General features: G+C 44.3%; 106 protein-coding genes (2 of these 106 only partly in view). 95 read left to right on the top strand and 11 right to left on the bottom strand.

Annotated elements, in window-relative coordinates; translation table 11 throughout:
• Both H580_RS0118250 and H580_RS0118245 read left to right on the top strand, forming a co-directional pair.
• A protein-coding gene (locus H580_RS0118250) for an ArsB/NhaD family transporter (protein ID WP_028596070.1) crosses the window boundary here: on the top strand, positions 1-286 show its 3' portion. 1,022 nt of this gene lie to the left of the window's left edge; only the last 286 of its 1,308 coding nucleotides appear in the window; the start codon falls outside the window, past its left edge; its stop codon occupies positions 284-286.
• Between the two features lie 171 nt (positions 287-457).
• Positions 458-1,276 carry a DUF421 domain-containing protein gene (locus H580_RS0118245; RefSeq protein WP_051217554.1) on the top strand — a complete coding sequence of 273 codons (819 nt, stop codon included), beginning with the start codon at positions 458-460 and terminating at the stop codon, positions 1,274-1,276.
• A 26-nt stretch (positions 1,277-1,302) separates the two neighbouring features.
• Here H580_RS0118245 and spoVB read toward each other — a convergent pair whose 3' ends face one another.
• On the bottom strand, positions 1,303-2,889 hold the full coding sequence (gene spoVB, locus H580_RS0118240; protein WP_028596068.1) for a stage V sporulation protein B: 1,587 nt from the start codon (positions 2,887-2,889) through the stop codon (positions 1,303-1,305).
• Between the two features lie 201 nt (positions 2,890-3,090).
• Between spoVB and H580_RS0118235 the strand changes: the two genes are divergently transcribed.
• From H580_RS0118235 to H580_RS0118215, 5 genes are all read left to right on the top strand, one after another.
• A complete protein-coding gene (locus H580_RS0118235; protein WP_051217533.1) occupies positions 3,091-3,357 on the top strand; it encodes a post-transcriptional regulator in 267 nt (88 codons plus the stop codon).
• A gap of 106 nt (positions 3,358-3,463) precedes the next feature.
• Positions 3,464-4,744, top strand: coding sequence for a protein translocase subunit SecD (secD, locus tag H580_RS25990; RefSeq protein ID WP_028596066.1), 1,281 nt, complete (start codon positions 3,464-3,466; stop codon positions 4,742-4,744).
• The gene (secF, locus tag H580_RS25985) at positions 4,734-5,648 is read left to right on the top strand and encodes a protein translocase subunit SecF (protein ID WP_028596065.1); all 915 of its coding nucleotides are present in this window, start codon (positions 4,734-4,736) and stop codon (positions 5,646-5,648) included. The genes secD and secF overlap by 11 nt, the downstream gene beginning before the upstream one ends.
• A gap of 186 nt (positions 5,649-5,834) precedes the next feature.
• Positions 5,835-8,234, top strand: coding sequence for a single-stranded-DNA-specific exonuclease RecJ (recJ, locus tag H580_RS0118220; RefSeq protein ID WP_028596064.1), 2,400 nt, complete (start codon positions 5,835-5,837; stop codon positions 8,232-8,234).
• A 111-nt stretch (positions 8,235-8,345) separates the two neighbouring features.
• The gene (locus H580_RS0118215) at positions 8,346-8,858 is read left to right on the top strand and encodes an adenine phosphoribosyltransferase (RefSeq protein WP_028596063.1); all 513 of its coding nucleotides are present in this window, start codon (positions 8,346-8,348) and stop codon (positions 8,856-8,858) included.
• 106 nt (positions 8,859-8,964) lie between these two features.
• On the opposite strand, the gene uraA is transcribed toward H580_RS0118215, so the two are convergent.
• Positions 8,965-10,242, bottom strand: a complete 1,278-nt coding sequence (gene uraA, locus H580_RS0118210) for a uracil permease (RefSeq protein ID WP_028596062.1) — start codon at positions 10,240-10,242, stop codon at positions 8,965-8,967.
• Between the two features lie 292 nt (positions 10,243-10,534).
• On the opposite strand from uraA, the gene H580_RS0118205 reads away from it, so the two are divergent.
• The 13 genes from H580_RS0118205 to H580_RS0118140 all read left to right on the top strand — a co-directional run bounded on the left by H580_RS0118205 (position 10,535) and on the right by H580_RS0118140 (position 25,143).
• The gene (locus H580_RS0118205) at positions 10,535-12,730 is read left to right on the top strand and encodes a RelA/SpoT family protein (RefSeq protein WP_028596061.1); all 2,196 of its coding nucleotides are present in this window, start codon (positions 10,535-10,537) and stop codon (positions 12,728-12,730) included.
• A 133-nt stretch (positions 12,731-12,863) separates the two neighbouring features.
• Positions 12,864-13,313 carry a D-aminoacyl-tRNA deacylase gene (gene dtd / locus H580_RS0118200; protein ID WP_028596060.1) on the top strand — a complete coding sequence of 150 codons (450 nt, stop codon included), beginning with the start codon at positions 12,864-12,866 and terminating at the stop codon, positions 13,311-13,313.
• Positions 13,314-13,382: 69 nt separating this feature from the next.
• Positions 13,383-13,529 (top strand): hypothetical protein, encoded by a 147-nt coding sequence (locus H580_RS26275; RefSeq protein ID WP_157282983.1) that lies wholly within the window; start codon positions 13,383-13,385, stop codon positions 13,527-13,529.
• A gap of 145 nt (positions 13,530-13,674) precedes the next feature.
• A complete protein-coding gene (locus H580_RS25585; protein ID WP_028596059.1) occupies positions 13,675-14,094 on the top strand; it encodes a hypothetical protein in 420 nt (139 codons plus the stop codon).
• A 206-nt stretch (positions 14,095-14,300) separates the two neighbouring features.
• The gene (locus H580_RS0118180) at positions 14,301-15,881 is read left to right on the top strand and encodes a coproporphyrinogen III oxidase (RefSeq protein ID WP_028596058.1); all 1,581 of its coding nucleotides are present in this window, start codon (positions 14,301-14,303) and stop codon (positions 15,879-15,881) included.
• Positions 15,882-16,485: 604 nt separating this feature from the next.
• A complete protein-coding gene (gene hisS / locus H580_RS0118175) occupies positions 16,486-17,742 on the top strand; it encodes a histidine--tRNA ligase (RefSeq protein ID WP_028596057.1) in 1,257 nt (418 codons plus the stop codon).
• 104 nt (positions 17,743-17,846) lie between these two features.
• A complete protein-coding gene (gene aspS / locus H580_RS0118170) occupies positions 17,847-19,661 on the top strand; it encodes an aspartate--tRNA ligase (protein ID WP_028596056.1) in 1,815 nt (604 codons plus the stop codon).
• Between the two features lie 209 nt (positions 19,662-19,870).
• Positions 19,871-20,626 (top strand): tRNA threonylcarbamoyladenosine dehydratase, encoded by a 756-nt coding sequence (locus tag H580_RS0118165; protein ID WP_028596055.1) that lies wholly within the window; start codon positions 19,871-19,873, stop codon positions 20,624-20,626.
• Positions 20,627-20,803: 177 nt separating this feature from the next.
• The gene (locus H580_RS0118160) at positions 20,804-22,111 is read left to right on the top strand and encodes an AAA family ATPase (protein WP_028596054.1); all 1,308 of its coding nucleotides are present in this window, start codon (positions 20,804-20,806) and stop codon (positions 22,109-22,111) included.
• A gap of 130 nt (positions 22,112-22,241) precedes the next feature.
• On the top strand, positions 22,242-22,643 hold the full coding sequence (gene crcB / locus H580_RS0118155; RefSeq protein ID WP_028596053.1) for a fluoride efflux transporter CrcB: 402 nt from the start codon (positions 22,242-22,244) through the stop codon (positions 22,641-22,643).
• Positions 22,640-23,005 (top strand): fluoride efflux transporter FluC, encoded by a 366-nt coding sequence (locus H580_RS0118150; RefSeq protein ID WP_028596052.1) that lies wholly within the window; start codon positions 22,640-22,642, stop codon positions 23,003-23,005. The genes crcB and H580_RS0118150 overlap by 4 nt, the downstream gene beginning before the upstream one ends.
• 258 nt (positions 23,006-23,263) lie before the next feature.
• The gene (locus tag H580_RS0118145) at positions 23,264-23,572 is read left to right on the top strand and encodes an ArsR/SmtB family transcription factor (protein ID WP_028596051.1); all 309 of its coding nucleotides are present in this window, start codon (positions 23,264-23,266) and stop codon (positions 23,570-23,572) included.
• Positions 23,573-23,853: 281 nt separating this feature from the next.
• Entirely contained in the window at positions 23,854-25,143 is a 1,290-nt protein-coding gene (locus tag H580_RS0118140) for a hemolysin family protein (RefSeq protein WP_051217532.1), read from the top strand.
• Positions 25,144-25,368: 225 nt separating this feature from the next.
• Here the strand turns inward: H580_RS0118140 and mnmA are convergent, their stop codons facing one another.
• On the bottom strand, positions 25,369-26,484 hold the full coding sequence (gene mnmA / locus H580_RS0118135) for a tRNA 2-thiouridine(34) synthase MnmA (RefSeq protein WP_028596049.1): 1,116 nt from the start codon (positions 26,482-26,484) through the stop codon (positions 25,369-25,371).
• A gap of 305 nt (positions 26,485-26,789) precedes the next feature.
• On the opposite strand from mnmA, the gene cymR reads away from it, so the two are divergent.
• The 18 genes from cymR to H580_RS0118045 all read left to right on the top strand — a co-directional run bounded on the left by cymR (position 26,790) and on the right by H580_RS0118045 (position 48,160).
• A complete protein-coding gene (cymR, locus tag H580_RS0118130; protein WP_028596048.1) occupies positions 26,790-27,209 on the top strand; it encodes a cysteine metabolism transcriptional regulator CymR in 420 nt (139 codons plus the stop codon).
• Between the two features lie 24 nt (positions 27,210-27,233).
• Positions 27,234-28,409: a cysteine desulfurase family protein gene (locus H580_RS0118125; protein ID WP_028596047.1), complete on the top strand. Its 1,176-nt coding sequence runs from the start codon at positions 27,234-27,236 to the stop codon at positions 28,407-28,409.
• 78 nt (positions 28,410-28,487) lie between these two features.
• The gene (locus tag H580_RS0118120) at positions 28,488-28,988 is read left to right on the top strand and encodes a PRC-barrel domain-containing protein (RefSeq protein ID WP_028596046.1); all 501 of its coding nucleotides are present in this window, start codon (positions 28,488-28,490) and stop codon (positions 28,986-28,988) included.
• A 51-nt stretch (positions 28,989-29,039) separates the two neighbouring features.
• The gene (locus H580_RS0118115; RefSeq protein ID WP_028596045.1) at positions 29,040-29,255 is read left to right on the top strand and encodes a hypothetical protein; all 216 of its coding nucleotides are present in this window, start codon (positions 29,040-29,042) and stop codon (positions 29,253-29,255) included.
• 273 nt (positions 29,256-29,528) lie between these two features.
• Positions 29,529-31,352: an anaerobic ribonucleoside triphosphate reductase gene (locus H580_RS0118110; RefSeq protein WP_036605510.1), complete on the top strand. Its 1,824-nt coding sequence runs from the start codon at positions 29,529-29,531 to the stop codon at positions 31,350-31,352.
• A gap of 2 nt (positions 31,353-31,354) precedes the next feature.
• Positions 31,355-31,834: an anaerobic ribonucleoside-triphosphate reductase activating protein gene (gene nrdG / locus H580_RS24700; RefSeq protein ID WP_036605509.1), complete on the top strand. Its 480-nt coding sequence runs from the start codon at positions 31,355-31,357 to the stop codon at positions 31,832-31,834.
• 50 nt (positions 31,835-31,884) lie between these two features.
• Positions 31,885-32,955 carry an AI-2E family transporter gene (locus tag H580_RS0118100; RefSeq protein ID WP_028596043.1) on the top strand — a complete coding sequence of 357 codons (1,071 nt, stop codon included), beginning with the start codon at positions 31,885-31,887 and terminating at the stop codon, positions 32,953-32,955.
• 257 nt (positions 32,956-33,212) lie between these two features.
• A complete protein-coding gene (locus tag H580_RS0118095) occupies positions 33,213-35,624 on the top strand; it encodes an S-layer homology domain-containing protein (RefSeq protein WP_028596042.1) in 2,412 nt (803 codons plus the stop codon).
• A gap of 433 nt (positions 35,625-36,057) precedes the next feature.
• On the top strand, positions 36,058-38,688 hold the full coding sequence (gene alaS, locus H580_RS0118090; protein ID WP_028596041.1) for an alanine--tRNA ligase: 2,631 nt from the start codon (positions 36,058-36,060) through the stop codon (positions 38,686-38,688).
• Between the two features lie 84 nt (positions 38,689-38,772).
• The gene (locus H580_RS0118085; RefSeq protein WP_028596040.1) at positions 38,773-39,033 is read left to right on the top strand and encodes an IreB family regulatory phosphoprotein; all 261 of its coding nucleotides are present in this window, start codon (positions 38,773-38,775) and stop codon (positions 39,031-39,033) included.
• 60 nt (positions 39,034-39,093) lie between these two features.
• Entirely contained in the window at positions 39,094-39,510 is a 417-nt protein-coding gene (ruvX, locus tag H580_RS0118080) for a Holliday junction resolvase RuvX (protein WP_028596039.1), read from the top strand.
• An 11-nt stretch (positions 39,511-39,521) separates the two neighbouring features.
• On the top strand, positions 39,522-39,812 hold the full coding sequence (locus H580_RS0118075; RefSeq protein ID WP_028596038.1) for a DUF1292 domain-containing protein: 291 nt from the start codon (positions 39,522-39,524) through the stop codon (positions 39,810-39,812).
• Between the two features lie 3 nt (positions 39,813-39,815).
• The gene (locus H580_RS0118070) at positions 39,816-40,115 is read left to right on the top strand and encodes a DUF1292 domain-containing protein (RefSeq protein WP_028596037.1); all 300 of its coding nucleotides are present in this window, start codon (positions 39,816-39,818) and stop codon (positions 40,113-40,115) included.
• A gap of 88 nt (positions 40,116-40,203) precedes the next feature.
• Positions 40,204-41,256, top strand: a complete 1,053-nt coding sequence (gene mltG, locus H580_RS0118065; RefSeq protein WP_028596036.1) for an endolytic transglycosylase MltG — start codon at positions 40,204-40,206, stop codon at positions 41,254-41,256.
• A gap of 156 nt (positions 41,257-41,412) precedes the next feature.
• Complete coding sequence (locus tag H580_RS0118060) at positions 41,413-42,348, top strand: peptidase U32 family protein (protein ID WP_028596035.1); 936 nt, start codon at positions 41,413-41,415, stop codon at positions 42,346-42,348.
• A 20-nt stretch (positions 42,349-42,368) separates the two neighbouring features.
• A complete protein-coding gene (locus H580_RS0118055) occupies positions 42,369-43,691 on the top strand; it encodes a peptidase U32 family protein (RefSeq protein ID WP_028596034.1) in 1,323 nt (440 codons plus the stop codon).
• Positions 43,692-43,986: 295 nt separating this feature from the next.
• Positions 43,987-46,101: a methyl-accepting chemotaxis protein gene (locus H580_RS0118050; RefSeq protein WP_028596033.1), complete on the top strand. Its 2,115-nt coding sequence runs from the start codon at positions 43,987-43,989 to the stop codon at positions 46,099-46,101.
• 205 nt (positions 46,102-46,306) lie between these two features.
• Positions 46,307-48,160: a peptidoglycan D,D-transpeptidase FtsI family protein gene (locus H580_RS0118045; RefSeq protein ID WP_051217531.1), complete on the top strand. Its 1,854-nt coding sequence runs from the start codon at positions 46,307-46,309 to the stop codon at positions 48,158-48,160.
• A 381-nt stretch (positions 48,161-48,541) separates the two neighbouring features.
• On the opposite strand, the gene H580_RS0118040 is transcribed toward H580_RS0118045, so the two are convergent.
• Positions 48,542-49,696: an AI-2E family transporter gene (locus H580_RS0118040; RefSeq protein WP_028596031.1), complete on the bottom strand. Its 1,155-nt coding sequence runs from the start codon at positions 49,694-49,696 to the stop codon at positions 48,542-48,544.
• Positions 49,697-49,882: 186 nt separating this feature from the next.
• Between H580_RS0118040 and H580_RS0118035 the strand changes: the two genes are divergently transcribed.
• The 7 genes from H580_RS0118035 to H580_RS0118005 all read left to right on the top strand — a co-directional run bounded on the left by H580_RS0118035 (position 49,883) and on the right by H580_RS0118005 (position 58,542).
• Positions 49,883-51,256 carry a polysaccharide deacetylase family protein gene (locus H580_RS0118035; protein WP_342663198.1) on the top strand — a complete coding sequence of 458 codons (1,374 nt, stop codon included), beginning with the start codon at positions 49,883-49,885 and terminating at the stop codon, positions 51,254-51,256.
• Positions 51,257-51,747: 491 nt separating this feature from the next.
• A complete protein-coding gene (locus tag H580_RS0118030) occupies positions 51,748-53,502 on the top strand; it encodes an ABC transporter substrate-binding protein (RefSeq protein WP_028596029.1) in 1,755 nt (584 codons plus the stop codon).
• Between the two features lie 83 nt (positions 53,503-53,585).
• Positions 53,586-54,542 (top strand): ABC transporter permease, encoded by a 957-nt coding sequence (locus tag H580_RS0118025; RefSeq protein ID WP_028596028.1) that lies wholly within the window; start codon positions 53,586-53,588, stop codon positions 54,540-54,542.
• 15 nt (positions 54,543-54,557) lie between these two features.
• Positions 54,558-55,487 carry an oligopeptide ABC transporter permease gene (opp4C, locus tag H580_RS0118020; RefSeq protein ID WP_028596027.1) on the top strand — a complete coding sequence of 310 codons (930 nt, stop codon included), beginning with the start codon at positions 54,558-54,560 and terminating at the stop codon, positions 55,485-55,487.
• A gap of 9 nt (positions 55,488-55,496) precedes the next feature.
• Positions 55,497-56,480, top strand: coding sequence for an ABC transporter ATP-binding protein (locus H580_RS0118015; protein WP_028596026.1), 984 nt, complete (start codon positions 55,497-55,499; stop codon positions 56,478-56,480).
• Positions 56,477-57,448: an ABC transporter ATP-binding protein gene (locus tag H580_RS0118010; protein ID WP_028596025.1), complete on the top strand. Its 972-nt coding sequence runs from the start codon at positions 56,477-56,479 to the stop codon at positions 57,446-57,448. The genes H580_RS0118015 and H580_RS0118010 overlap by 4 nt, the downstream gene beginning before the upstream one ends.
• 116 nt (positions 57,449-57,564) lie before the next feature.
• Positions 57,565-58,542 (top strand): Gfo/Idh/MocA family protein, encoded by a 978-nt coding sequence (locus H580_RS0118005; RefSeq protein WP_028596024.1) that lies wholly within the window; start codon positions 57,565-57,567, stop codon positions 58,540-58,542.
• Between the two features lie 721 nt (positions 58,543-59,263).
• Here H580_RS0118005 and ilvD read toward each other — a convergent pair.
• Positions 59,264-60,949, bottom strand: coding sequence for a dihydroxy-acid dehydratase (gene ilvD, locus H580_RS0118000; protein ID WP_028596023.1), 1,686 nt, complete (start codon positions 60,947-60,949; stop codon positions 59,264-59,266).
• A 416-nt stretch (positions 60,950-61,365) separates the two neighbouring features.
• On the opposite strand from ilvD, the gene lepB reads away from it, so the two are divergent.
• A complete protein-coding gene (gene lepB / locus H580_RS0117995) occupies positions 61,366-61,926 on the top strand; it encodes a signal peptidase I (protein ID WP_157283005.1) in 561 nt (186 codons plus the stop codon).
• Between the two features lie 159 nt (positions 61,927-62,085).
• Here lepB and H580_RS0117990 read toward each other — a convergent pair whose 3' ends face one another.
• Positions 62,086-63,174 carry an acyltransferase family protein gene (locus H580_RS0117990; protein ID WP_051217530.1) on the bottom strand — a complete coding sequence of 363 codons (1,089 nt, stop codon included), beginning with the start codon at positions 63,172-63,174 and terminating at the stop codon, positions 62,086-62,088.
• A gap of 315 nt (positions 63,175-63,489) precedes the next feature.
• Here H580_RS0117990 and H580_RS0117985 point away from each other — a divergent pair, with 315 nt between their 5' ends.
• The 15 genes from H580_RS0117985 to H580_RS0117910 all read left to right on the top strand — a co-directional run bounded on the left by H580_RS0117985 (position 63,490) and on the right by H580_RS0117910 (position 78,747).
• Entirely contained in the window at positions 63,490-64,473 is a 984-nt protein-coding gene (locus tag H580_RS0117985) for a sugar kinase (protein ID WP_028596020.1), read from the top strand.
• A gap of 25 nt (positions 64,474-64,498) precedes the next feature.
• Entirely contained in the window at positions 64,499-65,197 is a 699-nt protein-coding gene (locus tag H580_RS0117980; protein ID WP_028596019.1) for a bifunctional 2-keto-4-hydroxyglutarate aldolase/2-keto-3-deoxy-6-phosphogluconate aldolase, read from the top strand.
• Positions 65,198-65,351: 154 nt separating this feature from the next.
• The gene (locus H580_RS0117975) at positions 65,352-66,113 is read left to right on the top strand and encodes an NAD-dependent protein deacylase (protein ID WP_036605407.1); all 762 of its coding nucleotides are present in this window, start codon (positions 65,352-65,354) and stop codon (positions 66,111-66,113) included.
• Between the two features lie 67 nt (positions 66,114-66,180).
• Positions 66,181-67,677 carry an FGGY-family carbohydrate kinase gene (locus H580_RS0117970; RefSeq protein ID WP_028596017.1) on the top strand — a complete coding sequence of 499 codons (1,497 nt, stop codon included), beginning with the start codon at positions 66,181-66,183 and terminating at the stop codon, positions 67,675-67,677.
• A 133-nt stretch (positions 67,678-67,810) separates the two neighbouring features.
• Entirely contained in the window at positions 67,811-68,641 is an 831-nt protein-coding gene (locus H580_RS0117965) for a MerR family transcriptional regulator (RefSeq protein WP_028596016.1), read from the top strand.
• 89 nt (positions 68,642-68,730) lie between these two features.
• On the top strand, positions 68,731-70,086 hold the full coding sequence (locus H580_RS0117960; protein ID WP_028596015.1) for an MATE family efflux transporter: 1,356 nt from the start codon (positions 68,731-68,733) through the stop codon (positions 70,084-70,086).
• A gap of 36 nt (positions 70,087-70,122) precedes the next feature.
• The gene (locus tag H580_RS0117955) at positions 70,123-70,716 is read left to right on the top strand and encodes a pentapeptide repeat-containing protein (RefSeq protein ID WP_051217529.1); all 594 of its coding nucleotides are present in this window, start codon (positions 70,123-70,125) and stop codon (positions 70,714-70,716) included.
• Between the two features lie 35 nt (positions 70,717-70,751).
• Positions 70,752-71,294, top strand: coding sequence for a class I SAM-dependent methyltransferase (locus tag H580_RS0117950; protein ID WP_036605406.1), 543 nt, complete (start codon positions 70,752-70,754; stop codon positions 71,292-71,294).
• Between the two features lie 215 nt (positions 71,295-71,509).
• Positions 71,510-73,042 carry a copper amine oxidase N-terminal domain-containing protein gene (locus tag H580_RS0117945; RefSeq protein ID WP_028596012.1) on the top strand — a complete coding sequence of 511 codons (1,533 nt, stop codon included), beginning with the start codon at positions 71,510-71,512 and terminating at the stop codon, positions 73,040-73,042.
• Positions 73,043-73,276: 234 nt separating this feature from the next.
• On the top strand, positions 73,277-74,311 hold the full coding sequence (locus tag H580_RS0117940; protein ID WP_028596011.1) for an ABC transporter substrate-binding protein: 1,035 nt from the start codon (positions 73,277-73,279) through the stop codon (positions 74,309-74,311).
• Between the two features lie 68 nt (positions 74,312-74,379).
• Positions 74,380-75,300: an ABC transporter permease gene (locus H580_RS0117935; RefSeq protein ID WP_036605405.1), complete on the top strand. Its 921-nt coding sequence runs from the start codon at positions 74,380-74,382 to the stop codon at positions 75,298-75,300.
• Positions 75,300-76,097, top strand: coding sequence for an ABC transporter ATP-binding protein (locus H580_RS0117930; protein WP_028596009.1), 798 nt, complete (start codon positions 75,300-75,302; stop codon positions 76,095-76,097). The genes H580_RS0117935 and H580_RS0117930 overlap by 1 nt, the downstream gene beginning before the upstream one ends.
• A 213-nt stretch (positions 76,098-76,310) precedes the next feature.
• Positions 76,311-78,080 (top strand): methyl-accepting chemotaxis protein, encoded by a 1,770-nt coding sequence (locus tag H580_RS0117925; protein ID WP_169449383.1) that lies wholly within the window; start codon positions 76,311-76,313, stop codon positions 78,078-78,080.
• A 193-nt stretch (positions 78,081-78,273) separates the two neighbouring features.
• The gene (locus tag H580_RS26435) at positions 78,274-78,411 is read left to right on the top strand and encodes a hypothetical protein (protein ID WP_169449382.1); all 138 of its coding nucleotides are present in this window, start codon (positions 78,274-78,276) and stop codon (positions 78,409-78,411) included.
• A gap of 126 nt (positions 78,412-78,537) precedes the next feature.
• On the top strand, positions 78,538-78,747 hold the full coding sequence (locus tag H580_RS0117910) for a hypothetical protein (protein WP_028596007.1): 210 nt from the start codon (positions 78,538-78,540) through the stop codon (positions 78,745-78,747).
• A 220-nt stretch (positions 78,748-78,967) separates the two neighbouring features.
• On the opposite strand, the gene H580_RS0117905 is transcribed toward H580_RS0117910, so the two are convergent.
• The 3 genes from H580_RS0117905 to H580_RS0117895 all read right to left on the bottom strand — a co-directional run bounded on the left by H580_RS0117905 (position 78,968) and on the right by H580_RS0117895 (position 83,859).
• Positions 78,968-81,085 (bottom strand): ABC transporter ATP-binding protein, encoded by a 2,118-nt coding sequence (locus H580_RS0117905; RefSeq protein WP_028596006.1) that lies wholly within the window; start codon positions 81,083-81,085, stop codon positions 78,968-78,970.
• 75 nt (positions 81,086-81,160) lie between these two features.
• The gene (locus H580_RS0117900) at positions 81,161-82,900 is read right to left on the bottom strand and encodes an ABC transporter ATP-binding protein (protein ID WP_028596005.1); all 1,740 of its coding nucleotides are present in this window, start codon (positions 82,898-82,900) and stop codon (positions 81,161-81,163) included.
• Between the two features lie 515 nt (positions 82,901-83,415).
• The gene (locus H580_RS0117895) at positions 83,416-83,859 is read right to left on the bottom strand and encodes a DUF441 domain-containing protein (RefSeq protein WP_028596004.1); all 444 of its coding nucleotides are present in this window, start codon (positions 83,857-83,859) and stop codon (positions 83,416-83,418) included.
• 162 nt (positions 83,860-84,021) lie between these two features.
• On the opposite strand from H580_RS0117895, the gene pcp reads away from it, so the two are divergent.
• From pcp to H580_RS0117880, 3 genes are all read left to right on the top strand, one after another.
• Positions 84,022-84,681, top strand: a complete 660-nt coding sequence (gene pcp, locus H580_RS0117890; RefSeq protein ID WP_028596003.1) for a pyroglutamyl-peptidase I — start codon at positions 84,022-84,024, stop codon at positions 84,679-84,681.
• A gap of 73 nt (positions 84,682-84,754) precedes the next feature.
• Positions 84,755-87,127 (top strand): RNA polymerase recycling motor HelD, encoded by a 2,373-nt coding sequence (helD, locus tag H580_RS24695; protein WP_245583588.1) that lies wholly within the window; start codon positions 84,755-84,757, stop codon positions 87,125-87,127.
• A gap of 312 nt (positions 87,128-87,439) precedes the next feature.
• Complete coding sequence (locus H580_RS0117880) at positions 87,440-88,651, top strand: GntR family transcriptional regulator (protein ID WP_245583587.1); 1,212 nt, start codon at positions 87,440-87,442, stop codon at positions 88,649-88,651.
• 113 nt (positions 88,652-88,764) lie between these two features.
• Here the strand turns inward: H580_RS0117880 and trhA are convergent, their stop codons facing one another.
• Positions 88,765-89,412 carry a PAQR family membrane homeostasis protein TrhA gene (trhA, locus tag H580_RS0117875; RefSeq protein ID WP_028596001.1) on the bottom strand — a complete coding sequence of 216 codons (648 nt, stop codon included), beginning with the start codon at positions 89,410-89,412 and terminating at the stop codon, positions 88,765-88,767.
• Positions 89,413-89,518: 106 nt separating this feature from the next.
• Between trhA and H580_RS0117870 the strand changes: the two genes are divergently transcribed.
• The 6 genes from H580_RS0117870 to H580_RS0117845 all read left to right on the top strand — a co-directional run bounded on the left by H580_RS0117870 (position 89,519) and on the right by H580_RS0117845 (position 93,547).
• Positions 89,519-89,887 carry a hypothetical protein gene (locus H580_RS0117870; RefSeq protein ID WP_028596000.1) on the top strand — a complete coding sequence of 123 codons (369 nt, stop codon included), beginning with the start codon at positions 89,519-89,521 and terminating at the stop codon, positions 89,885-89,887.
• Between the two features lie 271 nt (positions 89,888-90,158).
• Positions 90,159-90,914 (top strand): DUF3891 family protein, encoded by a 756-nt coding sequence (locus H580_RS0117865; RefSeq protein ID WP_028595999.1) that lies wholly within the window; start codon positions 90,159-90,161, stop codon positions 90,912-90,914.
• 13 nt (positions 90,915-90,927) lie between these two features.
• On the top strand, positions 90,928-91,377 hold the full coding sequence (locus H580_RS0117860) for a VOC family protein (RefSeq protein WP_028595998.1): 450 nt from the start codon (positions 90,928-90,930) through the stop codon (positions 91,375-91,377).
• A 281-nt stretch (positions 91,378-91,658) separates the two neighbouring features.
• A complete protein-coding gene (locus tag H580_RS25580) occupies positions 91,659-92,495 on the top strand; it encodes a hypothetical protein (RefSeq protein ID WP_051217528.1) in 837 nt (278 codons plus the stop codon).
• Complete coding sequence (locus H580_RS0117850; protein ID WP_028595997.1) at positions 92,492-92,920, top strand: GNAT family N-acetyltransferase; 429 nt, start codon at positions 92,492-92,494, stop codon at positions 92,918-92,920. The genes H580_RS25580 and H580_RS0117850 overlap by 4 nt, the downstream gene beginning before the upstream one ends.
• A 45-nt stretch (positions 92,921-92,965) precedes the next feature.
• Complete coding sequence (locus tag H580_RS0117845; protein ID WP_028595996.1) at positions 92,966-93,547, top strand: histidine phosphatase family protein; 582 nt, start codon at positions 92,966-92,968, stop codon at positions 93,545-93,547.
• Positions 93,548-93,624: 77 nt separating this feature from the next.
• Here H580_RS0117845 and H580_RS0117840 read toward each other — a convergent pair whose 3' ends face one another.
• Positions 93,625-94,365: a LytR/AlgR family response regulator transcription factor gene (locus H580_RS0117840; RefSeq protein ID WP_028595995.1), complete on the bottom strand. Its 741-nt coding sequence runs from the start codon at positions 94,363-94,365 to the stop codon at positions 93,625-93,627.
• A 497-nt stretch (positions 94,366-94,862) separates the two neighbouring features.
• Here H580_RS0117840 and trpC point away from each other — a divergent pair, with 497 nt between their 5' ends.
• The 25 genes from trpC to H580_RS0117715 form a co-directional block, all read left to right on the top strand.
• The gene (trpC, locus tag H580_RS0117835; protein ID WP_028595994.1) at positions 94,863-95,669 is read left to right on the top strand and encodes an indole-3-glycerol phosphate synthase TrpC; all 807 of its coding nucleotides are present in this window, start codon (positions 94,863-94,865) and stop codon (positions 95,667-95,669) included.
• A gap of 43 nt (positions 95,670-95,712) precedes the next feature.
• Positions 95,713-96,915 (top strand): tryptophan synthase subunit beta, encoded by a 1,203-nt coding sequence (gene trpB, locus H580_RS0117830; protein WP_028595993.1) that lies wholly within the window; start codon positions 95,713-95,715, stop codon positions 96,913-96,915.
• On the top strand, positions 96,912-97,727 hold the full coding sequence (gene trpA, locus H580_RS0117825; protein ID WP_028595992.1) for a tryptophan synthase subunit alpha: 816 nt from the start codon (positions 96,912-96,914) through the stop codon (positions 97,725-97,727). Before trpB ends, trpA begins: the two co-directional genes overlap by 4 nt.
• Positions 97,728-97,823: 96 nt before the next feature.
• Positions 97,824-98,477 (top strand): phosphoribosylanthranilate isomerase, encoded by a 654-nt coding sequence (locus tag H580_RS0117820; RefSeq protein WP_211224417.1) that lies wholly within the window; start codon positions 97,824-97,826, stop codon positions 98,475-98,477.
• A gap of 15 nt (positions 98,478-98,492) precedes the next feature.
• A complete protein-coding gene (locus H580_RS0117815) occupies positions 98,493-99,551 on the top strand; it encodes a Gfo/Idh/MocA family protein (RefSeq protein WP_028595990.1) in 1,059 nt (352 codons plus the stop codon).
• Between the two features lie 5 nt (positions 99,552-99,556).
• Entirely contained in the window at positions 99,557-100,684 is a 1,128-nt protein-coding gene (locus H580_RS0117810; RefSeq protein WP_028595989.1) for a DegT/DnrJ/EryC1/StrS family aminotransferase, read from the top strand.
• 2 nt (positions 100,685-100,686) lie between these two features.
• Entirely contained in the window at positions 100,687-101,814 is a 1,128-nt protein-coding gene (locus H580_RS0117805; protein ID WP_028595988.1) for a DegT/DnrJ/EryC1/StrS family aminotransferase, read from the top strand.
• Positions 101,807-102,715: a sugar phosphate isomerase/epimerase family protein gene (locus H580_RS0117800; protein ID WP_051217527.1), complete on the top strand. Its 909-nt coding sequence runs from the start codon at positions 101,807-101,809 to the stop codon at positions 102,713-102,715. Before H580_RS0117805 ends, H580_RS0117800 begins: the two co-directional genes overlap by 8 nt.
• On the top strand, positions 102,715-104,049 hold the full coding sequence (locus H580_RS0117795; RefSeq protein ID WP_036605403.1) for a M20/M25/M40 family metallo-hydrolase: 1,335 nt from the start codon (positions 102,715-102,717) through the stop codon (positions 104,047-104,049). The genes H580_RS0117800 and H580_RS0117795 overlap by 1 nt, the downstream gene beginning before the upstream one ends.
• On the top strand, positions 104,046-105,188 hold the full coding sequence (locus H580_RS0117790) for an Ldh family oxidoreductase (protein WP_051217526.1): 1,143 nt from the start codon (positions 104,046-104,048) through the stop codon (positions 105,186-105,188). Before H580_RS0117795 ends, H580_RS0117790 begins: the two co-directional genes overlap by 4 nt.
• Positions 105,189-105,209: 21 nt before the next feature.
• Positions 105,210-106,130 carry a Gfo/Idh/MocA family protein gene (locus tag H580_RS0117785; RefSeq protein ID WP_028595984.1) on the top strand — a complete coding sequence of 307 codons (921 nt, stop codon included), beginning with the start codon at positions 105,210-105,212 and terminating at the stop codon, positions 106,128-106,130.
• Positions 106,127-106,555 (top strand): DUF6917 domain-containing protein, encoded by a 429-nt coding sequence (locus H580_RS0117780; RefSeq protein WP_051217525.1) that lies wholly within the window; start codon positions 106,127-106,129, stop codon positions 106,553-106,555. Before H580_RS0117785 ends, H580_RS0117780 begins: the two co-directional genes overlap by 4 nt.
• Positions 106,556-106,591: 36 nt before the next feature.
• Entirely contained in the window at positions 106,592-107,938 is a 1,347-nt protein-coding gene (locus H580_RS0117775; protein ID WP_028595982.1) for a nucleotide sugar dehydrogenase, read from the top strand.
• A gap of 105 nt (positions 107,939-108,043) precedes the next feature.
• Positions 108,044-108,739, top strand: a complete 696-nt coding sequence (locus H580_RS0117770) for a B3/B4 domain-containing protein (protein WP_028595981.1) — start codon at positions 108,044-108,046, stop codon at positions 108,737-108,739.
• Positions 108,740-108,857: 118 nt separating this feature from the next.
• On the top strand, positions 108,858-109,787 hold the full coding sequence (locus H580_RS0117765) for a DMT family transporter (RefSeq protein ID WP_028595980.1): 930 nt from the start codon (positions 108,858-108,860) through the stop codon (positions 109,785-109,787).
• Positions 109,788-109,849: 62 nt separating this feature from the next.
• On the top strand, positions 109,850-110,290 hold the full coding sequence (locus H580_RS0117760) for an NUDIX hydrolase (RefSeq protein ID WP_028595979.1): 441 nt from the start codon (positions 109,850-109,852) through the stop codon (positions 110,288-110,290).
• Between the two features lie 353 nt (positions 110,291-110,643).
• Positions 110,644-111,120: a GNAT family N-acetyltransferase gene (locus tag H580_RS24685; protein ID WP_051217524.1), complete on the top strand. Its 477-nt coding sequence runs from the start codon at positions 110,644-110,646 to the stop codon at positions 111,118-111,120.
• Between the two features lie 65 nt (positions 111,121-111,185).
• The gene (locus H580_RS0117750; protein WP_028595978.1) at positions 111,186-111,545 is read left to right on the top strand and encodes a hypothetical protein; all 360 of its coding nucleotides are present in this window, start codon (positions 111,186-111,188) and stop codon (positions 111,543-111,545) included.
• Entirely contained in the window at positions 111,539-111,724 is a 186-nt protein-coding gene (locus H580_RS26270) for a hypothetical protein (protein WP_157282977.1), read from the top strand. The genes H580_RS0117750 and H580_RS26270 overlap by 7 nt, the downstream gene beginning before the upstream one ends.
• 61 nt (positions 111,725-111,785) lie before the next feature.
• The gene (locus H580_RS0117740) at positions 111,786-112,304 is read left to right on the top strand and encodes a GNAT family N-acetyltransferase (RefSeq protein WP_028595977.1); all 519 of its coding nucleotides are present in this window, start codon (positions 111,786-111,788) and stop codon (positions 112,302-112,304) included.
• Between the two features lie 149 nt (positions 112,305-112,453).
• Positions 112,454-112,741 (top strand): hypothetical protein, encoded by a 288-nt coding sequence (locus tag H580_RS0117735; RefSeq protein WP_028595976.1) that lies wholly within the window; start codon positions 112,454-112,456, stop codon positions 112,739-112,741.
• 609 nt (positions 112,742-113,350) lie between these two features.
• Positions 113,351-113,566: a hypothetical protein gene (locus H580_RS0117730; RefSeq protein WP_425414135.1), complete on the top strand. Its 216-nt coding sequence runs from the start codon at positions 113,351-113,353 to the stop codon at positions 113,564-113,566.
• 291 nt (positions 113,567-113,857) lie between these two features.
• On the top strand, positions 113,858-114,313 hold the full coding sequence (locus H580_RS0117725) for a GNAT family N-acetyltransferase (RefSeq protein ID WP_036605402.1): 456 nt from the start codon (positions 113,858-113,860) through the stop codon (positions 114,311-114,313).
• Positions 114,314-114,326: 13 nt separating this feature from the next.
• Complete coding sequence (locus H580_RS0117720; protein ID WP_211224416.1) at positions 114,327-115,178, top strand: DNA alkylation repair protein; 852 nt, start codon at positions 114,327-114,329, stop codon at positions 115,176-115,178.
• Between the two features lie 119 nt (positions 115,179-115,297).
• On the top strand, positions 115,298-115,343 hold the 5' portion of the coding sequence (locus H580_RS0117715) for a Gfo/Idh/MocA family protein (RefSeq protein ID WP_028595972.1). 1,025 nt of this gene lie beyond the right edge of the window; 46 of the gene's 1,071 nt are visible here — the first part of the coding sequence; it begins with the start codon at positions 115,298-115,300; its stop codon lies beyond the right edge, outside the window.

Below are 115,343 nucleotides of genomic sequence, written 5' to 3'. Positions count from 1 at the left end.
TATTCCGTTTGTAGCTACGATGATACCTCTAATTCAAGATGTAGGGGTGCAAATGGGAGTGACCGATCCTAATGAAACGAATGTGCTGTGGTGGGCGTTAGCATTAGGCGCATGTCTAGGTGGGAATGGAACGGTGCTAGGAGCATCGGCGAACGTAATTGTATCGGGAATGGCAAAGCGGGAAGGCAAGGGATTCAGCTACTGGGAGTTTTTAAAAATAGGAGCACCGATTACGTTGCTGTCTCTTCTTATTGCGACTGTATATTTGCTTCTGCTTGTTGGCTAATACGTGGCAGTAGTTGGATGGGTAAACTTTTCATGAATTTGATTCGTATGTTAAGGGATGGCTACGGTGAGAATACCTGTTGAAGAAGCTCTCTCCTTTCTAGATATCGGATTAAGGCTGTGAGGAGGTATCTCATTGGTATTTGGTACACTTGTTTTCCGTACAATATTGATGTATTTTGCTGTTTTTAGTGTTATGAGGTTAATGGGGAAGCGGGAAATTGGAAAGCTGTCTATTTTCGACTTAGTGATTTCGATTATGATTGCTGAAATTGCTGTATTTGGTATTGAGGATGCCCATAAGCCTATTTGGGAATGTTTAGTGCCGATGGCGGTACTCGTCCTGATCCAAATCGGTTTAGCTTTACTGGCTATGAAAAATAGACGGATACGCTGTTTCTTTGATGGGAATCCGAGCTTTATTATTAATCAAGGACAGCTTAACCGCGAGGAAATGCGTAAACAACGCTACAATTTGGACGATTTAATGCTTCAGCTTAGAGAGCAGGGGATAGACAGTGTTCAAGACGTTCAGTTCGCTATTTTGGAGCCAACAGGGAAATTAACCGTGTTCCTAAAAGAACATGCTGGTAGTACCGGCGGTGAACAAGTCTTGGCCTCCAATGATGATGAGGAGAGCAGCGCTCGTTCTGGCACGCAGGCAAGTACCAGCATGTCACAAAAAAATACAGATAATGAAATGAGTGCGGAGATCGCATTTAACATGAACACAAGCAGCACGATGCATGAAAAGGACCAACCTGTGTTAAAGCATCCGGATCGCATTAAGTTTACATCGCTTCCTTTGCCGCTTATTATGGATGGTCGTGTGATGGATTCTAATCTAGAAAAGATCGAGAAGACACGATTTTGGTTGAAAAATCAAATCCAGCAAAAAGGAGCTCACGAATTTAAAGATGTGTTCTTTTGTTCTATCGATCATCGGGGACGCATTTTTGTAGACAAAATGGATCCTAAACCTTCACGTTAACGTATTTCCTATGAGGCCCGTCGCCGTTAGGTACGACTAGAAAGAAAACGTCCAATAAGGGGCAGGCGGGTTATGTCGTTTCGATCGATAAGTTTCATCATAATAAGCAAAGCAACATAGAGGCATAGTCCTACAAGGCATGCTGCACTTAAGCGAATAAATACAGAGTTGGTCAGTGGAAAATGTTGATACGTTGCTTGAATGGCACCAGCGATAATAATCATTGCCACGCCAACTTTAGCAAAGTCGATCCACGGAATTTTTATTTTAAACGTTCGAATAAGGCTCCATCCGTGAAGGAGTGTGACGATCATTATATTAACATTAATAGCGATGACAGCGCCCTGAATGCCAAGATGGGGCATTGATGCGAGCTGGATAATGAGTCCTAACTTCACAATTGCACCTACAAAAGTGTTCATGAGTGCTGTTCCAGGTCGATCAAGTGCTTGTAATGCAGCTTGCAAAGGGGCTTGCAAGTATATAAAAATAGCTACCGGAGCCATCCACTGCAGCATGGGTGCTACTGAAATGTCGTCATAGAGTACACTGCACAGCGGCAATGCCAGTATATACATAACGACGGCAAAGGGAGCACCGCTCACTAAAGCTAAGCGGATTGCTTGATGCATGCGTATATGAATGGTGACCATATCTTTTCGTCCGTAAGCTTCGGATAAAGAGGGGACTAATGATACGGACAAAGAATAGGTTAATGCACCTGGCAGCAGCAAAATAGGAATGATCATGCCTTGTAAAGCACCGTATTGAGCCGTAGCCACTGCAGTTACAATTCCGGCAGCAGCAAGACTGCGTGCAATCGTAATCGATTCCAGCAAGTAGGATAAAGAGCCAATTAGCTTGCCACCTGTTACAGGAATGGCGATTCGTACGAGGCTGCGCCAAGCGGGACGCTCTGGTTCCATAGGTTGTGTATAGGGAATGTCTTTGACTATAGAGTCGGTGTTATTATCCTTTTTCTTATGGTGACGACGCCACTGCAGCACAAGCACTAACAAGCCACTCAGTTCACCTACAACGACCCCAAGCATTGCCCCAGCAGCCGCCCATTCCAGCCCATATGGGAGCAGCAAATACGCGCCTCCAATGACGGTTACAATTCGAACAATCGTTTCGGTTACTTGAGATGCAGCCGTCGGTATCATATTTTGTTTGCCCTGAAAGTAGCCCCTCAGTACAGAGGCAACCGCAATAATCATAATATTTGGCGTCATAAAGAGGAAGGTGTAATAGACACGGCTATCTGTCAGTACATGTGTTGTAATCCACGATGATAACAGTAAGCAGGTAACTGTTAGGACAACAGCAACAGAGCTTGTCATCCATAATGCTGCACGCACTATGTTACGGACACGCTGTTGATTCCCAACTGAATCTGCCTCAGCTACTAATTTTGCAACCGCAAGTGGAACGCCACCTGTTATAATGGTTAGCATAACGAGGAGAAATGGATACCCGAGCTGATAAAGGCCAACCCCCTCTGCCCCAATGATACGAGGTAGTGTAATGCGGGGAATGAAGCCAAGTATTCGATTTAATAAACCTGCTGCAAATAAGATGAGTGTTCCTTGGATGAAGGTTTGCTTTTTCATTTTCAATCCCTCGCTTAAGGGCAGACTTGTACAACATATTTGTTGTATTCATATGTATGCAGTTGTCCGATTGGACATGTGCAGGCTTTTTTTGTTTCAATTAACGATGGCAAGCAGGAACATGACCGGTTTAGCGCGAATTTACAATGGCAGTGATGAATTGAAGAAGGAAAAGAAGGAAAAGAAGGAGAGGCTTTCGTTATGGATCAAGTTTTGGAAGGGCGGATCAGTAGCATCTTAGATCAAGATATCGAGCTTCTCTGTCAGAGCAAAGCAGAAGAATTTCATTTGCTAGGTTATGAGCATGTGACGGATAAGGACATATGGGAATGTGTGAGTGCACGATACAAAAAAGAAGCAGAAGAGCCTGCGCTTCATCGTATCGTGAACGATATTTTGTCGCTTAGGACGACACAGTTTATGAACTATGCAACGATGGCTGCCTATAAAGGGTCTCCCTTTTCATAAGGTGAGGCTTTTTTTGCGGTGACTAAGGCGATTAATGAAAAATTGACTCGTTTTTTGACCGTCGATATAATAGGAATATTGAACATGAAAGGGGAATGGGGACGATATGAAAAGGGTGATGACGTTCTTGTTCATCGTGGTCGTATCGCTTGGTATTATTATTTGGACGAGCCCTACGATCCTCAACAAGATTCACCTAGGCCTAGATTTGAAGGGTGGCTTCGAAATTTTATATGAAGCTTCACCTCTTGAACCAGGTGGACAGGTGACTCCAGATGCGCTCGTACAGACCGCTAAAAGCTTGGAGAAACGTATTAATGCAACAGGAACAAGTGAGCCAGAAATAACGACGGAAGGTTCTAACCGTATACGTGTTAAATTGGCAGACGTTCAGGACGAGGAAACCGTTCGTAAGAAACTGAAAAGTCCAGCTGTCCTCACGTTCCGCAGCTCCGATGGATGTAAAAGCCCAACGGATTATTGTAAAGTTGAATTAAAAGGAACGGATTTTGTTGAAGGCGGCGCTTCGGTCATTTCTGATGAGTTGAGAAGACCTGTTGTCGCAATTAAACTAAAAGATGGTCAGAAGTTCGGAGAAATTACGACAAGGCTTTCTAAACTAGCTAATCCAGATCCGACACAAGCACGCAATCAATTAGCTATTTTTATGGATGAGAAATTGATCTCAGCACCAAGTGTACAATTCCCGATCACAGGTACTGAGGCTACGATTACAGGACAAGGAAGTCAGGAAGAAGCAAATGAGCTTAAAGACACGATTAACCTAGGTTCTTTGCCGCTCAAGTTGACAGAGAAGTACACGCAGAGCGTATCCGCTTCCCTAGGACAGCTTTCATTGAATCAAACGATCAAAGCAGGTGTCATTGGTACGGTATTGGTATTGCTCTTTATGTTAATTTACTACCGTTTGCCTGGTATTATTGCTAGCTTCTCCTTGATTCTATTTATTTGGCTTCATTTCGTTGTATTCTGGTTGTCAGACACGACGCTTACTTTGCCGGGTATTGCGGCATTCGTATTGGGTCTTGGTATGGCTGTGGATGCGAACATTATTACGTACGAGCGTATTCGTGAAGAAATGCGTGCAGGGAAATCCGTTTCTTCTGCAGTTAAAGCGGGTTCCAAGAGCTCGTTCCGTACTATTCTTGATGCAAACGTAACTACGATCATTGCTGGTGGAGTTATGTACGCTCTGGGCGAAAGCCAAGTTAAAGGCTTTGCGTTTATTATGATGCTTACTGTTGTTATAAGTATTTTCACAAATGTATTCCTCTCCCGCATATTCTTGCAGCTGCTTGTGAGAAGCAATAAGCTCAACAAGCCGTCTTACTTTGGTGTGAAGGAGAGTGAAATCCGTGAACTTTAAGACTAGTTACAATTTCGATTTCATGAAGGTAAGTAAATACTTCTTCATCTTTTCGATCGTCATTACACTTCTTGGTGTTGGAACTTTAGCGTTCCGCGGATTGAACTACGGGGTTGACTTCAGCTCAGGAACCAATGTCGATATCACCTTGAAGCAACCAATCAGTAAGCAGCAAATGGAACAAGCTTTGGCTGGCTATAAACTTGAGAAGCCCCCTGTTATTACAGAGGGTAGTGAGCGTATGGCTATCCGATTCACCGAGGTTCTAGCTGATACTGAAGAGGCTCAGTTGAAGAAAGATATTGAAAAACTTTCTCCTGGCTCTTCTATTGAAGTAAATATTGTGGATGTGGAAATCGCTCGTGAACTTCAGCGTAACGCGATTTACTCCGTATTGATTGCCTCAATAGGTATTATCATTTACGTAAGTATTCGCTTTGAATGGAGATTCGCGATTGCAGCGATCGTTGCTTTGCTGCATGATGCGTTTATGGTTATTAGCGTGTTCTCCATTTTCAACTTAGAGGTTAACCTTCCGTTTATTATTGCGGTATTAACGATCATCGGTTTCTCTATTAATGATACGATCGTTATCTTTGACCGTATTCGTGAGAACCTTCGTTTTGCGAAACTTCGTAATCGCAGCGATTTGGACAAACTAGTTAACTCAAGTGTGAACCAGACGCTAACACGTACGATTAATACGATGCTTACTGTTCTTGTTACGGCATTATGTCTACTTATCTTCGGTAGTGAGTCGATTCGTATGTTCTCGCTTGCAATCGTAATCGGTTTGGCATTCGGTGCCTACTCTTCAATCTTTATTGCTAGCCCATTATGGGTTGTGCTTCGCGAACGTGCAGGCGACAAAAAGCCTAACAATCGCAAGCCGCAAGAAGTATAATCAATATATGTGATAGTTTTGGTGCTTGATGCACACACTGAGCACAGGTAGAATGCTGTGTCGGTCTGTTCATGAAAGCTTCCATCTGTAGCTGAGCCGCGTCTACCTAGACGCGGCTCAGATGTGTTAAATGAGGCGCAAGTTAACATCGAGGTTAACTGCAAATGAATGTTAAAGGAGAATGGTATGCTTCAATCACGAACTCGTTGGCGCTGTGCAGAAGTGTCAGAACAAAGAGCTGAACAGCTAGCTGTCGAAGCAGGGATTTCTCCGCTTTTAGCCAAGCTGCTAATCGTTCGAGGCATCGAAGATGGAGACGGTATTCACAGTTTCCTTTATGATAATTTAGAGGCTGTTCATGATCCTTATCTGTTAGCTGGAATGAAGGAAGCGGTAGAGCGGATTCATCGAGCGGTAGAACAGAAGGAGCATATTCGCATATACGGGGACTATGATGCAGATGGTGTTTCCAGCACATCTCTTATGGTTTTTGTCATGAGAGAGTTAGGAGCTCATTTTGACTATTATATTCCGCACCGAGCGAATGAAGGGTATGGTTTAAACAATGCTGCACTCGATTTAGCCAAAAATCAGGGTGTGAGCTTAATTGTAACGGTCGATACTGGTGTAAGTGCTGTGGATCAGATCGCTTATGCGAAGCAGCTTGGTATTGATGTTGTCGTTACCGATCATCATGAACCGCCTGCATTGCTGCCAGAAGCCTATGCATTAGTAAACCCTAAGCTTCCGACATGCCCGTATCCATTCAAAGGATTGGCGGGCGTCGGTGTTGCCTTTAAACTCGCACATGCTTTATTAGGCAAAGCGCCAGAGCATTTGTTGGAGATTGCTGCTATTGGTACAGTTGCAGATTTAATGCCATTGGTAGGCGAAAATCGTATCATTGTTCGTGAAGCATTACAACGAATGAAACGAACGATCTATCCGGGCATTCAAGCGTTGTTGGACATAGGCGGGGTTGATCGTAATCAGCTTGTAGCTACAAATATTGCGTTTTCGATGGCGCCTCGCATTAATGCTAGTGGTCGCTTGGCTCACGCTGATTTGGCAGTTAAATTGCTTATCGCAGATGACTTGGCAGAAGCAAAAGTTTTGGCAGAAGAGCTGGATAGTTTGAACAAAGAACGCCAAAAGATTGTTGACGTAACTGTCAAGGAAGCTGAGAAGCAGATGGCAGCTAAAATCGAGGCAAATGGCGGGGAAGTTCCTTCTGTTATCGTTTTGGCAAATGAAGAATGGAATGTTGGTGTTATTGGGATCGTTGCATCTAAGTTGGTAGATCGTTATTATCGTCCTACGTTTATTTTAGGAATTGATTCCGAAAAAGGACTTTGTAAAGGTTCAGCTCGTTCCATTGACGGTTTTGATTTGTACGGAGCGATGACGGATTGTGCAGATCTTTTTGAACATTATGGCGGTCACCATGCAGCTGCGGGGATGACAATAGCTATTAATAAGCTACCTGAGCTAGAACAGAAGATGCAGGTTATTGCGCAATCGCAGCTTACGCCTGAGCATTTTGTTCCGTGTACGGATGTTGATGCAGTATGTACGCTGAAGGATGTGCCTCTTCAAGTAATAGACGAGTTAGGCCGTTTAGAGCCATTTGGCATGGGAAATCCACAGCCTCGAATCGTTATTCGTGATGCTTCTATACAAGATAAGCGTACGATGGGAAAAGAAGGCCAACATTTAAAGTTGATGTTATCGCAAGACCGTGCTACATTGGATGCGGTGGCTTTTCAGCGAGGAGAGTTATCAGATATTATTTCACCGCTTGCTCAAGTGGATGTATTGGGTGAATTGTCTATTAATGAATGGAATGGTTCGCGCCGTCCACAATTAATGCTGAAAGATATTCGTATTAATCATGTCCAACTTATTGATCTTAGGGGTACAAAAGAACCTGTTGTGGCAGCGGTAGAGCTGGCACGCAAGCTTGAATCTTTAGGGCGTGGTCCTGTTGCATGGCTAACAACGCCTGAAGAGGCGACTGTTTATGCAGGGGAAACCTTTGTAAGATGGACTAGCATGGTTAATGGTCAGCCTAATCAAGAGGATAAGGCAATACGCGATCTTGTGATCAGCTCAATTCCTGATGATCAGTCCGTCTGGGAGCAATGGGCACAGCGCTTCTCGCATGTAGAACGAATTCATGTTATATTGAATCGTCAGCCTTTTGAGAAGGGGATTAGACCACCTGCCCGTGAACGAATCATTCCTGCCTTTGCTGCTTGCAAACAGTTAGGATCATGGCTGAATGATGAAGGTACACGAATATCGTTAGCTCACAAGTCGGGTCTATCTCCGCGTGAGTGGGAGTACTTGATGAACGTATTCGCAGAGTTAGGTTTCGTTACGTTCAGCGAGCATGCAACGGGTGGTACTTACGAAATTGTGGAGAAGCCGCAGAAGACGTCATTGGAATCCTCCGAGCATTACAAGCGATGGGATACGATAAGTCGCTGGGAGTCATTATGGAATGAAGCAGCCTCTGAGCAGTTGGCAGAACGGTTATTGTCGCTTTGGGGCAGTAATAAGTCTCAACAGGTGTCAACTGCGTGAAATAGATAGGGTTAAATGAAATCCCTCTACGAAATAGCTGAGGTTATTGTTATTATGATTATGTATATTTGATTAATCAGCTTACTGATTAACCGTCAAGGAGGAACTCTCGTGGATTTCAAAGAGTATATTCGTGTTATTCCGGACTTTCCAGAGCCGGGCATTCGCTTCAAAGACATTACAACATTGCTAAAAGACGGTGATGTTTATCGCGAGGCGATTGAATCCATTCAAAAAATGGTAGAAGATAAAGAGATCGACTTGATCGCGGGTCCAGAAGCTCGTGGTTTCGTTATCGGTGCTCCACTTGCTCTTATGATGGGTAAAGGCTTTGTGCCGATCCGTAAGAGCGGTAAGCTTCCTGGCAATACAGTGGAAGCGGACTATGGTAAAGAATACGGTAAGGACAAGCTTGCCATTCACCGCGACTCGATTCAACCAGGTCAAAAAGTACTAATTGCTGATGATTTATTGGCAACAGGCGGCACTATTGCAGCTACAATTCAAATGATTGAGCAATTGGGCGGAGTAGTTGTGGGAGCAGCATTCCTTATCGAGCTTGGCTACTTGGATGGCCGTGAGAAGCTTAATGGTGTTGACGTTCACTCCCTTGTTACTTATTAATCGAAATTATACGTTTGGCGCTGCTTTGCGTTGAATGAAATGATAAACAAAAGAACCTTCAATCCACAAACAAGTGGGTCGAAGGTTCTTTTTGATGAAGCAAGGATTAATGCGAAGTTGGTTCCTTGTCATTCGATAGTCCGAGCTTTTCAATGATGATGAAAAATAGATTCAATACGATTGCGAGTACTGTCGCCAATGCCATTCCTTTTAGCTCGACATCCCCAATCTTCAGTTGTGCATGGCTAATTCCGATGACAATAACGAGTGTTGTAAGCAGCATGTCTTTTGGATTCCCGAGGTTAACTTTAGATTCAATCAAAATTCGGAAACCTGATGCAGCGATGATACCGAATAACAGCAATGATACGCCGCCCATAACAGCTACAGGAATGTTAGCGATAAGCGCGGAGACCTTACCTAGGAATGACATCGCGATTGCAATAACCGCTGCCCCTCCGATAACATAGACAGAATATACGCGTGTTAACGCCATAACACCGATATTTTCGCCGTATGTTGTATTCGGTGTTGAACCGAGAAATCCAGAAATAATGGTCGATATACCGTTACCAAGCAAAGAACGATGAAGTCCTGGTTTCTTGGATAGGTCACTGCCTACAATATTACTTGTAACCATGAGATGCCCTACATGTTCAACGATTACGACAAGTGCCGCAGGCAATACGATGAGGATGGCTGTCATATCGAACTCTGGATATGTGAACGTCGGCAATTTGAAAAGGGGCGCATTCGCAACACTATCCATATTGATTACACCCATAAAGTAAGCAGCTACATAACCTGTAATAATTCCGATGAGGACTGGAATGATCTTGAGGAAACCGCGGAACATAACCGTACCAATAACCGTAACACCTAATGTAAGAAGTGCTAATTTCACGTTCGCAGGATCAATGACTCCATCTTGACCTGGAATAAAGTCAGACATACCTGCTGCTACCGGAATCAACTCTAGACCAATAACCGCTACGATAGCTCCCATTGCTGCGGGAGGGAATAATACGTCTAACCAGCGTGTGCCGATCCATTTTACGATTAGAGCGACAACAACAAATACAAGGCCGCATACGATAAAGGCACCAAGTGCTTTAGAGTAGTTCTCGGCGTGTCCAGCTAATACGATGGTTACTGGAGCAATAAAGGCAAAGCTGGAGCCGAGATAAGCGGGAATAAGTCCGCGGCAAAGAATAAGGTAAAGCAAAGTGCCAAGGCCATTCATAAGTAGAACGATGCCTGGGTCGACGTTGAATAAATTTGGTACGAGGATGGTCGATCCGAACATGGCGAACAAATGCTGCAAACTAAGCATAAGTCCTGGTAGTAATGGTGGTTTATCCAACACTTGGATTTCGCGTTGCAATGCCTATGCACTCCTTTAATAACGTTCATTGATAAATTCTAACTATATAATTTACATCGCAGGGGGTGTAGAAAGCAAGTATATTTTGCAAGTTCATGTCAAAAAATATAACACCCACTTCTATTTTTCCATATACTAGCTCATATTTCGACATTGTTTGACAAAAAGGATGAGGTTCAACTGTGGTTGACCATTGACGTCACTACGGTTCAAAGGCATAATTATAGGATAATCTGTAAACAGGGCTGGGTTAACTAAGTGACCCGGATAGAAAGGAATCGAGACGAGTCCTATGGGCATCGACCATTTAATGAATAAGGCTTCTGCCTATATGAAAGAACCGGATTTGAAACGAATTCGTGAAGCGTATGAATTTGCGGATCGGGCACATCACGGGCAGGTGCGTAAATCAGGAGAACCTTATATTTTACATCCGATCGCGGTAGCGGATATTGTCGTAGGCATGCAGATGGATCCTACTTCTGTTGTGGCTGCGCTGCTTCATGATGTCGTTGAGGATACGTCTGTATCGCTTGATGAAATTCGTGAACAATTTGGTGAGACTTGTGCAATGCTCGTTGACGGTCTGACGAAGCTGGAGCGGATTCAATTCCGTTCTAAGGAAGAGCAGCAGAACGAGAATTATCGCAAAATGTTCGTCGCGATGGCCAATGACATCCGAGTCATTGTAATCAAACTAGCAGACCGCCTTCATAATATGCGTACGTTGAAGTTCCAATCGGAGGAGAGCCAGCGTCGTATTGCTTATGAGACAATGGAGATTTTTTGTCCGATTGCACATCGTCTTGGTATTTCCGCAATCAAGTGGGAGATGGAGGACATTGCACTTCGCTACTTGAATCCGCAGCAGTATTATCGTATTGCTAACTTAATGCATAAAAAGCGTGCTGAGCGTGAGCAGTACATCGAAGATGTTATCGTGCGGATTAAAGAAAAGCTAAATGAGATGGGAATCGAAGCGGATCTGTCTGGGCGACCGAAGCACATTTATAGTGTGTATAAGAAAATGTCGATGAGAAACAAGCAGTTCAATGAAATTTATGATTTGCTTGCGATTCGAATCTTAGTAGACAATATTAAAGATTGCTATGCTACGCTAGGTATTATCCATACTTTATGGAAGCCTATGCCAGGCAGGTTTAAAGACTATATTGCCATGCCAAAGGCAAATATGTACCAATCCCTGCATACGACTGTAGTTGGCCCGACTGGGGAGCCGACTGAAGTTCAAATTCGTACATGGGACATGCATCGTACAGCTGAATACGGTATCGCGGCTCACTGGGCATACAAGGAAGGAAGCGGAAGCAATGCTGCACTTTCTGTAGGGGGCAGTTTTGAAGAGAAGATGACATTCCTGCGTGAAATCCTTGATCTTCAGCAAGAAACGAAGGATGCAAGCGAATTCGTTGAAACATTGAAGATGGACTTTTTCTCTGACCTTGTTTTCGTATTTACGCCTAAAGGTGAAGTCATCGAGCTGCCTAGTGGTTCTGTGCCGCTTGATTTTGCTTATCGCATTCATACGGAGGTAGGTAACCGTACAATAGGCGCTAAGGTAAATGGACGTATCGTTCCACTTGACCATAAGCTTAAGACAGGCGATATTATTGAAATTTTGACGTCCAAACATTCTTATGGACCAAGTGCAGACTGGATCAAGATTGCGCAATCCTCTCATGCGCGGACCAAAATTAAGCAGTGGTTCAAGAAAGAAAAGCGGGAAGAAAACGTACAAAAAGGTCGCGATCTCATTGAGCGTGAGCTGAAGCGTATGTCGTTGGATTCCCAAGTGTGGATGAACGAAGAAAAGTTGTTGGAAGCAGCTAAAAAGTTTAATTTTAACGACACGGAAGATATGCTGTCCGCAGTTGGCTTTAGCGGTTTGACGGCTGCGCAAGTATGCACGAAGCTCACGGAGAAGCTGCGCAAGGAAGCGGAAGAAGCAGCTCAGATCGAACTGAGCAAAGACGTGAAAGAAGTGAGGCGGGAATCGGAAAGGAAGCCGAGACCGACGAACGGTGTTCGTGTTAAAGGCGTAGATAATATGCTGATTCGCTTTGCGCGCTGCTGCAACCCTGTTCCTGGAGATGACATCGTCGGCTATGTTACACGAGGCCGTGGCGTATCCGTTCACCGAACAGATTGTCTAAACCTTCGCAAAGAGATGGAGGGGGAGGAAGCAGCTCGTATCATTGCAGTGGAATGGGAAGAATCCATTGAAGCAAATTACAGCGTCGATATCGAAATTACAGGTATGGATCGTCGTGGCTTCTTGAACGAGGTGCTGCAAATAGTATCCGAGAGTAAGACAAACATTGCGGCTGTATCAGGCCGTTCTGACAAGAACAAGCTGGCTATGATTCATATGACGGTATTGATTCGCAATACGGAGCATTTACAGTCTGTTGTAGAGAAGATTAAGCGCGTTAAAGACGTTTATACCGTGCAACGGATAATGAACTAGAGCGAGTATGTTACGATCATTGGATCGAGTCGTTTATATGTGAAATAACACGGATAAATGAAATATTCAAACTATTGTGCTGGGCCGCCCCAAATGGGGTGGCTCTATCTATATATACGGAGGGATAAGTCTGATGAGAGTTGTCGTACAGCGTTCGAAGGAAGCAAAAGTAGTGGTGGATAAGCAAGTGGTTGGTCAAATTGATCGTGGACTTATGCTTCTGGTAGGAGTGACCCATGAGGATACTGAGCAGGATGTAAATTGGCTAGCTGATAAAATAGCAGGATTGAGAATTTTTGAAGATGAAGCGGAGAAAATGAATTTATCTGTGCAAGATATTCAAGGCTCGATATTGTCTGTTTCACAGTTCACCCTGTACGGAGATTGTCGCAGTGGCAAGAGACCAAGCTTTACAAGTGCAGCGCGCCCTGATAAGGCAGAGCTTTTGTATGAGCAATTTAATCAGCGATTGCGAAGCCATGGGCTCCGTGTAGAAACCGGAGTGTTCGGTGCCAATATGGATGTAACGTTTACGAACTGGGGACCTGTCACTCTTTTGCTTGATAGCCCTCCTCGTTCCTAAGCATGTATAGCAGACGTTCAAATACGCATACTAACATCTAGTTACATCATAGATATAGGAGCGGATTTCATGCGACACTCATTACAGCAATTAGCGATTCAGTATAGTCAAGCAATGATTGCAGGTGGGCTGCTCAAAGAGCAGGCTAATCAATTAGCAGATGCTGACCCGATAGCGGTTCAATCTAGAAGAGAACAACCCAATCATCGTCGTTAAGTAAAATAAGTAATAGTCGGAGTTATAGGTGATAAGCTTGATTGGATTATGTTACAGGCCGTTTCATATTTGTTATCTCATGGGTATTAGAGAATAAGCAATTTGCAGCTGCACGTTATTCTCATACAGTAGAGGTGACATGAATATGAAACATATACAAGCTTACACACGAACAGAGAACGAAGCAGAATCGTTGCGTATTCCACTTATAAGTTTAGGGATACAACAACAGCACATTGAGATTGGTCGTCTTGAAGAGCCATTTGGACAAGGACAGTTGCTGTTGGCACCTATTCCATCCAATCCGGGTGGAGTCAGCTATGCAGGAGGCAGTGCGATGCACCCTGCAGGATCGGGTGTAGGCGTTGTCATTAACAATGATGAAACAGAGCGATCTGAGCAAAGTGAGGGACAGGTACCTGGAATTGTTGAGGATGAACGTTATCCAGAAGAACGTGAGCAAGCACCTGATGACTTAAGCTATGCCATTTCCGTTAAGGTGGATGTAAATCATTATATCGAGGCACTCAAACTTCTTCGTCGCCAAGGTGCATATGTGGAGTAGCTTTTCTTAGTAGAAAGCTCGATTATCGATACTACTTGTGATACAATACGGATTCAAATATAAAATACGCGCTCATTTGATGAGCGCGTATTTTATTGTGCACTATTGTTATTACTAGTAGTCTGTTGAGCTTTTCATGCGCCGACTGCTTTTATTTTTGTAAAGTTGCATCGTTTTGTACAGGCAACAACAATTAGGAGGATTACATGCGTGTATGGTTAAGTGCGAACGAGTCTGCTTTCGAGCGCTCGCTCGTCCATCTAATACAGTTATATGTGGAACAGCCGCAGGTTGAATATTCATTATCTGTGGATGAAGAACAGCTTGTTAGCAATGTAGAAAAAGAAGGTTATGAAATGGGCATCGTACTGTCCATTCATGATCATGCAGGTGAGTTGATATCAGGGGAGACTGTTAAGGTAGCTCGTACTTTACAGTTGAAAGGGAAGATGTTAGCTCGAGATGCCGAAGGACAGCTTCAAACGTATACAACGAATCACGAACGTTATGTCGAAGCAGGCTCAAGCTATGAGCAGTACCGCAAGCAAGTGAAAAACGGTCTATGTCATGCTATGCTTGCTCTAATGACGGAGTGGAGCGGGTTGGAGCAGCCGTGGGGAATACTGACTGGCGTTCGTCCAACTAAGCTAAGACATGATGCTCGTCGCCGTGGGCTTTCCAGCGAGGAATCACGTCAGATGCTTAAGGAAGACTATTTGATTACAGATGAAAAAATCGCATTGATGGAACGTATCGTTGACCGTCAACTAACCGCATTGCCTGATCTGGATCAATTGCAAAAAGAATTGAGCATTTACATTGGCATTCCTTTCTGCCCAACGAAATGTGCGTATTGTACGTTCCCTGCATATGATATTAATGGTCGTCAGGGCTCTGTCGATTCGTTCCTTGGTGGACTGCATTATGAAATTCGCGAAGTTGGCCGTTTCTTGAAAGAGCGAGGCGTGCGTATTACAACGATTTACTTTGGCGGAGGCACACCTACGAGCATCACTGCTGAAGAAATGGATATGCTCTACGAAGAGGTATATGAATCGTTCCCTGATGTGGAGCAAGTTCGTGAAATTACGGTGGAGGCAGGCCGTCCAGATACGATTACACCAGAGAAGCTTGCTGTACTGGATAAATGGGGCATTGATCGAATCAGCATCAATCCACAGTCCTACACTCAGGAAACGCTTGATATTATTGGTCGTCATCACAGTGTAGAAGAGACGATTGATAAGTATCAGCTTGCTAGAGAAATGGGCATGAACAACATTAACATGGATCTTATTATCGGACTGCCTGGTGAAGGGCTACCTGAATTCCAGCATACTTTGAATGAAACACAAAAGTTGATGCCAGAATCACTCACTGTGCATACGCTGTCGTTCAAGCGTGCGTCTGAGATGACCAAGCATCGCGGTGAGGAGAAATTCAAAGTAGCAGGACGTGAAGAAATCGGTGCTATGATGCAGGCGGCAAGTGATTGGACAGATGACCATGGCTATGAGCCTTATTATTTGTATCGACAAAAAAACATTTTAGGAAATCTCGAAAACGTGGGATATGCTTTACCTGGTATGGAGAGTTTGTATAACATTTTAATTATTGAAGAGATACAATCCATTGTAGGGTTAGGCTGCGGCGCAACGACAAAGTGGGTACACCCTGTTACTGGGGAGATTACGCGCTACGCGAATCCGAAAGAGCCGAAAGTGTACAATGATAATTATAAAGAAGTCACACAGAAGAAGATCGACATGATGAAAGGTATGTTCTAAAAGCGCTTTCTAAATTGTAATATGTTTGTAATCATTGCTTCATGTTCCTTTAATGTAGCAGGCCTATACTAAACACATGACCCCCTTTTAAGAATATATCTTATTGATAACCTGCACAGTGGTGCAGGTTTTTTTCTTGTTCGTTTATTTCCACGCTCATAAGCTTGACTTTCATCGTATCGGTTATTACAATGTTCTTTATATATCGAAGTGTAGTACATCTGTGCAACACATTTATAGTTGAGATTCAGTGACGGGAACAAGTAATTCGACACCCTCGTTATCAGAGATAGACCCCTAGGCTGGAAGGGTCTTGGCGCAGGACGAATGAATGACACCCCCGAGAACCGACGGCGAAACGCATTGCTGCATGAGCATTTTGCTCTTAGTAGGTGATGTCAGCGGTAGCCGTTAGGCGTGGAGCGGACGTTATACGCGAATGAAGCGGAATTAGCTAACAGGATCATCATTCAGAACATGATCCGGCTTTCCGGAATGTGGGTGGCACCACGGGTGAATGGACACAACCAATCTCTCGTCCCTATGCGTTGTTTGATGCAGCGCGGGACGGGAGTTTTTTTATGCATATAGGAGGGTGAGCAGTATGGCATTCCAGAAGCCGACTGGTACACAGGACTTACTTCCTGGTACGGTAGAGATTTGGCAAAGTGTCGAAGAAACGGTTCGTGACTTGTGCCGTCGTTTCAATTACAAAGAGATTCGTACACCGATTTTTGAGCAAACAGAATTGTTCAAACGTGGAGTTGGTGATACGACAGACATCGTAGAAAAAGAAATGTACACATTTGTCGACAAGGGCAACCGCAGTATGACGCTCCGTCCAGAAAATACAGCAGGTGTCGTTCGTGCTTATGTAGAGAACAAATTGTACGGTGAGCCTGATTTAACGAAACTTTACTACATTGCGCCAATGTTCCGTTATGAGCGTCCGCAAGCAGGACGTTATCGTCAATTTCACCAGTTCGGTGTAGAGGCGTTCGGTGCTGTAGATCCTAGCTTGGATGCTGAAATTATTGCACTTGGCTACCAGTTTATGAAAGAAGTTGGCTTGAGCGGTGTGAAAGTAGAAATAAACTCCGTCGGTAATGCAGCAAGCCGTGCTGCTTATCGTCAAACATTACTTGATTTCTTGATGCCAATGAAAGAAACATTGTGTAAAGACTGCCAGTCCCGTATGGAGCGTAATCCGCTTCGAGTACTTGACTGTAAAGTTGACCAAGACAAGTTCACAGCTGCTCCGTCTATTCTTGACAGTTTAGATGAAGAGTGTGCGACACACTTCACGAAAGTGAAGGGGCACTTGGATGCAATGGGCGTTGAGTATGAAGTGAACCATCGTATGGTGCGTGGACTCGACTACTATACGCATACGGCATTTGAATATAAGGCACAAGGTATCGGTGCTATTGATACAGTGGGCGGCGGCGGACGCTACAACGGTCTTGTGGCTGATATTGGCGGACCTGAACAGCCTGGTATCGGCTTCGGTATCGGAATGGAGCGTATCGCATTGTTGCTGGAGAAGCAAGAAGTAGCGATTAAGCAAGCTCCTCCGCTAGATGTATACTTGGTTGCTCTAGGTGAGAAAGCAGAGCAGGAGACGACGAAGATTCTTCATCATTTGCGTGTAAATGGATTGTCTGGTGAAAAAGACTACCAAGGCCGTAAGATGAAGGCGATGATGAAGTCTGCTGACCGAATGAAAGCACGTTATGCAGCTATTTTGGGCGACGACGAGCTTGAGCGCGGTGAGATTGCTTTGAAAGATTTACAAGCTGGCGAGCAGCAGTTCGTTAAGATTGAACAGCTCGTGGAAGCGCTGAAATCAACAAAGCAATAGAAACGAGCAAGGAAGTGAAGCGCACTTTCGTACACAAAGTGCCAGAGTGCTTGAAAATAAAGGTTTTTCAACAGCTTTACATTTTATAAATTGGGGTGGCTATTATGTTAGTTAAAACGCATCAATGCGGTACGTTAACGACTGCAAACATTGGTGAAACAGTTACATTGAACGGTTGGGTACAACGTCGTCGTGACTTGGGTGGAGTGTTGTTCGTGGATTTGCGTGACCGCAGTGGTCTTGTACAAATCGTTTTCAACCCAGATTTCTCGAAGGAAGCACTTGAGATCGGTGATAAAGTTCGTAATGAGTACGTACTTGCAGTTCGCGGTGAAATCGTTCAACGTGATGCAGAAACAGTAAACGCAAACTTGCCTACAGGACAAGTTGAAGTTCGTGTTACTGAGATTGAAGTATTGAATGCAGCGAAAAATCCTCCGTTCTTCATTGAAGACGGAATTGAAATTGATGAATCTCTGCGTTTGAAATATCGTTATTTGGATCTTCGTCGTCCGGAAATGCAAAAGACGCTTATGATGCGTTCTAAAGCAGCTAAAATTTTCCGCGATTTCCTTGATGAGCAAGAGTTCATCGAAGTAGAGACGCCAATCTTGACGAAGAGCACACCAGAAGGTGCACGTGATTACTTGGTACCAAGCCGTGTGCATCCAGGTGAGTTCTATGCATTGCCGCAATCTCCACAAATTTTCAAGCAGCTTCTCATGGTATCTGGCCTTGAGCGCTACTACCAAATTGCTCGTTGCTTCCGTGACGAAGACTTGCGTGCTGACCGTCAGCCAGAATTTACACAAGTTGATATCGAGACTTCGTTCTTGACGCAAGATCAGCTTCTTGAAATGATGGAGAACCTTATGGTTCGTTTATTTAAAGAAACAGTTGGTGCAGATATTCCAACACCATTCCAACGTATTACGTATAAGGATGCGATGGACAAATACGGTTCTGACAAGCCAGACCTTCGTTTTGGCCTAGAGCTAGTTGATGTAGCAGATATCGTTGCTGAGTCTGGCGTTAAAGTATTTGCTTCTGTCATCGAAAAAGGTGGCGCGGTGAAATGTTTGAACGCGAAGGGCTGCGGCACATGGAGCCGTAAAGAGATCGATGATCTTGGACCATTTGCAGCACGCTACGGTGCGAAAGGATTGGCTTGGATTCAAGTGAAAGACGGCGAATTCAAAGGACCAATCGTGAAATTCTTCAACGAGCAGGAAATCGAAGCACTTCGCGAGCGTCTTGGCGCTGAAGAAGGCGACTTGTTGCTCTTCTCCGCAGATACGAAGAAAGTGGTAGCTGACGTACTTGGCAACTTGCGCCTGCATATCGGCCGTCGTCTTGGTCTTATCGACGACAGCAATTATAAGTTTGCTTGGGTTGTGGACTTCCCATTGCTTGGCTACGATGAAGAAGCGAAACGTTATGTAGCAGAGCATCATCCATTCACACGGCCAATCGAAGAAGACGTTCCATTCTTCGACACAGACCCAGGTCAAATTCGTGCACAAGCGTATGACCTCGTATTGAACGGATACGAAGTAGGTGGCGGTTCGATGCGTATTTACAAGCGTGAAGTACAAGAGAAGATGTTCCAAGCACTTGGATTCTCTCCGGAAGAGGCGCAAGAGCAATTCGGCTTCTTGTTGAATGCTTTCGAATACGGAACTCCACCACACGGCGGTGTTGCATTCGGCTTTGACCGTCTTGTGATGCTATTGGCTGGCGCAACAAACTTGCGTGAGACGATCGCATTCCCTAAAACGGCAAGTGCAACAGACTTGATGGTGAATGCGCCGAGCGAGGTAGATTTCGCACAGCTGCACCAGCTCAGCATCAAGACTACAGTGAAGAAGAAGGAAAAGGCAGCAGAAGAGCAAGCTGCAGCTGCTACTGAAACAGAGTAATCGTAAGAGCATTATGCTACTGCAATGAATTGCATCGGGGCGAACTAGTGAGAAGCTAGGATAACTAACACATGCTTGCGCGATGTATACAGATATATCTCAATCTCCCTCTATGCGGCCTTATGTTCTGGCTGTTTGAGGGAGATTGTTATGTGTTTAAAGCGAATGAAAACATGTGAATGATGAGTAAATAGAGGAGGTAGTTTTTTATGCTGAATGCTTTTTCACGTACGGAGTTGGCTATTGGTCCTGAAGGGATTGAAAAGATGAAGAACAGCACAGTAGCTGTTCTAGGTATCGGTGGCGTAGGTTCTATCGCTGCGGAAGCGCTAGCGCGTACAGGTGTAGGCCGCATTATTATGATCGATAAAGATGTTGTAGATATTACGAACTTGAACCGTCAAATTCATGCTTTGACGACGACAGTTGGTCAGAAAAAAGCGGAACTCATGCGAGATCGCATTAAGTTAATTAACCCGGATTGTGATGCAATAGCCTTGAATATGTTTTATACGGAAGAGACATATGAGGAATTATTTAAATACGAGTTGGATTATGTGGTTGATGCATCGGATACGATTGTATACAAAATTCACTTGATCAAAGAATGCTTGCAGCGTAAAATTCCGCTTATCTCTAGCATGGGTGCTGCGAATAAGATGGATCCGTCACGCTTCCAAGTTACGGACATTTCGAAGACGACAGTTGACCCAATTGCACGTGTTATCCGTCAAAAACTTCGTAAAGAAGGAATCAAAAAAGGGGTTAAGGTTGTCTTCTCTACGGAAGAGCCGATGAAACCTCGTGTTGATGTTACAGAGAAGATTGTTCCTGAAAATGCACCTGATCGTCGCAAAGTAAAGCAGCCGCCGGCAAGTAATGCATTTGTTCCACCTGTAGCAGGGCTAATTATGGTAAGCGAAGTTGTTAAGGATATGTTGAAGACCGTAGAGTACCCTTCATAAAGGTAAGTATGTTTTAAAGTTTGTAGACTCCCTTTCTGGTAATTGGTGTTGGCCATTGTGGCCGATGTTAATCAGAAAGGGTTTTTTATTTCAGAACGCTTGTTCTTATTGTGTGGAGTGCATGATGGTTCTATGATAAAATCAAATTAAGAAATTGAAACGGAGAAGAGGGACAACGTGGATTTATTCAGCATGCAAGAAGAACAACAACCGACTATGCGCCTGTTAGCGGATAGGATGCGGCCGCGGACGCTGGATGAATACGTAGGGCAAGAACATATCATTGGCCCTAATCGCTTGCTGCGGCGTGCGATTGAGGCGGATCGAGTGTCGTCTATCCTATTGTATGGGCCGCCTGGATGCGGTAAGACGACGCTTGCCAACATCATAGCAGAGAGAACGCAAGGTGAATTTGTGCGTTTGAATGCGGTAGATGCCTCAGTTAAAGATGTCCGCGCAGTGATTGAGAAGGCAGAGAGCAACAAAACTTTATATGGAACAAAGACGACCTTATTCTTAGATGAAGTGCACCGCTTTAATCGTTCTCAACAGGATGCATTGCTGCCTGCCGTAGAGAAGGGGACGATTATTTTTATTGGGGCGACCACAGAAAATCCGTTCCACCATGTGAACGGAGCTTTAATTAGCAGATCTACTCTGTTTCAGCTACAACCGCTTCAAGCGGAGCATTGTATCGTTGCTATGAAGCATGCGATGCAGGATCGTGAACGAGGCTTAGGCTTTATGCCCTTGGAAGTTGATCCAGAGGCGCTTCAGCATATTGCCTCCATGGCAAATGGTGATATACGCCGAGCATTGAATGCTTTGGAATTGGCAGCGATGACGACAACGCCTCAGTCAGATGGGACTGTTCGTGTTGATTTGCAAGTAGCAGAGGAGTCCGTGCGCCAACCTATCGTTCAAGCAGATGAATCAACGCAGTATGATGTGCTGTCTGCTTTTCATAAAAGTATACGTGGTTCAAGTGATGCTGCATTGTTTTGGTTCATGTACGCGGTAGACAAGCTTGGCATGGACCCAATGACATTCATAAGAAGACTAACAGTGGCATGTAGTGAGGATATTGGCTTGGCTAATCCGCAAGCGATGGTTCAGGCCGTAAGTGCGTTGGAAGCTTATCATCGTATTGGTTGGCCGGAATCTAAGTATATTATTGCCCAGGCAATATTATTTGCTGTCGAAAGTCCGAAGTCGAACTCGATACCTGTTGCCTTACAGCGAATTAGCATGGCTATGGATGAGGTGAAATCTGCAGACGTGCCTCTTCATTTGCGGGATACTCATTATAAAGGTGCGGATAAATTAGGACATAAAGGATATATGTATCCGCATGATTACCCCGGACATTATGTAGAACAGCAGTATTTGCCGGATTCTATTCGTAAACGTGTCTTTTTCAGTGCAACTGATCAAGGGACAGAAGCGAAAATGAAAATAAACCAGCAGCTGCGCAGAAATAAGTAATGGGATAATAAGTTAATCGGGATCATCAAAAGTGAGGCTTGTATCCTATAACTTGATTGATGATTTATCTAGCGCGGCTTCAAAAGATGAATCAATCTGTAGCAGTATTAAATCAAGGGGCGATGCTCGCATGATGAAGGTAGTAGGAATAGCAGTTGCTGCAGGAGGAATGATCGGCGCGTTACTACGATATGGCATAAGTTTAATTGATCCGTTTGATAGTGTGATGGGTTTTCCTTATACCACGCTGTTTATTAATATCTTCGGGGCAGCTTTGCTGGGTTGGTTTACTGCTAGGATAAGTTGCAGGCAAAGCCTATCTCCATATTGGAGGGCATTTATTGGTCCAGGATGTGCTGGAGCATTTACAACATACTCTACATTTGCGTTAGAAACGGTCCAACTCATACAGATGAATCGGATGCTTACTGCTGTTATTTATCAAGTATTGACGATTGCACTAGGAATTGGAGCTGCAGCAGCAGGATATCGTTGTGGAATGCAGAATAGATCATGGGAGGAATCAACATGAGTTGGCTGTGGATTGCTATTGGCGGTGCAGCGGGTGCATGGTCACGCTATACACTGGGTGCTTGGCTCGGACAGCGCTGCTCTCAAGCGGTACCTTGGCCTACATGGTTTATTAATGTATCAGGATCCTATTTATTGGGTTTCATTATTGGCTGCGCATCAATACTGCCTGAGTTTCTTGTCCATCTATTGGCGATAGGGTTTTGTGGTGCATTCACCACTTTTTCTACTTTCGGAGTAGAAGCGCTTAAATTATGGGAAAGTCGAAATACCTTTTATTTCGGGGTTTATATACTTAGTACGGCAATAGCAACAACCGTCGTGGCTGCATTGGGGCTTGCTGCTGGGAAAGCCTTATTGTAATTGTACTGCATTACTGTATTTATGAACTTGAAAGACGCAGCTGAAACTTTTTCTACTATGTTTGAATAAATGAACAAATGAGTGTTTAACTTATATTTATACATGTATAAATTTTCGTTGTCCAAGTATGCGGATATGTTCAGACAACATCGGACACCCTATAAATAACTTGCTGTATCTATAAATCTTTGTCGTAGTTTGCGGTCAAGGATTATTTGATGCACAATACATATATGCTCAGAATAGGAGTCGTGAACGATGGAACTATTGCAGGAAAAGGCCTGGGGGCCTGAAGTGTTGGAACGTGTGTCACAAACGTTTAAGGCGTTGGGTGACCCAACTAGAATTCGTATTCTTACGTTGCTTGCTAACGAAGAATGTGCGGTCAATCAAATTGCAGATGCTCTGCAATTATCTCAATCAGCGGTGTCTCACCAACTTAAAACACTGCGTGCCTACCGTTTCGTAAGATATCGGAGAGAAGGACAAAACATGCTTTACTCATGTGATGATGAGCATATTATCGGGCTATTGCAGGAGGCAATTCGTTACGCTTCAGAGGAGTAGTAAGATCCTAAGTACGAGTTATCGCATTTTATTGGGATAGGACGCGGCTTACAGTGAATATAAATGTGTTAATTCACTTGTAGGAGGTGCTGCTAACCTATTCTTTAAGTTATAAAGCTTGTGTTCGATTTGACGCTTGTGCCAGATGATTTATAATGTTAGGTACAAAGCAGTGTTCATTTCATTTAAGAGGAGGTGCACCTGTCCACGTCATGGGAGGTGGATAGGAAAGTCTATTGAGTAGTGACCCGTTACCCATAATATGGGGATTGTTGTTAGTCATGTTGCTAGTATTGTTGAACGGCTTCTTCGTTGCTGCGGAATTTGCAATGGTCAAAGTACGGGGAAGTCGGATCGATGCGCTCGCGCAGGAAGGTAATGCAAGGGCCAAGTTTGCCCGGCATTTGACTGACAACCTGAATGCGTATTTGTCGGCTTGTCAGTTAGGCATTACGATTGCTTCGCTTGGTCTAGGTTGGATTGGGGAGCATACGGTGGCAAGATTGCTGTATGAACCGCTAAGTTCAATCGGAGCAACTCCATTTGTCATACACACGATTGCAACGGCAATTGCCTTTATGCTTATTACGATTGTTCACATTGTATTGGGTGAGTTGGCGCCGAAGTCTCTCGCTGTTCGCAATGCGGAAAAAGTGACTTTATGGGCTGCAATGCCGCTAACAGTATTTTACAAGTTGATGTATCCCTTCATATGGATGTTACATGGAATTTCGAGCCGTCTGCTTCGCCTTGTTGGAGTAGAGCATGTAACCGAGCATAATTCTGCCCATACGGAGGAGGAAATACGCATTTTAGTCAAAGAGAGCCATAGAAGCGGTCTTATTGATAATACTGAGCTTGCTTTAATGGACAATATCTTTGAATTCTCCGAGACGCACGCACGGGAAATTATGATTCCGAGAACGGATATGGTCTGTTTGTATACGGCAGATTCGTTCGAGCAGAACAAAGACACAGCCTTCGAAGAAATGCATACCCGTTATCCGGTATGTGATCCAGATAAGGATAACATTATTGGCTTTGTTCATCTGAAGGACTTAGTCAAAGTTTCGGATGAAGTTGATGACATCCGTCAAGTGATTCGCCCGATATTAAGTGTTCCTGAGTCGATGTCAATTAGTGCGCTTATGAAGATGATGCAGAAGAACCGCATGCAAATTGCTGTCTTAATTGATGAGTATGGCGGTACAGCGGGACTAGTTACGCTTGAAGACATTATGGAGGAGATTGTAGGCGAAATTCAAGATGAGTTCGACGAAGAATTGCCTCAAATTGTGAAGCGTGATGAGCATGTATTTTCGGTTGACGGCATGATGTTGATTGAAGCTGTGAAAGCTTATTTCAATGTCGACATTGTCTCAGATGATTTCGATACAATCGGAGGCTGGGCTTATGCCCAAGTAGATGCCCCGAAAAAAGGTCAAATTATTATGTCAGACGGGGGATGGGAGTTTGTTATTGAGGAAACGTACCATCTCCGTATTACAAGGCTTCTCATAAGGAGGGTGATGGCACCCGAACAATCCTTGGAGTCGGTTTCAACTGCTTGATGATAGGTTTGTCTGATGAAATGATAATTGTTGATAATTGTCTACTAATAAGATGATGAATACTGAACTTATAAAAAATCATTACGATGCGTTTCTACAAAAGAAAAGCCGCTTGCTCCTCTGCACTGGGTTTTACCACTGTGCAGAAGAGATGCGGCTTTTTTATTTTGTTTCTAGTTATGCTGCTGTACAAGGCATGAACGATATAACTATCGCTACAAACTATTATGCTTGAGTTGCTTCCAGCTTATGAATACGGTCGATTGTACCACCGCCTAGGCAAGTCTCGCCGTCATAGAAGACAACGGCTTGGCCAGGTGTAATAGCACGCTGGTGTGCGGCAAACTCAACAAGAACATCACCGTCTGCTTGCTTTGTCAAAGTAACCTCTTGATCAGGCTGACGGTAGCGGAATTTAGCTGTACATCGTATAGGTTGTTCAGGCATGTCGCCAGCAATCCAATTCACGCCAGCAGCAACTAATCCTGTAGAGTACAAGCTAGGGTGGTTGTCCCCTTGAATGACATAAAGAATATTGTTTTCAAGATCCTTATCTGCTACGAACCAAGGCTCTCCATTTCCAGAACCTCCGATACCTAGCCCTTGACGTTGGCCGAATGTGTAGTACATTAGACCGTCATGGCGACCTTTCACTTCACCGCTGCGAATATCGACCATGTTTCCAGGTTGTGCTGGCAAGAACTGGCTAAGGAATTGCTTGAAGTTGCGTTCGCCGATGAAACATACGCCAGTACTATCTTTTTTCTTGGCAGTAGCAAGTCCGAATTCTTCAGCAATGCGACGAACTTCAGGCTTAGGCAGATGCCCGATAGGGAACATAGCACGTGCCAATTGCGATTGGTTCAATGCATTTAAGAAATACGTTTGATCTTTGTTGTTGTCTACGCCGCGCAGTAGTTTGAACTGTCCGTCTTCTTGAACGACACGTGCATAGTGACCTGTCGCAACATAATCAGCACCAAGATCAAGCGCTTTTTGGAGAAACTCTCCGAATTTAATTTCACGGTTGCACATGACATCTGGATTTGGGGTGCGACCGCGGCGGTACTCATCTAAGAAATAGGAGAATACTTTATCGTAGTATTCTTTCTCAAAGTTCACCGTGTAGTAGGGAATACCAATATGGTCACAGACACGACGAACATCTTCTGCATCATCTTCTGCTGTACAATTTCCGAACTCGTCTGTGTCGTCCCAGTTTTTCATAAATATACCGATGACATCATAACCTTGCTGTTTCAAGAGCAAGGCGGTCACCGATGAATCAACGCCGCCGGACATACCGACAACGACACGTGTAGAAGCATTCGCTGTATTCATCGAACAATCACCGTCTTTGCTTTCAATTTGTAAGTAATAAATATATACACGTATTGTAACACATTGTCCTTTTATCGCGAAATGGTGCTGATTTGCGGCATTTCTAAAAAAATAGTCGTTTCATACACATTTTCTGTATATGTAAAATTTTTTCATAAACACTTGTATATATTTGACCACAGCACACCCAGTTGTGTTACCATATACAGTGTGACGTTATAGGAATACAATGATTTAATCGTCATGAAATGGTCAATGAATAAAAAGTATATGAATAGTTACAAATCCAGTGATGGGGTGCTACGATGAAAATTTCTACCAAGGGCCGCTATGGCTTAACAATTATGATGGAATTGGCAAAAAGCTATGGCGAAGGGCCAACATCCTTAAAAAGTATAGCTGACAAAAATCAACTATCTGAGCATTATTTAGAGCAATTAATTGCTCCACTGCGCAACGCAGGCTTGGTCAAAAGTATTCGTGGTGCGTATGGAGGATATATACTTGCACGGGAGCCAGAGACATTGAGTGCAGGCGAAATCATTCGTGTGTTGGAAGGTCCGATTTCACCAGTGGACTTTACGGAAGAGGATGATCCAGCGAAACGTGATTTGTGGGTGCGTATTCGTGATAGCATTGCACAAGTGTTGGATACGACGATGCTGGCTGACTTGATTAACTTTAAAGATGAAGGCAGTCAAGACAGTTATATGTTCTATATTTAACGGACATATGGAGTGAATAAAGAGATGGAGCGAATCTATTTAGATCATGCGGCTACGACGCCGCTGCATCCTGATGCCAATGATGTGATGATGCGCATGGCGCATAATTATGGAAACCCTTCCAGCATACATGCGTCGGGAAGAGAAGCAAGAGCAGTTATTAATCAAGCTCGGGATCGATTTGCGGCTATGCTTGGCTGCTCGGCTCAAGAGCTTATTTTTACGAGTGGCGGCAGCGAGAGTAACAATACAGCTATTTTTGGTGCTGCTTGGGCAGCATGGTTCAAAGCAAAACGCGAAGGCAGCTCTGTTATGCCGCACATTATTACGACAACGATTGAGCATCATGCTGTACTGCATCCGATTGAACAGTTAGAACGTATAGGCTTTTCTGTTACTCGAGTGGAGCCTGATCATGAAGGCCGTATTCATATAGATGCGGTTGCGGCCGCAATTGAACCGCATACTTGCTTAATAAGCGTCATGCTGGGAAATAACGAAGTAGGCACGCTTCAGCCTATCGCAGCCATTGGCCGGCTTGCACGTGAGCGTGGCATTGTGATGCATACAGATGCGGTCCAGGCACTGGGAGCGATGGAACTTAACTTGCATGAGATGCCAATAGACTTTGCGAGTTTTTCTGCACATAAGGTGAATGGTCCGAAAGGGATTGGGTTGTTGTATGCTCGTCAAGGCGTCCAGTGGGAACCGCTAATTCATGGGGGAAGCCAAGAGCGTAAGCGTCGTGCAGGAACCGAAAATATAGCTGCCATAGCAGGTTTTGCTGAAGCTGTTCAGTGTTCATACAGTCAGTTGTCGAATAAGCGTGAAGAGCTTAGTGCAATCAGGGAGATGTTCTGGGAGGAGCTTAGGGAGTGCTTCCAAGATCGAATCGTGCTAAATGGTCATCCTACAGAACGATTACCTCATGTTCTAAATGTAAGTTTTTTAGATATTCCGACGGAAACGATGTTAATGAACTTGGATATGGCAGGCGTAATGGCTGCCAGCGGTTCAGCTTGTACGTCTGGCTCCTTGGAAGTATCCCATGTGCTGAAGGCCATGAAGCTTGAGCCTGAGCGAATGAAGACGGCTGTGCGATTTAGCTTTGGATTGGGCAATACTAAAGAGCAAGCGCACGAAGCCATTGAGCGAATAAAGGGAATTGCGGAACGTCTGCGCAGCAGAACGAACCGATAGGCTGTTCCTCAAGCGGATGCGTGCTGCAAGTTCACTTGCGAGTTGTCAAGCTCGGCGTCTCGCTGGAGGAGGAGCATTGTGAAGTTGCTGGAGCTCATTGGCTTGCCGATCTATGATATTACGACAGGACAAAGAGTATCTAAGGTCAAAGATATATGGATATCGGCACAATGGATGCTGACTCATCTGGAGTTGGAAGAGGGCGGCATGTTTCATCGTCAAGCTGCAGTTATTCAATGGGAGCAACTGGCGGCTTGTGGTGAAGATGCCGTATTTATTCCGAGTGCATCTGTCATTGAACGAGGAGAAGAGATCGTAGAGCAGCAAGAGTGGTCATTTTTATACGGTTCGAAGCGATTGAAAGACATTCCATTGCTAACGCTAGAGGGAACGCAGTTAGGCTGGGTTGCTGATGTTTATTTTCAGCCAGATATGGGCAATACGATAGTAGGACTGGAAATTACAGACGGATTAATATCCGACCTTCTGGAAGGAAGGCAGCGCATTGATGGAACAAGCCGGATGCAGATAGGAGAACATGCGATTCTGCTTCATGACCTCAAGCCAGAGCACCAATAGATTGGCTGCAATCCCTAATGCGCAATATTATAGGGACGGAATGGTGAACATATGCTGCAATGCCCGAACTGCAACTCGAAAGACATCGGCAAAATAGGTGCTCACCAATTTTACTGCTGGGGATGCTTTATTGAACTAACAGTGAATGGTGAGAAAATGTCGGTTTATCAAGTAGAGGAAGATGGAACACTCAGCTCGCTAGATGATCTATTTTTCGGTGATGAATGGACAGATACTGCGTATACAGGGGCACCAGCCTCTACATAAGTTAACAAACAGGCCTGATTGCTATTATGCGATCAGGTTTTTTGTTGTTTAATTTTGTGATTTTAAGTGTGACATAATACATATTGTGATTTATTTTATGTATGCATACTATATATAGTGTTTAAAAGAAGGGGCGGGAAATAGATGACCACTTTACTTACATCTAAAAAAGATTCGATGTCAGCGGGAGATACAGGCCAATCTAGGTCGACTCATCGCTTTCCATCTATTCATAAACATACAAACCAGCAACAGCTGGACCAGGAAAAATTAATGAAGTCCTTAGATGACATCGTTGATGGTTCGGATCAAGATTTGATGCAGGAAAATGCGAACGTGGACGGTCGCTCACCTATGGGCATTATGGGGAAAATGGCTAGTGAAAGCGCGCGCTGGTATGCCATGCATCATTTGCTCACGGCAGAGGCTAGAGAGGCAATGGAAAGCAATCTGTTGTATCCGCATGATCTAGACTATTATGCAACAGGAACGACAACTTGCTGTCAAATTCCACTTGGACAAATGCTGCGCGGTGGATTCAATACAGGTCATGGACATATGCGAGAGCCTAAAGACATAAAGAGTGCGATGGCCTTGGCATCGATCATTTTGCAGGCGAATCAAAATCAGCAGCATGGCGGACAAGCGTATCCGATGTTTGATTATGATTTGGCTCCCTATGTAGAAAAAACCTATATACGTCATTGCGGCGTGTTGGAACAACTGCCACTTTCTGAGCCTAATCAAGTTGAATCCCTTGCGTGGCAGTGGACAGAGCGCGATGTCTATCAAGCTTGTGAAGCTTTCATTCACAACTCGAACTCCATGCACTCGCGCGGTGGTGGACAAGTTCCTTTTATTTCGATTAATTATGGGACGGACATATCTCGCTTTGGCAGATTATTAGTGAAGCAGCTGTTGCTGGCTACCCAAGCTGGTCTTGGTAACGGGGAGACACCTATTTTTCCGATACAAATATTTAAGCTTAAGTCTGGGGTCAATTTTAACGAAGGTGACCCGAATCGTGATTTGTATGAGCTAGCGTTAGAGACAACGGCCAAGCGCCTTTTTCCGAACTTCGCGTTTTTAGATTCACCTTTTAACGCGCAATATGATGATGGAACACCTGAGTCTGAAGCCTGCTATATGGGATGTCGTACTAGAGTGATGGGAAATGTGAACGGGAAAGAAACGGCTTTGGGGCGAGGCAATTTATCCTTTACTTCGTTGAATCTAGTTAGGCTTAGTTTGCTGGCAGACGACGTGGAACATTTTTTCTTGATGCTAGATTCGCTAATGGACGTTGCAGAGCGTCAACTGCTTGAACGTTTGCAATTCCAAAGTAAGAAGCGAGCTAAAGATTTTAGCTTCCTCATGCGTCAGGGAGTTTGGCGTGGAAGTGAGCAGTTGGCGCCAGATGAAGCGTTAGCAGATGTGTTGAAACAAGGATCGCTTGGCGTTGGCTTTATTGGTCTTGCTGAGGCATTAACTCAGCTAGTAGGCAGCCACCACGGCCAATCTGAATCGTCTCATGAGCTGGGGCTGCGTATTATTCGTCATATGCGTAAACGAATGGACGAGACGGCGGAGCGGACAGGGTTGAATTTTTCTCTTATTGCTACTCCCGCTGAGGGGCTCTCAGGCAAGTTCGTAAAAAAAGACCGCATTGATTTTGGGAATATAGCTGGAGTGACGGATAGACAGTACTACACCAATTCGTATCATGTACCCGTGTACTACAGCTTAAAAGCATTTGATAAAATTCGCATCGAAGGACCCTTCCATGAACTATGCAATGGTGGACATATTACCTATGTCGAGCTGGATGGCGCGGTAGTTGGTAATATAAAAGCGCTGGATCGACTTGTGCGCGCGATGGCAGAGCATCAAATCGGCTATGGTTCCATTAATCATCCTGTTGATCGCTGCCGCACTTGTGGATATCAAGCGATCATTCATAGTAATTGTCCAGCTTGTGAAGCTCCTGAGATGAATATTGAACGCATACGGCGAATTACAGGCTATTTGGTAGGGGATATGAGCAAATGGAATCGGGCGAAGCAAGCAGAGGAGCAGGAGCGGGTGAAGCATAGATGAGCTTGCGTGTGTTGTCTTTTGTGCATGATAGTGTTGTAGACGGTGAAGGGTTACGCTCGGTTATTTTTTTGAGCGGATGTCCCCATCGGTGTGAAGGCTGTCATAATCCGCAGTCATGGAATATGAGAGCTGGTGAAGTGCTTAGTGTAGAGGAAGCGGCTGCTGAGCTATTGTCCAATCCGCTTACGGATGTTACCTTATCTGGCGGAGAACCGTTTATGCAAGCACGTGAAGTGAAAAGGTTAGCGTGCATTCTCCGTGAGGCAGGACGTCACATTTGGGCTTATACGGGATATACGCTGGAATATATTCAGCAAAATGGAACTGTAGATATGAATGAGCTGCTTACCTATATAGATGTGCTAGTAGACGGTCCGTTCTTGCAAGAGCGAAGACGACCGGAATTGCGTTATCGTGGGAGTGACAATCAGCGAATTTGGAAGTTATCCCATGGAAATCCTGACGGTTTATTTTTGATGTAGATGACATATACTCTACTGTGAATGCATGTCCAGATGGAGTGTGAGAAGCAGTGGAGCGTTTGTTAAAAAATAAATTGTTCGTATACGGCATTTATATGCTTCTCGGGTTGCTTATTTTATATATGCTGTATTTATTGCGTCCCGTTATTGGACATTTGTATACGTTTTTTAAAGCAATATTCGCGCCTTTCTTCTTGGCTATGATTATTGCTTATGTACTTAATCCAATTGTATCGTTGTTAAATGATCGCAAAGTACCCCGTACGATTGCGGTGCTGCTCATCTATGCTGTATTTGTTTTCTCAGTCACCATCATTCTTATGAACGCCATTCCTATGCTGTTGACTCAGCTTGAAGAATTGAATCAACAGATGCCGCAATTGAATGCGAAGGCGGAGCGATTTATGAATGGACTTAGTCAGTCATCGTTAATGCCGCCAACGCTTCGGACGGGTATGAATGAATGGATGTTTATGCTGGAACAACGGATGAGCAAAGGAATTACTCATTTTATAGACAATATTGGTGCGACAATTAATATGCTGTTTGTTGCACTAATCGTTCCGTTTCTTATTTTTTACATTTTAAAAGACTTCGATGTGTTTGAAAGAACGGTAGTTGCCTATGTGCCTAGAAGCCACCGCAAGCATTTTGTCATGATGTTCAAAGACATTGATGCTGCGCTCGGCAGTTATATTCGTGGACAGTTTCTCGTTTGTGTCATTATTGGGGTGCTGGCTTATATCGGTTATTGGTTGATTGGTATGCCTTATGCATTGCTGTTGGCTTTGATGGTGGCGATATTTAATATTATTCCGTATTTAGGCCCTTATTTTGGGGCGGCTCCTGCTTTGATTGTTGCCTCAACTATTTCATTCAAGATGATGCTGATGGTTATTCTGGTAAATACGGCTTGTCAAATATTAGAGGGGAATGTGATATCCCCACAAGTGGTAGGCAGAACGCTTCATATGCATCCGTTGTCGATCATTTTCGCTTTGCTTGTAGGCGGTGAAATAGCTGGGGTGGTCGGTTTAATATTGGCAGTACCTTTCTTCGCGGCGCTGAAGGTAGTGCTCCAACATGTATTTACGTACTTCGTAAGGCGTAGAACGTTGTAGTGAATAACTTAGCTGCACGGCTTAAAGGTGTCAAATATTTAGAGGAGAAAGCTGTTCATGTAGTCGAACAGCTTTTTTTGCTGCAATTGTGATGTTTTCTATTTACAATCGAGAAGAACAAGGGGAGAGAAATGGTTGGAGTGCGATGTGACAAATTGTCACCAATTATTTGCTGGAAAAGCACAACAAAATGCAATTTAGTTCGTCTATATAAGTTACAAGAAATATTTGTAAATGTGCGAGGAGTGAAATAAGTAGTGAAATTATTAAGATCATGCTTCGTATTTGCCGTATCTGCTTGGGTGGTATTGCACCCGCTGGCAGCTTCTGCTGCACCAGAAGACTCGACTATCGCGAATGCAGAACCGTTGTCGCCGAATAATTCCTCTACGAATACTTCCCCAGAAATGGCATCAGTAGGACCAGCGGCAAATAGTTGGAAAGCGGTACGATTAGTTAATATGGCTCCAGCGAGAGCCGCACAACAAGTGAGCACGCGGCCAGTGCTTCAGCTTACTTTCGATCAGGCGGTTGTAAAGGGAAATGGCGAGCTAGCGATTCGAACTTTGATGGGAGACGATGTGGAACGAATTCCGGTCAGTGATGCTCGCGTTAAAATAACGAACAACAATCGATCTATCGAATGGCATGTGGGAACAACATTAAATCCAGATACAGAATATACGGTATGGATCGATTATGGTACATTCCGCAGCAACGTTGGTGACTTTGTAGGGATTTATGATCGAGATTGGGTGTTTAGGACACAAGCTGGCAATGATACTTCTCCACCTGTACTTAGCCAAGCTGCGATGAGAGACAATGTCGTAACGCTTGTTTTTTCAGAAAGACTTAAGCCTGTAACTCTGACTGCCTTACAGCAATTCCATGTATATCGTAATAATCAGCCTCTAGGTTTAAGCAGCCTCACTTCCAATGCTAACATCGTGACTATCCAACTTAAGCAGCAAGCACAACATAATGATACCATTACGTTAAGTTACAATCCCGGCCAAGCGCCATTAGAAGATATAGTAGGCAATCGTCTCGCGGCATTAGTAAAAGTTCCTGTTATTTATGGTGCGCATTCACCTGGCCAACCGGGCAAGCCTGATGCCCCTGCCCCAGGCAAACCAGGAGTACCGGGCACACCAGAGCAGCCTGGCAAGCCAGGGAATCCAGGTCAACCCGGTAATCCCGGTGTACCAGGCAAACCACCGGGTAATCCAGGAAATCCCGGCAGCCCAGGAGGACCAGGGGGGCCAGGGGGGCCAGGGGGGCCAGGTGGAGTGCCGGGTACACCAAGTAACCCAAGTAATCCGGGTACACCAGGTCAGCCAAACACGCCAGGGGCGGGTAATCGTCCAGCGCATCTTACGGATGCCCCATATGAGTGGTTGCTTGAACATGGTATCTATACGCTGAATCAGAATTCAGCTGTCAAACAATCAGCGCAATCCCCGTCTCACATCAGTGCAGTGCCAAGCAACCGTTATGTACTCCATAAGGATCATTTCGCTTCTGCACTTGAGTATGCAGCCAAGAGCAGCGCTGCTAAACATGTTATCTATGAAGTTCCAGTCACAGAGAACAGTGGAATCATCGTTATTCCGCTGCAAGTTCTAGAGACAGCAGCGAAGCAGGCTAGTGGAGCTAAGTTTTCACTTAAATTCAAGGATGCGGTTTATTCGATTCCGCTAAATAACCTGAATTACACAGGCATCCGTACCGAGTGGGCAAATGATTCTTCGATATGGGTAGCTATTCATGTGGAGGAAGAACCAGCTTTAACTAAGCTGACTCAGAAGCTTAGTCAGCTCAGTGCACGCCAGCTTATCAGTCCTCATAAGTTTACCTTGTATTCCTTTGTAGATGGCAAGGCACCACGTACGATCACAGCGGATGTCCAGCATGCTTACCGCTTAACGTCAGTTTATCATCCAAGGCATTTATCTGCGATTCAATACGATTCTAACGTTGATCGGATCTTATACACGGCAAATACAATCAAAGTAGAGCGTGGAATTACGTTGGTGAAGTTTACTGGCAAGTCCAATATTAGCGTCGCACTAGCAGAGCGCAACAAGTCCTTCCATGATACGAGCTCGCATTGGGCGCGTGCGTCCATTGAGACGCTTGCCTCGAAGTTTATTATTGAAGGAACATCCAATGACCGCTTCTCGCCAGAACAAAAGCTGACACGGGCGCAATTCGCTGTACTGCTCGCTCGAGCATTTGGCTTGAAGCCGGATCAGACTGGTGCAGCGCAATTCCATGATATTCGTGATTCACATCCAATGGCAGGTATGATTGGGGCAGCTTCTAAAGCAGGCATTATTAGCGGATACAGTAATGGTACGTTCCGTCCAAATCAGACGGTTACTCGTGAACAAATGGCGATGATGCTCGTTCGTGTCATGAATGCTGCTGGTCAACCGTTACCGGAAGGCGGTTCTGCTGCTGAGAAGTTCTCGGATCGGAGTAAAATAAGCTCCTACGCCAAGCGGGATGTAGCCAAAGCAGTAGAAGCGGGACTCATTTCAGGTCTTACTGCTAAAACGTTTGCTCCTCAAGGCGATGCTACTCGTGCGCAAGGTGCGGTTATGCTGCAACGTGTGCTTCAAGAGGTCGGTTATTTAACGAGTTCTTCTCAGGGTGGAAGTCGCTAATAACGGGGTTTGACAACGTTCCGTTAGCTAATTATACTAAATAATTAACGATACTTTTATTGGTCAAAATATTGGTCAAAACGTAGATGAAACCGAGTAAGCCGCAGCCCTTGGTCCAGAGAGAAGATTCCTTGTATGGCGTATACGCTATATATAGGCTGTAAGAATCTTCACCATGAAGTGCCGCTGAACGCTAGTTACGGAGTGTGAATGAACTTCACCGGGTCGAACCCGTTATCAACGTCGAGGAGATCGCTTTATGTATAGTCTTGCATCGTGCTTGTTCGATGCGACTACAGTTGCATGCCCAGCATGTACGCCAAGCGATAACCAGGGTGGTACCGCGATATTTAATCGTCCCTGCATTTGTCAGGGGCGATTTTTATTTTTTTACGCAACTATATAGAACATAACGTCATAGGAGGAATCCTTCATGAAAGCAAGTGACATTCGTGCTAAATGGCTTCAATTTTTCGAGAGTAAAGGACATCATATCGAACCGAGCGCATCGCTCGTACCGCATAACGATCCATCCTTGTTGTGGATTAACGCGGGTATGGCACCGCTTAAACCGTATTTTGACGGACGTGTTATGCCTGACAATCCGCGTATTACGAACTCGCAAAAATGTATTCGTACAAACGACATTGAAAACGTAGGTAAAACTCGTCGTCACCATACGTTCTTCGAAATGCTCGGAAACTTCTCTATTGGAGATTATTTTAAAGAAGAAGCGATTGAATGGGCGTGGGAGTTCTTGACAGATAAAAAGTGGATTGGCTTTGATGCTAACCGTCTATATGTCACAGTATTCCCTGAAGATGAGGAAGCTTACAAGCTATGGAATGAGAAGATTGGCGTACCAGCTGATCATATCATTAAGACGGAAGACAACTTCTGGGATATTGGTGAAGGACCTTGCGGACCATGTACGGAAATCTTCTATGACCGTGGTGAGAAGTATGGAGATCCTAACGATCCAGAAAACTACCCAAGTGGTGAAAATGAGCGCTACCTAGAAGTATGGAACTTGGTATTTTCCCAGTTCAACCATAACAAAGACGGCAGCTATACACCGCTACCGAATAAGAACATCGATACAGGCGCAGGTTTGGAGCGTTTCGCTTCCATTTTGCAGGATGTGGATTCGAACTTCGATACGGATTTGTTCATGCCGATTATTGAAGAGACAAGCCGTATTGCAGGCGTAAAATATAAAGAAAATCCAGAATTGGATGTCGCGTTCAAAGTAATTGCGGACCACATTCGTACGGTTGTATTTACAGCTGGGGATGGCGTGTTGCCATCTAACGAAGGTCGCGGTTATGTTGTTCGCCGCTTGCTTCGCCGTGCTGTACGCTACGGAAAAATGCTTGGTATGGACCGTCCATTCATGGTTGAGCTTGTTAAGACAGTTGGCGATGTAATGGGTGCTCACTATCCAGAAGTAGTAGAGAAGCGTGAGTTCATTGAAAAGGTAATTAAGAACGAAGAGGAGCGTTTCCATGAGACGCTTGCTGACGGTCTTGCGATTCTTTCTGAAATGGCAGCAGCTGCGAAGAAAGAAGGACGCACGCAAATTAGCGGGCCTGATGCGTTCAAATTGTACGACACTTACGGATTCCCGTTTGATTTGACGGAAGAATATGCGGCAGAGCATGGTTTGACGGTTGATCGCGCAGGCTTCGATGCGTCCATGGAAGAGCAGCGCGAACGCGCACGTTCCACACGTCAAGTGACTGAGAGCATGAACGTACAAGGTGGGCCACTTGCTGACCTTACGACTAAAAGCGAATTCGTTGGTTATGATGAGTATGTAACATCTTCCACGGTGTTGGCGATCATCGCTGACAACGAGCTAGTTAAGGAAGCGTCTGCAGGTCAAACTTGTCAAGTCATCCTTGATCGTACTCCGTTCTATGCAGAGAGCGGTGGACAAGTAAGCGATACGGGTGTGTTGACAGACACTGGTCTTGTAGCTCGTGTTGAAAATATGAAAAAAGCACCGCATGGCCAACATGTTCATATCGTAACAGTAGAAGAAGGCGTGCTGCGTGAAGGAATGACAATCGAAGCGGCTGTAGCTCGTGTAGAGCGTGAAGACATCATTAAAAACCATACGGCTACACACTTGCTTCATCAAGCGTTGAAGGACGTACTTGGCGAGCATGTTAACCAAGCAGGTTCTTTGGTGCAAACCGAGCGTCTTCGTTTCGACTTCACGAACCTAGGCAGCATTAAGCCTGAAGAATTGGCAGATATCGAGCGTCGTGTGAACGAACAGATTTGGAAGGGCACTCCGCTTAAGATCGAATTGAAATCGATTGATGAAGCGAAAGCGATGGGCGCAATGGCGTTGTTCGGCGAGAAATATGGTGACGTCGTTCGCGTCGTACAAGTTGGTCAATACAGCATTGAGCTGTGCGGTGGCTGTCACGTAAACAATACATCTGAAATTGGTCTATTCAAAATCGTAAGCGAGAGCGGAATTGGATCTGGTGTACGAAGAATTGAAGCCGTTACAGGTCGTAATGCGTATCAATATATGGAGGCACAATTGGAAGTGTTGAAGCAAGCTGCGAGCCTGCTCAAGTCCAATGTTACGGATGTGCCTAAACGTGTTGAGGCGATGTTCGCACGTGAGAAAGAACTAGCACGTGAAAACGAATCGTTATTAGCGAAGCTTTCCAGTATGGAAGCGGGGCAATTGACAGATCAAGTACGTACGGTTGCAGGTGTGCAAGTGTTGACGGCGCAAGTGAACGCTGGAAGCATGGATGCGCTTCGTACGACAGCGGATGAGCTGAAGACGAAGTTGGAACAAGCGATTATCGTACTTGGTGCTGCAAGTGAAGGCAAAGTTAACTTTGTCGTATCGGTCGCTCCAGAGTTAGTTAAACAGGGCTTCCATGCGGGTAAAATGATTAAAGAGATTGCTGCTGCAGCTGGCGGCGGCGGCGGCGGTCGTCCAGATATGGCACAGGCCGGAGGCAAGAATGCCGAGAAGCTGAGCGAAGCGCTTGCGCTCGTTGAGCAGTTGGTAAGTCAGCAGGCAGGTGCTTAAGCACCTGTCTGAAATGATGAAAAAGGTATAATTTCTTGTTTTGCCGGGTATGTGTTATGATAAGAATAAAGCGAGGTGTCGACGATGAATTCTATGGATAAGACAATGAAGTTCAATGTGAAGCCAGAAGAGCAAGAGGCATCTAGTCAAGAGATTTTGTTGTCTGTGTATGATGCATTGGTGGAGAAAGAGTACAATCCAATCAATCAAATCGTCGGTTACCTGCTCTCGGGAGACCCCGCTTACATTCCGCGTCATAACAACGCTCGAAGCATGGTGGGTAAGAAAGAACGCGATGAACTTATTGAAGAGTTGGTTCGTTTCTACCTGAAACACCATCGCTAACTTATCGTGTGTTGGTTATAAGGCGCACGAACTTGCCATAAGCGGCGGTAGGAGAAGACGATGAAACTGATTGGATTGGATTATGGGGATCGCAAGATCGGTGTCGCAGTAAGCGATGCAATGGGTTGGACCGCACAAGGTCTAGAAGTTATTGTGCGTCGCAGCCCTGAGGATGACTTGCGTCGCTTGGAAGCTCTCGTGCGTGAGCACGGGGTTGAAGAAATTGTTCTCGGTCTTCCGAAGAACATGAACGGCACGATCGGCCCACGCGGCGAAATCAGCATCGCTTTCGCCGAGACATTGAAACAATCGTTGGGACTGCCCGTTCACCTGTGGGATGAGCGCTTGAGCACCGTTTCTGCTGAGCGGACATTGCTTGAGGCTGACGTTAGTCGCAAGAAACGAAGACAGGTCGTTGACAAAATAGCGGCCACTATAATTTTGCAGAATTATCTCGACTATCAATCTAGAAGGTGAGGGGTTTGAACATGACGAACGATAAACAACACGAAGAGCCAGAAATTATCTACATTCCTGATGATGAGGGCAATGAAGAAGAATTCGAAGTCATCATGAAGTTTGAAGTAGACGGGTCCGACAATAAGTACATGATGGTTGTCCCTGTTGAAGCGAGTGATGAAGAGGATTCTGAAGAAGTATACGCATTCCGCTATGAAGAAGACGGAGATGACTTGAAGCTGTTCGTTATCGAAGATGAAGAAGAGTGGAATATCGTCGAAGAGACATTCAATACGCTAGTGGATTCCGAGGAGATATAAGACGTGAGTGAACAGAAACTGCAATTTATCGATCGTATTTCATCGGCGTTTGGTACGTCGTTGGAAATGACAGATGAACAAGGTACAAGTCGCATCTTTGACTTGCTTGCGGAATTTCAAATAGAAGCTAAGGCTTATGCCGTTGTTCAAGACGAAGACGGCGAAATAGATGTACTTCGTATCACAGATAACGCTCAAGGTGAAGCGCAGCTTGAGACGATTGAAGATGATGAAGAGTGGGAGAATGTATTGGAGCTTTATGATGAAGTTGCATTTTCCGATGAGCTTGAAGAAGAGCAGTAAATGTTGATTGTGGAAAGTAATTGCACATTGTAATAATATTGAAAAGGGCGGGCATACCGCTCTTTTTTCCATGTGGGAGAGTGATATCATGAAGTCAGGATTAAAAATCGTCTCCATTCTTTTTCTAGCTGTATTGCTTCTTGCAGCTGGTGGAGGTTGGTATGTATGGAGCAGTCTACAACCAGTCGCAGCGAAAAACGAAGAAGTACGCGTGGTGATTGAGAGTGGTACGGGTACATCTACAATTGCACAGCAATTAGAAGAACAAGGCCTTATTAAAAATGCTAGCTTTTTTAAAACGTATTTGAAATGGAACGGAGAAGGCAGCAAATTTAAGGCAGGAGAATATTCCTTTAAACCAGGAATGACTTACGAAGAGATTATCGCGAAACTGAATGGAGGAGAAGTCGTTAAGCAGGAAGGCGTACGCTTTACGATTCCTGAAGGGTTCACGATTGAACAAATGGCGGACAAGCTGGCGAAAGAAGGAATTGTTAAGAAGGACGAATTTTTAACAGCAGCAGCAGAGACGGCGAAGCTGCTCCAAAAAGAAAATTCCACGCCATTCCTTATCCCGCAGGATACGAAGCTTAAACATCCGTTGGAAGGGTATTTATTCCCGGAGACCTATGAATTGAAAATGGGCAGTACAGCTCAAGATATCGTAAACCGTATGTTGTTGGAGACGGAGAATCGCTTCACACAAATTCCGAACTGGGAGCAGCAGCTAAAAGATCGTGGTTTAACGGTTCATGAACTGTTCACAGTAGCCTCATTAGTAGAGCGTGAAGTTGTTGTTGATGAGGAGCGAGCATTAGTGGCTGGTGTTATCTATAACCGGATTGACGATAAAATGCGTCTTCAAATTGATGCTACTGTCCAATATGCCTTGGATAAGCAAAAAGAACGTTTGCTCTATAAAGACTTAGAAATTGATAGTCCTTATAATACGTACAAAGTGGACAAGCTTCCACCAGGACCAATTGCAAGCCCAAGCCTTTCATCGCTCACTGCAGCATTGTCGCCGGAAGCTTCGGAATATTTGTTCTATGTGACGAAGAAAGATGGAACTTCGACTCATTTGTTTGCCAAAACGTATGAGGAACATCAGAGAAATATTGAAAAAAGTAAAAAGCAATAGTCTTTAGAAAGCTGTTAACAGCTGCAATCACTAGACGTTGAATATGTAAACGGCCTCACATTGTGAAAAAGCAATGCTATTATTCATGGAATATGGGGTCGTATTACGGTTATATAGAGAGACATGCTTATGTAATGAGAGGAAAGTGGTGTGAGGATGAGTAAGAAGCCGGAGCTGCTTGTAACAGCAGGCAGTATTACTGAAGTACAACGTCTGCTTCAAGCAGGTGCTACTGCTGTTCTCGTGGGAGAACCTAAGTACGGCCTGCGGTTACCAGGGGCGATGACCATTGAGCATATTGAGGAAGCGATGCCAATCGTGCGCGAGTATGATGCGAAGCTCTATGTGGCAGTTAACCAGCTGTTTCACAATGATACGATGAAGGAACTGCCTGACTACTTGGCACAACTGGAACGCGTCGGTGTAGATGCTATTGTCTATGGAGATCCTGCGATATTGATGATCGCGAAGGATGCTGCGCCGAATACACAGCTGTTCTGGAACGCTGAGATGACGTCGACGAACTATGCAACAGCTCGCTACTGGCAGAAGCGCGGTGCAAGCCGCATGGTATTGGCGCGTGAGTTGAATATGGAGCAGGTGCAAGAGATGAAGCGCGAGCTTCCAGATATGGAAGTCGAAGTACAAGTACATGGAATGACGAATATTTATCATTCCAAGCGTCATCTTCTTCAGCACTATATGCGTCATCTTGGCAAAGAGGCTCGCCTTGAAGAAGTCGGGATTGAACGCAAGTTATTTTTAATCGAACAGGAACGTCAGGATGAGAAATACCCTGTTTATGAGGATGAACATGGTACTTATGTAATGAGCTCAGATGACGTATGTATAATAGAGGATTTGAAGCTGCTGCTTGAAGCAGGGCTCGATTCATTCAAAATTGAAACGCTATTGAAGCCGCTGCATTACAATGAAACGGTCGTTCGTGTGTATCGCGAAGCGATTGATCGATATGCAGAGGATCCGCAAAGCTATCAATTCAATGAGCAATGGCTGGAGCGTATCCGAGAGGTGCAAGACCCTGAACGTGAACTGTCATTCGGATTTTTCTATAAAGAGCAAATGTATTAAGGAAGGGAGAGCTAAAGCGTATGACAACAACAATGAAGCATGAGCGGAAATACTTTGGCAAGCGTAACCGGCTGGATAAGCCGGAACTGCTAGCTCCCGCAGGCAACCTTGAGAAGCTTAAGTTTGCGATTCATTATGGAGCGGATGCGGTTTACATCGGAGGTCAAAAATATGGTTTGCGTTCAAACGCAGACAATTTTAGCTTTGAGGAAATGCGCGAAGGGGTAGAATTTGCTAATAAATATGGTGCGAAAGTATTCGTTGCGACGAATATTTACGCGCATAATGAGGATATTGATGGATTGGAGGACTACCTTCGAAATTTGGAGGAAGTCGGCATTAGCGCGATTATCGTAGCTGACCCAGTCATAATCGAGACAGCTCAACGTGTAGCGCCTGGGCTTGAAGTTCACGTGTCCACACAGCAATCTGTATCCAACTGGCAAACGGTGCAGTTTTGGAAAAATGAAGGGGCGCCTCGCGTGGTACTGGCTCGTGAGACGAGCATGCAAGAAATTGCAGAAATTAAGCAGCAAGTGGACGTGGAGATTGAAGCATTTATTCACGGTGCGATGTGCTCCTCTTATTCGGGACGCTGCGTCTTGTCCAATCACTTCACCGACCGTGATTCCAACCGAGGCGGATGCTGTCAATCCTGTCGTTGGAGATATGACCTGTTCGAGGATGACCGTGCTGATGCTGAGGATATGGAACAGAAGCCTGCATTGGAGCCATTCAAGGTAGGAATTACACAGCTGCCATTATTCCAAGAGGAGCAAAATCCATTCGCGATGAGTTCCAAAGATTTGTGCATGATCGATCATTTGCCTGATCTTGTAGACTCTGGCGTAGATAGCTTCAAGGTAGAAGGTCGAATGAAGTCGATTCATTATGTCGCAACGGTTATTAATGTGTATCGTCAAGCGATCGATGCTTATATGGCGGACCCTGAACAGTATGAGTTGAAGCCAGAATGGGTTGAAGAAATGAATAAGGCGGCGAACCGTCCAGTCAATACAGGCTTCTTCTATGAAGAGCCCGATCACGAAGATCATATTTATGAGCCTGAAGAGAAGGCTGTGCCATATGATTTTGCAGGACTTGTCATTGACTATGATCCAGAGACGAAGCTGGCAACTGTTCAGCAGCGCAATCACTTTAAGCCTGGTACAGAAGTAGAGTTCTTTGGTCCTAAAGGATTCTTCTTTAAGCAGACGATTGAGGCCATTTATGATGAGAAAGGCAATTCGTTGGATGCGGCTCGTCATCCGCTGCAATATGTCAAAGTGAAGGTAGATCAGCCGGTGAAGTACTTTGATATGATGCGCAAAAAGAATCGCTAACAACAAAATGCTGATAGCTCTGTGCAATAAACTTTTGAACCGAACTATTGAGTTATCAGTAACCATACATTTTTCACCCTGAATCACAGAAATAGGCCCTTGCTTACGAGCAAGGGTTTATTTATTTTAAGGTAAGAACCGACAATTTGCTGTTATTTCGGAATAAATGGACATCATTTTTTTAAAAGCTCGACGAATCATGAAGGATTTACCAAGCTGGACAACGAACTACATATGACATGTGACTTAATACCTAGATTTACCTATCTGCTTAGGAAGAGGAAGGGGTATAGCGATGCGCTTGAAAAGAAAAAAAGATACGAGTCCGTCGTTAATCGTGCAGAATAAGGGGGATATTCTGAAATTGAAAGCGCTTAGCTCAGTAGGGGTAAAGTTATTCATCATCTTCTTAGTAAGTGTAACGTTGCTAGTTGTAAGTATTGGTTTATTTTCATATGATCGCTCGAGAACGATTGTAGAAGAACAGTTGTCGCTGTCTCAGCAACAAACGCTGATTCAAGCTGGAGAAAAGCTCGATCTATTGTTCAACAGCAGCGTGAAAGTCTCGAATCAAGTACTCCTTGATAAGCAGCTGCTTATGAACTTGTCGAATGTGTACCGAGGGGATAAAAGCAATTCATTCGAATTGTTTGAACAAACGAAGCATATCGAATCTGAATTGAAAGGCTACGTTTTTGGAAATAACACGCTGTTTTCGATGTTCTTTATTCCGCTAGAGAACAATGGCACTCCTATCTTTACAGCTGGCACACCTTTTGATGCGTTATCTACGGCTAGGGAAAAGGATTGGTTCAAAGAAACGGTTAACAAGAAGGGCCAGCCGGTGTGGATTCCATCGAGTGCTAAAGGCGTTGCGGAGCAAAGTCCGAAGCCTATTTTTTCGCTGGCTCGTCTTGTCAATGATATAAAAACGAATGAGCCTCAGTTCGTTTTGGTAATGGAAATATACGTGCAATCGTTGGCTGATCATTTGAAATGGGATCAAAGTCAAGGTGGATTCATCCAAATTGTAGATGCAAAGGGTAAGCTTATTTTAGATAATGACCTAAGCAAGCTGGGTCAGGCCCCTACCATTCAGCTAAAGCCACAAGCTAAGGCGGCTTCTGGGAAGCAAATCGTGGACAGTCCCGAGTACGGTCAATTGTTAGGCTCTTATTTTGTTTCACGTGAGACAGGGTGGATATTGAACGGATTTACACCCGTGCAATCGATTGTGAAAGAGACCAATTCGATTCGTAATGTTACCTGGATCTCGGTTGGGCTCGGCATTATTGTAGCGGCTTTATTGGGATATTACGTGATGAGAATGGTTGGCAAGCCGCTCCAGCGATTGCGTGATCTTATGATGGAAGGTGCTGAGGGTAAACTCGGTCTTCATATGGAGCACCGCTCCAATGATGAGATCGGACAGTTAAGCACAAGCTTCAATACGATGATGGAGCGGATTAAGGATCTTGTGCAACGGACTGATGAGTCTGCTCAAGCTGTTCTGTTTACTGCCGGACAGTTAGGGGAAGCTTCTCGTAGTACTGCATCTTCTGCCAAGGAAATTGCGCTGGCTACTGAGGAAATCGCAAAAGGAGCGGCTAGTCTAGCTGTGGAAGCTGAACGCAGTAATGATTGCAGTGAACAAACGACGAACAAAATGCAGCAAGTCATTGAAATGAACGTAGACATGTTTCACGCAGCTACTGAAGTGCAGCAGCAAAGTCAGAGGGGTACTAGCTATATGAATGAACTAAGTACAAAAACGGCTGCAACTGAGCATATTGTTCGTTCCTTAGTGGCGAAGGTTGACGCACTGAAAGACAGTACGCAATCGGTTCGTCAAATTCTTGATTTGCTCAATCAGATGACGAAACAGACGAATATTTTATCGCTTAATGCAGCGATTGAGGCTGCGCGAGCTGGTGCGGCTGGAAAGGGCTTTATGGTCGTAGCGGACGAAATTCGGGGTCTAGCGGATCAATCCAAACAATCTATTGAAGTGGTTGGCCAGATTACGGCAAGTATTCAGCGTGAAGTGGATGAGACGGTAACCATGCTAGGAGAAGCTTACCCGATATTCCGTGAGCAGCTTGGGGCAGTGAAGGAAGCCGATATGATATTCCATGGGGTAGAATCGCAAATGGTTGCCCTATTTGAAAAGCTTGATTCAGCAACTTCAGCAGTTAATGAATTGGATCAATCTCAGCGGATTATGACGGAGGCGATGTCTAATGTCAGTGCGGTTGCAGAACAGTCTTCAGCTACGTCTGAAGAAGTAGCTTCGCTCAGTAATGAACAGATGCTTGTGTCCAATCGATTGGTGGAGCTTTCAAATGAGCTGGAGCAAGTATCTAATGATTTGCAAGATAGACTGAAGCAGTTCAGTATCGTTGAGCAGTAAATTGCTACATTTTGTACCAGTTGCATATATCACTATAAAGACTGTCCAAAGCCATGGAGAAATGGCGGCTGGGCGGTCTTTTTCTTTATTGGCGTGCTTTGCAGCAGCGATAATAGTAACAAGTATGGGATACTATCGTTTGAGATGTATTTTTCTAAGAAATAATAATAACTAATGAATTGGATAGAATGGAACGGATGGTTGTATGAGCAGACGTACAGAAATTGAGTCTTATAAAGAAAGATGGGGCCGTATTCAAATAGCGGGACTCCTACTTAGCTGTATTTTGCTACTGTATGGGGTTCGATTAGCTTATCTTCAGCTATTTGGAGGAAAAATGGATAATCGTGAACGATCGGTCGTAAGTCGCTCCATCGTTCAACGAGAAAAAGGGATAGTACTCGATGATGGTCGTGGTCGAATTGTAGACAGCAAGGGACGGGTGCTGACGGGGAAACAGGCAGATGTGCTAGTGCTTTTTCCTGTTAATCGACAATCACTTGATCGTCAAGCAATCCGAACGATATCTGCATGGCTGAATATGAAGGAACAGAAGCTTGTTGAACAATGGACACAGGCAAAAGAACCGTTTGTGGCAAGTGTCAGGAACTCGCACGAGGTAGGTAGTGGATTAAAGAAGATAGAAACACCATTATTGTTGAATACATCACAAATAAAAGATGTGAAGCTGCAAAAATGGAATGGTGTTCGAATTCTCCCTTATGCACAGCCTTATCCGTATCGAACAGAGACTCCGCATTGGATCGGCTATACGAGCCTGCTGGCATCGGATGAGCAAGTAACATCAGTGGATAATGATTCAGTCATGAGAACAGGGGCAGCTGGGTTGGAACAATCATTCCAACCGTTATTGAAAAGCATTGGCACGCATACCTATTTGCACTATACAGATGCTTTGCAAACCCCTTTGAAAGGGCTTGATGTTCGGGTTAGTCGTCCGCATAATCCGTATTATCCGCTAATGCTGCATACGACGGCTGATATGAAACTTCATATGGCGATCGATGGGATTATGCGTCAAAAAGGAATTCATCGTGGCGCGGTTGTTGTATTGGATGTGCAGACACGCGATATTGTAGCGATGGTCTCTTTGCCTCGGTACGATCCACAGCATATTGAACCGGAGCACACGGACTGGAACAATCAGGCGGTAACTGCGCTTCCTCCAGGTTCCGTATTCAAGCTTGTTACCGCCGCCGCTGCTATTGAAACGGGAAAGGTATCCCCGAAAGAGAAGTTTCTATGTACAGGACAATACGGGCGATATGGTTTATCTTGTTGGCATAAAGAAGGGCATGGCGAATTGACACTGGAGCAAGCTTTTGAACAGTCGTGCAATGTCGTATTTGCTCAATTAGGGGAACGACTCAGCGCAGTGCAGATTCAGCAATATGCTGACAAGCTTGGCTTTACAGGCAAGGCTGGCTTAATATCCTCCGATGGGTTAGGCCATAAAGCGCTTGCACATGCTCCGCAGGAGCAGGAGGGGCGGGTCTTCAGTATTGCTCACGATGACAATGGAAGTGGGGCTATAGATGGAGGGGTGCGAGCGCAGAGTGCTATTGGTCAGCGCGATGTGAGAGTTACTCCGCTTGCAGCAGCGAATGCAATTGTAACCTTGCTTCATCATGGTCGTACAGGTCATCCTCGTCTTGTTACGAAGGCAACGGATGCCAGAGGACATACGATGATGGAATTTAAGACGGAAGTTAGCGGTGAACAGCAATTGCTGCCTAGAACGACGAGGTTATTGCAGCAATGGATGAGGGGCACTATTGAAGAAGGGACCGGCCAGCAGTTGCGCCATCGATTGTGGAAACTAGCGGGGAAGAGTGGCACCGCTCAAAGCGAAGCTTACGGTACGAATAAGCTGCATAGCTGGTTCGTTGGGTATGGTCCGACACAGAAGCCTCGTTATGCGGTTGCGGTTGTGTCCGAAAATGAAATCAGTAAAGCCTCACAACCTCATATTGCAACTTCGGTATTTGGTGAAGTGATGGATTTGCTTGCTGCTTATGAGAAAGCAGAACAACAGTGAAGGCGTCTCCTATAGGGGGTGTCTTTTTTTTGAGATGACATGGAGCGGGGATATTGTAACTAAGCTAAGGGTTGGTGAACAATTGTGACAGAGGATAGGTAGCTGAATTTTACATACCTATGAGTTACTAGGCAGACACGTTGTTAGTATTGCAATTTGCGTGGAATATATTGATGTGTCTACACTTATTTCCAATCGTGAATTGTCAGGGACGAGCTGATTCTGTCATGCATAACAGTGTATTGAACTTTAGGGAGAGAAACGTTGACAAAAGTTATGGCAGCTGCCAAGTCATTATAGTATTGTAAAACACGAAAGAAACCCTATATTTTATAAAAATACAGGGTTTCTCGACAATTTGAACCGCATTAGATGTGCGGTTTACTTTGTATTTTCTTGATTAGATGTGCTTGGTTCGGCATCAGGCTCAGTGCTCGGTACGAGAGGATTTGAGTCGAACTCATCAACAGGCATACGAATCCATCGTTGGAAATACCCTTGATCGTATAAAGCTTTGAGCAAGATGAGTAAAATTGGCGCCAAAATAAGTCCAGCAACACCAAACAAGGATAACGATACAATCATAAACGACAGCATCGTGAAAGCAGACACACCAAGTGTATTACCTGTAATCTTCGGTTCAAGGAACTGGCGAGTAGCCATGGTGACTGCAAGAACTACAGTTAGCCATATTGCCATTGTCGTATTGCCGACAATGAACATATAAATAATCCATGGTACAAAAATAACAGGTACGCCCAGCAATGGCAAAATATCAAATAATGCAGATAACAAGGCGATTGTAAAAGCATGTCCAACGTCCAATATTGTTAATGAAATAAAGACGAGAGTAAATGTAATCGATATTAGTTTGAGCTGTGCTTTGAGATAAGCACCGATACCTCGAAATACATTCTCTTTTAGGAATACGAATGCATTTTTAAATGTTTTAGGCGTTTTTTCTTGCGTAATTTTTCTCCAAGATTCGATTTCTGTGCTCAGGAAGTAAGCAAGCACGACGGCGATTCCAAAATTCATCACAAAGGTAGAGAAGGAAGCGACGTGGGTAACAAGCCAGTTGAGAAAGCTCGTCATCCATTGTGCTGCTTTGGAAGCGAAGTCTTGGAAATACGTATTCATTTTAGCTGCTACGTCTCCGGGCAGATCTTGATATTTGTCTTGTAAAAATGATGAAATCTGGCCAATTTGTTTGACTATTGCTTCTTGATGAGTAGGGATTGAACTGACGATATCCCCAACTTGCTGCGTGAATATGATTCCTGCTGCAATGAGCGAACCAAGAATGACAAGTACAAACAGCATGACAGATAGTGCGGAGGCGATAGACTTCGGTATTCCTCTGCGTGATAATTTACGAGCAAGCGGCTCAATAATCCAGAAAATAATAAGCGCTAAAAATATTGGTGCCGCAATCGCGTATAATCGACTGAATGCAAACATAATTAAATAGACAGTTAGAACAACTAGTGCAATATCAAAAACGGTCTTCCAATATTTACGGTAAAATGCCAACATGGCTGGATTGGTCTCCTCCTTAATATTTACTTAACATATTGCTTGCAGTCCCATCTAAGAACAGGTCTTGCTACTATTGATTGTATGTACTCATTCTACACGAAAATGAAATCATCTGCCTATTTTTTTACTGATATGATACAATGAATGGAAGCCATAATGACATGTAGAAACGGGGAAACACGAATGATAGAATTCATATTATTGTGGTCTTTTTATATCTTAACGTTTTACGCATTTATTCCAGGTGTTATCAGTCGTCTTTTTGGATTTAGAGTATTCAAGAAAGGGAAATCAGATAGGGACCTTGCTCTAACGTTCGATGATGGGCCGCACCCTGTATATACTGCTCAACTTCTTGATTTATTAAAAACATATAATGCTAAAGCTACTTTTTTCGTTCTAGGCATTCAAGCTGAGAAATGCCCAGAGTTGTTGAAGCGCATGCATGATGAAGGCCACCTCATAGGCATTCATAATTATGTTCATAAGACTAACTGGTTTATGCGTCCGAAAACAGTAAGGCAGCATATAGAAAAGACATCTAATATTATCGAGTCGATAACAGGCAAACGCCCCATTTATTATCGACCTCCTTGGGGAATTGTAAATTTATTCGATTTCAACAGATTAGGTCATATCCAAATTATACTATGGTCTGCCATGTTCAACGATTGGCGCAAGAAAGTCGGAGCGGATCGTTTATACAAGCGCATGGCCAAATGCTGTCGTGGCGGAGAAGTACTGCTGCTGCATGACTGCGGGTTAACATTTGGAGCAGATGCGGGTGCGCCAGCCAATATGCTAATTGCGTTGGAACGATTCCTTCAGGATGCGAAGCAGAAAGATTTGCGCTGTGTGCGTGTAGATGAATTAATTCGTGCTACAGATGCTGATAAAGTTCGCAATCCATCCTGGTTAAAGCGTATCATTGTGAGCGCATGGCTTGGTTATGAGCGAGTATTTCATATGTTGTTCGGTATGAAAACGACGAATCCGGAGCAGCCGATCTTCCACTTTAGAATGCGTCCCTATCATGGAGAGCCAGTAACGATGGATGATGGAACCGTTCTGAGGCAGGACGATAAAGTGTTGGAGATTCATTTCGACAATCGCAGACTGTATGAGATCGGAACACGCTCTCGCAACATGATGCAAATTGCCATACACATGATCCGAGATGTAGAGCGCACACTGCCAGAGCTGGCAGATTACGTTCAATCCCACCCAGAGGTGAATGCAGAGTTCAAAGCGCTCTACGGCGTGAGTATGATTAATAGAGGCCCGGAGCAATTTGGGTTTACGGTTAAGGATTTACCTAAAAGTATATTCGCATGGGCAAGTAAGCATTATTTGAGACTTATTATGCGTATTATTCATCCTTCTGGCAGTAACCGAGTCCGCAATCATACGGAGCAGCTTGTTCCAAAGCTTATCATTATGTCACGTCATACACTTCTTTCAAAGTATGGAAAATCATTTGTATATGAAGCGAATAAGCAGGAGCAAACGCTGCTTAGTTCAGAGCACGCGGTTAAGAAAGCACCTAGTGCTACTTAGTTAAATAGGATATTATTTCTATTATCAAACCTTGGGTTTCTAGCATTTAGAACCCAAGGTTTTTTTATGTAAATGTAATATGCAAAAAGTATGCAAATTTTATGTAAATAGAAAAATGCACTTTCAAAGAGGACAAGAGAATAATAGTGTCTCCTCATAGAGGACGAATGTCCATTTTATTTACTTTCATTAATAACATTACATATTTTTAACATTGGGGGACTGTATGATCGATAAAAAAATGTTATCAAAAAGTGGTGCTAGAATTGAAAAATAAAGCTCACATGGGGATTTACAAAAGCCTAATTATCAAGTAGTATTATGAAAAATATTCGTTTCCTGCTTATGGAACTAGGGTTACGATACGATTTGACCGATGTTCGAAACCTTAGTGGGAGAGGCAGAAAACGGCAGATTCTATAATTCTAGCAGGTTATAGATATGCAATTCGATGATTATTTATTATTTAGATTGATTAGGGGGATAAGGTCATGAAAAAGAAACTATTAATTTTGCTTAGTGCAGTAATGGCATTTTCTTTAATCTTGTCTGCTTGCGGCGGCGGAGATGCTGCCAAACCAGCTGACCCAGGAACAAAAGTAGAGACACCAGCTGAAGGTGAAAATGCAGGAGAAACACCTGCAGAGGGTGAGCTAGTAACAGAAGGTACAATCAAAGCTACTGATCCTAGCAAATCCCCAGCAAATGCAACAGCTCGTAAGGATACTGTCATTGTTGGTATGCCTGCACCTTCTGGTGTATTCCACCCGCAATATTCTGAAATTGCATATGATGTATATGTTACTGAAACAATATTTGCTAGCATTTTGCAAGTTCAAAAAGACGGTACGTATGCTCCAAGTCTAGGAAATTACAAAGTATCTGAAGATAAAAAGACACTTACATTTACTTTGGAAGACGCAAAATTCAGTGATGGTAAACCTGTAACAGCAGAAGACGTAGCATTTACATTTACATTGTTCTATGACAAATCTTATGATGGACCAACTGATGCTTATGCTTATGCACCAATTGTAGGGGCAAAAGATTACAAAGAAGGCAAAGCTCAATCAATTTCAGGTATTAAAGTAGTTGATCCTAAGACGCTTGAAGTTACATTGGAAACACCATCTGTACTAGCGTTGGACGTATTTGGTGTTGCAGGTATTTTGCCTAAACACGTTTATGGAGCTGCTTATAAACCAGGCGACTTGAGTAAGATGAAAGATACATTCACGAAGCCAGTCGGTGCTGGTCCATATAAATTAGAGAAGTTTGTAGCAGGACAAGAGGTTGTATTTAAAGCGAATGAACACTACTTCAAGGGTGCACCTAAAGTTCCTAACTTGATCTACAAAGTAACAACAGAAGAAACGAATATGCAGCTTGTTCAAACGGGCGACACTGATGGTGAAACTAATATCTCTGCATCTTTGGATAACGTAGAAGCAATTAAATCACTGGAATTCGCTGACCTTACGTTGAACCCAACGAATGGTTATGGCTATATCGGTTTGAACCATAAAGACGAGCGCTTCAAAGACAAGAAAGTACGTCAAGCATTGGTGTACGGCTTGCAGCGTCAAGAAATCGTTGATGGTGTTTACCAAGGTCTAGCAGACGTTGTTAACGTTCCTCAGTCCAAAGTATCTTGGGCTTACACAGATGAAGTGAACAAGTACGATTACGATCTTGAGAAAGCGAAAGCGTTGCTTGACGAAGCAGGTTGGAAAGAAGGCGCTGACGGAATTCGTGAGAAGGACGGCAAGAAGTTCAAGATTACATTTACAGCTTCCACACCGAACGCAGTAAATGAAGTATTGATCCCAATCGCTAAAGAAAATTATGCGAAGCTAGGAATCGAGTTCGTTCCAGATCAAATGGATTTCAACGCATTGCAGGATAAAGTGAAAAAAGGCGACTTCGAGATGGTATTCTTGGCAGTTGGTCTAACACCTAACCCGCAGACGGCACAAGGTACGTTACGTACTGGTGGTAACCAAAATGATTACTTCTTCTCAAATGCACGTGTAGATGAATTGTTCAAACTTGCAAACGAAGAATTCGATCTTGATAAGCGTAAAGCTTACTACAAAGAAATTTATCAAATTGCGAACGAAGAAGTTGCACACATCTACTTGTACCAACGTCGTGATACATTGACTGCAAACGCTCGCGTAAAAGGTTTCGATGTATCACCATACAAACGCTTCACGTTTGATACGCCAGTTATTGAAATTCAATAATAGTAGCACAGTGCAGTATGCCCGATGCTCAGCCGATTTTTTGGCTGAGCATTTAGGTTTATTAGAGCTAGGAGGAAAATTTTATGACAACTCAAGTCATTCGTCGCCTCTTGCAGACGATCCCGACACTAATCGGGGTGTCAATCGTATTGGTTCTAATCTTCCACCTGATTCCAGGTAACTTCGTAGATTCGAATCCAACTATTTCGAAAGAGCGCGCGGCAGAATTAAAAGAAATGTACGGGTTGACTGACCCTGTTCATATTAAATATTTAAAGTGGGCGAAAGGTGTCGCAACTGGTGATTTAGGATATTCCATTCAACATAAACAGCCTGTTACCACGATTATTGATCGTTATGTATGGAACTCTGTATTGATTGCTGGAGTTGTATTGATCTTCAGTTGGACGATAGCGATATTTGTAGGTGTATTTTCAGCAGTACGCCAACACTCTTTCTATGATGGACTAATTACATTTTTAGTATTTGCAGTTATGTCATTGCCATCATTCTTTATCGGGTTACTCGCGATTAAGTTCTTCGCTGTTGATAATCGAATATTCCCAGTTGGCGGTATGATTACGACAGGGGCCAACTATGAAGGATGGGCTCACATATGGGATGTCATTGAGCATATGTTCTTGCCTGTAATCGTCCTCACAGCGTTGAACGTTGGTGGATTAACTCGTTATTTCCGTACGAGTATGCTTGATGTAATCAAGCAGGACTTTATACGTACAGCACGTGCAAAAGGTTTAAAAGAACGTACTGTTATATTCAAGCACGCCTTGCGTAATGCATTAATTCCGGCGATTACATTGCTAGGGTTTGAGATTCCGGGACTATTTGCAGGGGCGATGATAACAGAAAAGATCTTTAACTGGCCAGGTATCGGAAGTATTTTCTTGAATGCAATCAATGCTCGTGACTACTTCCTCATGCTGGGTTATACGTTCTTTATCGCTTTCTTGACTATTATTGGAAACGTTATCGCGGACTTATTGTATCGTGTTGCAGATCCACGTGTTCGTATGAAATAGAAAGGGGTATTGCTAGTGTCTGAAGCAGTTGTTCGTTCCAATGCGGTGGAAGTAAAGCCGCCTACTAAGAAGCCAGCTTCTCCATGGAGATTGGCTCTACGTGAAATGAGAAAAAATAAACTTGCGATGGCAGGTTTTGTAGTACTCATATTAATGTTTCTTTTCTGTTTCGTCGGTCCATTGCTATCACCTTATTCGATAAATGACGCGATGAATGTTCGCAACGGAAATAAGCCACCTAGTGCTCAGCATTGGCTAGGAACCGATAAAGTAGGACGAGATGTCTTATTGCGAGTTATGTTAGCAGGTAGAACATCGTTATTAGTTGGTATCGTTGCGATGATGGTATCGGTCGCGATCGGCAGTACACTCGGTGCAATTGCAGGTTATTATCGCGGATGGGTCGATACGATCATTATGAGATTGGCAGATATTATTATGTCGATCCCGAGTTTACCAATCCTTATTATTCTTGGCGCGGCATTGTCAGAGTTGAAGATGGACCCGGCAAATCGGATTTATCTCGTTATGTTTATTATCGGATTTTTAAGTTGGCCAGGCTTAGCACGTCTCGTACGTGGTCAAATCCTGATGCTTCGTGAACAAGAATTTATGCAAGCAGCGGAAGTGCTAGGTCTACGTGACCGTCGTAAAATATTCCGTCACTTGCTCCCGAATACCGTTCCTATCATTATCGTTGTTGCCACACTATCGGTAGCAAACGGGATTTTGACAGAGTCAGTACTAAGTTTCTTGGGCTTGGGTGTTGTGCCACCAACACCATCATGGGGGAATATGATTTCTGCAGCGAACTCGATGATAGAGTTCCAGAAGCGTCCTTGGCTGTGGATTCCACCAGGCGTATGTATTTTTATCACTGTTGTCGCTATTAACGTAATGGGCGATGGCTTACGTGATGCACTTGATCCGAAATCGAAGAGGTAGGGGAACGTTATGGCAAATAATCTAATTGAATTCCGTAATTTGCGGACTAACTTCTACACAAGTTCAGGTGTAGTAAAGGCAGTTAATGACGTAAGCTTCTCCATTAGAGAAGGCGAAACGCTTTGTGTTGTAGGTGAATCGGGCTGCGGTAAGAGTGTTACAGCAATGTCACTCATGCGTCTTGTTTCTCCACCAGGAAAAACAGAAGGCGGTCAAATTTTATATAAAGGTCAAGACTTGTTAACTTTGAAAGAGCGTGATATGCGTCATATTCGTGGTAACGAAATCGCAATGATTTTCCAAGAACCAATGACATCTTTGAACCCAGTATTAACAATTGGGGATCAAATTACAGAGCCGCTCTTAATTCATAAAGGCATGACTCGCAAAGATGCAAAGAAGCGTGCGATTGAATTGATTGAGCTGGTAGGTATCCCGCGTGCGGCGAAAATTTTCGATTCCTATCCACATGAGTTATCTGGTGGTATGCGTCAGCGTATTATGATAGCGATTGCGTTAAGCTGTGATCCGAAGCTGCTTATTGCTGATGAGCCGACAACGGCATTGGATGTTACGATTCAAGCACAGATTCTTGACTTGATGCGCAATATTAAGAGCGAGTTTAATACAGCGATTATGATGATTACGCATGACTTGGGTGTTGTAGCTGAGATGGCAGATCATGTAGTCGTTATGTATGCAGGTAAAGTGATCGAAGAAGCACCTGTTCATGAATTGTTTGCGAATCCGAAACATCCATACACACAAGGGTTGATGCGTGCGAAGCCGATCATTAATCAGCGTCAAGATCGTCTGTATACGATTCCGGGACAAGTGCCGAACCCTGTTGAGTTGGGTAACAACTGTTACTTTAACGAACGCTGTGAGCACTGCATGTCTCTATGTGTGGAGAAACCACCTATTTTAACGACATATGAGAATAAACATAAAGCAGCTTGCTGGTTGTATGAAAAAGGAGGGGAAGTTTCATGACAACACCATTGTTGGAAGTCAAGAATCTAAAGAAATACTTCCCTATCCAAGGTGGTATTTTCGGAAAAACAGTTGGAAATGTACGAGCAGTAGACGATGTATCCTTTACGTTAAATAAAGGGGAAGCGCTTGGACTAGTAGGAGAGTCTGGTTGTGGTAAATCTACGACAGGGCGTACGATTCTTCGCTTGTTGGAGAAAACGGAAGGTCAAGTGTTTTTCAATGGTACAGACATTCATGCCTTGAAGAAAGCCGAGCTGCGTAAGCTACGCCCAGAGATGCAGCTTGTATTCCAAGATCCGTACAGTTCTTTGAACCCGCGTATTAAAGTCGGTGAAGCGATCGGTGAAGCGCTTGTTGACCACGCGATTATGTCGAAGAAAGATGTGCGTGATTACGTAAAGGAAATTTTGACTCTTTGCGGCTTGGCACCGTATCATATCGATCGTTATCCGCATGAGTTCTCAGGTGGTCAGCGTCAACGTATCGGTATCGCTCGTGCGTTAGCGTTGAACCCTCAATTTATCGTTGCGGATGAGCCGGTATCAGCTTTGGACGTGTCGATTCAGGCGCAAATCATTAACTTGCTTAGCGACTTGCAGGAACAAAAGAACTTAACGTACTTGTTCATCTCCCATGACTTGTCCGTTGTAGAGCACTTGTGTAACCGTGTAGGTGTAATGTACTTGGGTTCAATGGTAGAGCTGGCACCGCGTGAGGAATTGTTCAGTCGTCCACTGCATCCGTATACACAAGCGTTGATGTCTGCGATTCCAGTGCCGGACCCAACCCGCAAATCGGAACGTATCGTTCTACAGGGTGACATTCCGAGCCCGGCGAACCCGCCAAGCGGCTGCAAATTCCATACGCGTTGTCCATATGCGGTGGAAAGATGTAAGTCCGAAGTTCCACAGTTCCAAGATGTAGGAAGCGGTCATTTTGTTGCTTGTCATCTTGTAGCTAACTAGATCTCTATTTGGTCTAACTGATAGCTATGATTATAGTTGTTGTGTAGAGGCTTTCCTATTAAGTAGACTATTACTTGTAGGAAGGCTTTTTATTTTTACTCAAGGAGGAACAATCGATGATCAGAGTTGCAGTACTAAGCTATTGGCATGTCCATGCTGAGGAATATACAGAGGCATTTCGCAATCATGCTGAGACAGAAGTAGTAGCGATATGGGATGAGAATACGGAACGCGGTGCCGCGTATGGCGAGCGATATGGTGTACCTTTTATTCCATCTCTTGATGAACTGCTCGCTCGTCCTGATATTGATGCTGTAGTCGTTACAACTCCTACTGATATGCATGATAATATTATTAAACATGCTATTCATGCAAAGAAGCATGTATTTACAGAAAAAGTGCTTTCCATAACTGGTGCAGGTGCTGCTGAATTGGCCGATCAAGCGCGGCTCTACAATGTTGTTTTAACAGTTGCGCTCAAACGTCGATATGAGCACGAAGGGATTTCGTTGGATCATTTTGTGAAATCTGGTGTGGTTGGGAGATTGACCGCGATTCGTGTTCGTCTTGCTCATAATGGAGCGATAGCGGGCTGGCTGCCTGAGCACTTTTACAGCATGAAGGAATGCGGCGGGGGTGCGATGATTGATCTTGGCTGCCATCCGATGTATCTTATCCGACTTCTGGCTGGTTTACCACAGGGCATTTCCGCTGCTTATGGATACGTCACCGATCGTGAAGTAGAAGACCATGCAGCAGCGCTGCTTCACTTTGACAACGGTGTTATCGGTATAGCGGAAACTGGTTTCGTAACAGGAGGTTCGCCGTATACGATTGAGCTTCATGGTACAAAGGCGAGCTTACTTTATACAATGGAAAATAACGTAGGCCAGCTCATCCTTCGTAATGCAGATGGCACATCTAAGCAGATGGAACTGCTTGAACCGAATGGCTCTATGTACGATGAATGGATTGATCGTATTTTAGGTACGAAGCACGAAGGAGATAATATGGCGTTGGCGATTGATCTAAGCCGAATGATGGAAGCAGCGAACGAATCGGCAAGGACGGGGAATATGATTCGTATCCGGTAGTAATATGATGCAACATGATACGGTATGGTGCAGTAGGATGCAGTGTAGTGAAACATGGAGCGGTATGGTGCAGTAGGGTGTAGTGTAGTGAAACATGGAGCGGTATGGTGCAGTAGGATGTAGTGTAGTGAAACATGGAGCGGTATGGTGCAGTAGGGTGTAGTGTAGTGAAACATGATGAGGTATGGTGCAACTGTATGTAGTATGGTGACAGCATGATGCAATATGGCACGGGCACAACATGCTGGGAAAATGATACACCACTGACGTGTAGATTAGCCTAACGGGCGCTATTGCGGCTATTTTGACAAAATCAAGCCTATTTGATATTTAACGGTCGTGAGAGAGCCTATTTTGGTCATTTAGGGGATAAACACTGTTTAATCTGTGAAATAAGCTCTCTGGTACCCGTTACATTTGAAAACCGCTAAATATATGCAAAATAGCCTCTGTGGCATCCGTTAACGCGAATTGAAGCAGCCGAAGCAGTTGAAGTACCCGAAGCAACCAAACCAACCAAACCAACCAAACCAACCAAACCAACCAAAGCAACCAAAGCAACTAAAGTAAATGGAGAAGTTGCAATAAGGTTGGAGAAAGAGAAAGAGAAAGAGAAAGAGAAAGAGAAAGAGAAAGAGAAAGAGGGACTAGCCTGACAAGTAGAGCATCTCTACAAGTCGGCAGGTCCCTCTTCTACTATATATAAGTGCTGTACGATTCGTTAAATCTTAAGTACGCCGCCTTGGCTTGCATTCGTAACGAGCTTGGAGTAGCGTGCTAGATAGCCAGTCTTAACTTTTGGCTCAAATTCTTTCCAATTAGCACGACGTGCCTCTAATTCTTCATCCGATATTTGCAGCTCTATTTTGCGGTTGTGTAGGTCAAGGTCGATAATATCTCCGTCATGAACGAAAGCAATCGGTCCGCCTTCTGCTGCTTCTGGAGAGATGTGGCCAATACTAATGCCGCGAGATGCTCCTGAGAAGCGTCCATCTGTGATTAGACCGACTTTGGCTCCTAGGCCCATACCTACGATTTGTGATGTAGGTGCAAGCATTTCTGGCATACCAGGTCCGCCTTTCGGACCTTCGTAGCGAATAACAACAACATGTCCTTCTTTGACGAGACCGTTTGCGATACCGGCGAGTGCTTCATCTTGAGAATCGAAGCAGATAGCTGGTCCGACATGGCGTCCACCAACAGATGCGTCAACAGCTCCAACCTTGATAATAGCACCTTCAGGAGCCAAGTTGCCGAATAGAACAGCCAATCCGCCGCGCTCTGAATGCGGGTTATCTAATGTATGGATAACATCTGTATCTTGAATTGGTGAATCTTGTACGTTCTCACGCAATGTTTTGCCTGTTACGGTTATACAGTCGCCGTGCAGAGCCCCTTCTTTCTTGAGCAGCTCGTTAAGTACAGCGCTGACACCGCCAGCCAAATGAACATCTTCAATATGATAGTCAGAAGCTGGAGCAATCTTCGCCAAATGAGGTACGCGCTGTGCCACTTCATTAATGCGAGCAATTGGATAGTCAATACCTGCTTCGATCGCGATAGCGAGCGTATGCAGCACCGTATTTGTAGATCCACCCATTGCCATATCGACTGCGAAAGCATTATCGATAGCTTCCTTCGTCACGATGTCACGTGGTTTTAAGTCAGTTTTGATCAGTTCCATAAGCTGCTTCGCGGATTTCTTAACGAACTCGCGGCGCTCTGGAGATACGGCTAGTATCGTACCATTACCTGGTAGAGCAATACCCATTGCTTCTGCTAGACAGTTCATGGAGTTGGCTGTGAACATACCGGAGCAGGAGCCGCAAGTAGGGCAGCCGTATTGTTCAAGTTCCGTCAGACTTGCTTCATCTATTTTACCAGCTTGGAACGCTCCTACGCCTTCGAATACACTTGATAAGGAAATCGAACGACCGTTGGAGTCTTTACCTGCTTTCATTGGCCCACCGCTTACAAATACAGTTGGGATATTGACGCGCAATGCCCCCATAATCATACCTGGTGTAATCTTGTCGCAGTTAGGAATGCACACCATACCGTCAAACCAGTGTGCGGATACTACAGTTTCTAGCGAGTCTGCAATAATTTCTCGGCTAGGGAGGGAATAACGCATACCGATATGGCCCATCGCAATTCCGTCATCAACACCAATCGTGTTAAATTCGAACGGAACACCGCCAGCTTCACGAATTGCTTCTTTTACGATCTTACCGAATTCCTGCAAATGAACATGGCCAGGAACGATGTCTATGTACGAGTTACATACAGCAATAAACGGCTTGTCAAAGTCTTCTTCCTTCACGCCTGCAGCGCGCAGCAAGCTGCGGTGAGGGGCGCGATCGAAACCTTTCTTGATCATGTCTGAACGCATCTTAGGGGCTTTCATATCCAATATCCTCCACTTCTTCGCGTTATTGCATTGGTGTGTGTATATTTCTATTGAGTCTATCACAACTAATGAGTAATTTCTACCAAGAAAAGGCCAGAAAAATGCGATGGAATCATAAAAAAGAGATGAACCGATTTCATACTGTGCATTGTGTATGGAGAAGTATATTTCATATTAGATAAATAGGAATAATAGGTGTAGCTATTAGTCTCGTAAAATACTCGGTAAAGGACACAAACAATTATGAAAACTGAAAAATTTCTACGCATTATGGTTACACGCATTATGGTTACATTTGACACCAATGATACTAATTGATACCATAATTATGTAATAAAATTAAATGGATTACTTCCTTTTATTAGTTATAGGCCCAAGTCTATTAAATCCGAATGGAGAGGATCGTGATAGCAATGGATACGCAAGCTGCGCAAACTAAAAATCAGGTATGGGAATGGGCCAAAGCTATTTTATTGGCTGTTCTCATTTTCTTTATCCTCCGGTTGTTCATAGCTTCACCTTCTGTCGTAAGTGGGTATTCTATGGAACCAAGGCTGTATACAGGTGAAAGAGTTATGGTGAATAAACTACTTTATCAGTTTGCTGAACCTAAAAGAGGAGAAATTATTGTTTTTCAATCCAAAAAAGGGCCTGATCATATAAAGCGAGTGATTGCACTACCTGGTGAGAAAGTACGAGTAGAAGGAGATCAAGTTTATATAAATGGTAAGCTGTTTGATGAGCCGTACTTAAAAGAAGCCGTGGAACAAGCAAAAAAGGCAGGAACTTCGTACAATTTTATAAATTTTGAAGAGCAAACTGTCCCAGACAATACGTTGTTCGTTATGGGAGATAATCGATCCAAAAGCAGAGACAGCCGTGATCCTTCTGAAGGATTTGTAGAGTTTGATGCAATTGTAGGGCGGGCAGAGCTAGTCTTTTGGCCGCTTAATGATATTGAACTTATTAAATAATGAAATAGGCTATAGGCTAGATGAGCGAATTAAGATGCAATCAAAGAAGACACGGAGCAATCCGTGTCTTCTTTGCAGGAGTGAAGCGTGTGAATTATATATGAAGCATCTGACTGGCATACTTGCAGCGTATTGAGGGAAAGCGTTAGCGGGGGGAGGCTAACTATGCTTCATACGCCGTCGCCTTGGTTGAAGGCGAATCCAGCCAAATACAGCTTCTCCATTTGGTTCGATGAATGGGTGACAAACGGTTTTTACGAATCGATGAGTAAGAATAATGGTACAACCTACAGATACTAGTATGAGACAAATGGCCAATATACTGGAATCAATGTACGTATAGAGCCCAAAGTATTCGGCGAATCGAATGAGCAGCCCGTGTATCAGAAATACATACAAAGTTCGTCGTCCGCAATCGGTAATCGCACATATGCGCGTAGGAACCCATGCTAGAAATGCTGCGGATGCGAGCAGTTCCAATGCATAGATAGATAGTCGCATCATGATGGCAAGTGAATTCATTTCCCAGCCTAATTGATCATACGTAAAGCTATTCATAAGCCACGCAGGATCGATATAAGGATGCAGTTGAAATAGTGCGACAAGCAAAATTCCAGATATGCTTGCAGCTATAAAACGTATAGGTGTAGCGAACCAACGAGCTAGCGTGTCAAAAGGAAAATAGTATCCGATAATGAAAAATGGCAAGTACACGAATGTACGGGAAAGTCCCAGCCAATCTCCCTCGATAGGAATGAATCCGATACATACACCTAACGCCACAGCTATCCAAATGGGATAACGTACATTCCATCGAATGAAGCTCCGCAGCACGAGTCTCCATATCGCATGACCGACAAGAAACCATAGCAATAAATAAGGAACAAAGAAGGAATGCGTAATACCAGGAACCTGAAACAGCGTCATATCTAGTACAGAGTAAATCGATTGAAACAGTACATACTGCAAGGCAATTTGCTTCAAAATTCGGTTGCCATTCGGTCCAAACAGATTCGTTCGTGCAAAATAGCCCGTAACACCAACAAAGAGCGGCATATGGAACGTAAATATCCACAAAAACAATGCTTTCATCTCAGGCATGGTGTTAATTAGCGGCTCAATTGCATTTGCAATAAAGACGGTGACGATAAGTATAAAACGTAAGTTGAGGCCGAATGTCTCTCCACTCCCATGTGAGATCGTCGGCACTATACTTCGCGTGCGATGAGGCACAAAGCGAAGCCACATGGTTAAGTCCTCCTCTAAGATGCGGCCTATTTCACTCGCGATGCTGTATTTCATTTATCTCTATCCACAAGATATCATACGATGGCACAATAGATTGTGATCGATGTCACAAACATTTAAATAGATCGTTTTACCTTATGACATTTCTTTGAACGAGGAATGTAAATAGTACGATGTAGAACGATGAAATCTATTATCCTTTTGAACAATAACTGCGAGATTCCGAAGTCGCAAGAGAGGATAAAGATTGACGGTAACTTTTGGTAGAGATACACTTAAGTTATATCCAAGACGTGGAAGGAGCGGTTGTCTCTCATGAATGAAACGTTGTCTCATCGTGATCAGCTAGAGTTAGTCACGTTAGGTGAATCGATGGCACTGCTGCATGCGGCTGATTCACGGGGACTTGAATATGCTTCTACCGTTCAGAAGTCTTTTGGCGGTGCTGAAAGCAATGTTGCTATCGGACTGTCTCGATTAGGACATCGTTCTGCATGGATGAGTTTACTTGGTGACGATCCATATGGACATTATGTGGCGAAAGCCATTCGTGGCGAAGGCGTTGACATTTCACGTGTGAATCATATTGCGGGTTCACCAACCGGTATTATGCTGCGAGAGTCGGTAGGCGGCCGTTCATCTGTCTACTACTATCGGAAGCATTCTGCCGCAAGCACGATGCGACCTGACATGCTGGATACATCGTTTATTCAGTCAGCACGTATGCTCCACGTGACAGGGATTACATGCGCCTTGAATGATAATTGTGCCACTACGGTTGAGGCTGCTGTTCGCATAGCTAAGGATGCGGGACGCAAAGTCAGCTTTGATCCGAATTTGCGTTTAAAGCTTTGGTCGATTGAAGAAGCGAGAGCACGATTGCTGCCCTTGGCTCATGAATGCGACTATTTTTTGCCTGGGCTCGATGAATTAAAGCTGCTCTACAATTCGGACGATGAGCGTCATATTTTCAAGCAGCTAGCTTTGATCCCTGCGGTTTGTATTGTTAAAGGTGGTATTGAGCAGGGGCGCGGCGTGAACTACGTCGTTCGGGGTTCTCAAGTGGATGAGGTTCCGTATCAACCTGTGGAGCATGTGTTGGATACTGTAGGTGCTGGAGATGCTTTCTGCGCTGGTGTGTTGTCTGGATTATTGCGTGGCTATGAGCCTGTTGAGGCGGTACAGCTAGGAAATGTATCAGGAGCGATGGTCGTTCAAGCAGTAGGTGATTGGGAAGCACTTCCTACCTGGAAGCAAGTGCAGGCTAGTTTGGCGAATTCGATACATATTGAGAGATAAATGGATAAGGGAGAGTGCTTAACTGATGAACAAGATTAGACTTCTACAGGCCATTCATGCTGAAGGTGTTGTTGCTGTCCTTCGTGCAGATAGTTACGAGCAAGTTGTTGAAATGGCAGAGCAAGCGATAGCAGGCGGCATTCGCGTCATCGAGATTACATTGACCGTTCCACATGCGCTGCGAGCAATTGAACAGCTTAGTATGAAGTATTCATCTGATCCACAGTCCGATCGTCCTTATGCGATTATAGGAGCGGGTACCGTATTGGATTCTGCTACTGCCCGTGCAGCCATGTTGGCAGGTTCCGAATTCATCGTGAGCCCATCTCTAGATCCTGAAACGGTCAAAATGTGCAATTTGTATCAAGTTCCGATGATGCCGGGCACGATGACGATCAAGGACGTGCAGCATGCGTTGGAGCTAGGCGTTGACATTGTGAAGCTATTCCCTGGCAATATGTTTGCACCGTCCATTATTCAAACCTTGAAAGGTCCGCTTCCGCAAGCGAACTTTATGCCGACAGGTGGAGTGAATGTTAGCAATATTGGCGAATGGCTGCGTTCGGGAGCTATCGCAGTTGGTATCGGTTCTGATCTTACGAAGGAAGCCGTTGCTACAGGCGATATGAGCCATGTGCGCAAGCAAGCAGAACGCTATAGACAAGCTTATGATCAGGCAAAGGCTGAATTATCAGCCAAAGCTGAGGTTGCGGTACGTTCTTAAATCAGTCATTTATATATACAGACATAATGGTGCCGTTTGAGGTCTTTTACAGCAATTTGACCTTGATCGGCATCTTTTTGTAGTTTTTTATTTTGTGCTAGTTCGATGTATAATTGTACGAGTAAATGAAGTGATAAAGGAGATGCGTGTAGGAATGCCAAGCCGAACCTACTCATTTGATGAAGCTGCTGATAAGCTTGCCCAATATATAAGCAAACACAGTCGCATCGTATTTTTTGGAGGGGCAGGTACTTCTACCGAAAGTGGTATCCCTGACTTCCGTTCACAAGATGGGATTTTTGCCGAACAACAAGTTTACCCGCATGCTCCAGAAATTATGGTCAGCCGCCCTTTTTACGACCGAGATCCAGAAATGTTTTACACGTTCTATCGTGATAAGTTGATTCATCCCGAAGCGAAGCCGAATGTAGGACATTATGTATTGGCTCAATTGGAGCAGCAAGGGAAGCTTCAGGCGATCATTACTCAAAATATAGATGGCCTGCATCAAGCGGCGGGAAGTAAAGAGGTTATTGAGCTTCACGGTTCCGTACATCGCAATAATTGCCTATCATGCAAAAAGAGCTATCCACTAGCAACAGTACTGGAAAGTGCAAGTGTTATTCCGCATTGCTCAGCCTGTGGCGGCGTACTGAAGCCTGATGTTGTGCTATACGGTGAAACGTTGAATGAACAAGTGATTGCAAATGCAGTTCGTTATGTTCAGCATACGGATCTGCTTATTATTGCAGGGACATCTTTATCCGTGCAGCCAGCTGCAAGCTTTGCCCAAATGGGGAGTCAAGCAGCTACTATTATCATTAATCGAACAAGTACACCGTTTGACCATGAAGCAGATGCTGTGTTCCATCATTCATCTGGACTTTTGCTGGAAGCAGCGTTTAAGCGAATATAGATGGTTTGAAACAAGTTATACAAATTATTTCGTAGAGAAAGCAGCAACTTAGGGAGTGGACAAAATAATGAGAATGCTAGGTATTGATCTTGGAACGACGAATCGCAAAGTTGGTTTGTTTGAAGAAAACGGAGAGGTTGTAGGTATTGTTAGCCGTCCGACTCTGACTCAGGACACTGGGGAAGGTTACGTCGTCTATGATGCCGAGCAGCTGTGGAACGATGTTGTTGAAATGATTCGAGAGCTGACTGAGCAGCATGGGGGGGCGGACATTGCTGCGATTGGAATAGCCAGCATGGCTGAGAGTGGGCTGTTATTACATAAAGACAGCGGTGCGATACAATCGCCTTTGCTGCCGTGGTTTGATACAAGTTCAACACCGCAAGCAGAGCGAGTGAGAGCGGCAGATGATCGTTTGAAGCTATTCCAGCGCAGTGGACTGCACTTATCCTTCAAGCACGGCTTGCCCAAGCTGTTATGGCTGCATGACCGAGATCCAGACATGTTCCGAGATGCAAGATGGGTGTCTGTGTCAGGGTTTATTGCTTATCGCCTTAGCGGTGTCATGGCCTTTGATCCTTCACTAGCTACGCGAACATTTGTTTATGACATGCGTACGAATGATTGGGATCGCGAATGGATTAAGAACTTCGGTCTATCTCCAGAACTATTCCCGGATGTATATCCGAGTGGGGCGCCGCTTGGTCCGGTGAAGCCGGAGCTTGTGCAAGCGCTTGGACTAAGTTCAGCACCTGCTGTTGCAGTTAGTGGTCATGATCACGTATGTGCTTCCTTAGCGGTTGGAGCAGTTGCTCCCGGCGATGTATTTGCATCGATGGGGACCGCCGAAACGTTGGTTGGATTAATGCATCCAACTCAGCTTGGAGAAGAAGATTTCCAGACGGGATTGTCGTATGGCTATCATGTAATTCCGGGATTACGTTTCTGGATGGGAGGAAATCCTTCATCAGGTGGATCTCTAGAATGGATCAGACGCCAGCTTGGCGATGATGCGCTCTCATACGATGAAGTAAGAGCCTTATTAACACAACAGGATCAGTACCCTTGTGATGCTATGTTCTTCCCTTACTTAAGCGGAAGTGGGGCACCACACCCGAACTCCAATACCCGTGGAGCATTTATCGGCTTGAGCAATAAGCATGGCAAGGCAGAGCTGCTTCAAGCGGTATGTGAAGGTACATCGTATCAGTTAGAGATGATCCGTCGCAGTGGGGAACGCGTATGCGGTCAATCGATTTCGGAAATGCGCGCTGTAGGCGGTGGCACACGAGCGGAGCCATGGCTGCAAATGAAGGCAGATGTAACGGGCGCAACGATGATCGTTCCGACAGTAGATGAAGCTACACTGCTTGGAGCTGCGTATACAGCTATGCTGGGTACGGGACATATTGCAGATGGAGCAGCTATTCAGCGTCTCATCGAACAGCGAGGTACGAAGCGTGTTGAAGCGAGAGCTGATTTCCATGAGTGCTACCAGCGTGCTTATGAACAGCGATATGAGCCAACGGCTGCGTTTTTGAGACAACTGCCAATCATAGAATAGTTGTATGTACAGGTCGCAACAAAAGGGTGTCTCTATATGGAGATGCCCTTTTGTTTACATAAATGCACGAATGAAGGACATAAACGATAAGAATAATAAAATTTGATTAGGATGGCATACTTGGAGGAGCGTCATGTTTACAAATACCAAGTTTACGATTGGCGAAATGGCTAGAATGCATCGTATACCTGAATCGACCTTGCGTTACTATGATGAAAAAGGGATCTTTCATCCCGCCATTGTTGATCCAAAGACACAATATCGCTACTACACAATAGAGCAATTTTTTATGCTGGATACTATTAAGTTTCTGCGCCATTTGGGTATTTCATTGAATCAGATTAAACAGTATGTGGATGAGCGGAGCCCATCTAAAACGTTGGATATTTTGACGCAGCAAAAAGAGCTTATGGAACAAAAGCAGCAAGAAATAGCGCTCATGATTGCGAAAATGGACCGCAACATAGCTGTTATGCAGCAAGCGATGACGGGAATAAGGAATAAGGTTGAGTTTAAACGAATCCCGAAAAGGATGATTACATCGGTATCCATCACACCAGATGCAACGGATGAAATGATGGAATATTACATTTATTCGCTGCAGAACAATGCCCATATGCATGATGTGAGATTATTTGTAGGTACGATTGGAGTCACGGTATCCAAAGAAGGTCTGTTAAAAAGAAATTATCAAGCCTACAACAGTTTGTTTCTCAACGTGTATTACATGTCGAACCTGATTGAGGACCGTCATGTAATTGAAGAAGGCGTATTTGCCTGTGCCTATCATCATGGACCCTATAATCAAACGAACGAAACATATGAAATATTACTACATGAAATTGAAATGCAAAATTATGAAATAATCGGTGATTCGATAGAAGCTGGACTTATTGATCTTTCAATGACAAGCAACCCTGAGGAATACATATCGGAAATTCAAATTCCTGTTAGAAAAAAGTAGATAGATCTTGTAATTTCCCGCTTGACCTTCAAGTTACTTGAAGGTTTACACTGTCATATGTCAACAAGAAGTAAAGGAGATTTAGCGTAATGGCAGGAGCAGGTTCATTTGCACATGAAGATTTAAGAACGAAAAGCATTAACAAATTGTTCGTCAGTTATTTAATACCGACGGTACTTGGCATGGTACTGATGTCTATCAACATTATTATTGATGGTATCATGGTTAGTCGAGGTGTGGGGGCGAATGCACTTGCAGGTGTAAATATTGCGCTGCCAGCATTCTCGATTATTTTCTCGATCTCGTTATGGATTGGTATGGGGGGAGCTACGCTATACTCGATCGCAATGGGAGAAAATAATATTGAACGTGCACGATCGATATTTTCACAATCGATAACGCTAGCAATTGTCATTGTGGGCATTCTCATGGCGCTATGCCTGTGGCAAATCGAAGATTTGGCTTATTTATTTGGTGCTAACGATATTATTTTGCCATATACGGTTGAGTATTTAGAGGTTTTATTGACATTTGGCGTCATTTACGTGTTAGAGAATGTGCTGAGCATCTTTATTCGTAACGATGGAAATCCACGTCTAGCAACAATGGGACTTGTTACAACAGCTGTGCTGAATATTGGATTCAACTATATTTTTATTTTCATTAATGGTTGGGGTGTAAAAGGTTCAGCTTTAGCGACGATATTATCAGCAGCCATTGGTTTTGGCGTGTTGCTAACACATTTTTTGCGTAAGAAAAGTGTTCTGAAGTGGACAAAGCTTCATTTTGAATGGAAAGTTATAAAAGATATCCTGACGATTGGATTTCCAAGCTTCGTGACAGAGATGTCCGTTGCAGTCATTACAATCGGCTTTAATGTTGCTTTTATTGCGTTTGCAGGGGAAACAGGAGTAGCGGCTTTTGCTATCGTAAACAGTATCCATTCGATGACTTTATTGCTGTTCTTTGGAGTTGGAGCAGCGATGCAGCCGTTAGTTAGCTTCCATTATGGGGCGCAGCTGTATGAACGATTAAAAGCTGCCCTGCGTATTGCTGTGAAGACAGCGTTGCTGTTTGGGGGAATGGCTATTGTCGGCGGATTGTTTTTTGGCAAATACATTGTCATGATGTTTGATGTTCAGTCTGAGCAGTTACTTACGCTTACGATTACGGGAATTAGCCTCTTCTTTTTGCAGTACTTGTTCTTAGGCTTCAATATCGTGTACGCTGAATATTATCAATCGATTCGGCAGACTGGGAAAGCAACGTTGATCATTTTAAGTCGCGGGTTGCTGCTTGTCATTCCTTTGTTGTGGATCATGCCTAATTTGTTAGGGGTTAACGGGATTTGGCTTGTTCCAGTAGCAGCTGAAGCGCTCACGATGGTAGGGATTATTATTATGAACCGTCGAGTCGGAGCGGGAATAAGCATGCAAAAAGTCTAACCAAGGCTCGTGTATGTAGGAAAGGTGGAAATATTGTTGTTTACTGAAACGGTGTATGAAGTCGAACAATTTCGAGAGCTTGAATATCAACAGCAGGAACTGCATTCCGTCAAGTTTTACGACTGCACCTTTACGAAATGTGATTTTAATGAAACGGTGTTTATCGATTGTAAATTTTCAGGCTGTGTGTTTGAGAACTGTAACTTGAATATGATCAGGATGACGGATTGTGAGTTTACGGATGTTCATTTTACGAATTCCAAGCTCGTGGGCTTAAATTGGACGGAAGCATCTTGGCCGAAACTGGCTAGGCAAGGTATGCTTCGATTTGAGCAATGTGTACTGAGTCACTCTACTTTTATAGGGCTTTCTTTGCAAAAAGGCTTGATAAAAAATTGCTTAGCTAAAGATGTTGATTTCCGGGAAGCTGATCTAAGCAAAGCAGATATGAGATACACGGATTTCTCTGAAAGTTTATTCGGCAATACGAATCTAATGGGGGCTGATTTCCGGCATGCTGTCAATTATTCGATTGACCCAGGCACCAATCGGATCAGCAAAGCTAAGTTCATGATGCCGGAAGTGACTTCACTGCTCTACAGCATGGATATTCAAATCGTTGAAGAATAGTATGGGGAGGCGCTTCAACAATAGATCTTAACATCATGATATCATTCCTACTCGTTGTGTTCTGTTTGCTCTCTCTGCTGTCAATTGTATGGACAAGCTGGAGAAATGGCATTTCGCCTATGCCCTCGTCAGCACCTGTCCGTCGTGCTGTTGCGAATGAAGTGAATCGGCTTCGTGGAAGTGGACTTATCGTAGAAGCAGGATCTGGCTGGGGGACGTTGGGGATACATTTGGCGAAGCGTTGTAAAGAATGGCGGGTTGTCGGGATTGAGAATTCCCCTTTTCCTTTGCGTGTATCGCAGCTGCTGGCATGGATTAGCTTAGGGAGGGGTTCGAAGAGTAGGGCTGCTTTTCGAAAAGGGAATATCTATACGTGGTCGTATGCGGATGCGAATCTGGTTGTCTGTTACTTGTATCCAGGTGCGATGCAGCATTTAGGTTCCATTCTCCATCGTGAACTGAGACCAGGTACACGGGTGATCAGTGTATGTTTTGCACTACCAGGTTGGTCGCCAGAGAAAGTTGTTACTTGTAGGGATCTTTACCGTACGAAAATTTATATATATGAAGTAGAATAGAAAGCTAGTTCCTTTCACTTGAAAGGAACTAGCTTTTTTTGTAAGTAGAGAGAAAAAGTGATACCGCAGCACAGCCATAATTTCGAGAATCAGGTGAGAACTAGATTTATTTTTTGTGTTGACAATAAAAGTCTTTCTTTCTCTTTATTGTTCATGCCATAATGATCGGTGAAAGGTTATTTTTGATAAACCTACATCGGGGGAGGAGAAAGTTTATGCGTATGCGCAAAGGATTACTGCTAGTATTGGCAACACTTCTTATCGTATTGACAGGATGTCAAGCAGTTGGGGGAGTGGAAGTTGGAACGGCACTCAAACAACTTGCAACGGTGAAGTCACTAGAGAGCAAAGGTTCATTCGCTATTAAAATTAATGTAGCGCCGAATGCGAAGTTGGATAAGGAACAACGCGAAGTTATTGATTTGATAAACAGCACTCGTATCGAAACGCTAACAAAAGTTCAAGACACCAATAATGTTTCGGTTAAAGGAACAGCATACATAAAAGATAAGAAGCTTGGGTTCCACATGGTAGTTGATAGCAAGCAAATGGCAGTTCATGTTGATGGGGCGAAAGCTCCAATCGTCGTGTCATTGATGCCTGAGGGAATGGAAGGATTCAATTTCGAGGACTTGCCTATTTTGAGTCCGGCCGTTCAAAATCAATTCCAAGAAAAATTCGTTGCGTTCTTTGTCAAGCATGCACCTAACCCGACAGTGATAGATGTGAAGGCGACTGAAGAAACGGTATTTGACCAGAAGCTGAATGTGAATCGTATCCATGCAGAGTTTGGTGCCAATGAGACATTTGATTGGACACGAGGTCTAATTAAATCGGTAGTAGCTGACGAAGCAGGCACGAAAGCATGGCTGAAAGATGTCATCACGACATTTGGCGAAGTTATGAAGACGATGGACGATAGTGATGAGGTACAATTGCTAGTTAAGAACAGCGAAACTTCTGCTAATCTGGCATACAGCTGGTTGAAGGACAATGGGGTAAAATCTGTAGATGAACTCGAACAAGAGCTGAAGAAATTGTTGAAAGGTCTTCCTAATTACGCTCCTTTAATGAGCAAAGACACGAACATTAAGGTAGATTGGTTCGTTGATTCACAATTGACTACGCACAAAATGTTGAGCGAGTTCAATGTTGCACTTCCGCAAAGCAGTGAATTCCCGTTCACAAGTGTGCAAGTGAAGCAATCAGCAGAATACCGTAATGTGAACAAGCCAATATCTGTTGATGCATTGGATACGTCCAAAGCAATAAAAGCAACAGATCATACGCTTACGCCTGGGGATTGGCTGCGTCATTTTGATTCCAACTCCGACATGCACAAGTTCATGTTAGAAACAGGATTCACGAACAAATATGTAATGCTGTCGTTGTTTGAGGACGATGGTTATGAAGATTGGGGATATGATCATCCGCGTCCGATCGTAGAGAAAGGCAAAACATTTGTGCCTCTTCGCTATGTAGCAGAATCGTTCGATGCTGATGTAAAATGGGATAAGAGCAAGAAACAAATTCGTATCGTTGACGATATTACACAAAAAGTCATTATGTTGAACGTTGATAGTAAATCCGCGAAAGTGGATGGCAAAGCTGTAGCGTTGAAAAACGCACCTAAGCTGGTTAAAGGTACGGTATACGTTCCTTTAGTTGAGGTTGCTGATTTCCTTAATGTTAAAGCTAAATTCCAGAGTCATGAATATGGGAAGTGGATTTCGCTAGAGCGTAATTAATTGACCATAGCAAGATTGTGATAGCTCAAGTTGACCAACCTGTAGAGGTGGAACAACTTGAGCTTTTTTTATTGTGATAGAAATATTATTTCGGCCCTTAAATACATTTATTTACATAAATATAAGTGAATTGTCTTGACTTGGAAGAAATGATAGCTAAAATAATTCAATAACACTACAAAGCGTTACAGGTTTTATGCTTTATTGCAAAAAAGTGAGAGGGGATCGGATTTCATGAATAATAAGCGATTATCAGGCTGGGCACTATGTGCAGCAATACTATTGTTGTTAACGACAGCATGCGGTGAAAAGGCTAAGGATGTAACAAGTGGACAACAACAGGGCGGAGCGAACAAATCGGACAAAGTTTCCATTGGTATTACGCAAATTGTTCAGCACACTTCGTTGGATGAGGCGAGAAAAGGATTTGTACAAGCGCTGAAAGATAACGGCTATGAAGAAGGCGTTAATCTGGAAATCGACTATAAAGATGCACAGAACGATATTAACAATACGAGTACGATTGCACAGAAATTTGCGAGCGACAATAAGGATCTTGTACTCGCGATCTCTACTCCGTCTGCACAGGCGGCAGCGCAGCAAATTAAAGATGTTCCTATTTTATTTACGGCTGTAACCGATCCTGTTGGTGGTCAACTTGTCAGCAGTATGGAGAAGCCAGGGGGCAATGTAACAGGTACGACTGATTTGCATCCAGAAGCGATAGCTACCTTAATGGAATTTGTTAAGACCTCGATTCCTGATGCGAAAGCGGTCGGCATTATTGCCAATGAAGGAGAGCAAAACACGGTTACGAATATTACGCAGGCAAAAGAAGCACTAGAAAAGCAAGGACTTGAAGTAGTCGTCGCTCCTATTACGAATAGCTCGGAAGTCAAGCAAGCGGCTGAGTCTTTAATTGGCAAAGTACAAGCGATATATGTTCCATCTGACAATACAGTCGTTAGCTCGTTAAGCACAGTCGTTGCGGTTGCTAATGAGCAGGACATCCCTTTGTTTGTAGCGGAGAAAGATTCCGTGAAGAACGGTGGCGTTGCCTCGTTTGGCTTTGAATACTATGATATTGGCTATGCAACGGGAGAAATGGCCGTAGACATTTTGAAAAACGGTAAGAAACCTGCTGATATTCCGGTACAAGTACCAAAAGAATTGGATCTAGCGTTGAATATGAAATCTGCTGCTGAACAAGGATTTACGGTAACTGATGATATGAAGAAAAGTGTTAAGGAAGGTAATTTGTTCGAATAATGAAGCGGCCCGCTTACTTGCTAGGCGGGCTTACACATTGACATAACATCGTCGGGAGGTTGCACATTATGCTAGGTTCAGGGTTTTGGACAGCCATGTACAAGTCATTTGAGTTAGGCCTACTATATGCGATTATGGCACTTGGCGTTTATGTAACGTTTCGAGTATTAGACTTTCCTGATCTGACGGTTGATGGAAGCTTCACAACAGGAGCGGGCATTGCAGCTATCGGTATCAGCTCTGGACTTCATCCATTGGCAGCGACTTTGCTGGCTGTTGCAGGCGGTGCGCTTGCAGGTATGATGACGGGACTCATTCATACGAAGGGGAAGATTAATCCGTTATTGTCAGGGATTCTAATGATGATCGCTCTTCACTCTATTAATTTGCGTATTATGGGCAAGCCTAATATCGGATTATTGAATCAAGAGACATTGTTTACGTCACTCGAAAAAGGCTTCATGTTCATCGCAGTTGTCGGCGCGTTGGTACTAGCCATCAAATTTATTATCGATTGGTTCTTGAAAACAGATATCGGCTTAGCGCTAAGAGCTACAGGTGATAATGCTCGCATGATTCGCAGCTTTGGCGTTAAGACGGATTCCACAATTGTTGTAGGTGTAAGCTTGTCCAATGCACTTGTAGCGCTGTCGGGTGCACTAGTTGCACAGTATCAAGGATATGCGGATCTTCAATCTGGAGTGGGTATGATTGTAATTGGTCTTGCCTCTGTTATTATCGGTGAAGCGATATTTGGTAAGCGTACGATTGCGCGAGTAACGTTGGCTGTCCTATTAGGGGCTGTGTTGTACCGATTAATTTTGGCGGTAGCTTTGCAAATGGAAGTGGATTCTACAGACTTGAAGCTATTAACGGCGTTGATCGTTGTTTTCGCTTTAACGTTGCCTAGAATTAGAGGCAATATGAAACAGAAAGCTGTAAGTCGCAAACGCGCTATGGAGATGATGAAGGTAGGAGGGGAAGGCTGATGCTTCATATTGAACAAGTGAGCAAAGTATTTAATCCAGGCTCTCCTGATGAGAAGCTTGCCTTGTCTCATATTAATCTCCAGCTGCGTGCAGGTGAATTTGTTACGATTATTGGTAGCAATGGTGCTGGGAAATCGACTTTGATGAACTTGATTTCTGGTGTATTGTTCCCTGACATTGGATCGATATCGATTGGGAATCAAGCTGTAACATCTATGCCTGAACATGCCCGTAGCCGCTTTATCGGACGTGTATTTCAGGACCCGATGGCTGGGACGGCACCATCGATGACAATTGAAGAGAACTTGGCAATCGCGAAGCGTCGAGGCAAGCGTAGAGGTCTTAGTTTCGGTGTTAAGCGTATGGATCGAAAATGGTTCAAGGAGCAGCTTGCTACATTAGGAATTGGCTTGGATGAGCGGCTTCAAGCGAAGGCGGGATTGCTCTCCGGCGGAGAGCGCCAAGCGTTAAGCTTGTTAATGGCAACGTTTATGAAGCCTGAGCTGTTGTTATTGGATGAGCATACCGCTGCACTTGATCCTGCTAGAGCCGAATTAATTACGGCACTGACTGAGCGAATTGTTGAGGAGCATCAATTAACAACTTTAATGGTTACTCATAATATGGAGCAGGCAATCCGACTTGGCAATCGACTTATTATGATGGACAAAGGACGAATTATTCTAGATATCGGAGCCGAGCAAAAAAAGAAGCTAACGGTGGATAAGCTGCTTTTTGAATTTGAACGGATTCGTGGCGCTAAGTTCGCAGATGATAGAGTGGTGCTTGGTGGATAATGGCTTGAATGAATAGGTCCTGATGCTTATGTTGCACCCTAGTGGTTATGCAAAATAAGTATCAGGACCTGTTTGCGTAAACGCTCTCTTGTATTGGAGGTTAAATATGGTACAATACTTGCAATATGTGACATTTTGTCGCATTTTGTCCGCTGCATGTGAGCGGGGGTGAACTGTACCATTTTTAGCCGGATGAAGAGGGGAAGAATGAACATGAGAAGTAGAAGAAAAGGCAGTATTATGCTCAGGATGATTATCGTAGTAACCGTTACGATGATTGCGTTATGCTCTACCATGTTAATCAGGGAACTGAATTTTCAACGAAGCATGTATGTCGGTTCACTTGAACAGCGGTTAAAAGTAATGGTAGATCTTGAGCTGCAAGAATTAAATTCCTCAATTAGACAAGCCTCTTATACACTGTCAGATAGCAACAATAATACTGACTTTAAAACAAATACGACATTTATTATGATCCGTGAAAAATTGAATTTTTTAACGAAAGATGATGTAGTCAGTACATACGTATTGCTTCCTGATCCAGTAAAGACGGATAGCATAACTGAATTCAAAATTGTACAGGGCAGCAACTCATTTGAACAGCGAGGTCTTACGCCAGGGAAAACGTTCGAGGCTGATCCAGAAATCGTAGCTGTATTGGATAAGCTAAAGAAGAATGGAATTGCAACATCCTCCGATCATCGAATTGGTGATAGTCATGTTATGACGTCCCTGCATGTTATCAAAAATGAGCAAGGTCATACGTTAGGGATTCTAGGCATGGAGTTTAATTATGATATTATTGAAGCGGAGCTTAATGCCATATTGCTAGAAACACTTGGTATAACAGCTGCTATAGGGATTGTAAGCTTACTTTTACTAGCGAGTTATATTCGTGTAAGCCTCAAGCCACTTCAGCATATGAGTGAACTGGCTGAGAAGGCAGCAGAAGGGGATTTGACGGTTCGCTTGCAAGTTAAAAAATTAGATGAAGTCGGTCGAGTATCTGAATCCTTTAACCGCATGATTGAACGTCTAAGCTTGCTTATTCATGATGTTCGGTATATGTCATCGGATGTAGCACTTGCTTCTACGAAGCTTGAGCTTGCAGCGGATGATACGTCGATGTCCGCAGCAGAGGTAAATGCAGCCATGCAGCAGGTTGCTTCTGGGGTAGCTATGCAGCAAACCAGTGTATATGAGACCAAGCAAGCGATGACCGAAATAGCAGCAGGTGTGACACAGATGGCAGAAACTTCTTCTACGGTTGCAGATCAGATGATTGCTTCTTCTCAGCAAGCAAAAGAAGGGCGCCAAGTCATTACGCGCACGGTTCAGCAAATGGAGCGTATTGGAGAAGCTTCACAACAAACCTTTAGTGCTTTGAGTGAGCTGACAGGACATGTTACAGAGATAAGTGAAGCGATCGCTTTTATACAGGGCATTGTGAAGCAAACAGAGCTGCTTGCGTTAAATGCGTCTATTGAAGCAGCGCGTGCGGGAGAGCACGGAAAAGGGTTCCAAGTCGTTGCGGTAGAAGTACGTAAGCTTGCCGAGCACTCTAAAAACTCGTTAGAGCATATTATGACACTTATAAGCGGCATTCATGCACGTAATGTGCACACGACTACTGCTGCTGATTATCAACGACAAGCGGTTACAGATGGGCTAGCTGTCGTGAAAGCGGCGGACGAAGCTTTTGTACAAATTGCAGAGGCCATTCAACGAATAACGAGCCTCGTTCAAGAAACAAGCGAAGTTTCTGCGGAGATGTCTGCTGCTTCGGAAGAAGTGATGGCAACGTTGGACCAATTGAATGATATTGCACTGCAAAGTACGGATTATACCAATACGGTGGCTGCTTCAACCGAACAACAAACAACGATGGTGGAGCAGATGAAGAGTGAAGTTGCTCGACTTCATACCATTAGTAAGGATCTTGAGCATCAGTTATCTCAATTCCGACTGTCCGAAGAACGGTAATAGATATGAAAAAATGCCTGAAGCTTGTATACGCAGCTTCAGGCATTTTTTGTTCGTATTGTGGATGTAAAACACAAAGTGATATCCATAACACAGTGTTTGCTTAGAAATAGTAATTGTCGGCAGTAGCCACAGCTTCCTCCACTGATATTCATAATGGTTCTGGACAGTCTATGAGATGGGGGTGAAGCTAATGCCGTACAATCGAGCAGAGCGAATTCATCAATTGCAGAACAAATCACGATTCACTGAGAAAAGTATTACGCTCAAGTCAAATAAGGCGGCCCATCGCGCCCCAAGTCTAAACAACATTCCAAAGCAGGAAGTGTAGGAACTTTCTTAGCTTATAGGGAGGCTGAAGTACCATGGCTAACAAACAACAAGGTCACGCAAACCAAACGAAAACGACTCGTACGTCAGACAGTAATCATGCCAAGGGCAAAAAATAGGAGCTGCGATGACAGAACATTTCTCATTTCAATCAGATCTAAACAGTGATTATGATTGTTCACAGGCGAATCATGATGTGCCGCGATTAAAGGAGGAGCTTGCTTCCTTGAAGTCACAATATCCCGATGCAGCCGCAGCTTCGCAACCTATTCAAGAACAGCTCCATCATGTAGAGAATCAATTGCATTTTATCAAAAATAAATGCAGATTAAATTAATATCATTACGGTGGGCATTATTTGACTTATCACTTATAAGTTAATGCAACAAAGCAGCAGGGTGGCCATAGAAGGCAAGCCCTGCTGCTTTGTTTCGTGTATGAGTTATGATGGTTTTGCTGTGCTGCAAAAGATATGTTTAAGCTTTGAAAATAAACAACAGTAGCAAGGCAAGTGGTGTTATCTTATAAATGCCTACCTAATATAGATAGCTTGTTTATTAAGCTGGTGATACTGGCGTAGTAACGATTTCCGCAATGGGGCTGATTCCCTGAGCTGCCGATGAGTCGGTTGTCACGCTGCCTCCTTGTTGGAGCTGATACATGCGGAAATAACGTCCACCAAGTGCGATAAGCTCATCATGAGTACCTTGCTCGACGATTTCTCCACGATGCAAGACGAGAATGAGATCAGCACTGCGAATGGTAGATAGACGATGCGCAATGATAAATGTTGTTCTTCCTCGCTTCAACACCTCAAGTGCATCTTGGATAATCGCCTCAGTCTCCGTATCGATATTGGCGGTAGCTTCGTCGAGAATGAGAATGGCTGGCTCATAGGCAAGGGCGCGAGCAAATGAGATAAGCTGACGTTGTCCAGCAGACAACGTGCTGCCTTTCTCAATAACAGGTTCATCAATGCCTTTTGGAAGTTGCTTCAATACGCGATCTGCACCTACGGCTTGCAAACAAGCCTCCACCTTTTCACGTGAAATGGATGGGTCGTTCAAACTAACATTGGATGCAATGGTTCCTGTGAACAAATAAGGATCTTGCAGCACGATACCCATATGCTGTCGAAGCCACTGTTTGGGGACATCGGTAATAACTTGATCGTCAATCCGGATTTGTCCTTTTTGTGGATCATAGAAACGGAACAGCAAGTTCATAATTGAACTTTTGCCTGAACCCGTATGACCGACTAGCGCAACCGTTTGGCCGGGCTTTGCCTCAAAGTTCAAATTTTTCAATACATATTCATCGTTTTTATAGGCAAATGATACTTGATCAAACACGACATGACCTTTGTAACGAGGCATGGAGCCATCGCTGTGCGGTTCCACTGGTTCATCCATAAGTTCAAATACACGTCCTGCCGATACGATGGATTGATCAAGGTTCGCAAGCTGATTAACCATACCGGTAAGCGGATGGAACATACGACCGAGCAAATCAGTAAACGCATAGAGCACGCCAAGTGTAATTACGCCACTTTCATTAAGCGCCGCTCCACCGAAAAACCACAGCACGGCAATAAATGCGATGTTCCGCAGCACATTAACGAGGTTATGCGACGTAAGAGCGTTTAGATTGAGCATCTTGTTTTGATGCTTCATATAATCGCTGTTCAAATTTTCGAATTCGTCCATCGTATGTTTCTCACGACGGAAAGCACGAATGACAGGCATCCCTTGGATTGATTCGTTAATAATTGCGTTAATTTCACTAAGGCGTGAACGGATAATGGTGTTGTAGCCTGTTGCGAACTTGCGATAGAGTACGATCCACAAAATAATCATCGGTACCAACAATAAGCTGATTAGTGCCAATTTTGCATCCAAGATGAACAAGGCTACATAAATACCTGTAATCATAATAATACCGGATGTAAAGTTCGACAGCACGGCAACGAAAAGGTCTTTGACTGCTTCTGTATCATTCGTAATGCGGGATACCACTTTTCCTGCTGGTAGGTTATCAAAGTAAGGAATCGGCAACCGCTGTACGTGTACGTATACATCACCACGCAGTTTGCGAATGACTTTGTTAGCAGCGGTTTGCAGCCCAAGTATTTTACCGAAGCTCATAAAGATACTTAAAAATAGCAGCAAGCCGTAAATCGCCATCCAGTATAAAATACCGCGAATTTCAGGTTCATAAAAGACGAGCATTTGCTGCAAGGATAGTGAGGAGGCAGCGCCTTCCCATACACCATCCTTCGTCGTAATTTTCAACATGCCTTCGTTGAAGGTACGCTCTCCTTTTGGATTCGGTACTTCTTCATTTACGAGTACGAAGCTGTAGCCGACTTGTAAAATATGAAGAGCTTCTCCCTTTACTTCACCTGGCTCAAAGCGATCCGATCGTTTATACGTGCTGCCATTGTAGGTGACATTGTCGGTAGATGCAGTTGTTGTCTTATAGTAAGGATGCTCAATACCAAGGATGTGACGATCGATAATCGTCTTGGCAATGAACGGTCCGCTTAATTCTGCAGCAACCGCAAGGGTAAGCATGATGAGGGACAATATAAATGTCCCTTTGTAGTGCAGCGCATATTGCCACAATCGTTTGCCGACTTGCTTCGGCTTAGCGGATTGTTCCGTATCGAGTTGCATAAAAGGTAGTACCTCCTGTCGCTTGCAAATTAGAAAGTTAGAAAGATTGCCTATCAATATTTACTATCACGTGTTTTATAAGGAAGACTCGATTTGCTGACGCTCAAATTGCTCTTTATACCAGCCATTTTGTTGAATCAACTCTTCGTGTGTTCCTTGTTCAACGATGCGGCCATCATCAAGTACAATGATCTGGTCAGCGTGTTCAACTGCAGAAAGGCGATGGGTTGTAATTAATGTTGTCTTACCCGTCCGCAAATTCCGTATGTTCGTAATAATATTTGCTTCTGTACGAGCATCAACAGCGGACAAAGCATCATCCAAAATGAGTACTTCCGCATCAGAGATGAAGGAGCGGGCAAGAGACACACGCTGCTTCTGGCCACCTGATAATGCGACGCCTTTTTCTCCAACAACTGTCTGTGTACCTTGAGATAAGGTAGGCAGATCATGTGTGAATGAAGCCATATCGATGCTTTGCATCACATCTTGCTCGGTAGCGTCTTGATGACCGTAACGAATATTTTGTTCCACGGTTTTGGAAAATAAAATTTGTTCTTGCGGCACATAACCGATCCAGCTGCGAATCTGATCGAGTGGAATTTGATCCAACGGTACACCGTTGACTAGCATATTTCCATTTCCGAGTGGATATTCACGTAACAGCTGCTTAACAAAGGTAGATTTACCGCTTCCTGTCCGGCCAACAATGCCTAGCGTCTGTCCTTTTAATAAGGTTAATGTGACTTCTTCCAAGTTGTTCACAGTTGAAGATGGATAGCGGAACTGATACTGCTTCCATTCAAACTTCTCAGGGACAGATACTTCCTGCGTAGAAGCTGCATCTGCAACGTCTGGCTTGTAATACAATGTTTCATTAATTCGGTCAAGGGAAGCGTTACCGCGCTGCATAACATTGATTAAGTCGCCGATTGCGAACATTGGCCAGATCAGCATTCCTAGGTACATATTGAACACGAGCAGTTCGCCGATCGTTAGTTCGTTATGAATGATTAAATAAGCACCGTAACCTAAGCCGATCATATAGCTAAGACCTATCGCAAATCGAATGGTCGGATCGAACAAAGCGTCCACTTTGGCAACCGCGACATTTTTCTTATACACGTCTTGTGTAATATCACGGAAACGTGTCTCATCATTGCGCTCTTGTACATAAGCACGCAATACACGAACGCCTCCAACCGATTCAAGCACTTGGTCATTCATAACACCGAATGCATCTTGTGCTGTCGTATAACGCTCGTGGATCATCTTTCCGAACACTTTCATCGCCACTGCGATAATCGGAAGAGGGAGCAAAGCTGCTAACGTAAGCTTCCAATGGATAAGCACACTCATCGCGACAAGTACCGTTAATAGAAACACGGTTGAATCTGTAATAAGAAGCATCCCGTAGCCCGTCGTTTGAGATACGGAGCGCATGTCATTGGTGGCTTTAGCCATCAAGTCTCCGGTACGGTTTTTCTCAAAGAAGGTAGGTGTCATTTTAAGCAGATGACGCATAAAGCGACTGCGAAGTTTCCGTTCCACAATGAAGGAAGCACCAAATAAGGAGTACATCCATCCGTAGGTTATAATATAAATAATGACCATCCATACCACATTGATTAAAATGTAGCCTGTGAGTGATTCCCATGTAATGGTGCCGTATACAATCTCATCAATCGCTTGCCCGAGCAGTCGTGGAGGAATCAGCTCAATGATGCCGACGACGACTAGTAGGGTGACGCCAAATATGTAGCGCCACTTATGTTCTTTGAAAAACCAACTGAGCTTGGATAGTACCGAAAGCATAGATTCCCACATCCTTTTTTGTTAGAGGATTGAAGCATAGTCCTCATTTGTTAAGGTTAAGCGCACATAGTAAATAAATATAAAAAAAGGTATACCGTCTCAGACGATATACCTAGTGCGTATTAGATATAGACGTACGGGTCTGTTAAGCCCCGAACCGATAAATGACTTGACACAACTGGATTAAAAAGGTAATGTCAAGGTTCAATCGTTCTTGTTCAACTACAAAACGACTGAAAGTTGATTACCTAATTAGATAGAAATGTATCATTTATATGCAGGGCTTCCTGTATGCAGTTAGTGTTATAATTGGCGTCCAACGCCAGATGGTTCATTAACAACATGGATAGCACCTGCCTTTCGTTATGTAGTAGTCAGTTTCGAAATGAAATAAAGTTTGCTTTAGCTGACTTGTTGATTCTAGCACCGCATGTAAACATTGTCAATCTGTTTTTCGGAACATTTTTCCATGAGTGGGTTTGGGAAGTCTTATCGAGCGTTATGATCAGCCTTGTCTATCCTTTGCTAATAAATAAGGATAGAATGCCAGCGGCAATAAGCGGACCGACGGGTACACCGCGAAATAGGGCGACTCCTATAATGGTACCAACGAGTAAGCCCGCAACTATTGTAGGTGATGTGGACATGAGTCCGACGCCCCTACCACCAAGGTAGCTGACGAAGATGCCGACCGCGATGGCAAGCAGAGACTTCCAGTTCATGAAGGACGCTGTTAGTGTCGCTAGGTCGTATTTGCCACTTGCAATCGGAGCCATTACACCGATCGTCAAGATGATGATTCCTATCGTAAGCCCATATTTCTCAATCCATGGAAATAGGGTGTGCATTTGCGTAACTCGCAATAGCAGCAGGATAACCATCGCAATGGTAACTGTGGAATTGCCGCTTAGCAAGCCCAGTCCAGCTAGGATGAGCAGGATAAGCGCGGGTGTATCGATTTGTGTCATGTTGTTGTCTTACAACTCCTTTCTAGCTAGCACTTACGATAGCACAATCGATCTTGATTGCAAAATGGTTGCTTGCGAAATATCACTGTGAGATGATCAAGGGTATAGACGGTCTGATCATATATAACGGGATGACATAGAGGAGGACTACGGATGAAAAAGCTGCTGATTACTGGATTTGATCCATTCAATGGGGAAGCGATAAATCCTTCATGGGAAGCTGTTCGTACACTAGATGGTCAACAAGTTGGTGCCTATGAAGTTAAGGCACTGCTGCTGCCAACGACATTCCAACGCTCCGGAGAATTGTTGAAAGAAGTCGCATTGAACGGAACCCCCGACGTTATTTGGTCTGTCGGTCAAGCAGGAGGACGTCCAGACATTACACTAGAGCGTGTTGCTATTAATGGAATGGATGCCATAATTCCCGATAATGATGGGGCACAGCCAGTGGACGAGCAAGTAGTCGTCGATGGTCCGGCAGCCTACTGGACGACACTGCCATTGAAGGCAATGAAAGAAGCGATTCAGAAGGCGGGCGTTCCGTGTTCTGTTTCTTATACAGCTGGGACGTATGTGTGCAACTCTACATTTTATCAGATCATGCACATGATCGAAACGGAGCCGGTATTGCAGGGATGCCGCGGTGGATTTGTACATATTCCATTTATACCAGAGCAAGCGGTACGTCATTCAGGAAAGGCTAGCATGTCGCTCGAATATATTCGCCGCGCGTTGATAGCGGGCATAGAGGCTATAGATGAACAAGAGTTGAATACGGTTAGTGCAGGTATTTTACATGGTGAATCATAAGCATTTTCGCATTATTTAATGGTTGTATTAAGTTACGTAGATAGAAAGACAGGCAAGAGGAAGGGGCTGCAGTGTGAGCGATCATATAACAGCATTGGAATACGAGCAAGAAGAACGTAAATTGACGCATATCGTTCAGGTGATGGACAAGCAAATGGACTCACTGCGCGGGACGATTGGTGATCAGCAGCAAGAAATTGTCGAGATGAAACGTCATTTTTGGGATGAAGTGTCGGTAGACAAGGAGCAGTTGTTTGAAACGTACGTAAGCATCATGCAGCAGGCTAAAGACCTGGCCAATTATGAGCGTGTCCAAGATCATGCTCGTCGTTTATTAACGAAGTTGGACAAGCATATCGGGAGCCCGTATTTTGGCCGAATTGACTTCCGTGAAGAGTACGAGGTGGATAAACTACCTGTTACAATCGGATTAATGTCGGTGACGGATGAAAATGGTGAGCATCTCGTTTACGACTGGCGAACACCAATCGCTAGCTTGTTCTATGATTATGCGCCAGGGCCTGTGCAGTATCGTACACCGATGGGTGTCATAACAGGTGAGATGACGCTGAAGCGTCAATATTTAATCCGCAACAGCAAGTTAGAAGCCGTATTTGATACAGGGATTCAAATCGGAGATGACATGCTTCAAGATATGTTGAAGCGCAGTGCGGATACGAAAATGAAGACGATTGTAAGCACGATTCAGCGAGAGCAAAATGCGATCATCCGTGATGACGCACACGAGGTGCTAATCGTACAAGGGGCAGCTGGAAGTGGAAAGACGTCAGCTGCTATGCAGCGAATTGCCTATTTATTGTATAAATACCGTGAAAGTATGCATTCAGAACAGGTGGTTCTCTTTTCACCGAATGATCTGTTCAACGATTACGTATCCAACATTTTGCCGGAGCTAGGCGAATCCAATATGACACAGACGACGTTCCAACAATATGTGGATTATCGTTTGCGGACAACGAGACAGATCGAAGACGTTTACGATCAAGCAGAGCGGTTAATGAACCCAACAAATGAAGCGGTTGGGCAACTGGAGCGGGCTTCTGCACGTTGGAAAGCTTCTGAATCGTTTATGGCCGTAGCAGATACCTTTGTGACAAGTTTAATGGAGGAAGGTATCGCCTTCGAATCTTTGGGTACGCCCAAAAGAACGATTATTACAGAAGAAATGCTGAGAGAGCATTTCTACGTGACACTAGCCGATTGGTCGCTGCCAGCTCGTATGGATAAGACGAGAGAATGGATAAAGAGCTACTTGAAGGAATGGGCTGCGAAGGAAGTTAAACGGGTGTATCAACGGTTTTTGAAGCAACCGAATTATATCGGTTCAGAAGAAGAAATGATGCAAATGAGTAAGAAGCATGTAAGCAAATGGGTGCGAGAAATGCGACGCAAGGCGCATACGTATAGCTTTATTAAATGGGATGCGATCTACGAACAGTTTAATGCGCACTTGCCGCGCTGGTGTGAGATTGCATTGACATCAGCAGCATCTGCATCTGCTCATAACGGAAGCGAGCAAACAAATGGGAGTGAGGAAAGGGTAGCTGTGTCAGGGTTAGCAGGATACGCTGCTGCACAGGTTGATCCTGATGCAATGCCTGATGCCTCGATGGTTGCAAGTATGGGTGAACACACGCTTGCTCGGATGAATGATGGAATAATTCCTTACGAAGATGCTTCTGTCTTCTTATACATCATGGAGAGTATAGAGGGCTTCAACACGTTTAACCATATCCGGCAAGTGGTTATAGATGAAGCGCAGGATTACTCTGCTTTCCAGTATGCACTTCTATCTCGCTTGTTCCCACGAAGCAAGTTCACGATATTGGGGGATTGGAATCAGGCGATTTATGAGTCCAATCGGGTTGGTCGTGTCGAAATGGTGCAGCGTATGTTCCCAGAGCGCAAATCTACTGTCATTCGGCTGAATAAGAGCTATCGCTCGACTAAGCCAATTTCGGAATTTGCTCATGCCATTCTGCCTGATGGTGAGCCCGCAGAGCCGTTTAATCGCGAAGGCAAGCCGCCAGTTGTTCATGTCGTTACAGAGGAAACCCGACCTCAGCTTGTATTCGAACGATTGCAGCGGTTGCAGGAAGATGGCTGTCAATCAATCGCCATATTAGCGAAAAATGAAGCGTCCAGTGCACAAGTATACCAGCTGCTTAGTCAGAAAATCGATGGATTGCGGCGTGTTACGAAGCATACTCAGCAGTTTTCTGTAGGCAGTTGGGTTATTCCTTCCTATTTGGCTAAAGGATTGGAATTCGATGGCGTAATCATTTGGGATGCGGACCAAGAGCATTATGGCCATGAACGGGATCGTAAGCTGCTGTATACCGTTTGCACAAGAGCTCTTCATGAGCTTCATTTATATGCGGTAGGGCAACCTTCCCCGTTGCTGCCTGCTGCTGACGTTAAATAAAGGTAAAGAAAATTACGTTAAATCAAGTAGGAAAGCGCCTTATTGCATTGCCATACATGTGCATGCAGAAGGCGCTTTTTTATTGTTTGTAATGGAATGTTATTCCTCGATTGTGAAGGTTAAGCAGAAATGATATATTGGTCATAATAAATGGCTATCATTGCCTATCGTTATCAATCATCAATCTAGGTCTGAAGGCACAGTAGTCATAGGTATGAGCAACGGGTATTGATCACTAATAATTATTTCGAACAAGGAGAGTGAGATACGAGAGCGTCTACAAGGGCATTACTCACGTGTCTCCACTACGTAATGATGAATTATGATTCACGCTCCCCACTTTATATGCAGGTGCAGCAATACATTCAGCGCCGAATTGAGCACGGAGAATTACAGGCCCATGATCGAATTCCGACAGAGAAAGAGTTAATGGCGCAGTTCGAGGTGAGTCGCATTACCGTTGTGAATGCGCTCGCATCGCTTGTGAAGGAAGGCTATATTTATCGCGTTCCGGGTCGGGGAAGCTTTGTAGCAGAAGCGACTCCTCGTATCGAATCGTCTCATTCTATGCATGAACCCGCTGGGAAATCGGATTCGATATACAAGCACTCCGCTGTTACACAGAGCCGCCTTGTTGGCCTTGTCATGCCTTCTTTGAATGACTTATTTGCGATGCGCCTGCTCACGGCAATAAGAGAAACGCTGCAAGCGCGAGGACTCACTTTAATGGTTGCATTTAGCGACGGGAACAAAGTAGAAGAAGAGCGACTCATCCGACAGTTTGTCCAGCTAGGTGCGGAAGGGCTGCTTATTTTTCCTGTAGATAAGGACACGTATAATGAAGAGATTTTAACTTTGAAGGTGAACCAGTTCCCGTTTGTGCTGATCGATCGTTATTTGCCCGGTGTAGAGACTGATTATGTGTGCTCGGATAATCGCCTTGGGGCACAAATGGCGGTGGAGCATTTGTTTACATTGGGACACCAGCGTATTGTCATTTGCACAGATGCATATCGGGAATGTGTGAGTGTAAAAGATAGAATTGCCGGTTATATGAATGCCTATGAAGGGAACGGACATATGATCGATCCGGCCCTTATTTTTACCGACTTCCCAATGCCTTCTGAGCATGAAGCGATTGAGTCTAATTTATTGGCTGAATGTATGCGTAATCGAGCAGCAACCGCCTATGTGGCGCTGAGCGGCAGGATCGGTATTCAGCTGCTTCATCTAGCGAAACGGCTGCAATTGCGGGTGCCGGAAGATATTTCAATTGTCACGTTTGACAATCCAGAAAGTTCAACGGAGCATGAAACGTTCTTTGATCATATCTATCAAAATGAGGATGAAATGGGTAGAAGGGCCGCCTCAATCTTGATAAGAAGGCTGGATAAAGGCCATGCCTCAGCTGAGGAGCCCTACACAGAACTTGCGAATAAGTATGAAAAAGTGATACTAGCGCCGCAGCTCATCATCAAGCGTTCGTCCGGGCCATTGCAGGCTTTTGCAAAGTTTCCGTCATAAACGCTGGAACAATTAACATGAATCATACGATCTTTATACGCAAACGAAAAAGCTGTCTGCAACCCACGAAAGGGCTGAGGACAGCTTTTTGTATCGAACGTTCGCTCTGTCTACTACAGTTGAATTTGCAGCAGAGTGAGTACAGATAGAAAATGGGTTACAGAACCCGCTAAGACGAATAAATGCCATACCATGTGGTGATAGGGGAACGCGCGCCATACGTAAAAAATAGTTCCTAACGTATACAAGACACCACCAGCGATAAGCAGACTTAATCCCTGTCCAGACATAACTTGAACAAGAGGCTCCCATGCGAAGACAATAATCCAACCCATGACAACGTAGAGTGCAGTTGAGGCAAATAAAAATTGCTTCGTATAAAACGCCTTGAACACGACGCCACCAATGGCAATCGTCCATACGACTGCGAATAACGTCCAGCCAAGTTTGGCTGGAAGAGCAATGAGTACGAATGGTGTGTACGTTCCGGCAATGAATAAATAGATAGAGGCATGATCGAATGTCTCAAATAAATCTTTTACTCTACCTTCAGGAAAACTGTGTACAAGTGTCGAGGAAGTATATAGCAGCAGCATCGATATGCCGTATATGGTGAAGCTGACAACATGCAGCGGGTCGCCATAAATAGCTGCAAACACGATAAGCAGCGTAAGGGCAGCGATGCTTAGTAATGCTCCAATACCATGCGTAATCGCATTTGCGATCTCTTCTCCCTTTGAATAAGTGTGGGTGACGGCCATGTAAATCACTCCTCTTTAGCCGATCATGATCAAAATAGAATGCGTATAAAGCTGTTACTTCAATTGTATCGGACTGGGATTGGTCCTGCAAATAGCAAACGTCATAGTGGAGAGTGGTCTATCATTCACCTTTGAACTCTATTGTAGAAATGATGCTGAAAATGAAGGAAGCGACTCAGCAGCTACACGCTCTTCCAAGCAGTTGAGCCGTGTTGCAGAAGTGACAACATCCGCCGCGCTTAAAGTATCGGAATCCGTTCGTACGGTTGTACAAGGATCGGATGCGCAATATGATGGTGCCAATCAAACGTGCAATACGATGGAAGAAATGGCAGGGGGCATTCAACGAATAGCGGAATCGGCATCAATTGTTTCGGATACGACGCAGCAAGGGCTTACATTAGTTAAACGTGGTCACCAAGAAATTCATTCTACGATGCTGCAGACGAATTTGTTGTCTCTTCCCATCGATTGAAGCAGCTAGAGCAGGTGAGCATGGTCGCGGGATGAGCAGAAGAAGTCGATAGGAAAGCTATCTGTTTCGGCAGATCATTTAAATCAAATATCTAGTGAATTAGAAGAGTTGGTGGATAAATATCAAATAGAGTTAGAAGTAGAAAAATGATGACAAGTGATGATGTTTGAGATATATTTGGATAAATTAAACAGAAAATAAGCATAAAAAATGGGATTGCTGCAGGATGAAGTTGATGAAGAGGTAGTGCAACTAGACTGGGGGATTATTTATGATCGTTAGAGAAAGCGACCAACACTTTATTATGACTACACAACATGAGCATGCTAGATTTTCTGGTGAAATTGCCGCGCATCTGAGAAGTAATTTGTTTGAGAATTCTAATGATATAGAAGCTGTAGTGCTAGCCATCCAAGAGCATGATAGAGGCTGGATCAGATTAGACGATACGCCAATATGGAATGACCGTGCTGCTGCTCCATTCTCTTTTTTAGATTACCCATTGCTTCCGAAATTAGTGCTATATAAAGTTGGATTGGACGAAGTAGAAGCAATGAATGACTATGCTGCACTTCTGTGCAGCCTCCATTATTCCTCATTTGTACATATACAGAAATCTGAACGGTTGGATTGTATCCATTTCATTGCTCATGAGAAGGAGAGACAACAGCAAATTCGAGCCAGATTAGGTGAACTTGATGAGCATATGATTGCAAGCCATTTTAAATTGCTGCAATTATGTGATGACATATCTTTATATGTTTGCATGAATGAGCCTGGGGTGTCTAAGGAAAATGAGCATCCGTGGTACAAGGAAGGATTTGAAACGATTATTCAGGATCAGAAAATCAATGCGCATTGGGTTAGCGCTAACGAGATTAGGATCGATCCTTGCTTGTTTGACAGTGAATTTACAGTCACGATGAAGTCCAAACACGTCGAAAAAGATGTAATAAATCGTATCGGAATTCATGCTGCTTATCAAGAAACGGAATGGTCAGAGCTTACAGTCATGTTTACATGCTAAGGAGGAAGGACAAATGATTAACAATTTATATGAAACGCACATTCAAGTGACTAATCTCGAACAATCCATTGCATTTTACAAGAAACTTGGGTTGGAATTATCTTATTTTATCGAAGAAAGAAGAGTTGCCTTCTTTTATATCGGGACAGATAGACAGCTGTTAGGAATATGGGAGGTTCCGCAAGGAGCAGTAGTTAGGAAAAGGCATTTTGCATTTGGAGTCGATTTAGAAGACTTATTACATGCGATAGAGTGGTTGAAGGAAAAAGGAGTAGAGCCTATAGAATCATTCGGTAAACAACCGATTGAACCTTTAGTACATACATGGATGCCAGCAGCTGCGGTCTATTTTGAGGATCCAGATGGAAATGAGCTGGAATTTATTTCGTGGCTACAAGAAGAGCCAAAAGATATTGGCTATGTACCTTATCTAAGTGAATGGATCAAGCTGCATCGACAATAGCATTGCTAAGTTACGACGATAATGTTTCTAGTCTACTAATAAACAAGGGTTGCCCCGTGATGCTGAATGGCAGTGGGGTAACCCTTGTTTGCTATTTTGCTATCTGTCGATTTCCATTCATAGAAAATAAAAATTGGTTTCACATTGAAATGTAAGTTGAGGTACAGATGTTCGTAGGCGTATAATAGGTAAGTGATGTCCAAATTTAGCCATATGAAAGACAGGGAAGCCAAATAGCACAATACAGGTTGAACCATAACGGAAGAGGAGATGAAAATAATATGACTCGCTTGCAAACGATCAATATTGCTTTTCCAAATTCGAATGAAAATGAGAAAGACTGGATAAATCTGTTCGGTGATCTGTTCCTTGATTTAGCTAATACAGAAAACGATGCCATTCGCTTTACTTTGATGCCAGAGCAATATTATCCTTCAACTGTAATTCGAGGGGAGCATGTCAACTTTCCCGTGATTACGTTTGATGATGTGAAGAATAAGCGTCAGCTGGCGATAGATTTGGAAACGATTGCAGCAAAGGCGGCTGCAGCTTCTAATGAAGAATGTAACCATGATAGCTATCTCCCGATCGATAAGCTCCATACTTTGTTAAAAGGAAGAATCATCGGCGTGGATCATACAGGGGTCAATCTGCCTACTTCAATTGTCTCTCGTCCAGAATGGGAGCGGGTATTGAACATACTTGCAGTGCATTGCAATGTCTATCATTATCCAGAAGAAGATTGGCCGTTTATTATTCCAGCTGACGAAACGGAGTTCAAAGAAGATATTACTAGCTTCGATCGAAAAAGATCGCCTAAATTTGAGCTTGTTTATGATAAATATACGAACAAACCTATGCTGCAATTTGCACTAGAAACCAATATTCCAAGAGAAGAAATGGAAGCGCTATTCCCTGGACCTTCTGGATTTGCAATTCCGGGTTTGGATGAAGTTTTCCGTTCTGTGGTAATCCAGTCTCCATGGAATGAGCTGCTAACCATTCGCATTGATCTATATTACCTTGCACAAGATGATGAAGCAGAGTTTGATGATTGGGCAACAGGAGAGTGGCTTATTCGAGAAGGCGGTCGAGTCAAGGCTGGAGTAGTTAAATGATAAGAGAAGCGGAAGCAAGAGACGCTGAAGCGATCGAGCGTTTATACAAACAACTTTTGCCTTCCAATCCTAATATTAAGGTGCTTGGAGAACGCATAGAATTCATTAGACGCAATCCTAACAGTTATTTGTTCGTCTATGAAGAAGAAGATGGGCTTATTGGTACAGCTCATTTACATGTATGTGATGATGCTCTAAGTGGCCATCAGCCATTTGCTGTTGTTGAGCGAGTGATCGTATCGGGGCAATACCAAGGTAAAGGCTATGGCGCTAAGCTCATGAACCATATCGAGCAGCTATGCAAAGAGCTTCATTGTGTAAAAATTATGCTGACAAGCCAATCACAGCGCCAACAAGCGCATGAATTCTATACTCGATTAGGGTATGATGGTAATGGAAGTAAAGCATTTAAGAAATATGTTTAACTTTCTTAGGAAGACGAAGCATAAATACGATAATGAGGTTGCACAATGACTAGAATAGGAATTATACGTCACGGGAGTACGGAATGGAACAAAGAAGGAAGAGCACAAGGAAGCTCTGACATCCCGCTTAATGAGAGCGGCTTGTTGGAGGCGCAGCAGCTAGCAACGCGACTTAGCAACGAACAATGGGATGTGATTTATACAAGTCCATTATCCCGCGCTAAGACAACTGCTGAGACGATTGCCAGTGAAATGAACGTTGTGAATATCGTGTTGGATGACAGGCTTCGTGAAGTAAATGGCGGTCTTATCGAAGGTACGACCGAGGAAGAACGAGTGGCGAAGTGGGGCGCGAATTGGCGCGAGCTGGACTTAGGCATGGAGCCTAAAGAGCAAGTGTTTGCAAGGATTTTGTCATTGATCCAAGATGTGACGGAGAAGCATGCGGGACAAAATGTTCTACTAGTAGGCCACGGCTCGTTTATTAGACATTTGTTTGAAGTGCTGCTGCCTACCTATAAGGCGGAAACTCGTTTGAAAAATACTTCAGTATCTAACATTGTCCTGTCTAACGATACTTGGCAGTGTGAGCTCTACAATTGCACGGTTCATGTAGACAGCAAATAATATACAAATGAAACGACCCGGTATTGGACGCATGCTGCATCTTTGCTGCATGTGATCTGGCACCGGGTCGCTGCATGTTAGGTAGGTTTGTTATTGTTCAGGACGGTTTGTTGTACAAATCGTTCATAGTATCTTCTGGATAAAGGGGGGTGGAAGGCAGACTCAAGTAATACAATCGAGTAGTTTCCTGGTATGAGCATATCAGGTACTATTTTTTGAATATGGAGCTTATTTACTAAGTAACTGCGGTGAGATTGAAATAGGTTCTTTGCTTGTGTGAAGATCTCTTTCAAGGTTGACGAGGTACAAATGCGTGTGGAGTCTGTTAGAACGATGTCGGAATACAAGTGACTAATTTTTTCTACAAATAAAATCGTATCTTCCCGGATAGAAAAGGAATGGTCTTTGAGTTTGCATACGATATAATGGGGCTTTAGCTGTTTTGTATGAAATTTGGCGGGCAGCAGTTGTCGAATTCCTTGTTCAATTTGTTCTGTGGAAAGCTGCTTCAAAACGACAAATTTGTCTGTTGAGAAGTGTTGAGGAAGAGGGTGAAGTGTATCTTCTTCTTGTAAAAATAATATGGGCGGATCAATCCCTCGAAGATGGATTTCGTGAAAAGCCATAATCATGCTTTCTTCTTTTAGTTGTGTACTGGTAAGGACAAGGTCGGGCTCCAAATCTACACATAGCTGAATGAGTTTGTTCTTTGAACGGGCGATATGGATGTTTGCACTGCCTAGTGACGAAACGTAGGCCATAACCCTTTCTCTCATGTCTTCATCATGGATGGCAACTATAGTAGTAAACTGCGGCATGGTTCAATCCTCCCACTCTATCTATTTTGACTTGTGACAATTTTCGCGCCAGTTACTATCCAATTATTCACCGCATACTATTAAGCTATTTCCAAAATGGATTCAATAGTATACAATAAATTCACTTCTAGCAAATGGTAATTTTATTGATGCTTCATAATGTAAATCATGTCAATGATGTTGCAGTATTACTCCTCTTGCACAATCGTTTTTTCACCTCCTTCATATGTGAATGATCTATTTTTCAATCTACTTCAACATTCTATTTTCTTCTATTTTCGTCGTTAATCAGACCATTCAACAATTCTACCATTGTTTGAATTGCATCCTCTATTTCATAGATTTTGATAGTTGAAATGGAGCAAGCATAGCATGCGTTTCATTCGTCATCTCTTAATTAGGGATAAAACAAACACCTAATTCCGATTTAACACATGGGACAAGTTGTATTATATCAATAAAATGTTCAAGTTCAAATGATAAGGAGGAACTAATTGATGTTTATGTTGGATGAGATTTTAGAAAACAAACATAAGGAAGTAGCAGAGAAAATTCGGCTCAAGCCATTGCAAGAACTACAAGCAAAGCTTGCAGAGGCGCGCAGTCCGCGACCGTTCTATGAGGCTCTTAATCAGCCTGGAATATCGCTAATCGCGGAAGTGAAAGAGAAGTCTCCTTCTAAAGGAACGTTCCGTGAAAATTATAATCCATTACAATTGGCTCGCATTTATTCTGAGCATGGTGCACGTGCAATATCAGTTTTGGCTGACAAAGAGTTTTTTGGCGGCGGTGCTGAGATTGTGGAGTTAATCGCGAATGATGCACAGGTTCATATTCCTGTCATGTATAAGGAATTTATTATTGATCCTTATCAAATATATGAAGCACGGTCAGTGGGAGCAGATGCGGTATTGATGATTGTAAGAGCTATTGACCCTAGCCAATTGCAAGAAATGATAGGCTTGGCCCATGAACTTGGCATGCAGGCGTTAGTAGAATGCTTTACAGAAGAAGAGACTCAGCGGGCTGTTGAAGCAGGCGCGGCTATTATCGGCATTAACAATCGGGATTTGCAATCGTTTGACGTTGATTTGAAGCGCTCTGAGCGTATTCGTTCTGGATTACCAGCTGCAACGTTGACCGTCAGTGAAAGCGGGTTAGCTAGCCCGGACGATGCAAGGAAAGCGGAGCAATTAGGATTTGATGCAATGTTAGTGGGAGAAGCGCTGCTTAAAGCACCGGATATTGTGAGTCAAGTTCGTCAATTTGCAACTGTTGCAAATGAAGTAAAGACGAATCAATAAATGAGAATGTTGAGCGCAAGAGCGAAGGAGGAGCGTAAAGAAGATGAATGGATTTTTCGGGCAATTCGGCGGCGCGTTCGTCGCGGAAACGTTAATTCGCAACTTAGAAGAATTGGAGCATGAGTACGAGAGGGTTAAGGATGATGTTAATTTTAGAAACGAAGTGGCTGCGATATTGAAGCATTTTGTAGGAAGACCTACACCGCTTACTCCATTGCATCGGATTCCCTCCAAACTGGGCGGGGCCAAGCTCTATCTGAAACGGGAGGATTTGACGCATACGGGAGCCCATAAGATCAATAATGCTCTGGCACAAGCATTGTTAGCTAAGAAAATAGGCAAGCAGCGGATTGTTGCCGAAACAGGAGCAGGTCAGCATGGGGTCGCTGTTGCAACCGTTTGTAGTTTGCTTGGAATTGAGTGCGTCGTGTATATGGGTGCTGTGGATGCTGCGCGTCAAGCACCGAATGTACAGCGTATGAAGTTGCTTGGCGCAGATTTGCGACTCGTTCACGCTGGTCAGCAAACACTGAAGGATGCGATCGGTGAAGCGATTCGCGATTGGATTACGAATGTACATGATACACATTATTTATTAGGCTCGGCCGTTGGTCCTCATCCTTTTCCAAAAATCGTCGCTGATTTTCAATCCATTATTGGTCAGGAAGCAAGAGAACAAATATTTGAAGCCGAAGGTCGTCTGCCTGACTATGTAGTTGCTTGTGTAGGAGGTGGCAGCAACGCAATCGGCATCTTTAACGGGTTTCTCGACGATCCAGAAGTGAAACTGATTGGTGTACAGGCTGCGGGTGAAGGAATTGAGAGCAATAAACATGCAGCCCCACTCGTGAAAGGTTCGCTTGGCATCGTTCAAGGAAGCTTTACTTATATGCTGCAAGATGCATACGGTCAAATACTTGAAACACACAGCATAGCTCCGGGTTTGGATTATCCAGGTGTCGGTCCACAGCATAGCTTCTTGAAAGATAGTGGACGTGTGGAATATACGTCGATTAATGATCGTGAAGCGCTTAAAGCATTTGAATATTTATGCCGTACAGAAGGAATATTGCCCGCATTGGAATCGTCTCATGCGGTTGCCTATGCTTTGAAGCTGGCGCCAACGCTTTCGGAAGAAATGATTGTGCTCGTTAACTTATCTGGACGTGGAGATAAAGATATGAATCAGGCAATTGAAGGGTTGGAGCGATTAGCACAACTGGAATTGGAAGGGGTGACGGTATGAGTCGTATCGAAAAGACGTTTGCCCAATTGCGCGAAAAGGAAGAAGGCGCTCTAATTATTTATATTCCAGTTGGCTATCCGAACTTAGACATTTCAGAGTCGTTAATTCGTGCAATTGCGGAATCTGGGGCAGATATTATCGAGTTGGGCGTTCCTTATGCGGACCCGCTAGCAGATGGCCCCACTATTCAGGAAGCCTGTTTGCAGGCTGTCAACAATGGTACCAACTTGGACATTTGTCTTGAGACGGTCAGCAAGCTGCGCGCATCAGGCATAGACACTCCAATTGTATTTATGGGCTACTGCAACTCTTTCCTTGCTTATGGTCTAGAGAGGTTGGCAGCCCAAGCAGTAGAAGCAGGTGTTGACGGCTTCATTATCCCAGACTTGCCTTCTACGATGGCACAGCCTTGGGTACAGAAGTTTGAGCCGCATGGGCTTGACTTAATTTTTTTCCTTGCACCTACAACGAGTGAAGAGCGCGCTGCTGCTGTTGTGAAGCAGGGAAGTGGATTTTTGTACTGCATTTCGGTTGCTGGTGTCACAGGAGTAAGGCAGTCGCTGCCTAATGAACTACCTGGCTTTATTCATCAAATTAGACAACAGTCAACGTTGCCACTAGCAGTTGGCTTCGGAATTTCCAATGCGCAGCATGTGAAGGAAGTTAGCAGCTATGCAGATGGAGCGATTGTGGGAAGTGCGCTTATTCAGGTCATTAAACAAGCTTCATCGGAGACGGTAGAGCAGGATGTGCGAGCTTTTGTACATCAGTTAAAAAGTGCGACAAGGCGAGTTGCCGTGGAGCGAGTGTAGCTGTATATGAAGCTTCGTATAGAGGTTAATCTATTCAATTGCGGTGCTGGAATGACTTCGTGAATAGACTGGTTGTTATAGTTACGATGCAAGGAGGTGCTGATTATCGTTAGAGTGAAAATTTGCGGGTTAACCACAATAGAAGCTGCGTTAGCTGCTGTCGATGCAGGTGCCGATACGATAGGCTTTGTATTTACGAGCAGCAAGCGAGAAGTGACACCGGAGCAAGCAAGACGGATCATACAATTGCTGCCGCCTTATGTGACAACGACAGGGGTCTTCGTTAATGAAGAACTTCATATTGTAAATGATATTGCAGCGTACTGTCACTTGGATCTCGTGCAGCTGCATGGACAAGAATTTCCACAATACTGTGAGCAGGTGATACGACCTGTCGTCAAAACTATTTCCGTTCGGGATGAGGACGATTTAGCTCAAATAAGTGCGTACACTCATGAGAATAACGTGCGAGCTATTTTGCTGGATACGCATGTTGATGGTGCAACTGGCGGGACGGGTCAGCCATTCCCGTGGAAATTTGCTGTTGGGGTAAGTGAAAGGCGGACGATTATTTTAGCAGGCGGCTTGCATGTAGGCAATGTAGCGAGAGCTATAGAGCAAGTTCGACCATTCGCTGTTGATGTGAGCAGTGGTGTGGAAACTGAAGGTGTGAAGGACCGCTATAAAATGCGAAAATTCGTGCAAGAGGTGCATTCTGCTAGTTTAGAAGCACATCTTGTAAGCGATTGAAGAGGAGCTGTATCCATGAAAAAATCGTTGATTTTTGGATTTGGAAGAGCTGGCCGCGGCTTGCATTTGCATTGTTTGCGCAAGCTTCATACCGATCAACGGCATACAGGCCTTTTTGATACAAAAGTGGGCGTCGTTGATCCTTACGCAAGTCATATCCAAGAGCCTTCCCTTGCTTTTTTCCGAAATGTAAAGGATGTAGTAGACTTCGCGCCAGAAGACACGGTCGTTCATATTTGTACATCACCAGAACTGCATGCGGAGACGCTGCGGCAAGCAGCAGAGCATGGATATAAAAATTTCATGGTCGAGAAGCCGCTAGCTTCCACTTTGGCCGAGTTGGAGCTAATACAGCAATTAGAAAGGCAGTATGGATTGGACGTTCTTGTTGTAGCGAACTGGCTGTCTAGTTCTTTGACGGCGCAGATTCGAATCATTGTTCGTTCAAATCGATACGGACCGCTTACGCTTATTGTGGCAGAGCAGGACAAAGCCCGATTGACTCGCACTTTGTCCAACATGAGTCATGACAGTGCATTAGATGTAGAAATTCCACATCTGGCTGCATTGGCTCTTAGTCTCGGTGGCGCGCAAGCGGATGTGGTACAAGCTTCTGTTACAGATATGCATGTGGAAGGTGCGGTCGTACCGAATCTCGGGACCGCTCACATTTCACTGCTGCATGCAGGAGGGCTAACTTCTCGCCTCAATTCCAACCTTGCCTCTCCGATCCGCAAGCGGACGATTCGTCTCTATTTTGCCAACCATCAAGTCGTAGGTTATTTTCCTTGTGCACAGGATGACAGCTACTCTTGGCTGCAAATCTACGATAAAGATGGGGTGCTTATCGAACAGCAAGTGATGTACGATGATCCGCTGTCGGCGATGTTTGTGGAGTATTATCGTTACTTTGATGGACTGTGTGCTAAGCCTGAAAGTGACTTGGCCTTTAACGCGCGAGTCGTTGCTACGTTATGTGAGGCTAAGATGAAATGCGGTCTTATGCTGTCTAAAGCAGAACAGGAGTTATATGATGGTGCAGGTGTGCACTTTGAAACTGTAAAAACGGGGTGAACGATATGACAATTTCATTTTTCTCTGGTGCGGCTTCATTTAGACGCCAATGGCCGTTAATCGAAGAAGAGCTGGATAAGATTTTTGAATCAGGACAGTTTACGAATGGACCAACTGTGAAAAAGTTTGAACAGATGATGCAAGCTTATACAGGAGCGAAACATTGTATAGCGGTCGGCAATGCGACAGATGCGCTTATTATTATGCTGAAGGCGTCTGGAATCGGACCTGGTGATGAAGTGATCGTACCATGCTTTACGTTCTTTGCCTCTGCCTCAAGTGTTGGGCATGTAGGGGCTACGCCTGTATTTGTCGATATTGATCCCGTTACGTACAGCATCTCAGTCGAAGATATTGAACGTAAAATTACCGAGCATACAAAGGCGATTATGCCCGTTCATCTATTTACGCAGTTGGCTGATATGAAGGAGATTCAGCGTATTGCGGACAAGCATGGATTGTTAGTGTTGGAAGATAGTGCTGAGGCGATTGGTATGTTTCATGACAGTGTGCATGCTGGTTTAATTGGTCAGGCTGGTGTCATCTCTTTTTTTCCAACTAAAACACTAGGAGCAATTGGTGATGCAGGTCTTATTGTTACGAATGATGATTTGCTAGCTCATCGGGTACGCAGATTGCGCATTCATGGTCAGGATGAAGGGGTTCCATATGTTTATCATGAGGTTGGGTATAACAGTCGGATGGATGATATACAGGCCGCTGTACTATTATCGCGGTTGCCTTTTTTATCACAGGAGATTGCCAAGCGTGCGCATTTAGCAGCGTTATATAATAACTATCTTGCTTCGAATCCACATGTCCAGACGCCATCCATTAGAGAGAGGCAAGATACAACGAATCCTGTCTACTATGTGTATGTAATCGAATGTGATCGCCGTAATGAACTTGTACAGTATTTGACGGATAACGGAATTGGTACAGAGGTGTATTACCCGTTAACTTTGCATACGCAGCCTTGCTTTGCATCACTTGGCTATGAGGAAGGAAGCATGCCTCATGCGGAGCTGGCTTGTACGAGAACGGTTGGGCTGCCGCTCTATCCTGACTTAACGGAGGAAGGCGTTGCAGCGGTTAGTGAGGCCATTAACAAATTTTACGAAGGAGGGGTGTAAGAATGAGCGTTCCTTTTTTCAACTATGGTGCGAGATATGCGGAAGATCGTGACATCATCAAAGATATTGTGTTTCAGGTAGGTCTCTCCGATAATTTTATTTTGAAAGAGGGAGTGGCTGACTTTGAGCAAGCGATTCGTGCTTATACAGGGGCGAAGCATGCAGTAGCCGTGTCAAATGGAACGACAGCTTTAAGTGTTATATTGCGAGCATTAGGAGTTGGTCCAGGTGTAGATGTGCTCACTCCTGCATTCTCTTTTATTTCTACAGCTAGTACAATTGCGCTGCTGCAAGCTCGTCCTGTATTTGTCGATGTGGATCCCGTGACAGGTATGCTGGATCCAACTGATCTGGAAGCGAAAATTACACCGAATAGCCGCGTCGTCATTCCAACGCATCTGTTCTCCGTTATGGCTAATATGTCTGCGATTAGAGAGATCGCGGATCGGCATCAGCTGCATGTGCTGGAGGATAGTGCTGTCGCGTTAGGAGCTAGTATGAACGGTACGAAAGCTGGTTTGCTAGGCGATAGCGGGTTGTATTCGTTCTTTCCAGCGAAGCCGCTTGGCGGCATAGGCGATGGGGGAATTATCGTAACCAATGATGATGACTTGGGACAACGCTGTCGGATGCTGCGCAACCACGGGCAGGACGGCATTACTCGCTTCCTCCATCATCATCTTGGATACAACCATCGTATGGATGAAGTGGTAGCTCGTTATTTGCAGCATAAGCTCCTGCGGCTGGGTCAGTTGATCGAGCGTCGTGCGCAGATTGCTGCTCGTTATAACGAGGCGTTTGCAAGCTTAGCACCAGACATTCGTATCGTAACCGACGATCATTATGTCCGTGTGTACTATACGTATGTGCTGCAAAGCGAGCGACGTGATGAATTGCAGCAGTTCTTGCATGCACGGGGTATTGAGACCCAAATTTATTATCCGCTTGCGCTACCGCTGCAACCAGCCTTTGCTTATTTAGGGCATAAGGAAGGTGATTTCCCGCATGCGGAAGCGTTGACGAAGAAGTCGCTTGCTTTGCCGCTGTATGCGGAAATGCCTGATGAACATATTGATCTCGTCATAGAGGCGGTTCTCGCTCACGCCCATCAGGTAGCCGTCCATGTTTAAGGTGTATGGTGGCGATAGGGATGAACAGCGCATCGTTTTGTCAGGACTAAGTGATGAAGCGGGTGCCTCGCTTCGTGATCAAATTCAAGCCCATGAAGAATTGGGCTGGCGTGAGCTAGAGATTCGGATGGTGAATGGAAGTTCGCTTGCAGATATTGAGGAAGCAGATTTCCAAGCGATCCGACTCGATATCGAGGCAGCTCATAAGCAGGTGACCGTTGTTTCCTCACGTATCGCGAATTGGGAGCGTCCCATCACGGCACCCTTCGAATGGGATGCAGAGGAGTTGAAACGGTTGGCAGCTAGGGTGCCGGCACTTGGTACGAAATATATCCGGATTATGTCTTATCCGAATGATGGTTTGCCTGAATCGGTCTGGAGGGGTAACGTCATTGAGCGTATAAGCCGCCTAACTGAAATGGCAGCGAATGCTGGCCTCATTCTGCTTCATGAGAATTGTGCAGGATGGGCAGGAACTTCGGCAGACCATGCGTTGGATTTGGTGAAAACCATTGATTCTCCTCATCTGCGTCTTCTATTTGATACAGGAAACGGTATTGCCTATCGCTATGATACCCATGAGTATTTGAAAAAGGTGCTCCCTTATGTCGCCCACGTTCACATAAAGGATGGCATTTTGGAAAATGAGCAGGCTGTTTATGCTTTGCCAGGAGCAGGGCAATCTCGTGTGAGAGAATCGATCCGCTTATTGCTTGAACATCATTATTCAGGAATCTTCGCTATTGAACCGCATTTGCATCTTATTCCACATTTGAAACAGCAGAGCAAGACAGACGGTGGCAGTTTGAAACAATCATATATCGCCTACGGCCGTCGCTTAGAATGCCTGCTGGATGAACTCCAACAAACAGAAACGCAATCAGGAGGTGTATTTGTATAGTGGACGCCACTTGTGCATCTCGAACATCTCCATTATTCACATCCGATTACGAAGCTTTTCTACTTGAACTACTTGCCTATGACACCGTTTCGCCTATGGAAACGGGGCAACCGTCTTTAATAGGTGAGGCTCAGCAGCGATATGCCTCGTTTGCCTTTGCGCGAACAGGTGCTCATATCGTTATACACGAGCCTCCCAATCCAGCTTTATTGGAAGGGGAGGAAGTTCCTTTATCTGTGAAGGAGCGGGCGTCACGCATGGGCGATGCATTTTGGTCGTCTCAGCCTAATCTTGTGCTTCGCATCGGACCGGAGCGTCCACCAGAGCAAACGCTTGTCTTCAATTTTCATATGGATACGGTAGATGGCTCATTCCCTGTTACGTATGATGGGGAAACGTTTGTTGGACGTGGAGCGGTAGATATGAAAGGACCTGGTGTAGCGCTGTTGGCTGGCATTGAGGCCGCTCTGCGGGACAAGCCATACCTACTCGATACGTACACAATCATCATCCAATGTGTATCGGGTGAAGAAGGCGGCGCGATGGGTGTGTATGGCACGAAGGTGCTTGTTGATAAAGGATGGTACGGCCGATTGAATGTATTTGCCGAACCTTCGGACGGTGTCTATTTTGACAAATCGACGACTTCAATGACAGCAAGAATCGTTGTTGAAGGGAAAGACGCAACCGATGATGCACCCCATAGTGGGCATAATGCTACATTGCTGCTTGGTTTTATCGCTCAGCAATTGTTTGCGAATCTATCGGTGCCAATCACAGAAGCAGGAGGAAAAATGTGTTTGGCAGGTCTTCATACCGGAAAGATGCACAACAAAGTGTATGGAAGCGGACAACTGCTTTTGAACTTTGCTTATTTGTCTATGGAAGCAGGACGGCAGTTCCGATTATGGATCGAAGACGCGTTTGCTAATGCAGTGGGACGATTCTCGGATACGTTCAGTGCCATTGATGGTTCTTCTTTAACAGCTAAAGATGCAGAGCGAATATGTCGCTTGGAATGGGTGAAGCAGGGATTGCCCGTGCTGAATAATCGAGATGAGTTGATGGAGCGCTTCTTAGAGGCACTAGGCTTGGAGCGAAGTACGGATGATCATTTGCATGAAACCTTTACCTGCGATGCCATGTGGGCACAACGTGAAGAGAGCTATACCATTGTTTATGGCCCTGGAAGTCTGGAGAAAAATTTGGCCCATGCAGACGGTGAGTGGATAACGAGGGCGCAGTTGGAGGAGTATGCCAGTTCCATTCGTCACCTGCTCCACTCGTATGTACCGATCGTTCAAGACCAATCTGTAAAGGAGACGATTGCATGACAGGAACGGAGCTTACGCAACAGCAAACAGAAGTGGTTTATGTTCAATCTGAGCCCTTGCATCAATTTGTAACCAAAGTGTTTCAGGCTTGTGGGGTATCGGAAAACTACAGCCGTACGGCGGCAGATGTATTGTGCTATGCGGATGAGAAAGGTTTTGATACGCATGGCATTACGAATTTGGATCGCATTTATGTAGCTCGGCTGCAGGATGGTCGTATTAATCCGCAGGCTGAATTTTCGATTGAAACAGAAACGCTCGGAACAGCAACGCTGGATGCCAAGCAGGGGCTAGGTCTTGTGGCAGGAGCGCGAGCGATGGAGCTAGCGATCGAGAAAGCGCGCGCGACGGGCATTGGCTGTGTCGTCGTTCGCAATTCCTCGCATTTTGGCAGCGCTGGCTATTATACAGCTCAGGCGCTCGATGCGGGTATGATTGGCATCGCGATGACGAATCTGGGTTCGCAGACGATTGCTCGCCCCTTGAATGGAACGGTCAATATGTTGGGGACGAATCCAATCGCCGTAAGCGCGCCTGCTCAGCATCTGCCTCCATTTGTACTGGATATGAGCACTACTGTTGTGGCGACAGGCAAAATTCGGGCCGCGAAGCTTCGGGACGAGTCCATTCCAGAAGGCTGGCTCATTGACGAAGCAGGCAATCCCGTTACAGATCCGCAAGCTTACGAAGATGGAACAGGGCATTTGCAAATGCTCGGAGGTTCGCTTGCGACAGGCGGAGCAAAAGGCTATGGCCTTGCGCTAGTCGTTGATATTTTATGCGGTATCTTATCGGGTTCACATGTCGGTCCTAGTCCGAAGCTCTTGGAGAAGGATGGAGCCTCTCATGCTGTGGAAGATCAAAATATCGGCCACTTTTTCCTCGCCATTCAAGTAGAGGCGTTTCGACCGCTTCTCGAATTCGGTACGCATATGGACAACATGCTGCAAACGCTGCTGAACTGCCCGACCCGATCCCCAGAGAAGAAAGTCGTTTATCCAGGTTACTTGGAAGCGCAAAGAAGCAGTTCCCCAATAGGAATTCCACTGGATGTGCATGTGTATGAGCAGTTGTTGGAGTTGGCAGATAAGCTTAAAATTGCAGCTCCAGCGCGTGAAACAATCATAGCTAACGTTTGAGGTAATAGAGGAGGATATGAGATGCAGCTTAACATAGGCATGATCGGAATGGGCGTTATATCAAAATACTATGTAGATGCACTAACGAATCGTTTGTCGAACCCTGTCTTGACGGCTGTGTGCGATTTGAATGAGAGCAGACTCCAGCCGTTTCGTGAAAAAGGGATCAGTAGTTATTTGGATTATCAAGAGCTGCTGAAGCGGGATGACATCCATGCGGTTGTTATTAATGTGCCTAACGATAAGCATTTTGAAATATGCAAGCAGGCGCTTCTGGCAGGCAAGCATGTATGCTGCGAGAAGCCGATGACGCTCAAGCTGGATGAGGCGAGACAGCTCGTAGAACTTTCACGTGCGGCGAAATTGACGATGTTTACTGCTTTCCATAGGCGTTACAACGTGCATTTCGAGAAAGCGCTGGAGCGGTTGACGTCTTTGGAGGACGTGTCTTTTGTAACTGCCAGCTACTTGGAGAAAATTGAAGAGCATGCCGGAGATGATCAGTGGTATTTGCAGCCTGAACGGTGCGGAGGCGGATGCGTGGCGGATAATGGTCCGAATGTCTATGACACGTTGGCATTTTTCCTTGGTCATATGAAAGTTCAATCCGTTGATATCACAAGGGATGAGCGCAATATTGATATGGAGGCACGTGTGGAGCTGGTGACGGAAGAGGGTATTCCTGTCACGGTCGATCTGGACTGGGCTTATCCGAATGGAGAGCAGAAGGATGTACGGATCGTGTTCAAAGATGGCGGCGAAATTTATATCGATATGTTAGACGGTTTCCAACAATTCAAATCGTCTTTGTTCCATGAGTATGAAGCGATTCTAGTGGACTTCGTTGCGAAAATAGAAGAGGGCAATTGCCACGGTGAAGACGGCTATGATGCGGTTCGTCTCGTCCATGAAACCTATGAGGCAGAGGCGATTCGTGTATGACCCATACACTTAGTAACCGTACAGCAGCAGTTGTGAAGCGCACAGTTATCGGATCATTTGTTAAGCTGCTATTCCATAAGCAGGAGCAGCGAGGGATGCAGTTGATCGAGCATGAGACACGCTGCGTGCAAGAGCGTGAAATTCATGAAATCGTGACCACCGACCATCATGAAGCGAGAAGTGGTGATCGCATTGATAGAGTAGGGTTTCTCGGATTTGCTGAGCTTCACTGTGGAGGAATTGTGGAGCGTGGCGATCGAGTATGGATTAATGGCGAGCGGATCGGAGAAGTGTTGGGCTTCGACGAGTGCCACTATCCGAACCACTACAATATCATTGTCGCGGTTGAGAAACCTATTACAGCATCTGAGCTTTCACTAACGGTAGAGTCGCAAATTTCTTTTGTAGGTCGTACATTTGATTAAATAGTGGACAGACAAATAGAGCTATGGAGGTGGCTTATGACGCTGGAGAAGAAATTGCTTGCTAAGCAAGCGCGAATCGGAATTATAGGGATGGGATATGTCGGTCTGCCGTTGGCTGTCGCTTTTGCACAAGAAGGTTATGAAGTAACAGGCGTCGATCTTAGTGCGGAAAAGGTGGGGATGCTCAATGAGGGGCGTTCTTATATATCTGATGTTGAGGATCACGATATTTGCAATGTTCTGCTCAGCGGCCACTTCATGGCAACAACCGATTTCTCGGCTATTCAGCAGTTTGATGCTTTGTGCATTTGCGTGCCTACTCCGTTAAGCAAACAGCAGGAGCCAAATCTTACGTACATCGAATCGGTTGTTGCTCAATTGAGTGTGTATTTGCAAAAGGGTACGTTGGTCGTATTAGAAAGCACGACGTATCCGGGTACGACAGATGAACGTATTGCCGATGTGCTTGCAGAAGAAGGGCTGTTCGTTGGAAAAGACTACTATTTGTGCTATTCGCCTGAACGTGTTGATCCGGGCAATCAAACGTATTCGATCCGCAACACACCAAAAGTTGTTGGAGGGACTACGCCAACTTGTTTGAAGCTAGGAGAGATACTGTACAGCTCCATTTGCGAGCGCGTCGTACCTGTATCGACAACGAAAGCAGCAGAAATGTCCAAGCTGTTAGAAAATACGTTCCGCAGCGTGAACATTGCTTTTATTAACGAAGTTGCTCTCATGTGCGATACATTGGGCATCAACGTATGGGAAGTCATTCAAGCTGCTTCGACCAAACCATTCGGTTTTATGCCGTTCTATCCGGGTCCAGGGATAGGTGGACACTGCATACCGCTTGATCCGATGTATTTGTCTTGGAAGGCGAAAGGGGAAAATTTCTTCAGCCGATTTATCGAGCTATCGCAGGATTTGAACCGTAATATGCCAAGGTACATTATCCAAAAGGTTGTTGAAGTGTTGAATGTGCAGCGCAAAAGCATTAACGGCTCTCGTATCCTTCTTCTCGGTATGGCTTATAAGCCTAACGTTAATGATTTGCGTGAATCGCCGAGTTTGGAGATCTACGAATTGTTGAAGGAAAAAGGCGCCGTGTTGACGGTTAATGATCCGGTGTGCGATTCGATGTCCGATAAGCACGGTAACAAGGTGGAAATCGAGCAAACGGTTAATGAAGCGGAGCTTGGCGAATATGATTGCATCGTCTTCTTGACGTCACATGCTGTATACAACGTGCGCGCAATTGCAGATTCTGGTGCTGCTATTTTGGACACGCGTAACGCATTTGCAGGGTTGAAAGCACCGAATGTACTGCGAATTGGCGATGAGTTGACACTTGAGCAGGATCGTTTGCTTGTAGCGCTGTAACTTCTTTTGGATCATTGACTAAATTGGATATTAATGGTACTATCCTCTCGTTATCATGAATGATTCGACAGCAAATAGCTTAAATGGTACCAGGAGGATTTATGGATGTATAGTGTTATACCGATGTCTGAACGTGTGCAGCAGCATTTAAATGATGTGAAGGTGTATGGCTGCCTCTTGCAGCTTTCCCCTAAGCAGAATGATGAATCACTTGAACAAAATCTGACCGAAGATTGGCATCATATCCACGAGCAGTGGAAAGGGATGGTTAAGTCGGCTGTCAGCGAACAACCTCGTATTGCTGCCTATCAGCAGCTGTATACTCAGATTGGATTAAACCCGAAGAAAACCCCACCATCTGTGCAAAATTTACTTCAACGCTTCTTCATTAAGGACGAGCTCGATAAAATTCCAACCATTCACCCCATTGTAGATGCGATAAATGTTGCAGCAATTCAGCATCTGATTCCGTTAGGCGTATTCGATGCCCACGCTGTGGAAGGTAAGCTTCGCCTTGCTTTTACAGAAGGAGGCGAACCGTTTCAAGGACTTGGTGAAAGCGAAGCAGCAGCTTTGCCTGCGGACGTATTGGTACTGGCCGACGATGCGAAAGTGTTGTCTCGCTTCTGTTACCGTGATGGAGAATCGCAAAAAGTAACTGCAAATACAGCTACTATTTGGTTGCTGGGTTGTCAGGTTTCAGGCATTGACGAGCAGGATATAGCCGAATCGCTGAATACAGCTATTGAAATTCTTGGCCGTGCCTACGATATTGAATGCTTAGAGCAAGCTGTAAACTAATTCGTTGTCCTTTATAAGGAGCTATCTATTAACTCGCAACTTTGCGATGGCGTTCCACTTCCTAGTTTTTAATTAGGGGGAGCGCCTTATTTTCGTATAAAGAGGGAGGTTTACTTTCATGTCTACAAATGCAAAAGCGTATTGGGCGATGAGCATTGCGATGATTACGGTAGGTAGTTCTTTTGTCATTGGCAAGCAAGTGTCGGCTGTCTTTCCTGTATATCTAGCATCTGCGATACGCTGTGGGATTGCAGCGGTTATTTTGCTCTTGCTGTTATATGTACGAGAGGGTATTCCAAAGATTATTCCAAGAGACCGCTTTTGGCTATTTGTTCAATCACTGACAGGTGTATTCGGGTTCGGCATTTGTTTATTATACGGACTAAAATATACATCGGCTGGCGAGAGCGGTGTTATTATGAGCACGACACCGATGATTATTGCACTCATTTCCTTTTTATTTTTAAGAGAGAGACTATCGCTTTATAAATGGTTAAGTGTTGCACTTGCAGTTATCGGAATAGCTGTGTTGAAACTGAATCAGTTGGATGTAGATACAAGCACAGCTGCAGGCTCTGAATCACTTGTGTGGTTAGGAAATATGCTCGTATTTCTGGCTGTGATTGGGGAGGCGCTATTTACGATTTTCGGTAAAGTTTTATCGGCGAGGCTATCCCCGTTGGCTATTGCTACTTTTGTAACGCTGCTTGGATTTTTGATGTTCCTTCCGTTCGGTATATATGAAGCATTTACGTTTGATTTTGCACTTCCAACTATTTTGGATTGGACGTACATTTTGTATTATGCGGTAGTTGTCACGGTGCTCGGCTTTATTTTGTGGTATTACGGTGTTTCTCTTGTACCGACAGGTACGTCAGCTGTGTTTACTGGTTTGATAGCCGTGTCCTCGCTCGTATTCTCGTATATTTTCCTGCGAGAGCCATTCCACTGGAGTCACTTAGCTGGTATAATCTGTGTCCTGGCTGCCATCGTAATCTCTTCGATACCTTCGAAGGCAGAAGAGAATAAAGCTGCAATTGGAGCGTAAACGTAGCTTAGAGATTTAGGCTGGTAAACAACAGTTGATACGACACGGAGGACTAGAAATCGATGAGACGAGTGGATGTAGTTTATAGTTTGATTACGGATGAAACGAAATCCAAAGTGTTAATGGTACAAAATCACGATCATGATGGTCGCTGGTCTTTGCCTGGTGGAGCGGTCGAGGTAGGGGAAACGTTGGAGGAAGCTGCGATTCGTGAGGCGATGGAAGAAACGGGCTACACGGTTAACGTGTATGGTTTAGTGGCTGTAAATGAGTGTAGGTTTGAAGATATTCAGGAGCATGCCATATTTTTTACCTTCAGAGCGAGTATCGTGGGTGGGCAGGAGCAGTTGAGCCGACCTGATGAGATTAGCAATATTGCATGGGTAGATCTGCACGAAGCGGATGAGCGCATGCCATACATAAAGGATGGTGTAAGCCGTCTTATTGAACGAGCACAAGAGATTCCTTATTACGACCAAGGGCGAAAAGGATTCGGCTCATAGTGAGTGGTATACAAAAAAATGAACAAAGACAGAGATTGTTTCTGCGCGGATTTTTATGGATTGTTATGAACACTTATGAACTCGCGTTAGAAGCAGTCTCTTTTTTATTGACTTTGTAGTATGAAGCATATATTTCCACTGGAAGATTAATCGGCTATGATGAAGTGACATAGACATAGACATAGACATAGACATAGACATAGACATAGACATAGACATAGACATAGACATAGACATAGACATAGACATAGACATAGACATAGACATAGACATAGACATAGACATAGACATAGACAAGTATGTGATTATTTATTAGTTTTCCAAAACATAAATCGTTGTAAGAGGTGAGCTTTATGATTCGCGCTTTCAGGGATCAGGATAAAGATTATGTGATTGAATCACACATCCGTATTTACAAGGAAGAGTACCAGTTTGACCATACATTCGCAGCCTATATCCATGATTCGGTGCACGACTTTGTTAGCCAAGCAAATCGGGAGAAAGAACATATTTGGATAGCTGAAATGGACGTTGAGCCAAAGGGGATGATAGGTATCGCACGTGTGGACCATGATACTGCCCGACTGCGTTGGTTTTTAGTTGAACCGGATGCGAGAGGGCAAGGCCTCGGCAAACAGTTGATGGAACAAGCTATCACATTTAGCGAACAACGGCAATATAAGCGGATTATCCTTTGGACTCATTCTGATCTCATTCAAGCAAGAAAGCTATACACACATTATGGATTCAGACTGGTCGAGACTACTTCTAAGCAGTTATCTGGACAAGAGTTGGTGGAAGAGAAGTGGGAGCTAGATTTAGTCGATTAAAGTGTTAACACGCTGTAATAGGTGTATAAAATACGCCTATACGATGATAAGTAGGAGAATGGATAATGACTATGGGGAGAATCATAGGGCAGGGGCGGACGGCAGATGTATATGAATATGCAGATGGAAATGTGCTGAAATGGTATCATGAATCCATGCCTAAATCTGTCATCGTAGAGGAGTATCGTGTGAGTCAAGCTGTCTCTGCCACAGGCGTCTTAACGCCAAAGCCATTGGAAATGATAGAAGTAGACGGCAGGAGTGGTATCGTATTTCAAAAAGTCGTGGGAGATACGCTGCTTAAGCAGTTGGCATCAAATCCGTGGCGTATTGGGACGCTTACGAAACAGTTGGCTAAACTGCATGTAAGCATCCATCAGCAAAAGGCACCCGATGCGCTTCGACAGCAGCTATGCATGTGGTAAGAAAAGTGATGCTGTGCATTTATTTGAAACAGTATTGTGTTTGCTCACGTATGAAAAGAGAAGAAATAGAACGCTGGATATTGCCTGTTGCAGCCGCACGATTGACAGAATCAATTCCAGAAGCGGAGAAAATGGCGCTTGTGAAGCTGATCAGGAAGCAAGCGAACTGGCCATCGTGATTTTGACAAGGAAGCTTCATCGTTCTCATCAATTTATAGAAAAAGAGGTCATCGTCTACCTATGATTATTCGAGTAGAGACACCGCAAGATTATGCACAAGTATACGCGTTACATGATATGGCTTTCAACAACAAAGATGAGGAATCTGCGCTAGTGGAGCGAATCCGCACGTCAGATACGTTCGTACCTGAGCTTTCCTTAGTTGCTGTAGAAGGCGAAGAAATTATTGGTCACGTGCTACTCAGCAAGGCACATGTTGTCACTCCTTCTGGCAGCAAACAGGAGGTGCTTGCTTTAGCTCCAATTGGTGTGAGGCCCTCTCATCAGAAGCATGGGGTCGGTTCCAAGCTAATAGTTGAAGGAATGAAGCGAGCAGCAGAGCTAGCCTATCCGCTAGTGCTGTTAATCGGACATCCGGATTACTATCCGAAGTTTGGATTTGTACCGGCGCGCTCGCATGGATTGGATCTGAAGCAGTTCCCTGTACCAGATCATGTGTTTATGGTGCGTGAGCTGCAAGAGGGACAATTAGGCACGATTCAAGGTGAGCTTCAATATCCTGCTTGCTTTATGGGATAGCTGAGTGGATGTGGAGTCAAGCTTGGCTTGCCTCCAGCTCCGACACCTAGCTCCCAGCGGAAGGCTGTGTATTTTCATCATTATCCGCTAACGCAGATAGGACATACCTTCGTAAAACAGTGTAGCTGGAGGGGATTATTATCGGTGCTTTGCTGGAATTGCTGGTTGGTTTGTTGGACGTGTTTTTAACCTTCAGAGAGGATGCGGAGGCTAGGGAGCGCCGTATTGATCGACGGATTAAAAAGCTGGTGAAGGAGCAGGAATGGTTTGATCTCTTGTATGAGGATGAACGATACCGCAATTTATTTCATTCCAATGTGCAAGTTAGAGAAAAGTTGCTGGATCGAAAGTATATGAGAACATTGGAACAGAGTGTGCATGAGCGTCAGCTGTTTCAATGTGAGATGGATGAGTTAGTTTTACTGGTACAGAAATAAGCTTCTACGCTATCGGAGGCCGCTATCCTGCCTATACTTAGATGTTTCTGTATGGTAAGCATAAATCAAGTTCATATCCAACAGCCGAAATTTTCAGTATTGTAGATAAACCATGATGATATGGACAAAAGTGCAGCTATTTTAAGTAGAAAACGTCATTTTGAGCGAGATTGGGACAAAAGTGCATTAATTTTCCTCAATTTGCACTTAAAAGTGGAAAAGTTGATAAAATAAATGCATTTTTGCGCATAAACCTTCTGCATAAGCGCATTTTCAGGTAAATGAACTGCATTTTTGTCCTAACCTTATCAGAAGCATTTTAGCCATTTACGAGCGTAATGCTTTGCGAAAATGGATTGATGAAAGGAAGGTATGAATGATGTAGTGAGTTCCCAAACTTGCTTCAGACATAATTATTGAAATATCCCGAAGGGTAGATAGCTAGGTCATAGTTAGGCTACTTGGTGGAGCCGATAGAATAGAGTGTGATATATCTCATTGGATGTAGCTGAGGAAATGAAGTAATACATAGTTAGGACTAAATGATTTTTATCTAGGTATATTCAAAATATTCGTATCGTTCCATACTTCATGAGGGAGATGAATCATGTGAAGCAGAGCAGTATGGTTGCGGATCAGGACTTTGTCATTGAGCATGTGAAAGAAAAATTCAGCTGCACCGTACTGAGCTGTGAAGGTCGTCCGTGCTTGGAGTACAAGACAGAGGAAGAGTTAGCGCATATTTCAGAATATGTACAGGCAGTGTTTCAAAGAGAAGTGACTGATGTGTTCTTTGCTGCAGTTCCGAGCGTGGATATGGATTAACATCTGAGGTATATGGGAGATGTGTAACTCTTGCGTTTGCTAAAAAATAATTAGCCTTAAACTAACCAGCTATCTATATGTCATAGGCAGCTGGTTTTTATTATTTCATAGGTAGTTCGAATCTAGTTTTGTTGTGTGAGTTATTACGTATATCCAATTGAAAAGGCATGTCATTTCCATTCATAGTTTGTCATGTGTATAATTATGGATATATAAGTTGTTGTTTAGCTCTATTCCCAGCCCTGTAGATAGGAAAGCTACCTAGGGCTCTTTTCGTAAAGGAGGCAGTACATGATGGAATCTACATCAAGGATTACGATTGACCGTGTATCAACAGATCATCTGGAGGCATTAGTAGAGTTATATAAAGAACTAGTTGACCATGAGCTTCACGTGGAACAAATAAAGAAACAATTTTTACGGCTGCAACAGAATGAGGATTATTACATTATTGGCGCTAAAAATGAGGCTGGGCAATTAATGGGCAGCGTTATGGGAATTGTATGCCAGGATCTGTTGCTAGACTGCCGTTCGTTTATGGTGGTTGAAAATGTGATCGTCTCCAGCAGCTATCGAGGTCTTGGCGTTGGTAAACTGCTGATGGAACGGATCGAACAGATTGCAGTCGAACGGAATTGTTATCGTACGGAGCTATTTTCGAGTGCTTCACGACAAGCTGCACATTATTTCTATGAATCGATTGGCTATGATCGTGAGTCATCTATCGGTTTCGTAAAAAATATATAGAGGAGCTGTCTATATGGTATCGCAAGGAAGGACTTACTTTTTTCCAGAACATATTGTGAACCGAAAAGGGGCGGTGCGTGCTGCTGACATTCCCGAAGATGTAAAACTATGGCTTAATGAAGGCGTTCTGACAAGTGTGAATTTGATGGAATGGCTTGCTGTTGATCATAGTGTACTCGTGCAGCACGTACTGCCTCGGTTGGAGTTAGGCCATCTTGTGGAACCCATTTTACAGCAAATCAATCAGTTGAAAGAGCAGAAAGTTATGAAGTTGATTCCTCTTATTGGAAAAATGCTGTATGAAGCTCTTCGTGAGGTGAAGGATGTGCAGCAGCGTGCGATGCTGATGGAGTCTATTATGGAATATGGTTCTGACAGTGTACGATGCTGGGGATGTTATATGGTTAGTTCGGATATTGATTTAACTTTGCAGCAGAAGTTGGAGAAAATGAAGAGATTTGCAGCGGATCAGCATTTTGGCGTGAGAGAGATTGCTTGGATGGCAGTCCGCGATGATATCGCTCGGAATTTGACCTCTGCTATTGAAATGCTTTCTGCTTGGACGACGGAAGAAGATGCTAATATTCGTCGATTCGCGGTGGAAGCTACGAGACCTTGCGGGGTATGGACAAGCCATATTCAAAAGCTGAAGTTTCAGCCGGAACTGGCGCTGCCTTTGTTGGAGCAGGTAAAGTCAGATCCATCCAAGTATGTGCAGGACTCTGTAGGCAATTGGTTGAACGATGCCAGCAAGTCGAGGCCGGAATGGGTGCACGAAGTATGCGAGCAATGGATACAGGCATCTGATTCCAAAGAAACGGCTAAGATCGTGAAGCGGGCAACTCGAACGTTGTTGAAGAAATAGGGAGTAACTAGTTCAGAAAGATCGGGCTTTATTCACCTGTATATAGGTTTGTGAGGAACATGTCCAAGTGATCCATCGCTATTTCTAATCTAACGTAACTTCTAAGGGAGCTGAGCGAGATGAAGCAAATTCGAGTTGGGATTATAGGTACTGGCTTTGGGGCGT

This window comes from Paenibacillus assamensis DSM 18201, assembly GCF_000422445.1.
Lineage (GTDB): Bacteria > Bacillota > Bacilli > Paenibacillales > Paenibacillaceae > Paenibacillus_B > Paenibacillus_B assamensis.
This window is presented reverse-complemented; position numbering and strand designations above follow the sequence as displayed.

Coding starts and splice junctions, on each gene's coding strand:
- H580_RS0118245 (WP_051217554.1), top strand. CDS start 458: ATGTATTTTGCTGTTTTTAGTGTTATGAGGTTAATGGGGAAGCGGGAA.
- spoVB (WP_028596068.1), bottom strand. CDS start 2,889: ATGAAAAAGCAAACCTTCATCCAAGGAACACTCATCTTATTTGCAGCA.
- H580_RS0118235 (WP_051217533.1), top strand. CDS start 3,091: ATGGATCAAGTTTTGGAAGGGCGGATCAGTAGCATCTTAGATCAAGAT.
- secD (WP_028596066.1), top strand. CDS start 3,464: ATGAAAAGGGTGATGACGTTCTTGTTCATCGTGGTCGTATCGCTTGGT.
- recJ (WP_028596064.1), top strand. CDS start 5,835: ATGCTTCAATCACGAACTCGTTGGCGCTGTGCAGAAGTGTCAGAACAA.
- H580_RS0118205 (WP_028596061.1), top strand. CDS start 10,535: ATGGGCATCGACCATTTAATGAATAAGGCTTCTGCCTATATGAAAGAA.
- dtd (WP_028596060.1), top strand. CDS start 12,864: ATGAGAGTTGTCGTACAGCGTTCGAAGGAAGCAAAAGTAGTGGTGGAT.
- H580_RS26275 (WP_157282983.1), top strand. CDS start 13,383: ATGCGACACTCATTACAGCAATTAGCGATTCAGTATAGTCAAGCAATG.
- H580_RS25585 (WP_028596059.1), top strand. CDS start 13,675: ATGAAACATATACAAGCTTACACACGAACAGAGAACGAAGCAGAATCG.
- H580_RS0118180 (WP_028596058.1), top strand. CDS start 14,301: ATGCGTGTATGGTTAAGTGCGAACGAGTCTGCTTTCGAGCGCTCGCTC.
- hisS (WP_028596057.1), top strand. CDS start 16,486: ATGGCATTCCAGAAGCCGACTGGTACACAGGACTTACTTCCTGGTACG.
- aspS (WP_028596056.1), top strand. CDS start 17,847: ATGTTAGTTAAAACGCATCAATGCGGTACGTTAACGACTGCAAACATT.
- H580_RS0118165 (WP_028596055.1), top strand. CDS start 19,871: ATGCTGAATGCTTTTTCACGTACGGAGTTGGCTATTGGTCCTGAAGGG.
- crcB (WP_028596053.1), top strand. CDS start 22,242: ATGATGAAGGTAGTAGGAATAGCAGTTGCTGCAGGAGGAATGATCGGC.
- H580_RS0118150 (WP_028596052.1), top strand. CDS start 22,640: ATGAGTTGGCTGTGGATTGCTATTGGCGGTGCAGCGGGTGCATGGTCA.
- H580_RS0118145 (WP_028596051.1), top strand. CDS start 23,264: ATGGAACTATTGCAGGAAAAGGCCTGGGGGCCTGAAGTGTTGGAACGT.
- H580_RS0118140 (WP_051217532.1), top strand. CDS start 23,854: ATGTTGCTAGTATTGTTGAACGGCTTCTTCGTTGCTGCGGAATTTGCA.
- mnmA (WP_028596049.1), bottom strand. CDS start 26,484: ATGAATACAGCGAATGCTTCTACACGTGTCGTTGTCGGTATGTCCGGC.
- cymR (WP_028596048.1), top strand. CDS start 26,790: ATGAAAATTTCTACCAAGGGCCGCTATGGCTTAACAATTATGATGGAA.
- H580_RS0118125 (WP_028596047.1), top strand. CDS start 27,234: ATGGAGCGAATCTATTTAGATCATGCGGCTACGACGCCGCTGCATCCT.
- H580_RS0118115 (WP_028596045.1), top strand. CDS start 29,040: ATGCTGCAATGCCCGAACTGCAACTCGAAAGACATCGGCAAAATAGGT.
- H580_RS0118110 (WP_036605510.1), top strand. CDS start 29,529: ATGAAGTCCTTAGATGACATCGTTGATGGTTCGGATCAAGATTTGATG.
- alaS (WP_028596041.1), top strand. CDS start 36,058: ATGAAAGCAAGTGACATTCGTGCTAAATGGCTTCAATTTTTCGAGAGT.
- H580_RS0118085 (WP_028596040.1), top strand. CDS start 38,773: ATGAATTCTATGGATAAGACAATGAAGTTCAATGTGAAGCCAGAAGAG.
- ruvX (WP_028596039.1), top strand. CDS start 39,094: ATGAAACTGATTGGATTGGATTATGGGGATCGCAAGATCGGTGTCGCA.
- H580_RS0118075 (WP_028596038.1), top strand. CDS start 39,522: ATGACGAACGATAAACAACACGAAGAGCCAGAAATTATCTACATTCCT.
- mltG (WP_028596036.1), top strand. CDS start 40,204: ATGAAGTCAGGATTAAAAATCGTCTCCATTCTTTTTCTAGCTGTATTG.
- H580_RS0118060 (WP_028596035.1), top strand. CDS start 41,413: ATGAGTAAGAAGCCGGAGCTGCTTGTAACAGCAGGCAGTATTACTGAA.
- H580_RS0118055 (WP_028596034.1), top strand. CDS start 42,369: ATGACAACAACAATGAAGCATGAGCGGAAATACTTTGGCAAGCGTAAC.
- H580_RS0118050 (WP_028596033.1), top strand. CDS start 43,987: ATGCGCTTGAAAAGAAAAAAAGATACGAGTCCGTCGTTAATCGTGCAG.
- H580_RS0118045 (WP_051217531.1), top strand. CDS start 46,307: ATGAGCAGACGTACAGAAATTGAGTCTTATAAAGAAAGATGGGGCCGT.
- H580_RS0118040 (WP_028596031.1), bottom strand. CDS start 49,696: ATGTTGGCATTTTACCGTAAATATTGGAAGACCGTTTTTGATATTGCA.
- H580_RS0118035 (WP_342663198.1), top strand. CDS start 49,883: ATGATAGAATTCATATTATTGTGGTCTTTTTATATCTTAACGTTTTAC.
- H580_RS0118030 (WP_028596029.1), top strand. CDS start 51,748: ATGAAAAAGAAACTATTAATTTTGCTTAGTGCAGTAATGGCATTTTCT.
- H580_RS0118025 (WP_028596028.1), top strand. CDS start 53,586: ATGACAACTCAAGTCATTCGTCGCCTCTTGCAGACGATCCCGACACTA.
- H580_RS0118015 (WP_028596026.1), top strand. CDS start 55,497: ATGGCAAATAATCTAATTGAATTCCGTAATTTGCGGACTAACTTCTAC.
- H580_RS0118010 (WP_028596025.1), top strand. CDS start 56,477: ATGACAACACCATTGTTGGAAGTCAAGAATCTAAAGAAATACTTCCCT.
- H580_RS0118005 (WP_028596024.1), top strand. CDS start 57,565: ATGATCAGAGTTGCAGTACTAAGCTATTGGCATGTCCATGCTGAGGAA.
- ilvD (WP_028596023.1), bottom strand. CDS start 60,949: ATGAAAGCCCCTAAGATGCGTTCAGACATGATCAAGAAAGGTTTCGAT.
- lepB (WP_157283005.1), top strand. CDS start 61,366: ATGGATACGCAAGCTGCGCAAACTAAAAATCAGGTATGGGAATGGGCC.
- H580_RS0117990 (WP_051217530.1), bottom strand. CDS start 63,174: ATGTGGCTTCGCTTTGTGCCTCATCGCACGCGAAGTATAGTGCCGACG.
- H580_RS0117985 (WP_028596020.1), top strand. CDS start 63,490: ATGAATGAAACGTTGTCTCATCGTGATCAGCTAGAGTTAGTCACGTTA.
- H580_RS0117980 (WP_028596019.1), top strand. CDS start 64,499: ATGAACAAGATTAGACTTCTACAGGCCATTCATGCTGAAGGTGTTGTT.
- H580_RS0117975 (WP_036605407.1), top strand. CDS start 65,352: ATGCCAAGCCGAACCTACTCATTTGATGAAGCTGCTGATAAGCTTGCC.
- H580_RS0117970 (WP_028596017.1), top strand. CDS start 66,181: ATGAGAATGCTAGGTATTGATCTTGGAACGACGAATCGCAAAGTTGGT.
- H580_RS0117965 (WP_028596016.1), top strand. CDS start 67,811: ATGTTTACAAATACCAAGTTTACGATTGGCGAAATGGCTAGAATGCAT.
- H580_RS0117960 (WP_028596015.1), top strand. CDS start 68,731: ATGGCAGGAGCAGGTTCATTTGCACATGAAGATTTAAGAACGAAAAGC.
- H580_RS0117950 (WP_036605406.1), top strand. CDS start 70,752: ATGATATCATTCCTACTCGTTGTGTTCTGTTTGCTCTCTCTGCTGTCA.
- H580_RS0117945 (WP_028596012.1), top strand. CDS start 71,510: ATGCGTATGCGCAAAGGATTACTGCTAGTATTGGCAACACTTCTTATC.
- H580_RS0117940 (WP_028596011.1), top strand. CDS start 73,277: ATGAATAATAAGCGATTATCAGGCTGGGCACTATGTGCAGCAATACTA.
- H580_RS0117935 (WP_036605405.1), top strand. CDS start 74,380: ATGCTAGGTTCAGGGTTTTGGACAGCCATGTACAAGTCATTTGAGTTA.
- H580_RS0117930 (WP_028596009.1), top strand. CDS start 75,300: ATGCTTCATATTGAACAAGTGAGCAAAGTATTTAATCCAGGCTCTCCT.
- H580_RS0117925 (WP_169449383.1), top strand. CDS start 76,311: ATGAGAAGTAGAAGAAAAGGCAGTATTATGCTCAGGATGATTATCGTA.
- H580_RS26435 (WP_169449382.1), top strand. CDS start 78,274: ATGCCGTACAATCGAGCAGAGCGAATTCATCAATTGCAGAACAAATCA.
- H580_RS0117910 (WP_028596007.1), top strand. CDS start 78,538: ATGACAGAACATTTCTCATTTCAATCAGATCTAAACAGTGATTATGAT.
- H580_RS0117905 (WP_028596006.1), bottom strand. CDS start 81,085: ATGCAACTCGATACGGAACAATCCGCTAAGCCGAAGCAAGTCGGCAAA.
- H580_RS0117900 (WP_028596005.1), bottom strand. CDS start 82,900: ATGCTTTCGGTACTATCCAAGCTCAGTTGGTTTTTCAAAGAACATAAG.
- pcp (WP_028596003.1), top strand. CDS start 84,022: ATGAAAAAGCTGCTGATTACTGGATTTGATCCATTCAATGGGGAAGCG.
- H580_RS0117880 (WP_245583587.1), top strand. CDS start 87,440: ATGATGAATTATGATTCACGCTCCCCACTTTATATGCAGGTGCAGCAA.
- trhA (WP_028596001.1), bottom strand. CDS start 89,412: ATGGCCGTCACCCACACTTATTCAAAGGGAGAAGAGATCGCAAATGCG.
- H580_RS0117865 (WP_028595999.1), top strand. CDS start 90,159: ATGATCGTTAGAGAAAGCGACCAACACTTTATTATGACTACACAACAT.
- H580_RS0117860 (WP_028595998.1), top strand. CDS start 90,928: ATGATTAACAATTTATATGAAACGCACATTCAAGTGACTAATCTCGAA.
- H580_RS25580 (WP_051217528.1), top strand. CDS start 91,659: ATGACTCGCTTGCAAACGATCAATATTGCTTTTCCAAATTCGAATGAA.
- H580_RS0117850 (WP_028595997.1), top strand. CDS start 92,492: ATGATAAGAGAAGCGGAAGCAAGAGACGCTGAAGCGATCGAGCGTTTA.
- H580_RS0117845 (WP_028595996.1), top strand. CDS start 92,966: ATGACTAGAATAGGAATTATACGTCACGGGAGTACGGAATGGAACAAA.
- H580_RS0117840 (WP_028595995.1), bottom strand. CDS start 94,365: ATGCCGCAGTTTACTACTATAGTTGCCATCCATGATGAAGACATGAGA.
- trpC (WP_028595994.1), top strand. CDS start 94,863: ATGTTTATGTTGGATGAGATTTTAGAAAACAAACATAAGGAAGTAGCA.
- trpB (WP_028595993.1), top strand. CDS start 95,713: ATGAATGGATTTTTCGGGCAATTCGGCGGCGCGTTCGTCGCGGAAACG.
- trpA (WP_028595992.1), top strand. CDS start 96,912: ATGAGTCGTATCGAAAAGACGTTTGCCCAATTGCGCGAAAAGGAAGAA.
- H580_RS0117815 (WP_028595990.1), top strand. CDS start 98,493: ATGAAAAAATCGTTGATTTTTGGATTTGGAAGAGCTGGCCGCGGCTTG.
- H580_RS0117810 (WP_028595989.1), top strand. CDS start 99,557: ATGACAATTTCATTTTTCTCTGGTGCGGCTTCATTTAGACGCCAATGG.
- H580_RS0117805 (WP_028595988.1), top strand. CDS start 100,687: ATGAGCGTTCCTTTTTTCAACTATGGTGCGAGATATGCGGAAGATCGT.
- H580_RS0117800 (WP_051217527.1), top strand. CDS start 101,807: ATGTTTAAGGTGTATGGTGGCGATAGGGATGAACAGCGCATCGTTTTG.
- H580_RS0117790 (WP_051217526.1), top strand. CDS start 104,046: ATGACAGGAACGGAGCTTACGCAACAGCAAACAGAAGTGGTTTATGTT.
- H580_RS0117785 (WP_028595984.1), top strand. CDS start 105,210: ATGCAGCTTAACATAGGCATGATCGGAATGGGCGTTATATCAAAATAC.
- H580_RS0117780 (WP_051217525.1), top strand. CDS start 106,127: ATGACCCATACACTTAGTAACCGTACAGCAGCAGTTGTGAAGCGCACA.
- H580_RS0117775 (WP_028595982.1), top strand. CDS start 106,592: ATGACGCTGGAGAAGAAATTGCTTGCTAAGCAAGCGCGAATCGGAATT.
- H580_RS0117770 (WP_028595981.1), top strand. CDS start 108,044: ATGTATAGTGTTATACCGATGTCTGAACGTGTGCAGCAGCATTTAAAT.
- H580_RS0117765 (WP_028595980.1), top strand. CDS start 108,858: ATGTCTACAAATGCAAAAGCGTATTGGGCGATGAGCATTGCGATGATT.
- H580_RS0117760 (WP_028595979.1), top strand. CDS start 109,850: ATGAGACGAGTGGATGTAGTTTATAGTTTGATTACGGATGAAACGAAA.
- H580_RS24685 (WP_051217524.1), top strand. CDS start 110,644: ATGATTCGCGCTTTCAGGGATCAGGATAAAGATTATGTGATTGAATCA.
- H580_RS0117750 (WP_028595978.1), top strand. CDS start 111,186: ATGACTATGGGGAGAATCATAGGGCAGGGGCGGACGGCAGATGTATAT.
- H580_RS0117740 (WP_028595977.1), top strand. CDS start 111,786: ATGATTATTCGAGTAGAGACACCGCAAGATTATGCACAAGTATACGCG.
- H580_RS0117725 (WP_036605402.1), top strand. CDS start 113,858: ATGATGGAATCTACATCAAGGATTACGATTGACCGTGTATCAACAGAT.
- H580_RS0117720 (WP_211224416.1), top strand. CDS start 114,327: ATGGTATCGCAAGGAAGGACTTACTTTTTTCCAGAACATATTGTGAAC.